This is a genomic window from Microcoleus sp. MOSTC5, assembly GCF_036701825.1.
GTDB classification, from domain to species: Bacteria; Cyanobacteriota; Cyanobacteriia; order Cyanobacteriales; family Microcoleaceae; genus Microcoleus; species Microcoleus asticus.
Window position 1 is genome coordinate 44517 of the sequence record NZ_JAUBRK010000005.1, and the last position, 115343, is coordinate 159859.

Genomic DNA, 115343 nt, shown 5'->3' on the forward strand with positions numbered 1-115343 from the left:
GTCCCCGTCGGTGTCGGAGAAGGTGTTGTCCCCGTCGGTGTCGGAGAAGGTGTTGTCCCCGTCGGTGTCGGAGAAGGTGTTGTCCCCGTCGGTGTCGGAGAAGGAGTTGTCCCTGTCGGTGTTGGAGAAGCACTTGTCCCCGTCGTCGGTGTTGGAGAAGCACTTGTCCCCTGAATGGTGAAAGGATTGTCGTCTACGCGCGGTAATTGATCTGTAGTGAACCTAGATTCATCTAGCGAGTTCGATCGAACATCAATCAACACCGCCAAAAATTCCCCAGTTCGCCTGTCCCTAATAATCGTGTTGCTAGAATTCGAGCCTTGGCCCTGGAAAATTTCTAACTCTGTAAAGTTCAGACCTCCAGCCAGACCGATCGAATCTCCCGGATTAAAATCTCTAATTACATCGGCATCGCCGATTTCGCGACCGCCAGTAGTCAGAAACCCGTTGCCAGCAGGCGACGTGCCCACCCTACCGAGAACAAAGATATCCGATCCGTCGCCTCCTGTCAGAGTATCCGATCCGCGATCGCCCGAAAGAATATCATCCCCAGCATCTCCAGACAGAGAATCATTCCCGTCGCCCCCGAAGACCAGGTCATCACCCTCGCCGCCGTCACCAGTATCGTTACCAACACCGCCGGTGATGACATCCCCGCCCTCCTGGCCCAACAAAATATCATTGCCCCCAGCGCCGATCAGGCAGTCGTTACCCGTGTCGCCAAAAACAGTGTCACTGCCCTTGTCGCCAAAAATCAGGTCGTCCTCGCCACCACCGCGCAGACAGTCATTGCCTTTACCGCCGTACAGCGAGTCGTTGCCTTCAGAACCGAAGACAATATCGTTGCCCTGGTCGCCAAAACCTACGTCATCGCCCTGGTCGCCAGAAACCAAGTCATCGCCTTTACCACCCCGCGCCGTGTCATTGCCGCGCCCGCCCTCAACGATATCTTTACCAGCGCCGCCGTTGAGAGAATCGTTACCGTCTTCGCCCCTAAGTACATCGTCTCCGTCCCGACTCAGAAGCGTGTCGTCGCCGCCACCCCCGGAAATCGTGTCATTGAACAAGCTGCCGATTAAATAATTATTCCCATCATTTCCCACAACTAAGCCATCGACAAAAACTGGCTCTGGGGGAGGCGTGGGAACTGTCGGAGTTGGCCGGGGTACCGGGGTGATCGAAATGTCCGGGCCCGTCCCGGTCATCGTCGTCGAAGTCCCGGTCATCGTCGTCGAAGTCCCCGTCCCGGTCATCGTCGTCGAAGTCCCGGTCATCGTTGTCGAAGTCCCCGTCCCGGTCATCGTCGTCGAAGTCCCGGTCATCGTTGTCGAAGTCCCCGTCCCGGTCATCGTCGTCGAAGTCCCGGTCATCGTTGTCGAAGTCCCAGTCATCGTCGGGTCCGTCCCCGTCATCGGGTCCGGTTGCGTGCCGATGATATCCAAAATATCCCCGTTCTCATTCACTAACACGAACGGTGGCTGCCCTTCGAGAAAAGCTGCTGGTACTGCACTTGGCATTGTTCCGACTCCTTGCGACGCTACTCAAAAACTACTAAATAAACTTAAAGTCAGATGCAGTAATGACGGTGCTGAGGGCTCCCGGCACTGTAGGAATAGAATTCAAAACTCCCAAATCGAAAGCTGGGAGACTGTCATCTGCCACATTCGGGTCGAAGCCGAGAACGTACTTGTTAAAAGTATTGTTCAGGTACACGAAGAAAGCTCCCGCTTGGCTCGAACCGTTTTGATTCTTCAACACTGCATTTATTGCTTGAGCGTTGTCAAATTTAGATTCAAACAAAATGACTGATTGCTTGCTAATGTTGTCGCCGCTAGACCCGATATTCCTGACGATAAAACTGGTGAAATCGAGAGTAGTTCCTGAGTTGGTTAAACCTGCGAAATTTGACGACCTGAACAAGAATCTGTCGGTCTCGCTGCCGTTAGCGTTAAAGTCAGCAATCACGTCCACGCCTTCGCTGGGAGTTTCGTAGTAGAAGAAATCATTGCCAGCATCGCCCGTGAGCAAGTCAGAACCGGCACCGCCACCCAAAATGTCATTGCCTGCACCGCCGGAAAGCGAGTCGTTGTCATCGCCGCCCAACACCAAGTCATTGCCGAAGGCGCCGCTGAGACAGTCGCTGCCGGCACCGCCGTCGAGAGTGTCGTCGCCCGCTTGGCCGTCGAGGGAGTCGGTGCCGGCCTCGCCCAACACGTAGTCATTGCCCGAACCTCCGAGTCCCGTGTCGTTGCCTCCTCCACCCAAAATCGTGTCATCGTTGTCGCCGCCGGATATGGAATCGTTATTGAGACCGCCGTCGAGCAAGTTTCTGCCCAGTCCGCCGTCGAGGATGTCGTCGCCTGCACCGCCGTCGAGGGAGTCGTCGCCTATGCCACCAAGTAAGGTGTCGGTGCCGAGTCCTCCAAGTATCGAGTCGTCAGCGGATTCTCCCAATATCGAGTCATTGCCTGTTCCGCCGTCAATGGTGTCGTTGTTGTCACCGCCCAAGAGGTTGTCATTGTCATTGCCGCCGAACATCAGGTCGTTGCCCAGTCCGCCGATCAGCGAGTCTATGCCGTCTTGGCCGTCGAGGGTGTCGTTGCCGAGTCCGCCGTCGAGGGAGTCATTGCCGATCGCACCTACCACCGAGTCGTTTCCTGCTTCACCGAATTCGAGGTCGTTGCCGCCACTGCCGTCGATGATGTCGTTGCCGTCGCCCCCAGAGAGGGTATCGTCGCCGGCCCCGCCGAGGATGAAGTCGCTGAGGTTGCTGCCTGTAAATGTGCTTGCCGGGAGTGCGCTGCGATCGACAATATTATCTACAACCGTGATGCTGAAGGATATCGGCTCGAGAGTTGCAGATCCGTCGGAGGCTGTAAACGTGAAACTGTCGCTGCCACCTGTCGCCAGCAAGTTGTATTTGACGATGTTGTTGTTGATATCGTCTTGCGTGAATTTGCCGCCGACGTTGAGAAAGGTGGTACCCCTTTGGACAAAACCTCTGGTAGCGTCGGGGGCTTTGGTAATCGTGTAAAAGATTTCCGACGGCGTGTTGTCGGGATCGGTGACTAACAAATCCGCAGCGGTGATTGTCTGGGTAGGATTACTTTTGGCAACCACCACACCGTCGTTAATTACTAGCTGCGGCGGGCTGCTGACGCGGATGGTTGCTACCGCCTGACTTGTGCCGCCGTTACCGTCTGAGATCGAGTAGCTGAAGCTGTCAGTACCCGAGAAGCCCGGATTCGGGGTGTATTTGAATACGCCGCCGCCCACGGGAACCAGGCTCCCTTTGCTTGCTGGAGCAAAAGTGGTGACAGTCAGAGCGCTTTGTTCCGCGTCAGTGTCGTTCAACAGAACGTTGAGAGTGAGTTGTTGACCCGCAACCGTGGTGAAGTTGTCGTTAACTGCTTTTGGAGGTTGGTTAAGGATGGGCGTCGGACTTGCTGTCGGCGTCGGGAACGTCGGCGTCGGGAACGTCGGCGTCGGATTTGCTGTCGGCGTCGGGAACGTCGGCACCGGACCGTCTGTCGGCGTCGGTGTCGGACTTGCTGTCGGCGTCGGCGTCGGACTTGCTGTCGGCGTCGGCGTCGGACTTGCTGTCGGCGTCGGCGTCGGCGTCGGAGTGTCTGTCGGCGTCGGCAGGGGGAGCGGAGTTGCGCTGCCGGGAACTGTGGGGGCAATTACAAATGAGCTTCGCCCTAGGGTTCTGCTGTCTACTCCGGGCAATACTGCTAAGAAGTCGCCGCTGACGCCGTTGCGAATAATCGTACTGCCGGCTTTCGTCTCGGTGCTTTGGAAGATTACCAAATCTTCAAACTTGAGGTCGCCACTTAACCCGATCGCATCTTCGCCTTGGCGAAAGTCTGTGAAAATGTCGGCATCAGCGAGATCTGGGCCGCCTGTGGTGAGAAATGCCGGGTTAGTGCCGTTGCTGCTGCCACTGGGGGAACTGAATGCACCGATGACGAAAACATCTCTGCCTTCGCCTCCTGCCACTACGTCTTTGCCTGCTTCGCCCCAAATAACGTCATTGCCCGCACCGCCGTCCACGATGTCGTCGCCGTCGCCGCCGAATACGATGTCGTCCCCGTCGCCGCTAAAAAATGTGTCCCCGCCGGCGTTTCCGTATAGCCAGTCGCCTCCTTCGTTGCCAAATAGCAAGTCTTCGCCGTCGCCGCCGAAGAGCGAGTCGTTACCTTGGTCGCCCCAAACGATGTCGTCGCCTCGATCGCCCAAAAAGCTATCGTCGCCAGCACCGCCGCGCAAGCTGTCGCTGCCTTTGCCGCCGTAAGCCGTGTCTCTGCCTTCGCCTCCGATTACCGTGTCGTTGCCGTCATTGCCGTACAGCAGGTCAGGGTTATTTCCGCCGTCGAGGGAGTCGTTGCCTTTGCCTCCGTACAGGGTATCGAGTCCTGAACCGCCGTCTAGAACGTCGTTGCCAGTCGCGCCAAACAGCACGTCGTCATCGTCGCCCCCGAATACTAAATCGTCGCCGTCTGCTCCTTGAAGGTTGTCGTTGCCTTGCAGCCCGGAAATCACGTCGGGCCCGGGACTGCCAACTAAGGAGTCGTTGGTTTCTCCGCCGCGGAGCACGCCGCCGATCGTTGAGGGTAGGGTACCTGTGCCTCCGCCCAATGTGTCGTCTATGCCGCCAAATGTGTCGTCCCCGGAGGGAGTTGGTGTTGGAGTCGGAGTTGGTGTTGGAGTCGGAGTCGGAGTTGGCTCTGGCGTCGGAGTTGGCTCTGGCGCCGGAGTTGGCTCTGTCACCGGAGTTGGGCCGATCGTTTCATCACCCCCGAGGTTGAATATCGGCTCACCTTCGAGAAATCCTACTGGATCGAGAAATCCTTGTGGTACTGCGCCTGGCATTATTTTGGCTCCTTTAAACGACGATCCCGATTAACTTTAAGAACTGATTAGTATCAGTTTGTTGCCACAAATCTGGCTTAAAATTGATTAATAATCCCGATCATTTCTAGCATACTAAATCAAAACTGCAACGGCTACAGATATTTTTTAAGCCGGGCATCTTTTGATCTCAAAATATTAATGATTGCACGTTTTGAGACCGATTTTGGGTAGACTTTAATATCGCCCCATTTCGATCGAAGGTAGAAGTCTGGCTTCAAGTCAGACCAGGGTATTTATTCAGAAGGAAAAAAAATTAAAATCTTCGTATTGATATTTTGTTCTTTCCTCCTGCCGAATGCCGAAGACATATGTGCCTCTTGCCTTCAGAAGCCGAATGCCAAATACATAAGAGCCGAATGCCTTAAGCTGACTGCTGACAAGAAACAGAGCTGTGAATGAGGGGCAGAAGGGGCCCGGTTTGTTCTTGTCCACTGACGGATAGTTCGCTGTGGCAAAGGTAAAGCAGGGAACAGCGACTTAACAAATCTAGCAGAATTCGCCGCAGTCGCTGTTGGTTGGCAGTCGTTTCCTCTTCGGTTTCCCAGGGACGCCCCTGTTGCGATCGCAAAAATAAGGGAGCGCCAAACAATGTCGCCGCACCCCCACTCAGCCACAGGGGCGAGCCGGCATCCAGCCAAAAGTGCCATTTGTGGGCGCGGCGGCTGCTGCGGTACTGGAAGATGTTGGCGAGGGTGACGGCTTGGGCTTCTGGGCCTTCTGAACGGACTGGAAATGGGTTGGCGGTGACGGTTCCTTGGCGCAACAACTGGATGAAGCGGGCGATCGTTTCTGAGTCGCCAGCGTTTGTTGGTTCTACGCGCTGCAGACGCCCCTGTATTTCCCAGTAGTGGCCGGCGGTTTCCATTAACTCGCGCAGGGCTGCTAGCCGATCGTAAGGGAGGTATCTGTCGTTCATGAGAAATTTCTGGATCGCTCGATCGAGCAGGGCAATTGGACTCGGCAACAGCCGCTCCTGCTGTTGCGACCGCTGTTGTTCGATCCACTCCACAATCTGCTCGTAGGCAAGAGCGGCTCGGTGTCCGAGTCTGTCCCACCGGGGAAAGGCTGTAATTGCCAGCAATTGAGGTCGATCGATATCTGGGCAAAAACAGTGATCGGCGATTAAACCTGCTCTCACTTGGTCGATCGATTTTTGATTTTGGATTTGAGATCTTTGATTGAACGTGGGGTTGGAATCTTCTGTTTCCAATGAACGGTGTTTCTGGCTGCCCAACACTACCAGCATTTCGGCTGCGCCGTCTCGATCGACTAAACGGCCGAGTCCGGGATAAACTAACGCTAACAAAGTGAGCAAAGCTCGAATCTCTGGCGTACTCGATAGGGGACGCTGATCGTTGAGAGAGGTGGCCGCGATCCGATCTCGGGCGAGAATTTCCGTTAAACTGTAACGCGCGATCGCATCCATCCCGGGAGCAATTACGGCGATTTCCTGCGGTTCCACGGCTTTTGACTTCACCGCATCCACGATGATTTCGGCGGTTTCTCGCAGCAATTGAGCTCGGGAAGTGGTTTGGAGCGATCGAACCGATCCGGGTAAACTCAAGCCTAAAGGATAAAAACCCTCAGAATTAACGGCTAAACTTACCGCTACATCCCCAATTTCTGGGGCTAAACCGGCTTTTGCGTCCAAATTTTCCACGCTTTGACAGCGGTTTTCGAGTCGGGCTAGGTATTCCGTGTCAGCCCCCAAGCCCAAACGCACTCCTCCATCCCGATTGTAGGAGAACGCCCCCGCCGCACCTTGGTCGAGCATTCGATCGAACAAATGGCCGCTAATCGCCGGATAATCGTCAACATCGTCTGCGATCGCAGCTTGGTATCTAGAAGCCAAATGCTGCTGGTAAGTGGCATCCGGCAACAAATAGCGCCAGTAGAGTTCGCAAACAATCCCGTAAGTCAGCAGCCCCCGCGTCAAGCACCATTCCCGCCACCTTTCCAGCAACTCTCCCATGCTAGTCCACAGGTTGTTCGAGCCGCCGTCACCAGCAAATCCCTGTTCCAGAATGCTGGGAATCTCTTCTCTCGGCGTACCGCTGACAGCAGCAAGTTGTAATAAGTCTAGTGTTCGACGCACCATTCGGTTTGGGCTTACCCCTGTTTGTTGCAAAATGCCTTCGTCTAGTTCGCGACGCCAGAGTCTGGCGGCAAGTTCCAGTTCTGTTTCAGGTTGCAGCCGCAGGGGAAATTGAGCCCTCAAATCCAGGGACTGAACTAGCAGCGGCCAAAATAGCAATACCTCCTGCTCAAAAAAACCGAAGGGTGTTGTCGAGTGAAAGGTATATTTTCCTTGGGTAGCGACGGCGATGCGATCGGCCAATTCTAGCCGGTTGTCTCCGTTAGCTGCTAAGACTAAAATTGCTGGGGCAGTTTGTCCGGCCCGCCGCCGCCCGGAACGCCACCGGTCTGAAACTTTTGGTGGCACAGGCTTGACAGTTTGGCTCCAAATGCAGAACTGCTCGACTAAACGAGCGGTTTTGCCACTGCGGGCGGCTCCGACAATCCAAATTGAATCCGAGGCTTCGGTTCCGAGTTTATGTAAATTTGTTACCATACCGTGAATACTTTAATCACTAATGTCTACAGCCAACTAACCAGCTTTAGCTATGAATACTTCTCCCTGGAACAGGATTGTAAAATATCTCTACAGCGCTCACCAATGGTATCGAGAAACGCCTGACAGGGCCCTAGAACAGGCTTATGATGCTGCGTTAGCAATTAAGGCGATCGAAGACGAGCATTTTGGCGGCCAAAGAATCTCCCCTCGATCGGGAGATTACGGACACAGCACCCTGTCTTACTTTAAATCCGAACTGCAAAAATACCTCAAGGTCATCCAAACCCGAATGGTTGAGTTTAATGCTAGCCGTTCTTTTTTGGAACTGCCGGAGCGAGTTGGGGCAAAACCGAAGGCGGGGCAAAGCGCGGATCATTACCAGCACGGATTACACCTCGACAATAAAGATCGAGCCTCCCTTCTATTTGAGAAGCTAGAATTTATTGATGGAGTCATCGACAAGTACATTAATAATAGTAGATCGACGGCAATTGTCCCGGTTGCCACTTCCGTAAATCAGCAGGTTAAATCTACAAATAGCAGATCTCAACCTGACGGCAATAAAGGCTCAGCTAATTCAGTTCAAATTCACGATGGCGAGGTTGATACTAACTTTGAAGAGGTCAATCTCTTGCCTCGCTCGCTTTTGGGAACTTTGAATCGAATTACTAAAGAGTTAGACCCGGAATCTGAAAAAGAAGTAGTTAAAAATTTCCGAAATTCAAAAGTAAAAACAGTCATTTCTCTGAGATTTATTTTGCTTTTGATTTTAGTTCCGCTGTTGACGAATCAAATTTCCAAAAACTTTATAGTCGGGCCGGTAGTTGACCATTTTAGATCCCAGCAAAATGCACCAATATTCCTCAATGTTAACCTGGAAGAAGAAGCCTTGCAAGAACTAGAGAGATTTGAGCAGCACCTCAAATTTCAAAGGTTAATAGGCTTGGCTCCGTCGCTTTCTTTAGAAGAAACGGAAAAGAAGATTGCCGATAAAGCAGTTGAGCTAGCGGAGGAATACCGCTCTGAAAGTGGTGGGGCTATTAAAAATATTTTTGCCGATTTGATTTCCTGCATAGCCTTTGCCGCGATTATCGTCACTAACAAGAAAGAGATTGAGATTTTAAAGTCTTTCATGGATGATGTTATTTACGGTCTCAGCGACAGTGCTAAAGCTTTCGTAATTATTTTGTTTACGGATGTGTTTGTCGGATTCCACTCGCCTCACGGCTGGGAAGTAGTTCTCGAAGGTGTATCGAGGCATTTGGGGCTGCCAGAAAATAGGCAGTTCATATTTTTGTTCATTGCGACATTTCCAGTTATCTTGGATACGGTATTTAAGTATTGGATATTCCGCTATTTAAACCGGAGTTCGCCTTCGGCCGTTGCTACATACAAGAATATGAACGAATAATATCAAATACGGTAACATCGGAATTATACACTGCTTTGCTGTGCGTCCCGCTTGGCTGGGCCCTCTCAACAGCCAGTGGGAAGGTCGCACTGCTGCACTCCTAAAATTCTTATTTCGGTACGAAAAGAAACGATATAATCGGCTCATATCTAGTCGCATAAAATAAGCGTTATCACGTGTGTAGTGAGGACTAAATTTCTCAATATTTCATCAAAAATTTAGTCCTCACTACAGAGGTATTAGGGCTATGAGAAAGGACTATAATTTCTAATTCCTAGTTAGCAATTATAGTCCTAGACGCAAGAACTGGTTTGACGGGCAAATTATAACGGTAAGGCGCTCTTGAGCCCTGCGCCCTAAACATAGAGGTTCCGCGTAAGTCCTGCAATTAGCAATTAGCAATTAGCAATTGCCAATTAGCAATGACCTAATTCCAACGCTTCTTCCGCTGTCGCTGGTTCGCCACCGACTCCACCAGTCCCAGTCCGAGAAAATTACTCAGCAGCGACGCATTCCCGTAACTCAGGAAAGGCAGCGGAATGCCCGTAACTGGAGCCAAGCCAATGTTCATCCCAATATTTACGAACACTTGAAAAATCAACATTGACAGTACGCCGATCGCCAGCAAAGAACCAAAATTATCGTTAGCAGTTTGAGCGATCGTCACCAACCGGAAACAAATTATCCAAAACACCACCAGTACGCAAATGCAGCCAATAAAGCCCAATTCTTCGCCAATAGCTGAAAAGATAAAGTCCGTATGCTGTTCGGGAATAAAGTTAAGCTGAGTTTGCGTTCCGTGAAACAAACCCCTGCCTTTGAGTTCCCCAGCCCCAATAGCAATCCGAGATTGAATCAAGTGATATCCGCTGCCTAAAGGGTCTTTCTCGGGGTTTAAAAACCCTGTCAGACGCATTTTTTGATAATCCTTGAGCACATTCCAAAAAAGATGTCCGACGTGTCCCGAAACAACGTTCACCAGCACAGCACCGAAAGTCCCCAACCAGGGCCAAGGTAGCGATCGCCAAGCGATAATACCCGCAACAACTACCCAGGCTATCCAAATCGGTGTAGACAGGTTATTGAGAAGAACTGAGATTAGAGGAGAGAATAGCAATATTAGCCAGCCGGGATTGACATTACCCCAGTAAAACATCCCCATTGTGATCGCGCCGAACACCAAGGAAGTACCTAAATTTGGTTCGGCAAATATCAATCCCCAGGGTACAGCCATAATCGCCAGCATCCTCAACATATTAGCCACCGTGGGGACAGTCTTGTCGTGCAGGAGAGCTGCTAAAGTGACAATCATCCCTACTTTGGCAAATTCTGACGGTTGCAGGTAAAAGCCGCCGATGTTGATCCACCGCTGGGCACCGAGCCCTGTAGTACCGATAAACCGCACTGCGATCAGCGACAAATTGATTAATATGTAAATCGGCCATTTCCACTCAAGCAGTACTTGGTAGCGGCAGCGGGAAATGATGATGGCGAGGAACAAACCGACTGCCCCAGTTACCCAGTGTCGCCACCAGTCGATCAGCCCCTGGTTGATTTCGACGCTGCGGATCATGATTCCCCCGAAGATGGTGAGGCCTATGCAAGCGGCAAACAGCCAAGGGTCTGCTTCTTCCCAGGGTTTGAAGATGAATTTCCAGCGGTTTCTGACTTGTATTCTCTGCAACATGAGGATTTTAGATTTTAGATTTTAGATTTTAGATTATCGAGCGGATTTTCGGAAGTTGTGGATATAGTTCGGATTCCAGGTTTATGAAGTAGGGACACGGCAATGCGGTGTCCCTACGGCAGAGATAGAGCGATAAGCGGGTGTCCTTCATAAACGTGGAATCTGCTGTTTTTCGGATTCAGAGCCTGCACCGTACTGTAGAAGCGTCGGTGTCAGTATGTCACTTTATTCGGCCAGTTGTACGGAGGTTCCGGGCCGTCAGCAACGGGCTAGAGTGCGGGCGCACCAATCTTGTAGGGTGCCCACTGCACACCTTACCCGGATTTAGCCTGATCGATCCGCAAGTCCGAGAATCGTCAAGCCGGTTCGTAAAGGTATTCAAAACCGTTACCGTCAGGGTCTCTGCCGTAAAAAGATGCTGTACCATCGCGGTGTTCGTGAATGTGGGTGACTGAAACACCATCGGCTTTGAGTTGTTGGTAGGCGGATTCCATTTCGGTACGATCGTCAAATACAAACCCAAAATGCGGGCCTGCTTGGCTGTAACTCGGACTCAACAGCGCCAATCCGTCCTCTCCTGCTTTTAAATAAGCCCAGTCTGCATCTTTCCAGACTAACTCCATGCCCAAGTTTAGGTAGAACTCAGCAGACTTCTCTATATCTTGCACGCAGACGGCTACGTGTCCCAATCGTTTTAGTTTCATGTCAACAAAATTTCTGGTTGTTCTTTCGTTTATTGTATCTATTTTCTGATTTTTTACTCGATTAAGTAGGTATTTTTTATATTTTTTTAGTCGCGGCTAACTGTACTTTTTCTACTTGTTTGCTGGCGTCCATTTCGCTGAACAGTTGAATGGCGCGGTCAAAATTTTCTTGGGTTTTCTTGATGTTACCAAGTTTTTGTTCTGTCAGTGCTAGTTGATAGCAAGCTTCGGCTCGGTCTAATTTAGCGCTGGCTCGATCGAGTATTTCTATTGCTTCTGCATGGTGCAGCAGGGCTTGGTCAAATTCTCCCCGTTCTCGGTACAGCGCGGCTGTACCGCTGAGAGCTTTGGCTTTGATGGTGCTGTACTGGTTTTGGTCGGCGGTCGCGATCGCTTGGCGGTACAAGCTCAAAGCTTTCTCTGTGTCTCCCAGGTTTTGATAGGTGGCGGCGAGAAAAACTAACTTGTATCCCGTACCCACCAACTGACTCTCTTCCCGATCGGTATAAAGTTTTTCGGCGAGCTCTTCCGCCTCTTTTTTGGCTCCGATACATGAGTTGAGGAAAGCTAAGCCGACATCGATCGAATAGCTGTTAATCCCGATTTCGTCCCGCGAAGTTTTCAGCTTGACAAATATCTCCATAGCTGATTCTAATTCCCGCATTTCTATTTGACAAAAACCTATATTAATTGCAGCGTTAACTTTCCAAAATTCCAGATTAGCTTGTTTGCCGTTTTCCGGCTCGCTACTTTTCGCTATAATTTGCAAAGATTTAGTTGCTTTTATTTCCGATATTTGGTGGCATTCTATGGCTTGATTAATCTCCCCTAAGATCCGGTAACAAACGCCTAAAATACTGTAAAGACCGCTCAAATAATAATCAGAAGTCACATTGTTGACTATGCGAGTAGTTGCTGAAATTATTGGCTGCAAGAAACCTAATGTGTAGAGTGCTCGACCGAGCTTGTAATCTTTGGCAAACTGGATATTGATTTTTTTGAGGATGACGCTCGCGGCCTGCTCGAAACAGCTAATTGCCACATAATGATAGTAAGCTTCAAAAGCTTTCAACGCATCTTCTACAGTCTCAATAATCTCTACGCTCTCGGTCCAGAACTCGGCTGCTTTGCGGTTGGCAGTCTCCCAGTCTCCGGGCGAGAGGCGATCGACCGCTTCTTCCCGAATTGCTGGATGCAGCCAGTATTCGCCCTTCTGAGACTCGACTAGCGATCGGTGCAACAGCGATTTAATGATTTGTCGGCGTCCGGTTTCGGGCACGTCCCACAGCAAACACAAAAGTCCGTCAGTAGGGACTGTCGGCACGTCTTGATAGCGGTAACAGCCCAAGCGACAGAGGAGTTGATAGGCTTCCAAATCGAGTTCTTGCAGGCGGTTAAACTGACTGGTAACTAAATTTTTTAAGTCAGTTTCAACGAGCGGATGGTCGCTGTTTTCCAGCCAGTAAGCCGCCATATCTCCGTCAAAATCTTCTCGCATTGTGCCCCAAAGGATCCCCATTGCTTTGGCATTACCGCCGTAAACTTTGTGCATTTCCTTGAGGGCGACAGGATCTATCTTAATATTGCGATCGCTAAAAAATTGCTGCCAAACTTCCACCTCTAATCCCGGAAGCAGGTAGTGTTCGACGGTTACGTCTGAATCGCAAAGCCGATCGCGACTGGTAATCAGCGTTACCGACTGCACCTCCGCGTCAGCCAAAACTCGCAACAGTTCCACGTAAAGCCGGTGCGGTTCAATAAACTTACCTTGTCCGTCGAGTGCGGCTTCCAAATTGTCAATCAATACGCCGACTTTGTGAGTCTGAAGCTGCCGCTTCAGCCGCCCCAGGGTGACGCCAAAGTCGGGCCCTGGTTCTTCCTGAAAGTCTTGCTTGAGCCATTCTTCGATCGCGCTTTCCAAGGCTGTGATGTTCTCTGTCTCTTTTGCCATCAACAATTCAATTACCCGATCGAACCCTTGAGATTTGAGATACTGTCTGGCCAAAGTCGTTTTGCCCATACCGCCGGCACTTTGGATGACAATCACTTTAGCTCCTTGGGCGACAAGAGTATTGAGATCTTCGATCGCCCCGAACCGGCCCAAAAAATTCGGGTTTTCCATATCCAACTCCGAATCAAGTCCGAGAGATACTTGGGCCGGAACAATTTGTCCCGACTGCGGTTCGAGTTTCGAGTAGCTGCGCCAATACCGCTCTACAACCGCTTGAAGGTTGTCTCTTTTAATTTTTTCGCCTTCTCCAAACAGCGCTGAAAGTCGCTTCCACAAATTAGAGGCAGCATCCTTAACAGTCCCTACTCCATACCCTTCACTATCTGCAACCTGTTGGTACGTCCTGCCTTGCACCCCTTGCCAAGCTTCGCGAAAGATCGCGCTGTCAAGGTTGTCGAGAGTTTTCAGGTTTCGAGCCACAAGTAACGAGTTTGTAAAATCCAGTGCACGATCGGCTTTCATTTAGTCACCAGGTTTAGCGTTACCCATCTGACACAACTTTAACAGACTTTTTCCGACTCGCTTACACCCTCAAACAGTGGACTTGTATAGACTTTTACCGACTGACACGGCCGAGGTTGGCGGGGGATACTGTTGAGTGTGGAGGGGAAGTTGACGGACAAGCTTCTAACTTACACACCGATCGAGTCGAGTTTATATTTAGGAGCAAGCAACTATGTCTATTAACGATCTTGAAACAGCGATCGTGGATGAAGAAATTCGACCTAATGAGCCCGGTCGCGTTCGTTTCCAAAACAGTTGGTGGCCGGCTAAGTGCGATCGAGACATGACTTTTGAACCCGGTGAGGTGGTTCGCGTCGTGGGAATTGACAATATTACTTTGATAGTTGCAGCGTCGTTTGTCATCAATTCTGAAAGTTAAGGCAAATCTACAATCGGGAGCAAGCAATCATGAATTTTGACAATTCCGAAAAAGCGATCGTGGATGAAGAAATTCGACCTCACGAGTGCGGTCGTGTTCGTTTCCAAAACAGTTGGTGGCCGGCGAAGTGCGATCGAGATCTGACTTTTGAACCCGGTGACGAGGTTCGCGTAGTCGGAATTGACAATATTACTTTAATAGTTGAAGCGTCGTTATAAATCAATGGTTTAGGGACTCGGACTATCAGTTTTTAGCATCTCAAAATTACGAAAAATCAGCAATTAGGAGCAAACAATGATGACTGTCAGCTATTTAGAAAAAGCGATTGTAGAAGAAGAAATTAGGCCTAATAAATGCGGTCTCGTCCGCTTCCAAAGCAGTTGGTGGCCCGCTAAGTGCGATCGACAAATAACTTTGAAACCCGGTGATGTGGTTCGCGTCGTGGGACTTGACAACATTACTCTGATAGTTAAAGCGTAGTTGGGAATTAAGGAGTTAGCGAGTCAAGCTATAAGTTTATCGCATCTCAAAGTTGCGGCAAACTTGGAATTAGGAGCCAAAAATCATGACTGTCAGGCATTTGGAAAAAGCGATCGTAGTAGAATAAATTCGGCCTGACAAATTCGGCTTCGTCGCATTCCACAGCAGTTGATGGTCTGCTCCAGTGCGATAAAGGCATAACTTTTAAACCGGGGGATCTGGTTTATATGGAGGAAATTGACAAGATTACCTTGCTGCTGGAGGGTATGGCTTGAAATGTCGGAATTTGCGATCGCGCCGACAAACTGAGCTTTCTTTAAACCCTGTCGGTTTAAGTCAGCAGCAGTAAAAGCATCTCTAGTAAAAACCGCCAGACATTTCTCGGAGCAAAGCAACTGCCACAAGATTAAACCCAAATCGACTCGCCCCTGGTAATAACTAGAACGATCCGACAGAAAAATTATATAGGGGCGCGATGTTGATAGATTGATCGCCCGATCGACAAGAGTCCCAGTCGCCACCAAATCGCAGTGGCGGGAATGCGTCCAAACAGCCTGCAATTGCTGCCAAGTCAAAGCAATTAACCGGGTTCCAACATCTTTGGCGAAAAACAGGGGATTCATGTAAAAAACGCCGCCTGACGGCATTTGACTGGTAGGCCCAATAATTGGCACAGGGTCGATCGGCTGTAAGCAGCCCCGTCACTGAAAACCGGCATCGCCGAAACATCAACATCCGCGCCAGATGCTCTCAAAGCTTTGAGAATTTGACAGTTAATTGCGTCTTCCCCGTGGCCGTTGCTGAGGAAAAGCACCCCCTTCGATTTCATATAATTAGGATACAATCAGAATCAGTGCCGAGCTTTTTTTAAAGACAGCCGTGCGATAGCTACACTCGGGCCGGCTAACTTTTTGTTACTCTAATTTAAATACCTTGTGGAAGTGAAACAGCGTGAATATTGAAATTGGGCGGGGCAAAAGTGCTCGCCGAGCTTACGGCATAGATGAAATCGCGCTCGTACCAGGACAGCGCACCCTCGATCCGAGTTTGGCAGATACCAAGTGGCAGATTGGCGGGATCGATCGAGAAATCCCGATCATCGCCAGCGCAATGGATGGAGTAGTCGATGTCCGCATGGCGATTTTGCTGTCGGAATTGGGAGCAATGGGCGTGCTCAACCTAGAAGGGATTCAAACCCGCTATGCCGACCCCCAGCCAATATTAGAGCGCATCGCCAGTGTCGGGAACCACGAATTTGTTTCCCTGATGCAGCAACTCTATGCCGAACCCATCAAGCCAGAATTAATCGACCTGAGAATTAAAGAAATTAAAGCTGGAGGAGGGATTGCCGCTGTCAGCGGTACACCGGCCGGCGCGAGCAAATACGGCCGGACGGTTGCTGAATCTGGAGCCGATATATTTTTTGTGCAAGCCACTGTAGTCTCGACAGCTTTCCTTTCCCCTGAAGAGATCTCATCTTTAGATTTGACTCAATTCTGTCAAGAGATGCCGATACCAGTAATTTTGGGCAACTGCGTGACCTACGAAGTCGCTCTGAATTTGATGAAAACTGGCGCTGCGGGCATTCTCGTGGGCATCGGGCCGGGGGCTGCTTGCACGTCTAGGGGCGTATTGGGTGTCGGCGTTCCCCAAGCCACAGCGGTAGCAGACTGCGCCGCAGCACGGGACGACTACTATCGCGAAACTGGCAAATACGTGTCGGTGATTGCTGACGGCGGTTTAATTACCGGCGGCGATATCTGCAAGTGCATTGCCTGCGGCGCTGATGGAGTGATGATTGGTTCGCCCTTTGCCAGGGCCGCCGAAGCTCCCGGCCGCGGCTTTCACTGGGGGATGGCGACTCCCAGCCCGGTTTTGCCGCGCGGCACTCGCATTCGCGTCGGGACTACGGGTACTGTGGAGCAAATTTTGCGCGGGCCTGCGCTGCTAGATGACGGTACGCACAACTTGCTCGGAGCTCTGAAAACTAGCATGGGCACCTTGGGCGCTAAGGATCTTAAGGAGATGCAGCAAGTGGAAGTGGTAATTGCTCCTTCTCTGCTGACTGAGGGTAAAGTCTATCAAAAAGCTCAGCAGTTGGGCATGGGTAAGTAGATTTACCGATCAAATACCAGCGTACCTTGACAAAATTTGTTCAAGAGTCTCGAAATTTACAGAATGTTGTGGAATTATCCAGAAGGAGATGTCACAATATAAGAAGCGGAGACGAATGTTTCCGTTCACTCCTCACACCACACTCCGCCCGGACTACTGTTCGGGCGGTTCCTTTTTTGCGGGAAATCTTCGCTCTTGCCTACTAGGTACAGAGCTGAGGCTCTTAGCTCCGGAGAGTGGGAGAGTGGGAAAGTGAGGGAGAGGGAGAGGAGGAGAGTGGGAGAGTGGCAGAGGAGAAGAGTGGCCCAGGAGGAGAGTGGGAGAATTTTATTCTACATAAGTGCCTTCTGCCTTCGCAAACATAAGCGCCTTGAACATAAGTGCCTTGTTCCTTCAGAAACCTTGTGCCTTCTTCCTTCTACCCTCTACCCTCTTCCTTCTACCCTCTTCCTTCTTCTCTTCTTCCTTCTACCCTCTTCCTTCTTCCTTCTTCCTTCTTCATTCTTCTTCATAAGCTTTCTGTTAAAATCGTTGACGCAAGTGGTTACATTTTTTGCTAGACTTGTTATCCGAGAAATAGTATTTACAAGGATGGCTAGGGATGTCAGCAGCCGCGCAAGTAACCGACTCTACCTTTAAGCAGGAAGTGCTCGATAGCGAAGTTCCAGTTCTAGTGGATTTTTGGGCTCCCTGGTGCGGGCCCTGTCGGATGGTGGCACCCGTCGTAGACGAAATTGCCCAGCAATATGAAGGGCAGGTCAAGGTAGTAAAAGTTAATACCGACGAGAATCCTAACGTGGCCAGCCAATACGGTATCCGCAGCATTCCGACGCTGATGATATTTAAGGGCGGTCAACGGGTGGACATGGTCGTTGGGGCAGTTCCGAAAACTACTCTGGCAAACACTCTGGAAAAGTACATTTAACTCAACTGCGAGCGGTGCGCGTTGTTCTTTCTTTTTGGGCCGCGAAAGCTAACTCGCTTCAGAACCGGGGCAAAGCTACTGGAAAAGTTATTAGTTGCCAGCAGGGCAATTTGCTGGTGGCTATTGGCTTCTAAATTTGGCTTGCCCCTTAATTTTTATTAGCGACAAATTGTTACCGTTTCGGAAAAATTCATGATTCCTTCTGGGTCTGGTCAAGGTCTTGAGTCCCTCCAAGCTGAATTGATCGATTTGATCGATCGCTTCCCAATGTTGAAGCACTCAGAGTGGATCGAACGATCGCTCTCTACTATAGTGCAAATGGCCGGAGAGGAGATCGATCGCCTAGACTGGAAAATTATCTCGTCGTCTCTGCGAGATATGGAAAAGGCTTTTGAGATGTTTTATCCTTACCGCCACGTTCGCAAAATTGTGATTTTTGGTTCGGCGAGGGTGTCGCCGCAATCTGCAGAGTATTTGATGGCCAGAGACTTTGGGCGCGCCATCGCCCAGCAGGGGTTTATGGTGATTACTGGCGGCGGCGGGGGAATTATGCAGGCGGGGAACGAGGGGGCGACGGCTGAACGTTCTTTTGGGCTGAACATTCAGTTACCTTTCGAGCAGAGTTCTAATCCTTTCATTGCCGGCGATCCCAAATTGCTCAAATTTAAATATTTTTTCACTCGCAAGTTATTTTTTCTCCGGGAGAGCGATGCTTTAGCTCTGTTTCCGGGCGGTTTCGGCACTCTGGACGAGGCTTTTGAGTGTCTGACTTTGACTCAAACTGGCAAGTTCGGGCCGGCTCCTGTGGTACTGATCGATCGACCCGGAGGAGATTATTGGCACGATTGGAATTATTTTGTGCAAAAACAATTGCGCGGCCGGGGTTTGATTTCAGCCGACGATCGCAGCCTGTATACAATTACTGACGATGTAAATGTCGCTTGCGAAGCGATCGGTAGTTTTTATCTGGTTTATCACTCTTGCCGCTACGTGCGCGAAAAACTGGTAATTCGCTTGAAAACAGAGCTTTCTGAGGAGAATGTCGATCGGCTAAATGCTGATTTTAGCGATATTGTTGTCACCGGAAAAATTGAAAAAAGTCAAGCTTTGGAACCGGAAATAGGAGATGCAACTTTCGATCTGCCGCGCCTGACTTTGCATTTCAACCAGCGGGATTTGGGGCGACTTTATCAGCTAATTGCTGCTATAAATCAAATGGGTGCAGCTTCGCCGGAAGCGACGCATCCAGAAAAAAAGTAGTTATTAGTCATCAGTCCTCAGTAATTTTTGATATTGGTGAGGTCGGAGAGAAGTTTGAAAACTTTTGTTTTGACAAAATCGATTAAGATAAATATTTGTACAAAGTTAAGAAAAAAGCGGGCAATAGCCAAAGAAAATCTTGTCAATATCTTGATGAAATTATTTGGGAAAAACCAGCAAAATGCTAGACCTGCTGCTAATTAGCGCTTTGGGGTTTCTCGGCAGTTTCGGTCACTGCGCGGGGATGTGCGGCCCGCTGGCAATGGCGTTTTCGCTCTCTAGTGCCGGCAAGGATAAATTAGCTACTTTGCGCTTTCACCTACTGCTGAATTTGGGGAGAATTGCTGCTTACGCTTTCGTTGGTGCTGGAATTGGCGGACTGGGTTCGGTGTTAATTGCAGGCGGACTGTTGGCAGGTACGGGTAGCGAATTGCGGCGGGCGATCGCAATTCTCACGGGCACGATGCTGATTTGGTTCGGAGTAGTGCAAATTAAACCGGGTTTGCTGCCCGGATTGCCGCTGCTGCACCCAATGTCGCACGATCGAGTCGGACAAGCAATGAACAAGCTTTCGGCACAAAAAAACTGGTGGGTGCCGATTGCTTTGGGTTTGCTTTGGGGTTTGATTCCCTGCGGTTTCCTCTACGCGGCGCAGATTAAGGCGGCGGAAACGGGAAACCCGGTTTTGGGTGCGGCGACGATGCTGGCCTTCGGACTCGGCACGCTGCCAACTATGCTGGGAGTGGGTTTTTTTGCTGGCAGATTGAGCGCTAACAGGCGGAGTCAACTGTTTCGTGCGGGTGGTTGGGTGACAGTGGCGATCGGGATTCTTACCTTGCTGCGAACCGATGAAATGGTAGATTTTACGGGCCACGCAGCGCTGCTGTGCTTGATGCTAGCACTGTTGGCGCGTCCGGTTAGCAAGTTTTTGCCGCAACTGTTGCGCTATCGCCGCGCCTTAGGTGTGGGCGCGTTTGTCCTAGCTGTCGCCCACACGTTTCATATGCTGGATCATACGCTGCGATGGAATTTTGATGCTGTGTCTTTCATGTTGCCGCAGCATCAGTTGGGAATGGCGGCTGGGATGCTGTCGCTGCTGTTGATGTTGCCGGCGGCAGTTACAAGTGTCGCTCGCATTCAAAATTTTTTAGGCAAGCTGTGGCGAATGCTTCACCTGTTAAGCGTTCCAGCTTTCTTGCTGTGCGCTGTACACGCGGCACTCATCGGTTCCCACTATCTCGGCGGCTTTGAATCTACGGCGGTTAATAACTTGCGGGCGCTGCTTTTGGGAATAATTGCCCTGGGCGTCTTGCTAGTGCGATCGCGCTTGTTTTGGTCTCTTTTATCATTGGAGAAGTTCTATGTTTCGCCTGTCAAACACAAGTAAAAGTTTGGGATTGTTAGTTTTTTTGGGATTGCTAATTGAAGCAGCAATTCCCAATGCACCGCAGTTAAACTCGATTTCCGTTTTGGCACACGAAGTCGAAGTATCGGGAGATGTAGCCGCTACTTTTCACCTAGAACCAAACCACAACCCCCGCGCCGGACAGCCTGCGAGAGTCTGGTTTGCGCTAACTCGCAGGGGCGGTCAAATTATCCCACTAGAGCAGTGTAATTGCAAATTAGCGGTTTATCTGAAAGAGCGCAAAGAAGGGGATAAGCCACTGATGCAGCCGCCTTTAAAAGCCGTATCTGCGGAGAAATATCAAGGAATGCCAGGAGCAGATATCGTATTTCCGAAGGTTGGTATTTACGAACTTGAATTGAGCGGAACAGCCAAAAATAAAGCTACTTTTAAACCGTTTAAACTGAGTTACAGTGTCACGGTTAGGTAATACCATTGTAGATTTTATATCTTAATGACTGATCGAGAGATTTTTTGTTAATTAATTGCAGAGATTACAAAGGACAGGAAAGAAGAGGAAGATTGAGAGCAAGTTTTTTATTTTAAGTTGATTTTGGCACAAGGTCGATAATTTCGTTAAATTACTATTATAGCAAGTGCCACGACGGTTATGACGTGCTTAATAGCTGAAACCCTCAATTTAATTGCCCTTTCCCTCGGAATTCTTTCCTCTTCCTTCTTCCTCCTTACTTCAAATAGCAAATCTTAATTTTTAATAAAGATAATTGCGTTAATTCTGCACTAAGTAAATTTTTGGGTTACATTATCAATGTCAATTCTGGAATTTTTGCAAGCTAACCTCTCTTGAACTGACAAAGGATATAACAATGGATATCTTATCTAACACCGTGGCGCTATCGCGGATGCAATTTGCGCTAACCGCCATATTCCATATGCTGTGGCCAGTTCTGACTACGGGAATGGGGATTTATCTGGTAATTGTTGAAGGAATGTGGCTGAAAACTCGCAATCCCGACTACTACCATCACGCTCGTTTTTGGTCTAAACTTTACGTCCTTAACTTCGGAATAGGAGTAGCTTCTGGAATTCCAATGGAATTTCAATTCGGCACAAATTGGGCACCATTTTCTGAAGCTGTTGGTGACTTTTTTGGCAGCATTTTAGGCTTTGAAGCTTCAATGGCATTTATGTTAGAAGCCGGCTTTTTAGGAATTATGCTGTTTGGTTGGGAGCGCGTTCACCCGATCGTCCATTATTTCGCTACAATCATGGTAGCCTTCGGCGCTAACCTATCAACCGTCTGGATTTTAGTCGCTAACTCTTGGCTGCAAACTCCTGCAGGCGGAGAAATGGTCAATGGCAAGTTTATTGTCAGCGATTACTTTCAAGCAATTATGAACCCGTTCGCATTAAACAGCATTCTCCATATGTTTTTTGCGACGTTAGAAACTTCGCTGTTTGTCATTGGGGGTATTAGTGCTTGGTACATTCTCAATAAGCGCAACCAAGCCTTTTTTTCCAAGTCTTTAAAAATTGCCATAGCGACAGCAATCGCCGTTGCACCTTTGCAGATATACATCGGACATTTGAGTGCCGAACAAGTTTATCACTATCAACCCACTAAATTAGCAGCAATCGAAGCTAAGTGGGAAACTTCACCAGCGGGAGAGTCAGCAGATTGGACTTTGCTAGCTTTGCCTAATGAAAAAGCCCAAAAAAATGACTGGGAAATTAGCATTCCTAATGGCTTAGGATACATTCTGGAATTCAAACAAAAACTCTCCGAACCCGTACTCGGATTGAAGGAATGGAAACCAGAAGATAGACCCAGAATGGTGGGTTTAATCTACTATTGTTTCCGCATCATGTCCGGCATTGGATTCTTTTTTGTAGGATTGATGCTGTTCAGTATAATTCAGTGGATGCGGGGCAAACTTGCTGCTGAAAATATTAGCAGTCAACCTTGGCTGATGCGCGCTTGGGTATTAGCTGCTCCCCTGGGATATATTGCTGTAGAATCGGGTTGGATTGTCCGCTGTGTCGGCAGACAACCTTGGGCTTTATACGGGCAAATTCGTACTGCTGACGCGGTGTCAAACATCCCCGCCAGCAATGTTTTAACTTCTCTCAGTTTCTTTGCAGTTATTTACAGCTTTTTGTTTGTTTGTGCCTTGTATTTTGGCAGCAGAATTATCCGCCAAGGGCCTAATTTAACTCTGCCAGTACCGGGATTAGACAATGAACCCGTAATCGAAAGTCAACCCGGAGAACACATTCCCGATCAACGTCCCGTAGAAGCACAACAATAGGAGATTGTATGCAAGCTTTGGAGCATTTTCTCCCGCAAGTTTGGTTTGTAATTTTGGCTTTGTTCCTATTGCTCTACGTCATGCTAGACGGTTTTGACTTGGGAGTCGGAATCTTGTCTCTGACTGCTGATGACGAGGAACGCAGGGGCATTTTAATGACGAGTTTGGGCAACGTTTGGGATGCGAACGAAACGTGGCTGGTTTTAATGGGAGGCGCTTTATTTGGCGCATTTCCCCTCGCTTACGGCACGATTTTGACAGCGCTGTACATACCGATTTGCATGATGCTTTTTGGTTTGATATTTCGGGCTGTCGCCTTTGAGTTTCGGGAGCATTCTAATCGCAAATTATTCTGGAATTATGCCTTTGGTGCTGGCAGTTTTTTAGCAGCTTTAGCTCAAGGATTTGCCCTCGGTGCGGTGCTCGAAGGCATTGCGGTTGATGAAGCCGGTCACTTTGTGGGGACTACTTGGGACTGGCTGGATTGGCGATCGATCTTGGTTGCTTTGACGCTGATTCAAGGCTATGTTTTGATCGGTTCAACCTATCTAATTATGAAAACGGAGGGCGAACTGCAAACAAATCACTATCGCACGGCTAAAATTGCGGCGGTGACAACTTTAATCGGAGCGATTTTAATTACGATCGCCACTCCGATTTTTTACGAAAGTGCTAGATCCAGGTTGTTCGAGAAACCGCTAGTTTATGTCTTTGCCACGATTCCTTTGCTGGGAGTGCTGTTGGTAGGACTGCTGCTGAAAAGTCTCGCAAGCAAAGAAGAACGAACGCCGTTTATCTGGACGATTCTAATTTTTTTGCTTACTTTCATCGGCTTGGGATTGATTGTTTTTCCCTACATTATTCCCTCGCAAATCACAATTTACCAAGCCGCAGCTTCGCCCAGCGCCCTGGTATTTATGATTGTGTTTATGGGCATTCTGCTCCCGATTATGATTTTTTACAACATCTACAATTATGTTGTTTTTCGGGGTAAGGTTGTCGGCGGCCACTACGGGAAATAAAGCATAATCACACCGCATATGTAAGCAAATATACGCAGATTGTATCAACTCAATATCAGGTTCGATCTGCGTATATTTGCGGTTAAAAGATACAAATAATTGTTTTATAATACCATCAACACATTAGGCAACCATACTATACATAGCGCACATAGTGCGGAGTAGGGAAAGGAACTCGTTTAGGATTAGCGATCGCACGTCATGCGATTTGAAATTGGAAATTTGAGATTGGTCGCACGGATGAGTCCGGGAATTTTCATCACGATGGGGAGCTTTTTTCAAAGATACACGGATGAATCCGGGGGCGTCCTATCAAGTTGCTTTCTGTCAAATAATAGTTGAGAAACATGGGAAAAAATTACAGTTAATTCTGTCCCTAGCGAAGGTGCAGAGTTTGCGATCGCTATCTTTGTCAAATAATAAAATACAATGGAATAGAAGGTCTTAATTGAACTGTTTTATAATATAGAGTCAACAAGTTATGGATGCGATCGCAAATTTGTCAGGTTATGAGATTACAGAGCAACTTTATGCAGGTACACGTACCTTAGTCTATCGAGGCATCCGTAGCCGTGACCACTATCCAGTCGTCGTCAAACTGCTGCGAAACGAATACCCCACCTTCAACGAGCTCGTCCAGTTTCGCAACCAATATACCATTGCCAAAAATCTCGACTTCCCTCACATCGTCAAAGCCCTGACGCTGGAAGTATACCGCAATAGCTATGCCCTAGTAATGAAGGACTTTGGCGGAGTCTCCCTATCTACTTATCTCAAAACAGCAACAAATGAAACCCAACCATCTCAAGCTTTACCTTTAGCAGAATTTCTCCAACTCGCCATACAACTAACAGATATTATCCACTATCTATACCAAAAGCGAGTCATTCACAAAGATATTAAACCCGCTAATATTCTCATTAATCCAGACACCAAACAAATTCAACTAATTGACTTTAGTATTGCATCTCTCCTACCACGCGAAACCCAAGAAATACAGAATCCCAATATCTTAGAAGGAACATTATCCTATCTCTCTCCCGAACAAACAGGACGGATGAATCGAGGCATTGACTATCGCAGTGACTTTTATTCCCTGGGTGTCACCTTTTATGAATTGTTGACAGGAAAATTGCCATTTATCTCGGATGATCCGATGAAATTGGTACATTGTCATCTCGCCACAAAGTCGAAACCGATCCATCAAATAAATCCAGAAGTTCCCCTAATTTTATCGAAAATTGTCAGTAAGTTGATGGCAAAAAATGCCGAAAACCGCTATCAAAGTGCATTAGGACTAAAGCACGATTTAGAAAATTGTTTATTTCAGTTACAAAAAACAGCCAAAATAGAAGATTTTGAACTCGGAAAGCGAGATATTAGCGATCGCTTTACTATCCCCGAAAAGCTTTACGGTAGAGAAAAAGAAGTTGCTCAACTATTAGCTGCCTTTGAGCGAGTCAGCCTGGGAAAAACGGAAATGATGCTAGTAGCAGGTTTTTCGGGAATTGGGAAAACCGCCGTTGTCAATGAAGTTCATAAACCCATTATCCGTCAGCACGGTTATTTTATCAAAGGCAAATACGATCAATTTCAACGCAACATTCCCTTCAGTGCCTTTGTGCAAGCCTTCCGCGACTTAATGGGTCAATTGCTATCAGAATCGGATACCCAACTGCAAACATGGAAAACCCAGATTTTAGCAGCATTGGGAGACAACGGACAAGTCTTGATTGACGTGATTCCTGAGTTAGAAGGCATAATTGGCGCTCAACTTCCTGCAACTGAATTGTCAGGAAGCGCCGCCCAAAATCGCTTTAATCTGCTCGTGCAGAAATTTATGCAAGTTTTTACAAGCAAAGAACATCCTTTAGTGATGTTTTTGGATGACTTGCAATGGGCGGATTCAGCCTCCCTAAATTTGCTACAATTATTGATGAGGGATACAGGATATTTATTAGTATTGGGGGCCTATCGAGATAATGAAGTGTCGCCGGTGCATCCATTTATTTTAACAGTGGATGAGATAGTTAAAACTGGGGCAACAGTGAATACGATTATTTTGCAACCGTTAAGCGAACCAGATATGAATTTGTTGGTGGCGGATACGCTGAATTGCGAGTCATCCCTGGCCCAACCTTTGACAAAATTAGTGTATCAAAAAACTCAGGGCAATCCTTTCTTTGCCACTCAGTTTCTCAAGGCATTACATGACGATCGGCTAATTAGTTTTAATTGGAATATTCGGCATTGGCAGTGCGATATTGCCCAAGTAAAAACCTTAGCTATCACTGATGATGTCGTTGAATTCATGGCATTGCAATTGCAGAAGTTGCCCAGAGAAACTCAGGATTTTCTCACATTAGCTGCTTGTATAGGAGCGCAGTTTGATTTGAATACGTTAGTAATTGTCAGTGAGAAATCTGCTGGAATGACGGCTACGGCTTTATGGAAAGCATTGCAGGAAGGTTTGGTGATTCCTACGACAAAAATCTATAAGTTCTTTACGGAATCGGATAATGATGAAGTTTTCAAGGCTTCAGCTAACCCAACTTATCGATTTTTACACGATCGCGTCCAGCAAGCCGCATATTCGCTAATTCCCGATTCACAGAAAAAAGCAACGCATCTCAAAGTCGGACAATTACTTCAGCAAAATTGCTCAGAGATAGAGCAAGAGGAAAAACTGTTTGATATTGTTGGGCATTTGAATCGAGGAATTGAGTTAATTACTCAACCGCAAGAACGGGAAGCATTAGCTCAACTAAACTTAGCAGCCGGACGCAAGGCAAGAAGTTCTACCGCATACAGTGCGGCAAGAGTTTATCTGCAAACGGGGATGGGGCTACTACAGGTAAATTGTTGGCAAAGTCAGTATGAATTGACTCTGAACCTCTATGTTGCAGCCGCCGAAGCTGCCTATTTGAATGGTGACTTTGACGGAATGGAGGAGATTGCAGGACTGGTATTGCAAAAAGCTCAGTCGATTTTAGACAAAGTTAAAATTTACGAAATTCAGATTGCCGCACAGATAGCTCAGAGCAAGGCATTAGCAGCGATTGCAGTAGCCAGAGATGCACTCGGACAATTAGGGGTTGAACTGCCCACCGAAGCTGACGAAGCATTAATTGGCAAAGCGCTACAAATCCTGGCCACCCAACTTCAGGGCAAACGGATTGAAGAACTAGCCGAGTTGCCGGTGATGACCGATGCCAAGGCGACTGCTGCGATGCAACTGTTAGCAATATTATTTGCACCCATTATCCAGGGAAGACCAGGTTTACTGCCCCTACTGAGTTCCACGATGGTAAGTTTATCGCTCTCCTGTGGAAATACACCCGCATCAATTGTGGGATATGCGATTCACGGCATGGTGCTGTGTGCCTTTTTGGGAGAAGTTGAAACAGGCTACGCTTTGGGTAAATTGGCATTCTCATTGATTGAGCGCTTCAATGTGAGGGAATTCAAGTGCATAATTCTGGCTATGTTTGGGTTCTATATTCAGCATCACAAGGAAGCTCTCAGAGCAACGATACCGACGCTGAAAGATGGCTATCTAGCAGGCATGGAAACTGGTGATTTTGTCCACGCTGGCTACAGCATAATCAATCACTTTTACGCCAACTTTTTTAGTGGAGTAGAACTAGACACTTTAGAAACCGAAATAGCAGCTTATAGCGCAGTCATGGTGCAGGCAAAGCAAAATTCTGCCCGAGTTTATTTAGGGATGATGGGGCAGATAGTGCGGAACTTGAGGGAAACTGTAAGTCAACCGAATTGCTTAATCGGCGATACCTACGATGAAACCGTGATGCTTCCTAAGCATCATCAGGACAACGAACTTTCATTGAGCGCTTTTGCTTACATCTACAAACTGCTCCTTGCCTACTTGTTTGGCAATTATCCGGCGGCCCTAGACCACATTGCGCAAGCCGAACAGTATTTTATGGCAGTATCGGGAGTGATTGTTGTTCCCATTTTCCATTTCTATGTAGCTCTGACGCACCTGGCGCTCTTCCCCACCCAGTCAGAAATTGAACAAGCTGAAATTCTCGCCTCTGTAGAAACCCATCAAACCACTCTGCAACAGTGGGCGCAAAATGCTCCCATGAATCATTTGCATAAGTGGTATTTGGTTGAAGCAGAAAAGCATCGAGTTTTGGGTAATAAAGCTGAGGCGGTTGAACACTATGACCGGGCTATATCCCTCGCTAAAGAAAATCAATTTCTTAACGAAGAAGCATTAGCTAATGAACTGGCAGCAAAATTTTATCTAGAGTGGGGTCAAGAAAAATTTGCCAAAATTTATGCACTGGAGGCTTACTATGCCTACAGTCGTTGGGGAGCCAAAGCTAAAGCTATTGATTTAGAAGAACGTTATCCTCAATTCCTGCTTCCCATTCTTCAACAAGCTAGCTCCTATGCTTCCTTCAAGGAAACTATTACGCGGGGAACGATTACTTCTACTCACTCTTCTAGCAGCAACTCTGAATTTCTAGATTTGCCTACTCTGATCCAAGCCTCTCAAGCCATTTCTGGGGAGATTGAACTAGATAAACTCCTGACTACTCTCCTAAAAATAGTGATTACAAATGCTGGGGCAAGCCGGTGTGTGTTATTGCTTAAACAAGATATTGAGTTACAGGTAGTAGCCCTTGTCGTAGAGGGGCAGGAACCGCAACTATTACCGTCAATACCGCTAGAATCAAGTCAGGATGTAGCGATTAGTTTGGTCAATACTGTCAAGCGGAGTTTGAAACCGCTGGTATATGCCGATGCAAGAGTAAATCCTCAGTTTGCTGGAGATAGTTACATTGAACAGCACCAGCCTAAAAGCGTTCTGTGTAGTCCAATCCTTAATCAAGGCAAGTTGATTGGAATTTTATATCTGGAAAATAACCTGACAGTGGGGGCATTTACGAGCGATCGGGTTCAAGTGCTGAATCTTATTTGCTCTCAAGCCGCCATTTCCTTAGAAAATGCCCGTTTGTATCAAGAATCTCAACAAGCATTTACAGATCTCAAACAAGCTCAAATAAAAATAGTTCAAAGCGAAAAAATGTCGGCATTGGGGAATTTAATAGCTGGTGTCGCCCACGAAATTAATAACCCGGTTAGCTTCCTTGCTGGCAACATTAGCCCAGCCTTAGACTACATTAATGATTTGTTTGGATTGCTCGATTTGTATCAGCAAGAATATCCTAATTGCAGTGCGGCAATTAAAGACGAAATTGAAGCGATCGACCTCGATTATATCCGGGAAGACTTACCAAAGTTAGTGGGTTCCATGCACGAAGGCGTGAAGCGAATCAAAGGCATTAGCACCAGTCTTCGCATCTTTTCCCGTGCCGATAGCGATCGCCCCGTCCCCTCCAATATCCACGAGGGCCTCGAAAGCACCTTGATGATCCTCAAACATCGCCTCAAAGCTTCGGACACACGTCCAGAGATTCAAGTCATCAAGAAATACGGTGATTTGCCGAAAGTAGAGTGCTATGCAGGTCAGCTAAATCAAGTTTTTATGAATCTGTTGAGTAATGCGATCGATGCTCTGGATGAATCAAATACTGGACGGAGCTTTGCAGAGATTAAAGCGGCTCCTAATAAAATTATTATCGAAACCAAATTATCGGGCGAGCCGCAACAAGTTGTGATTCGGATCGAAGACAATGGGGTTGGGATTAATGAGGGGGTGCGAGACAAGATTTTTGATGATTTATTTACGACGAAGGAAGTCGGTAAAGGGACGGGGTTGGGGTTAGCGATCGCACGGCAGATTGTTGTTGAGAAACACTCTGGTATTTTAGAAGTAAATTCAGCCTTAGGTCAAGGTGCAGAGTTTTTGATTACAATTCCCGTCAAGACAATAGAATCAAGATAGTTGTGATGTAGCAATGAATGACATCCTCCTGTGGTTCGTCCGCAGATCTCGTGCTGAGAAAGGTTGATATTAGAACAATATAGACCATTAGCCAATAAAGTTAAAAACATTAGTATCAATTGGGGATGTTTCCCGCTCTGGTTGATAAACTATACCCTAGAGTTATAGTCGATCAATTTTTTTGAGGACTAAAAAATGGATGTCATCATTCCCCTAGCTGGGTATCGGCTCACAGAACAAATCTATGCAGGCTCTCGCACCCTCGTTTATCGGGGTGTTCGAGATAGTGATCGCACTCCTGTCGTCATCAAACTACTACGAAACGAATACCCCAATTTCAACGAACTTGTCGGGTTTCGCAATCAGTACACCATTGCTAAAAATCTTAATTTTCCTAGCATTATCCACCCCTTGACTCTCGAAGTATACCAAAATAGCTATGCCTTAGTCATGGAGGATTTTGGAGGAGTATCTCTCTCTACTTATCTCAGGGTTGCTAACGCTCAAAACCCTGCTCAATCTTTATCTTTAACAGAATTTCTCAATCTGGCTCTGCAACTCACAAACATTCTCCACTATCTCTACCAAAACCGAGTCATTCACAAAGATATTAAACCCGCCAATATTTTAATTAATCCCGAAACCAAACAAATTAAACTAATTGACTTTAGTATCGCATCCCTCCTACCGCGAGAAACCCAAGAAATAAAAAATCCCAATGTCTTAGAAGGAACATTAGCCTATCTTTCTCCCGAACAAACAGGACGGATGAATCGAGGCATTGACTATCGTAGTGACTTTTATTCCCTGGGTGTGACATTTTATGAATTGTTGACAGGATCGTTACCATTTGTCTCAGAAGATGCGATGGAATTAGTGCATTGTCATCTCGCTAAACAGGCGATACCCATCCATCAACTTCATCCAGAAATCCCCCTGGTTTTATCTGAAATTGTCAGCAAGTTGATGGCAAAAAATGCCGAAAACCGCTATCAAAGTGCATTAGGACTGAAATATGATTTAGAGAAATGTTTAACTCAAGTTCAAGAAACTGGTCAGATTGAATCTTTTGAACTGGGAGACGGAGATATCAGCGATCGCTTTACTATCCCCGAAAAACTCTACGGTAGAGAAAAAGAAGTTACTGAATTATTAGCTGCCTTTGAACGAGTCAGCGCAGGTAACACAGAAATGATGCTAGTGGCAGGTTTTTCGGGAATCGGTAAAACCGCCGTTGTCAATGAAGTTCATAAACCCATTGTCCGTCAGCGCGGTTATTTTATCAAAGGCAAATACGATCAATTTCAACGCAACATTCCCTTCAGTGCCTTTGTGCAAGCCTTCCGCGACTTAATGGGGCAATTGATCTCCGAATTGGATACCCAACTGCAAACATGGAAAACCCGGATTTTAGCAGCAGTGGGAGATAACGGACAAGTTTTGATTGAGGTAATTCCTGAATTGGAAAACATCATCGGTAAACAGCCGCCAGCAGCAGAACTATCAGGAAGTGCCGCCCAAAATCGCTTTAATATGCTGATGCAGAAATTTGTGCAAGTTTTTACAAGTAAAGAACATCCTTTAGTAATGTTTTTAGATGACTTGCAATGGGCTGACTCCGCATCTCTGAAGTTGCTACAATTCTTGATGGAAGATACGGGATATTTATTGGTATTAGGTGCTTATCGGGATAATGAAGTTTCCCTTGTGCATCCATTGATATTCACAGTGAATGAAATTGTCAAAACAGGGGCAAGGGTAAATACAATTACTTTGCCACAGTTAAGCGAACCAGAGCTGAATCGGTTGGTAGCAGATACACTGAATTGCGAGTTATCTATTGCGGAACCTTTAACAAAATTAGTGGCTCAAAAAACCAAAGGTAATCCTTTCTTTGCTACCCAGTGTCTCAAGGCATTGCATGACGATAAGCTGATTACTTTTGATTGGGATATCCGGCATTGGCAATGCGATATTGCTCAAGTTAGAGCTTTAGCTATCACCGATGATGTTGTCGAATTTATGGCAGTGCAATTGCAGAAGCTACCGACACAAACTCAGGAAGTTCTCAAGTTAGCTGCTTGTATTGGGGCACAGTTTGATCTGAATACGCTGGCGATTGTCGGTGAAAAGTCGTCGGAAGAAACAGCAGCATTTCTCTGGAGAGCTTTACAAGAAGGTTTCATTCTTCCCACAACCGAAATTTATAAATTCTTCATTCAAACAGATTCCCTAACTGCCACCCAGTCGGCTGCAAACCAAACTTATAAATTTCTACACGATCGCGTCCAACAAACCGCTTATTCCCTGATTCCCGACGAGCAAAAACAGATTGCTCACTTAAAAATAGGGCAACTGTTACTGACTCATACATCTGCTACTGAAAAAGAAGAAAAACTGTTTGAGATTGTTAACCAACTTAATATCGGCAAATCCCTGATCCTCTATCAATCTGGGCAAATAGAACTTGCCAAACTCAACCTGAGAGCAGGACAAAAAGCCAGAGCTGCAACTGCCTATACAGCCGCATTTGAGTATTGTACTACGGGCATCGCCTTGTTAGGTGAGGATCGGTGGCAACCGCAGTACGAGCTAACCTTGGCCCTATACGAAGCTGCCACTGAAACCGCTTATCTGAGCGGCAAATTCGATCAGATGAAACAATTGGCAGCAATCATTACAGAACACTCTAAAAACCTGTTGGATACGATTAAGGTCTATGAAGTTCAAATTCAAGCTGCCCAAGCTCAACATCAATTTCTAGAGGCAGTGCAGATTGCCTTAAAGAGTGTGGAGCGTCTAGGAACCAGTCTTCCAGAGCAACCGAGTCAATTAGATATTGCAAAGGCATTCGAGGCGACTAAATCTATCCTGGCTGGAAGACAACCCCTGGATTTAATAACTCTGCCTCAGATGACAGATCCTAACAAGTTAGCAGCTTTACGGATTCTTAAATCTGTCTCTTCTTCTGCTTTTGTTGCAACTCCAGCGCTCTTACCGTTTATTGTCCTAGAACAGGTAAATTTGTCTGTTCAATATGGCAATGCCTCATTCTCTGCAAATGGGTATGCTTACTATGGACTGATACTTTGTGGGATAGCGGGAGAAATTGAATTTGGCTATCAGTGTGCAAAACTAGCACTTTTATTGCTAGAACATTTTAATGCCAAAGAAATGAAAGCCAGAGTCTATGTCGGAATTTACTGTAGCGTGTGGCATTGGAAAGAACCGCTCAAGAACAGCTTACCTTTTCTCCGGGAAGGCTACCAAGTGGGACTGGAAACAGGAGATTTAGAAGCGGCTACCATTTGCGGATTTATTTACATCTCATACTGTTGGTTTATGGGCAGAGAACTAAGCGATCTCAGTCGAGAGAGTGCTGCCTTCCGAACTCAGATCGCCCACCTCAAGCAAGAAGGAGTGACTAGCCATCTAACTGTGTTTCAGCAAGCAATTTTAAATCTGATTGGCGATGCTGCTGAACCTTGGCAGCTTAGTGGAGATGCCTTCGATCGCGAGGAAATTGTGCCAGCCCTCGAGCGATCAGGCGATCGGACTGTGCTTTACTATTTCTATACCAGCGAACTGAGTCTGTGTTATCTGTTTGGCAAGTTTGAGTTGGCGGTGGAAGCGGCGATCGCAGCCGAAAAATATATAGGTGGCGCTACAGGTTTATTCATAGTTCCAATCTGCTACACCTATGATTCTTTAGCGCATCTGGCAATCTATTCTCAGGTTTCCGAGGCACAACAGCAACACATTCTTGAACGGGTAGCTAAAAACCAGGAAAAGATGAAAAAGTGGGCCGATCATGCTCCCGAAAATTACCTGCACAAATTTTATTTAGTTGAAGCCGAGCGCTACCGAGTTTTAGGGCACAAATCAGAGGCATTAGAATTCTACGATCGCGCCATCTCCCTTGCTAAAGAGCATCAATTCCTCAACGAAGAAGCACTAGCTAATGAACTGGCGGCGAAATTTTACCTAGAATGGGGTAAAGAAAAAATTGCCCAACTTTATGCGATCGAGGCTTACTATGCCTACAGTCGTTGGGGAGCTAAGGCTAAAGTAGAAGATATGGAAAAATGTTATAGCCAACTCATCGCTCCTATCCTTGAGCAATCTCATCCCTCCACCTCCTTCCAGGGAACTATCAGCCACCAGGAAACTATTGCTTCTACGCGCTCTTCTAGTAGCGTTTCTGAAGTTCTAGATTTGGCTAGTCTACTCAAAGCTTCTCAAACCCTTTCTGGGGAGATTGAACTTGATAAACTCTTAGCTACTCTCCTAAAAATAGCGATCGCCAATGCTGGAGCAAGTAAGTGTGTCTTGCTACTCAAACAAGATAGTAATTTACAGGTAACAGCCCTTGTAGAAGAGGAACAGGAAGCGCAGCTATTACCGTCCATACCTCTAGAATTAAGTTTGGATGTAGCAATTAGTTTGGTGAATACTGTCAAGCGGAGTTTGGCACCTCTGGTACTGGCTGATGCTAGGGTAAATCCTCAGTTTGCAGGCGATCCCTATATTGAGCAGCACCAGCCTAAAAGTATTCTTTGTAGTCCAATTCTTAGCCAAGGTAAGTTAATTGGAATTTTATATCTGGAAAATAACGTGACGGTTGGAGCATTCACGAGCGATCGGGTTGAGGTTCTGAATTTGCTCTGCTCTCAAGCCGCCATTTCCTTAGAAAATGCCCGTTTGTATCAAGAATCTCAACAAGCATTTACAGATCTCAAACAAGCTCAAATAAAAATAGTTCAAAGCGAAAAAATGTCGGCATTGGGGAATTTAATAGCTGGTGTCGCCCACGAAATTAATAATCCAGTTGGTTTTCTGGTTGGTAATATTCAACCAGCCTTAGAGCATATCAAAGATTTGTTTGGATTGCTCGATTTGTATCAACAAAAATATCCCCAACTCGATCCAGAGATTCAAGAGGAAATCGAGGACATCGATCTGGACTACATCCGGGAAGATTTACCGAAATTAGTAGGTTCGATGCGGGAAGGCGTGAAGCGGATTCGGAATATTAGTACGAGTCTACGGACATTCTCCCGTGCCGATACTAACTATCCCATAGCTTGCAATATCCACGATGGCATCGATAGCACCATTATGATCCTGAAACATCGCCTCAAGGCTAACGAAACTCGTCCAGAAATCAAAGTGATTAGGGAATACGGTAACTTACCACAAGTGGAGTGTTATGCCGGACAGTTGAATCAAGTATTTATGAATTTGTTAGCTAATGCGATCGATGCCCTGGATGAATCAAATCAAGGACGACCTTATGCAGGAATCGCCAATCAAATTACTATTAAAACCGAAAGTGATGGAAACAAAAATCAAGCGATTATTCGCATTAAAGATAACGGTGTGGGTATGAGTGAGGCAGTGCGAGACAAGATTTTTGAGGAGTTATTTACAACAAAAGCGGTTGGGAAAGGAACGGGATTGGGATTGGCGATCGCACGGCAGATTGTTGTTGAGAAACACTCTGGTATTTTAGAAGTAAATTCAGCGTTAGGTCAAGGTGCAGAGTTTTTGATTACAATTCCCGTCAAGACAATAGAATCAAGATAGTTGTGATGCAGCAATGAATGACATCCTCCTGTGGTTCGTCCGCAGATCTCGTGCTGGGAAAGGTTGATATTAGAACAATATAGACCATTAACCAATAAAGTTAAAAACATTAGTATCAATTGAAGACATTTCCCGATCGGGTTGATAAACTATACCCTAGAGTTATAGTTTATCAATTTTTTTGAGGACTAAAAAATGGATGTGATCATTCCCCTAGCTGGGTATCGGCTCGCAGAACAAATCTATGCAGGCTCTCGCACCCTCGTTTATCGGGGTGTTCGAGATAGCGATCGCACTCCTGTCATCATCAAACTACTACGAAACGAATACCCGAATTTCAACGAACTCGTCGGGTTTCGCAATCAGTACACCATTGCCAAAAATCTTAACTTCCCCAGTATTGTTAAACCTCTGACTCTAGAAGTATACGAAAATAGCTATGCCTTAGTGATGGAGGACTTTGGAGGGATTTCCCTATCTAATTATCTCCATATCGCAACTGATAAAAACCAACCTGCTAAATCTTTATCTTTAACAGAATTTTTCAATCTGGCACTGCAACTAACAGACATTCTCCACTATCTCTACCAAAACCGAGTCATTCACAAAGATATTAAACCCGCTAATATTCTGATTAATCCCGACACTAAACAAATAAAACTAATTGATTTCAGTATTGCATCTCTGCTACCACGAGAAACTCAAGAAATTCAGAATCCCCACATCCTTGAAGGGACATTAGCCTATCTCTCTCCGGAACAAACCGGACGAATGAATCGCGGTATTGACTATCGTAGCGACTTTTATGCCCTCGGTGTCACTTTTTATGAATTATTGACAGGACATTTACCATTTATCTCTGCTGACCCGATGGAACTGGTGCATTGTCATCTCGCCAAACAGTCAATACCTATACATCACATCCATCCAAAAATCCCCATAGTTTTATCGCATATTGTCAGTAAATTGATGGCAAAAAATGCTGAAAACCGCTATCAAAGTGCATTAGGATTAAAACATGATTTAGAAATTTGTTTAGATCAATTAGAAAAAACTGGTAAAATTGAAACCTTTGATTTAGGACAGGAAGATATTACAGACCGATTCCTGATACCAGAAAAACTGTATGGTAGAGAAAAAGAAGTCGATCGTCTATTAGCTGCCTTTGAACGAGTCTGCACAGGCAGTACAGAAATGATGCTAGTAGCAGGTTTTTCTGGAATTGGCAAAACCGCAGTCGTGAATGAAGTTCACAAGCCAATTGTCAGACAACGGGGCTATTTCATCAAAGGCAAATATGACCAGTTCCAGCGCAATATTCCATTCAGCGCATTTGTGCTAGCCTTCAGGGATTTAATGGGGCAATTAATATCAGAATCAGATGCTCAGTTACAAATATGGAAAAGCAAAGTTTTGACAGCAGTTGGCGACAACGGACAAGTCTTGATTGATGTAATTCCTGAGCTAGAACGCATCATTGGTAAACAGCAAATAGCACCAGAACTATCGGGAAGTGCCGCCCAAAATCGCTTTAATCTGCTGATGCAGAAATTTGTGCAAGTATTTACGCAAGCCGAACATCCTTTAGTAATGTTTTTAGATGATTTACAGTGGGCAGATTCGGCATCCTTGAAATTGTTGCAACTGTTGATGGAAGATACGGGACATTTATTGGTGTTAGGTGCTTATCGAGATAATGAAGTGTCTCTTACTCATCCATTTATTTTGACGGTGGATGAGATTATTAAATCCGGGGCAACGGTGAATACAATTACTTTGGCTCCTTTGCAAAAAGATGACATTAATCAATTGATTTCAGATACTCTTAGTTGCGGATCAGAGGTTGCCAAACCTCTGAAAAAACTGGTGTATCAAAAAACTCAAGGTAATCCCTTTTTTGCTACGCAATTCCTGAAGGCTTTACATGACGATGGGCTGATTACTTTTAACCCCCCTGTGGCCCCCACCCCCCTTTCATCCCCCCTTACCAAGGCGGGACAGAGGGGGGTACAAGGGGGGTGGCAGTGCGATATTGCTCAAGTGAAAGCCTTGGCAATTACTGATGATGTGGTAGAGTTTATGGCACTGCAATTGCAGAAAATGCCGTTTCCTACTCAGGAAATGCTTAAATTAGCCGCTTGTATTGGGTCGCAGTTTGATTTAGCTACTTTGGCAATAGTCAGTGAAACGTCGGCGGAAGTTGCTGCTACTGCTTTATGGAAATCTTTGCAAGAAGGTTTGATTATTCCGACTACGGAAGCTTATAAGTTCTTTACTCAATCTGATAATGAGTCGGTTTGTAGTGCAGCGGCTAATCCGACTTATCGGTTTTTGCACGATCGCGTCCAACAAGCTGCTTATTCCCTGATTCCTGACGATCTAAAACAAGCAACTCATCTCAAAATAGGACAATTACTCCTACACAATTCCTCAGAGATAGATCCCGAGGAAAAACTGTTTGATATTGTCGGGCATTTGAATTTAGGAATTGAGTTAATCAGCAAACCGAGTGAACGAGAAGCATTAGCTCAACTGAATTTGAAAGCTGGAGTTAAGGCGAGAAAGTCTACAGCTTACCCTGCAGCAAGGGTTTATTTACAAATAGGGATTGATTTACTCACAAGCAACTGCTGGGTTCATCAGTATGAATTGACTCTCAATCTCTATGTTGCTGCTGCCGAAGTTGTCTATTTGAATCATGACTTTGATGGAATGGAACAGATGGCCACACTGGTGTTGCAATCAGCTCAGACAATTTTAGACAAAGTTAAAATTTACGAAATTTTAATTGTCGCCCAGACAGCCCAAGGCAAGATGTTAGAAGCGATCGCGGTAGGGAGAGATGCACTCTTACAATTGGGTATTAAACTCCCCACCGAAACTGATGAAACCAAAATTGGCAAAGCACTACAAACTCTTGGCAGCCAACAAGGTGGCAAACTGATAGAAGAACTGGTTGACCTACCAGTGATGAGTGATGCCACAACTCAGGCAGCAATACAACTATTGGGAGCTTTATTTCCGCCCGTTTTTCTGGGAATGCCGGGATTGCTACCCATTCTTAGTTCCATGATGGTGAGTTTATCGATCGACTTTGGGAATGCACCCGCATCAACAGTGGGGTATGCAATTCACGGAATGGTATTGTGTGCCTTTTTGGAAGAGGTGGAAACAGGCTATAGCTTTGGTAAATTGGCGATGAATTTGCTCGATCGGTTCAATATCCGCGAACTCAAAGCCACAATTCCAGCTTTTTTTGGGAGCTTTATTCAGCATCGCCAAGAAGCTATAAGGGCAACGATACCGACGCTGAAAGGTAGCTATACGGCTGCTATGGAAACAGGAAATTTTTTACAATCTGGCTATAGCATACTCATATACCTCGAATCCAACTTTTTTAGTGGGGTGGAACTTGACACTTGGGAGACCGAAATAGCAAGTTATAGTGCTGCGATGGCACAGGCAAAACAATATTCGGCTCAGGCTTATTTTGATATTATTCAGCAGACTGTGAATAACTTGAGGAAAGTCTGTATTCCGTCTGATTGCTTAATCGGCTCTGCCTACGATGAAACGGTGATGCTTCCTCAGCATCATCAGAATAATGAACTTACGGCGATCGCCAAGGTCTATGTTTACAAACTTTTACTTGCCTACTGTTATGGAAACAATACGTCTGCCCTAGACTACATTGCCCAAGCGAAGCCGTATTTGATGGCAATATCGGGATTGATTCATGTTCCGATTTTTCATTTCTATGCAGCCTTGACGTACCTGGCAATCTTCCCCACCAAGCCAGAGCAGGAGCAATCCGAAATACTCGCCCTAGTGGAAACTCATCAAACTATTCTGCAACAGCGGGCGCAAAATGCTCCCATGAATTATAAGCATAAATGGTATTTAGTTGAAGCAGAAAAACATCGGATTTTGGGTAGTAAAGCAGATGCAATAGACTTCTACGATCGCGCTATTTCCCTCGCCAAAGAACATCAATTTCTCAACGAAGAAGCACTAGCGAATGAACTTGCAGCCAAATTCTATCTCAATTGGGGTAAAGAAAAAGTCGCTCAAGCCTACATGATTGAGGCTTATTACTGTTATGCCCGATGGGGAGCCCAAGCCAAAGTTACTGATTTAGAACAACGTTATCCTCAACTTCTCGATCCTGTCCTTCAGCCACCCCGATTGTCTACCTCTTTTAAGGAAACTCTTACCCTTGAAACGATGTCTTATAACCGCTCTTCTAGCACAGCCTCGGAAGTTCTAGATTTGGCAACTCTGCTCAAGGCATCTCAAGCGATTTCAGGGGAAATTGAACTCGATCAACTCTTGACTACTTTGTTACAAATAGTGATGACAAATGCTGGGGCAAGTAAGTGTGCCTTACTCCTAAAAAAAGATATTGAGTTACAGGTAGCAGCCTTTGTGGAAGAGGGACAAGAACCGCAGCTATTACCACCCATGCCGCTAGAATCAAGTCAAAATGTGGCGATCGCTTTGGTGAATACTGTTAAGCGGAGTTTGAGACCTCTGGTACTGGTTGATGCTAGGTTATATACTGAGTTTTCGGGAGATAGTTACATTGAAAAACACCAGCCTAAAAGTGTGCTTTGTAGTCCAATGCTCAATCAAGGTAAGTTGATTGGGATTTTATATTTAGAAAATAATCTGACAATTGGAGCATTTACAAGCGATCGCGTCGAACTGCTCAATCTGCTCTGCTCCCAAGCAGCAATTTCCCTCGAAAATGCCCGCCTCTATCAACAGTCACAACAAGCTTTGACAGAACTCCGTGCCAGCGAAGCCCGCTTCCATAAGATGGCTGACAATATTCCAGGGATGGTCTTTCAATTCCAGTTGGCTGCTGATGGTGCTAAGTCAATGCCCTACGCAAGTTCTGGTTGCATCGATCTGTATGAAGCTGAGCCAGAAATGGTTATGGCAGGAATCATTAATGTCTTCGATGCAGTTTATGCCGGCGATCTTGCTGATGTTGAACAAGCAATTACCAAATCTGCTCAAACCCTGACCCCATTTAATCATGAATGGCGCAGTGTCACCTCGTCCGGCACGATAAAATGGGTGCAAGCAATATCTCAACCAGAACGACGAGGCGATGGCTCAACTGTATGGGATGGTGTTGTCTTTGATGTGAGCGATCGTAAACGCAGCGAAGCGGAATATAAAGCTGCGGAAACAGCCCTGCAAATTTCCGAACAGAACCTCCGCACTATCTTCAACAGCGTCAGTAGTGCCATCATAATTCACGATCTGCATGGCAAGGTGCTCGATGTTAATAACCGACTGCTAGAAATGTTTGGTGTGGAGCGAGAGCAAGCGCTGCAATGCTCGATATTGGATGACTATTCTACACCGGATAATCCGTTCCATCTGGTAGAAGACTGGTGGAGAAGGGTATTAGCTGGGGAAACGATTCAATTTGAGTGGAATGTCATAAAAATTGATTCTAATACAGTCTTTGAGGTCGATGTCACCCTCAACCGCATCATCCTCGATGGCAAAGCAGTGATTCTTGGTAATGTGCTGGATATTAGCGATCGCAAACGCGCCGAAGCTGAACGTCAACAAAAGTCAGAAGCTCTAGAAAAGACTTTACGAGAACTCCAACAAGCTCAAATTCAACTTATCCAAGGTGAAAAAATGTCAGCTTTGGGTAATTTAGTAGCTGGTGTCGCTCACGAAATCAACAACCCTGTCGGCTTCCTGACTGGGAATATTACCCCTGCCTTAGATTACATTAACGATTTGTTTGGATTGATCGATCTAGTGCAACAAAAATATCCCCAACTAGAGCCAGAGATTGAAGAAGAAATCGAAACCATTGAGCTTGACTACATCCGGGAAGACTTACCCAAGTTAATTGAATCGATGCAAGAAGGCGTGAAGCGAATTCAAGACATTAGTATTAGTCTGCGGACATTCTCGCGTGCGGATAGCGATCGCCCCGTGGCCTGTAATATTCACGAGGGCATTGATAGTACAATTATGATCCTTAAACATCGTCTGAAAGCCAACGACACTCGCCCAGAAATCCAAGTCATTAAGGACTATGGCAATATCCCAAAAATCGAATGCTATGCCGGACAATTAAATCAGGTATTTATGAATATTTTGGGGAATGCAATCGATGCTTTGAGTGAATTAAATATTGGACGGAGTTATGCCGAGATTAAAGCCAATCCCAATCAAATTATCGTCACTACAGAATTATCTGGCGATAGAAAACAGGTAGTAATTCGGATTAAAGACAATGGTATTGGCATGAGTGAAGCGGTGCGGGAGAAAGTTTTTGATAACTTATTTACTACTAAGAGTGTAGGGAAAGGAACAGGATTGGGATTGGCGATCGCGCGTCAAATTGTAGTAGAAAAACATCACGGACAAATTAAAGTTGATTCTGTCCCTAGCGAGGGAACTGTGTTTTCGATCGCTATCCCTGTCATCTAAGGAAATAGAATTGAATTGAATATTATATAAACACATTTGAAACACTACCAAATTAACGAGCATTATTGCAAAACATCAGGCTTGCTCACCTTATTTCGGTAAATCTCCAAGTGAACCATTATCTAGGTCTAACATGAATCCACATAAAACCATACCTTTAAGACTTGTGCTAGTAGTTCCGTTTGTATTGCAAGTCTTTGCCGCCGTCGGACTGATTGGCTATCTGTCCCTGCGAAATGGACAGATAGCCGTCAATGATGTTTCCAGTCAGTTGCGTGAAGAGATGAGCAATCGCATTAACCTCCAAGTTCTCAACTACTTAGAAAAACCTTATGTTGCTGGACAAACTATCATCGCGGCTGCTCAAGAGGAGCAGATTGATTTAACCGATGTCACCAAACTGGAACGGACTTTTTGGCAGTTAGTCAGCAAAAATACGGTCGAAGTCATGCAAGTTAGTCTGGCTGACGGTACGAGTATACAAGTAGAGGATAGACAAAATAAAGGCATTATGGCTTTGGTTGGGAACAAAGCGGATCTACCTCAGCGCAAAATCTACCAACTTGATGAAAAAGGTGAACGGGCTCTGCTGATAGAAACTCAAGCAAATTTTGACCCCCGCTCTCGCCCCTGGTATAAAAATGCCCAGGAAGCTGGAAGACCAATCTGGACAAATCCTTATTTGGGCATCGCTGTAAAAGTCGCTTCAATTGCTTTAACCCAACCCATCTATGACAAAAATGGCGTGTTCTTAGGCGTTCAAAATAGCATCCTTCGGATTGAGAAAATTCATCATTTCCTCAGCACGCTAAAAGTAGGTCAGACCGGACAAACCTTTATCATCGATCGATCGGGCAACCTGATTGCCAGTTCCAAGATTGAAAGCCCTTACATTATTGATGCTAAAAAAAATACGTTGGAACAAATTCCCGCTATCAAGTCGGAAAGTCCGGTAATTAGTGCCACAGCCAAAGCAATCCTCGATCGCTTTGGTAATTTCAATGATATTGAGCAGAGTCAGCAACTTGAGTTTATGCTGGCGGAGCAGCGGCAATTGGTGCAAGTTTCCACTATTCGAGATGAACGAGGCATTGATTGGCTCAGTGTAATTGTAGTACCAGAATCAGATTTCATGGCACAAATTGATGCCAACACCCGCACTACTATCCTGCTTTGTTTGGGGGCATTAGTTGTGGCAACTATCTTGGGTATATTTACTTCGCGCTGGATTGCTCGACCGATTCTAAAATTACAGCAAGCAAGTGAAGCGATCGCCTCTGGTACTCTAGATCAAACTGTGGAAGTCAAAGGTATCAGTGAATTGGAAGCACTAGCTAGCTCCTTTAACCAAATGGCTGGACAGCTACGCACCTCCTTTACCGAACTCGAAGTCCGTGTCGAAGAACGCACCGCCGAACTGAGTATTGCCAAAGATCAAGCTGATAGTGCTAACCAGGCAAAAAGTAATTTTCTGGCAAACATGAGCCATGAACTCCGTACCCCCCTAAATGGAATTATTGGCTATGCCCAAATTTTGAATCGCTCTAAAGTTTTGCCAGATAAAGAACGCCACGGAGTGCAAATTATGTATCAGTGCGGCTCCCATCTCCTAACCTTGATCAACGATATATTAGATATCTCCAAAATCGAAGCCCGGAAACTTGACCTTGCCCCCATTGCTATACATTTGCCCTCCTTCCTGCAAGGAGTAGTTGAAATTTGTCGAGTCCGCTCCGATCAGAAAAATCTCGACTTTATTTATCAATCCGACTCAGACCTGCCAGAAGGAATAGAAGCCGATGAGAAACGCCTCCGTCAAGTCCTGATTAACCTGTTGGGCAATGCCATTAAGTTCACCGATCGAGGCAGTGTTACTCTCAAGGTAGAGGTGCTAGAGGTAAGTACCCAAATTCTCCGCCTGAAATTTCAAATCAAAGATACAGGAGTGGGGATTGCAGAGGGGCAATTAAGCCGACTCTTCCGGGAATTTGAGCAAGTAGGAGATCGGAAACGGCAATTAGAAGGCACTGGCTTAGGTTTAGCTATCAGCCAAAAAATCGTGCAATTAATGGGTGGCGAAATTCAGGTGGACAGCCAGCTTGGAGTCGGCAGTAACTTCTTCTTTGAGGTGGCAATGCCGATCGCCAAAAATTGGGCAAAACAAAATTCTGTTAGTAAAGGACGGACTATTATTGGCCATGAAGGCGCGCCGAAACATATTTTGGTTGTGGACGATCGCTGGGAGAATCGATCGGTATTAATCAATCTATTAGAACCTCTAGGATTCAGCTTTACTGAAGCACAAAATGGTCAAGAAGGCTTAGAAAAAGCTCTAGAAAAACTGCCAGATTTAGTTATAACTGACTTAGCGATGCCAGTAATGGAGGGCTTTGAAATGCTCAAAAAGTTACGAAATTCGGAGGATCTCAAGCATTTACGGGTGATAGTATCTTCGGCATCGGTGGCAGAAATAGACCAGCAGAAAAGCTTAGATATGGGTGGAGATGACTTTCTGGCCAAACCCGTTGATGCAGAGGAGTTGTTGATTTTGCTTGCCAAACATTTACAACTCATCTGGAAATATGATGTAACTGAGTTAACAACAAGCAATAATGAAGTATCCACCAAAGAACTAATTCCCCCATCGGCGGCGGACTTGCAAATTTTACTAGAACTGGCACAGGATGGCTTGCTCAGAGAACTGGCAGAAACCGCCGCTCAAATTGGGCAAAAGGATGAGCGCTATCAGCCCTTTATTCAGCAAGTAATACAATTAGCTAAGCAATTCCAAACTGAGAAGATCGAGGAATTAATTCAACAACATCTCACTAATAATAGTTAAAATTTGGATGGCAACTATGACGACAGGTTTAACTGGCTTAATTTTAATTGTTGATGATACTCCCACCAATTTGGATGTCATCTCGGAAGCGTTGAGTAATGCGGGGTATAAGGTGGCGATCGCTACCAGTGGCGAACGCGCCCTCCAACAAGTTGAGCGGCGACCTCCCGATCTGATTTTACTGGATGTGATGATGCCGGGAATTGATGGATTTGAAACCTGCCAACGCCTTAAAGCTAATGCCAAAACTTGTGATATTCCGATTATCTTTATGACCGCTCTGGTTGATGTAGACAACAAAGTTAAAGGGCTTAAACTTGGTGCAGTAGACTACGTTACCAAACCCTTTCAAGAACAAGAAGTGTTAGCGCGGGTGAAAACTCATTTACAGTTGCGTCTCTTGACTCAAACTTTAGAACAGCAAGTGGCGCAAAAAACTGCTGAATTACAAGCAGCTCAGCTCCAAATCATTCAACGCGAAAAATTGTCAGCTCTGGGCAATTTGGTGGCTGGTGTTGCCCACGAAATTAATAACCCAGTTGGCTTTATTTCTGGCAATATTCAGCCCGCTTTAGACTACATCAAAGATTTGTTTGGATTGCTGGATTTAGTTCAGCAAGAATCTGCTAATTTCAGTGCGGCAATTCAAGAGGAAATTGAAGCGATTGACCTCGACTACATCCGTGAAGACTTACCTAAGTTAGTTGGCTCGATGCAAGAAGGAGTAAACCGGATTAAAGACATTAGCATCAGCTTGCGGACATTTTCTCGTGCTGATACCGATCGCCCCGTGGCCTGTAATATTCACGAGGGCATTGATAGTACAATTATGATCCTCAAGCATCGCCTCAAAGCCAATGACTCCCGCCCAGAAATTCAAGTTATTAATGAATGTGGTGATTTACCAAAAATCGAATGCTATGCCGGACAATTAAATCAGGTATTTATGAATATCTTGGGGAATGCGATCGATGCTGTGAATGAATTAAATATTGGACGTAGTTATGCCGAGATTAAAGCCAATCCCAATCAAATTATCGTCAAAACAGAATTATCTGGCGATAGAGAACAGGTAGTAATTCGGATTAAAGACAATGGTATTGGCATGAGTGAAGCGGTGCGGGAGAAAGTTTTTGATAATTTATTTACGACTAAGAGTGTGGGTCAAGGAACGGGTTTGGGATTAGCGATCGCGCGTCAAATTGTGGAAGAAACTCACGGTGGAAAATTGAACTGTACTTCTATACTGGGTAAAGGAACAGAGTTTATCATTACCTTACCAACTAAAGCCGAACACAAAAGTTAATTTCCCCTGGCATTTCAATTCACTTACTTAATCAATTACTAACTCATAAAATATCAAACAACAATGAACATGAATCCCTCCGACCAAAACAGTAACCCTCCGACAATCATTCAAATTCCCAACTATCAAATTATCGAAAGAGTTTATTCAGGAAGTCGCACCTTGGTATATCGGGCTATCCGTACCAATGACCAATTACCTGTGGTCATCAAACTGCTGAAAAATGACTATCCCACCTTTAGCGAATTGGTACAGTTTCGCAATCAATATACTATTGCCAAAAATCTCAACTCACCGCTAATAGTCCAAACCTATAGCTTGGAACCCTATGAAAATGGCTATGCGTTAGTCATGGAAGATTTCGGGGGAATTTCTCTTGACGAATGGGGGGTGAAAAGGAAAAAACTCCTCTCTTTGAGAGAGTTTTTGGAAATAGCAATCGCCCTCTGCAATACCTTAGATATATTGTACGGTCATCGCATTATTCATAAAGACATCAAACCCAGTAATATTTTAATTAATCCCTCAACCAAACAAATCAAATTAATTGACTTTAGTATTGCATCCTTGTTACCCCGAGAAACCCAAGCGCTCATCAATCCCAATGTTTTAGAAGGAACACTAGCTTATATTTCCCCAGAACAAACAGGACGAATGAATCGGGGGATTGACTACCGGACTGATTTTTATTCTTTAGGTGTGACTTTCTACCAATTACTGACAGGAAAATTGCCTTTTGAATCAAAGGACCCGATGGAGTTAGTACATTGTCATATTGCAAAAAATCCACCGGACTTAAGGAAGAAAAACGGAAAAGAGATTCCGCAAGTTTTCTGTGATATTGTCATAAAGTTAATAGCGAAAAATGCGGAAGATAGATATCAAAGTGCCTTGGGACTGAAAGCTGATTTAGAAAATTGTTTACATCAACTTCAAGAAACTGATAAGATTGAGGGCTTTGAGATTGGGCGACGGGATATGTGCGATCGCTTCATCATCCCCGACAAACTCTACGGACGAGAAACCGACGCAGCAACCCTGCTCCAAGCCTTTGAACGAGTCAGTACAGGCAGCACAGAAATGATGCTAGTGGCAGGTTTTTCTGGAATTGGCAAAACCGCAGTCGTGAATGAAGTTCACAAGCCAATTGTCAGACAACGGGGCTACTTCATCAAAGGTAAATATGACCAGTTCAACCGCAACATCCCGTTGAGTGCCTTTGTGCAAACCTTCCGGGACTTGATGGGACAACTATTAAGTGAAAGTGATACTCAGGTGGCGCAGTGGAAAGACCAAATCCTCTCAGCTTTGGGTGAGAACGGGCAAGTCCTAATTGAAGTCATTCCCGAACTCGAACAGATTATCGGCAAACAACCTGCTGCCCCTGAACTTTCAGGTAGCGCCGCCCAGAACCGCTTCAACTTGCTATTCCAGAAATTCATTGCCGTATTCGCTAAAGCAGAACATCCTTTAGTGATGTTCCTCGATGACTTGCAGTGGGCAGATTCAGCCTCATTGAAGCTCATGCAAGTGCTGATGAGTCAAAGTGAAGTGGGCTGTCTGCTGACTATTGGGGCATACCGAGATAATGAAGTCTTCCCCACTCATCCACTAATGCTGACATTGGAGGAGATGAAGAAAGACTCAGCAACTATCAGCACCCTTACCCTCGCTCCATTAAGTCAATCTCACGTCAATCATTTGGTTGCCGACACCCTCAGTTGTTCCAGAGTTTTAGCGCAACCCTTGAGTGAGTTAATCTATCAAAAAACCAAAGGCAACCCTTTCTTTGCCACTCAGTTTCTCAAAACCCTGCATCAAGAGGGCTACATTGCCTACGATCTGCAAGTCGGAAACTGGCAGTGCGATATGGTAGCAGTGCGCTCGCTCTCGCTCACCGATAATGTGGTGGAGTTCATGGCACTGCAATTACAAAAGTTGCCACAAGCTACTCAAGAAATACTGAAGTTAGCGGCTTGTGTGGGAGCAAAATTCGATTTAGAAACATTGGCGATCGTTTCACAACGCTCACCAACCGATGCCGCAACAGCATTGTGGAAAGCCTTGCAGGAAGGCTTGATTTTACCCACGAGTCAGATTTACAAGTTTTTTCAGGATACACAACAGTCCCAGGCAGAGGATACGGTTAATCCGACCTATCGATTTTTGCACGATCGCGTCCAGCAAGCCGCCTATTCTTTAATTCCCACCGATCAAAAACAAGCAACCCACCTGCAAATGGGACAATTGCTCCAGCAAAAGCTCTCAGAAATAGACCGAGAAGACAAGATTTTTGATATTGTCGGGCATTTAAATTTAGGCATAGAGTTAATCGCGCAACCGCAGGAACGGCAAACTCTAGCACAACTGAACTTGAAAGCGGGAACTAAGGCTAGAAGTGCTACTGCGTATGCTGCCGCAAGGGTTTATTTGCAAAACGGGCTGGAGTTACTTTCGCCAGACTGCTGGGAAACTCAGTACGAATTGACGCTCAATCTGTATGTAGCCGCAGCCGAAGCCAGTTACTTGAATAGTGACTTTGAGGGCATGGAGCAGCTTGCCGCATTCGTCTTGCAGCAGGCACAGACGATTCTCGACAAAGTGAAAATCTACGAAATTCAAATCGCCGCACACACGGCTCGTAACCAAACATTGCACGCGATCGCCGTAGGTACAAAGGCACTGAAGCAATTGGGGGTAGAGTTTCCGACAGAAGCAGACGAAGCCCAGATTGGCAATGCTTTACAGCAGCTCAAGGAGCAACTAAGCGGCAGAGAGATTGCCGAACTGGTTGAGTTGCCTGTGATGAGCGACCCCAATGCCCAAGCTGCCATCCAACTGTTAGGAATATTATTTTCACCGATTCTACAGGCAATGCCCGGATTGCTGCCTCTGTTGGGCGCGACGATGGTGCAATTATCGCTGGAGTTTGGCAATGCCCCCGCCTCAACGATCGGCTATGTGATTCATAGCATGGTGCTGTGTGCTTTTTTGGGCGAAGTTGAAACTGGCTATAAGTTTGGTCGATTAGCACTCGCGGTGCTAGAGCAGGTGAATACTCAAAGCATGAAGTGCATCACTCTGGGGAAGTTTGGGTTTTTCATTCAACCTCACCAGGAAGCGTTGCGGGCAGCACTTGTGACGTTGAAAGAGAGTTACAAGGCAGGCATGGAAACAGGAAATCTGCTCAGTGCTGGCTACGACATCGGGAGCTACTCCCATCTGGCTTTTTTCGCAGGTGTAGAACTAGACCTGTTGGAACCCGAATTAGCAGCTTACAGTGCTGCTATGGCTCAGATGAAGAATGATTCAGCACGTTTTCTTTTGGACATGACGTGGCAAACGGTACAGAATTTGCGAGAAACGGTGAGCCAGCCCGATCGCCTAATGGGTACTGCCTATGATGAAACCGTGATGCTGCCCAAGCACCAGCAGGATAACGAACTCATGATGATTGTCGTTGTCTACATCTTCAAACTGCTGCTTGCCTACTGCTTTGGCAATTATCCGGCTGCTCTCGATATCCTCACCCAACTCAAGCCCTGTTGGATGGTACTATCGGGAACGGTTTTTATTCCCATTTTTCATTTCTATGCGGCGCTGACGCACCTGGCACTTATACCCACTAGGTCAGAACCAGAGCAAACTGAACTGCTGACTGTGGCTGCCACCCATCAAGCAGCTCTGCACCAATCAGCGCACAATGCCCCGATGAATCACTTGCACAAATGGCATCTAGTGGAAGCAGAGCGATATCGGGTGTTGGGTAACAAAGCTGCTGCCATTGAGCATTACGACCAGGCGATCGCCCTGGCTCAAAAGCATCAGTTCACCAACGATGCAGCCTTAGCCAATGAACTCAGCGCTAAGTTCTATCTGGAATGGAACAAACAACGCATCGCTGGGGAATACATGATTGAAGCCTATTACGGCTATGCTCGCTGGGGAGCCAAAGCCAAAGTTGCAGACCTAGAACGTCGCTACGGGCAACTGCTGGCTCCTATCCTCGGGCAAGCTCACTCTGCCCTCTCGGTCAACGAAACCGTCTTTGCTGTAGGAACCGTCACCTCCAGCAGTTCCTCCTCCACTGTCTCCAATTCCCTCGACCTCTGTGCCATCCTCAAAGCTTCTCATGCTATTTCAGGTGAAATCGAACTGTCCAAACTACTTTCATCGTTGCTTGAGATCGTCATCGAAAATGCTGGAGCCGATAAATGCGTGTTAATGCTGTTGCGAGACGAACACCTGCTAATTAAAGGGTCAATTACCCTGGGGTCAGAGCCGATCGTGTTGCAGCGCCTTCTGGTTGAAGAGAGTCAGGAAATTCCTCACAGACTAATTTACAAAGTCAAGCACGAGAGGCAGACTGTTGTGCTGCTGGATGCGACAGCCGAGCCGACCTTAATAAATGACCCGTATATCATGCGTCAGCAGCCGAAGAGTATTTTGTGCAGCCCGATTTTGCATCAAGGGAAGTTGCGGGGCATTTTATATCTAGAAAATAATTTAGTAACGGGGGCGTTCACGAGCGATCGCGTCGAACTGCTCAATTTACTTTGCGCTCAAGCGGCAATTTCTATAGAAAATGCCCGACTTTATGAGCGATCGCAGAACTATGCTCAACAGCTAGAACAGTCTCTGGAAGAGTTAAAGATTAGTGAAGCCCGCTTTCAGAAACTTGCCAACAACGTGCCTGGCTTGATTTATCAGATTCGGATTCAAGCCGATGGTTCTGCTTCAATGCCCTACGTCAGTTCTGGATCTCAAACACTCTATGAAGTGGCGGCAGAGGATATGATGGTAGGAAAATGCAGCCTACGCGATTTTGAACATCCCGACGATCGAGCAGAGACGTTTCGGGCAGTTATCGAGTCCGCTCAAACGCTCACCCAATTTCAACATGAGTGGCGGATTATTACTCCCAATGGGAATGTGAAATGGGTGAAAGCCGCTTCTCAGCCAGAACGTAGAGAAGACGGAGAAATCGTTTGGGATGGAATGCTGATTGATATTACCGATCGCAAGCAAGCAGAAGCAGCGGTGATTCAAAAATCACAGGAACTCGAACAGACTCTGGCAGATTTGCAGAACACCCAACTGCAAATGGTGCAAAGCGAAAAAATGGCATCACTCGGAAATCTGGTAGCAGGTGTTGCTCATGAAATCAACAACCCCGTCGGCTTTATTTGGGGCAATTTGAATGAAACCCAGCAAACCGTGCAAGACTTAGTGGAGCATCTCAATCTCTATCGATCTCGCGCCCCAGAAACAGAGCTTGCAGACCATGCCGAAGATATCGATTTAGACTATATCATCGAAGACTTGCCTAAAATGATTGACTCCATGAAAGTGGGATGCGATCGCATCAAAGATATCAGCACGACGCTCCGTACCTTTTCTAGGGCTGACAAAGACTACAAAGTTCCTTTTAATGTCCACGAGGGGATAGATAGCACGCTTTTAATTCTCAAATATCGATTGAAAGCTAACGAGCGGCGACCCGCTATTGAAGTAGTGAAAGACTACGGGAATATTCCAACAATCGAATGCTTCCCCGGACAGCTAAACCAGGTGTTTATGAACATTCTCGCCAATGCGATCGATGCACTGGAAGAATCAAATACAAATCGCAGCTTTGCAGAAATCAAGGCTAATCCCAACCGCATTACCATTCAAACCTCCTTAGTAGATGACCAAGTAAAAATTAGTATTGCTGATAATGGTATGGGGATGAATGAATCTGTCAAACAAAAAATATTTGACCATTTATTTACGACAAAAGCAGTCGGAAAAGGAACGGGTTTGGGATTGGCGATCGCTCGTCAAATCGTCGTCGAAAAACATAGCGGTTCCCTGAACGTCAACTCTCGACTGGGAACAGAAACTGAATTGATCGTCACCTTGCCCACTCACACCGAACAAAAAAGTTAAGACTCTCTCTTCTTCTGACTTGTTTAAGCAAGCACTCACTCATAAATGATCAAACAACAATAGCCATGAATCCATCCGACAAAAACAGTAATCCTCCCACAATCATTCAAATTCCCAACTATCAAATTATCTCCACAGTTTATTCAGGAAGTCGCACCTTGGTATATCGGGCTATCCGTACTTCAGACCAATTACCTGTCGTCATCAAACTGCTGAAAAACGACTATCCCACCTTTAGCGAACTCGTGCAGTTTCGCAATCAATATACTATTGCCAAAAACCTTAATTCACCTAGTATCGTCCAAACCTACAGCCTGGAACCCTATGAAAATGGCTGTGCGTTAGTGATGGAAGACTTTGGCGGGATTTCTCTTCAGGAATGGGCAGTCAAAGGGAAAAACGCATTCTCATTGAGAGAATTTTTAGAAGTCGCGATCGCCATCTGCAATACCTTAGATATATTGTATCGCAATCGCATCATTCACAAAGACATTAAACCCAGCAATATCTTAATTAATCCCGAAACTAAACAAATCAAATTAATTGACTTTAGTATTGCATCCTTGTTACCGCGAGAAACCCAAGCGCTCATCAATCCCAATGTATTAGAAGGAACACTTGCTTATATTTCTCCCGAACAAACAGGACGAATGAATCGGGGGATTGACTACCGGACTGATTTTTATTCTTTAGGTGTGACTTTCTACCAATTACTGACAGGAAAATTGCCTTTTGAATCAAAGGAACCGATAAAGTTAGTACATTCTCATATTGCTAAAACCGCACCCTTAGTACATGAAGTCAACCCACAAATCCCGCCTGTACTATCAGAAATCGTTAGTAAATTAATGGCAAAAAATGTCGAAAATCGTTATCAGAGTGCATTAGGAGTGAAGTTTGATTTAGAAAAATGTTCAACTCAACTTCAAAAAATAGGTCAAATTGAATACTTTGAAATTGCTCAAAAAGATGTAAGCGATCGCTTTACCATCCCCGAAAAACTCTATGGCAGAGAAAACGAAGTAAATCAACTATTAGGTGCCTTTGAAAGAGTCAGCACAGGTAACACCGAAATCATGCTAGTGGCGGGATTTTCTGGAATTGGAAAAACTGCCGTAGTTAACGAAGTACATAAACCCATTGTTCGGCAACGGGGTTATTTTATTAAAGGCAAATATGACCAATTTAAACGCAACATTCCCTTTAGTGCCTTTGTGCAAGCTTTCCGCGACTTAATGGGGCAATTACTATCTGAATCAGATGCCAAATTGCAAAGCTGGAAAAATCAAATTATAGTAGCAGTGGGAGAAAATGGACAAATCTTAATTGACGTAATTCCTGAGTTAGAAAATATCATTGGCAAACAGCCACCAGCCACAGAACTATCAGGCAGTGCTGCCCAAAATCGGTTTAACCTCCTATTTCAAAAGTTTGTACAAGTTTTCACTCATCAAGAACATCCCTTAGTAATGTTTTTGGATGACTTGCAATGGGCAGATTCTGCATCCCTGAATTTATTAAAAATACTGCTACAAGATACAGGATATTTATTAGTATTAGGAGCTTATCGCGATAATGAAGTTTCACCAGTACATCCATTTATTTTAACTGTAGATGAGATTGTAAAAACTGGAGCAACAGTTAATACAATGACCTTGCCACCGTTAAGGGAATCAGAGATGAATTGCTTGGTAGCAGATACGCTGAAGTGCCAATTATCCCTGACCGAGCCTTTGACTAAATTAGTTTATCAAAAAACCCAAGGAAATCCTTTCTTTGCCACCCAGTTTCTCAAAGTCTTACATGATGATAAGTTAATTAGTTTTGATTGGGACATTTGCCATTGGCAGTGCGATATTGCCAAAGTCAAAGCCTTAGCAATTACTGATGATGTAGTAGAGTTTATGGCATTGCAATTACAGAAATTGCATATAGAGACTCAAAATCTTCTCAAACTAGCGGCTTGTATTGGAGCCGAGTTTGATTTGAATACTTTAATAATTGTTAGTGAGAAATCTGTAGGAACAACAGCTATGATTTTATGGGAAGCATTACAAGAAGGCTTATTAATTCCCACTACCAGAATCTATAAATTTTTTACACAATCGGATAGTGAAGAAGTTTTGCCAGCCTCAGCCAATCCGACTTATCGGTTTTTACACGATCGGGTTCAACAAGCTGCCTATTTGTTGATTCCAGAGGAACAGAAACAACTGACTCATCTTGCCATTGGACAACTGCTTTTACAAAATACTGACAAAGCGCAACAAAATGAACGGATTTTTGAGATTGTCAATCAGTTAAATTATGGCATTTCACTTCTTTCCTCACTCGCTCAGTGTGAGCAGTATGCTCAATTAAATCTGAGGGCTGGTCGCAAAGCCAAAGAATCAACTGCCTATAGCGCAGCACAGAATTACCTCGCTCAGGGAATACAGCTATTAAGGGCAAGTGATTGGGAGGTTAATCCTAATCTGAGGCAAAGCTTGTACGAGGAAGCGGCAGAAGTCGCATTGCTCAATTGTGATTTTGAGCAGATGGAATCTCTGATTCAGGTTGTCTTACAACAAACTACTACCTTACTTGGACAGGTGAAAGTATATGAGGTCAAACTCCAAGCATATAAGGTACAAAATCAACAGCTTCAGGCGATTAAAATTGGTCTAGAAATCCTTCAGAAATTGGGGGTAAGTTTTCCTGAGTCCGTCACCCCTTTAGAAATTCAACAGTACGTCGAAAATACACTGGCATCTTTACCGAGTTGTGCGATCGAAGAGTTAGTAAACTTCCCAGTCATGCAAGATGCGAATGCTTTAGCTGCTTTACGAATTATGACTAGCCTGGTTCCGTCCGTTCATCAGGTGGCTCCTCACCTTTTTCCAATTATTGCCTGTCAAGAGGTCAATTTATCGCTTAAATACGGTAATTCACCTTTTTCTGCACCGGGATACGCAGATTTTGGGATTATTGTCAGCAGTGTGTTGAATAAGCTAGAAGAAGGGTATCAATTTGGACAGCTAGCACTTAAAATCATGGAGCAATTCTCTGACAGATCGGTTCAGAGCATGACTCAGTTTAAGGTTGCTGCCTTTAATCAATCGAATCGAGAAAGCATTCAAAAAGCGATTAATTTATTGAAGGAGTCCTATCAAGTTGGATTAGAAACAGGAGATTCAGTTCACTCACTTGTTTCCACTTCGTTTAGGTTAATGTACACCTATTTAAGTGGTGCAGAGGGGCTAGAAACATTACTAGAAGAACTTGCTATTTATCAAGCAAATTTTGCAACAAGTCAACATTTTTTAAGTTGGGCACATATCCTGCGCAATTCTATCAAAAACCTTACTGAGTTTAGCGAAACTCCAAGCTGTCTTGGTAGTGATGCTAGCGATGAAGCGGAGTACCTATCAAGACTATGTAAAGAAAATGATGAAGTAGCCCTCCATCTATTTTATCTATGTAAGTTGATGTTGAGCTTCTTGTTTAGAGATATTGCTGTTGCAATTCAGGATGCAGATGAAGGCGAAAAATATCTTAAAGCTGGTATGGGAATGCCTTCTGCACCAGTTTATTATTACTATGATTCATTAGCTCGTCTGACACTTTATCCAACGGTCGATCCTTCGCAGCAAGTAAAACTTCTCTCTCAAGTTGAAACTAACCAAGCAAAAGTAGGCATCTATGTCAGTGCTGCACCAATCAATTATCAACACAAGTATTTTCTGGTAGAAGCACTACGGTGCTGCATTTTAGGTAACAGAGCAGAAGCGATCGATCTGTACGATCGCGCGATCGCTGGAGCTAAAGCCAATGGCTACATCCAAGAAGAGGCTTTAGCCAATGAACTAGCCGCCAAATTTTATCTCGACTGGGGCAAAGAAAAAGTAGCTCAAGCCTACATGATTGAAGCCTACTACGGCTATGCTCGCTGGGGAGCCAAAGCCAAAGTTGCAGACCTAGAACGTCGCTACGGGCAACTGCTGGCTCCTATCCTCGGGCAAGCTCACTCTGCCCTCTCGGTCAACGAAACCGTCTTTGCAGTAGGAACCGTCACCTCCAGCAGTTCCTCCTCCACTGTCTCCAATTCCCTCGACCTCTGTGCCATCCTCAAAGCTTCCCAAACACTCTCAAGCGAAATCGAACTCGAAAAACTACTTTCATCGTTGCTTGAGATCGTCATCGAAAATGCGGGGGCCGATAAATGCGTGTTAATGCTGTTGCGAGACGAACACCTGCTAATTAAAGGGTCAATTACCCTGGGGTCAGAGCCGGTCGTGTTGCAGCGCCTTCTGGTTGAAGAGAGTCAGGAAATTCCCCACAGACTAATTTACAAAGTCAAGCACGAGAGGCAGACTGTTGTGCTGCTGGATGCGACAGCCGAGCCGACCTTAATAAATGACCCGTATATCATGCGTCAGCAGCCGAAGAGTATTTTGTGCAGCCCGATTTTGCATCAAGGGAAGTTGCGGGGCATTTTATATCTAGAAAATAATTTAGTAACGGGGGCGTTCACGAGCGATCGCATCGAACTGCTCAATTTACTCTGCGCTCAAGCGGCAATTTCTATAGAAAATGCCCGACTTTATGAGCGAGCGCAAACCTATGCCCAACAGCTAGAACAAGCCTTACAAAACTTGCAGCAAACCCAATTGCAAATGATTCAAAGCGAAAAGATGTCGGCTTTGGGAAACTTAGTAGCTGGCGTTGCTCATGAAATTAATAACCCCGTCGGCTTCCTAACTGGCAATTTGAATGAAGCCAAACGCACAGTTCAAGACTTAACAGAACATCTAGCTTTGTATCGCACCCAAGCATCTGCTGCCAACATTGCCGACCATGCGGTCGAGATTGATTTAGACTATATCATCGAAGATTTGCCCAAAATGATTGACTCGATGCAACTGGGATGCGATCGCATCAAAGGTATTAGCACTTCACTCCGCACGTTTTCTAGAGCCGACAAAGACTACAAAGCGCCCTTCAACATCCACTCTGGACTCGACAGCACAATCTTAATTCTCAAATATCGATTGAAAGCCAACGAGCGGCGACCCGCAATCGTTGTAGTGAAAGACTACGGGAATATTCCCGAGATCGAATGCTTCCCCGGACAGCTTAACCAGGTGTTTATGAACATTTTTGCCAATGCGATCGATGCACTGGAAGAATCAAATACAAATCGCAGCTTTGCAGAGATCGAGGCTAATCCCAACCGCATTACCATTCAAACCTCCTTAGTAGATAACGGCGTAAAAATTAGTATTGCTGATAATGGTCGGGGGATGAATGAAGAAATTAAAGCCAAAATATTTGACCATTTATTTACGACAAAAGCAGTCGGGAAAGGGACGGGTTTGGGATTGGCGATCGCGCGTCAAATCGTCGTCGAAAAACATAGCGGTTCCCTTCACGTCAATTCTATAATGGGAACAGAAACTGAATTTATCGTCACCTTACCCACTCACACTTAACAAAAAAGTTAAGACTCTCTCTTCTTTAGGCTCATTTAAACAAGCAATCGCTCATCAATTATCAAACAACAATAACCATGAATAACTTTGACAAAAATAGCGACACTCCTACAAATGTTCAAATTCCCAACTATCAAATTATCTCCACAGTTTATTCAGGAAGTCGCACCTTGGTATATCGGGCTATCCGTACATCAGACCAATTACCTGTGGTCATCAAAATTCTGAAAAACGACTATCCCACCTTTAGCGAACTCGTGCAGTTTCGCAATCAATACACCATTACCAAAAACCTTAATTCACCTAGTATCGTCCAAACCTACAGCCTGGAACCCTATGAAAATGGCTATGCGCTGGTAATGGAAGACTTTGGCGGGATTTCTCTTCAGGAATGGGCGATTAAAGGGAAGAACGCACTATCTTTGAGAGAGTTTTTGTCAATCGCGATCGCACTGTGCAATACCTTAGATCTACTGTATCGCGAGCGCATCATTCACAAAGACATTAAACCCAGCAATATCTTAATTAATCCTGAAACCAAACAAGTCAAATTAATCGATTTTAGTATTGCATCCTTGTTACCGCGAGAAACCCAAACACTAATCAATCCCAATGTCTTAGAAGGAACACTAGCTTACATTTCCCCAGAACAAACTGGTCGGATGAATCGGGGGATTGACTATCGGACTGATTTTTATTCTTTAGGCGTGACTTTCTACGAATTACTGACAGTCAAATTGCCTTTTGAATCCAATGACCCCATGGAGTTAGTACATTCTCATATTGCCAAAGCCTCGCCTTTAGTACATGAAATTAATTCTCAAATTCCCTTTGTACTATCACAAATAGTCACCAAACTGATGGCGAAAAATGCCGAATCCAGATATCAGAGTGCGTTGGGGATCAAGTTTGATTTAGAAAATTGTTTAACTCAGTTACAAGTTACGGGTTCAATTGAGAGCTTTGAGATTGCACAGAGGGATGTATGCGATCGCTTCATTATTCCCGACAAACTATACGGACGAGAAGCCGAGGTATCAACTCTACTCCAAGCCTTTGAGCGAGTCAGTCAAGGAGCCACAGAAATGATGCTAGTCGCTGGTTTTTCGGGGATTGGAAAAACAGCAGTTGTCAACGAAGTGCATAAACCTATTGTCAGGCAACGCGGTTATTTTATCAAAGGAAAATTTGACCAATTTCAACGGAATATTCCCTTCAGTGCTTTTGTGCAAGCGTTCCGAGATTTAATGGGACAATTGTTAACCGAAAGCGATCCACAAATCCAGCACTGGAAAAACCAAATATTATCAGCAGTTGGAGAAAATGGTCAAGTAATTATTGAAGTCATCCCCGAACTAGAAACAATTATTGGTCCACAACCATCCGCACCAGAATTATCAGGAACAGCCGCCCAAAATCGGTTTAATTTATTGTTTCAAAATTTTACCCAAGTTTTTACCAGTGCTGAACATCCCTTAGTGATGTTCTTAGATGATTTGCAATGGGCAGATTCAGCATCGCTGAAGTTAATGCAATTATTAATGGCTGATACAAGTCATCTTTTATTAATTGGTGCCTACCGCGATAACGAAGTCAATCCAGCACATCCATTAATGTTGACTTTGAGTGAAATCCAAAAAACAGTCTTCACGATTAATACGATTACTTTAGCACCACTGAGTCAAGTCACAGTGACTCAATTAGTTGCTGATACCCTGAAATGCAGAAAAAATTTAGCTTTGCCTCTTTCTCAATTGGTATTTCAGAAAACCAAAGGAAATCCCTTTTTTGCTACACAGTTTCTCAAGGTATTACATCAAGAGCAACTGATTCAGTTCACCCCCCCAGCCCCCCCTTATCAAGGGGGGGCTACGGGGGGGTGGCAATGTGACATTGCACAAGTTAAGCAGCAAGCAGTTACGGATGATATTGTGGCTTTTATGGCATTGCAATTAGGAAAAATGCCTCCCTCAACTCAACAGGTATTGCAGTTAGCAGCTTGTATTGGGAATCAGTTTGATTTAGTAACTTTGGCAATTGTTTCGGAACACTCAGAGGTAGAAACGGCTTCTAATTTGTGGAGATCACTGCAAGAAGGATTGATTTTACCAATTAGTAGTTCTTATAAATTTTATCATGGGGAAGAGCAGCAAGAATCGGCAGTGGAAAGTGAGAATAGCTCTAAACAAATAGCTAAATATAGCTTTTTACACGATCGCGTCCAACAAGCCGCCTATTCCCTAATTCCCGATCGCCAGAAAGCTTCAATCCATCTGAATATAGGTCAACTGCTGCTCGCTCGCACATCAGATATAGAACAGACCAACAAACTATTTGATATCGTCAATCACCTGAACAGGGGATTGAAATTGGTCCTTGAGCCCGCAGAACGAGAGAAAATTGCCCAGTTAAACGGACTCGCCGCCAAAAGAGCCAGGTCTGCAACCGCATATCAGTCTGCTATGACCTACGCAACTACGGGAATCACGCTGCTAAAGCCCGATTGTTGGCAAAGTCAGTATGAATTGGCTCTAATGTTGCATGAATTGGCGGCTGAAAATGCCTTTCTTGCTGGAGAACTCGAGCAAATGGAACATTGGGCCGAGATAGTGTTGCAAGAAGCGAAAACACTACTCGATCGGGTGAAAATCTACGAGATAGAGATTCAAAACCATATATTCCAGCATCAATTCTTGGATGCGCTCGCCTTGGCGAAACAAGTGCTAAGTCAATTGGGTATTCAATTACCCGATTGTCCTACTCAGGAAGATATCCAGCAGGGATTTCAGTATACGGTGAACCTGTTGGCAGGTAGACCGATCGAGGAGTTATTAAACCTGCCCCCCATGACGGCATCTGAACCCCTGGCAGCGATGAGAATTGCCGCCAGCGCTGCACCAGGCATTTATAATACAAATCCTTTGTTATATCCATTACTGATTTTTTCGCAGGTAAATGCCTCGATTCAACATGGCAACGCACCGTTCTCTGCCTTCTTTTATGTCAGCTATGGCCTGCTCTTGAATGGCATTTTAGAAGACATGGAAGCGGCAGAGCGGGCTGGCAAGCTAGCGTTAGCGGTAATCGAAAAACTCAATGCCAAGGAGGTTGAATGTAGAATCCGCGTCATATTGGGGGCATTTGTTCTGCATGGAACTACTCATTTGCAAATGTCAGTGCCAGTTCTACGGGAAAGCTACCAAATTGGATTAGATACCGGAGATTTGGAATTTGCGGGTTATGGCGCATTTCATAGCTGCAAAATTGCCTACTTCAGCAGTCAGGAACTCTTAACGCTGGAGCGAGATATCCACGTCTACAGTCAGATGCCGAAGAATCTCAAGCAGGTTCAGACGTTTAACTGCTTTCAAATACTCAGACAGGCGGTTTTAAAACTGTTGGGCAATGCTCACAATTCCCAGCTTTTGGTGGGCGATATGTGCGACGAGGCGCAGTTCCTACCCCAGTTGTTGGCAGCCAACGATCTGCAGGGGCTTCATTTCTTCTATCTCCATAAATTGATTCTTGGCTATCTGTTTGGTGAAACGGCGCAATCCCTGTCAGAGATTGCGACTGAGGGCAGACAGTATTTAGCAGCAGGGGCAGGTATTGTTACGGTGCCAATCTTTTACTTCTATGATTCTCTTGCTGCTTTAACTGGAGATTGTAGTGGGGATTCTGATTTGACCGATCGCTTGCAACGGGTAGCAGAAAATCAGACAAAGTTGCACAAGCGAGCGCACCATGCACCGATGAACTACTTGCACAAGTGGCATTTAGTGGAGGCAGAAAAATGTCGAGTGTTAGGTGAAAAAGCCTCAGCGATCGACTATTACGATCGCGCCATTTCAGGAGCCAAAGAAAACGGTTATATCCAAGAAGAAGCACTTGCTAACGAACTGGCGGCAAAGTTCTACCTCGACTGGGGCAAAGAGCGCATTGCCCAAGAATACATCACCCAAGCCTACTACGGCTATGCTCGCTGGGGTGCTAAAGCTAAAGTTGCCGACTTGGAAAGGCGCTATCGGCAACTGCTGGCTCCCATATTACAGCAAACCCGTTCTCCCCTCTCCACTAATGAAACCATCTTCGCCTTGGGAAGTCTCACTTCCACAATTGGAGCAACTTCTAGCAGTAGCAGTGTCTCTGTCGCTTTAGATTTAGCTGCAATTCTCAAAGCTTATCAAACTATTTCAGGTGAAATCGAATTTGAAAAACTGCTTTCATCGTTGCTTTCGATCCTCATCGAAAATGCGGGAGCCAATAAATGCGTGTTAATGCTCTTGCGAGACTCGCGCCTACTGATTAAAGGGTCAATTACTGTGGGAACGGAACCAGTCGTATTGCAACGCCTTCCCATTGAAGAGTGCCAAGACATTCCCCACAAACTAATTTACAAAGTCAAGCACGAGCGGCGAACTGCTGTGCTGATTGATGCTAGTGCCGATCCGACTTTAGCTAATGACCCGTATATTATTCGTCAGCAGCCTTCTAGTATCTTGTGCAGCCCGATTTTGCATCAGGGCAAGTTGTTGGGCATTTTATATCTAGAAAATACTTTAGTAACGGGGGCGTTTACGAGCGATCGCGTCGAACTCCTCAACATACTTTGCGCTCAAGCTGCTATCTCACTAGAAAATGCTCGTCTCTATCAGGAAGCCCAACAAATGCTGGCAGAACTCAGTGCCAGCAAAGCCCGCTTTCAGAAGCTGGTGGATAATGTGCCTGGGATGATTTACCAGATCCGTCTGGATCTCGATGGTTCTGTTTCAATTCCCTACGTTAGTCCAGGCTGCGCCGATCTATATGAAGTACCACCTGAAGAGTTCTTGACAGGAATCAGAGACTTTCGGATGCTGGAGTATCCCGACGATCGCCCAGCCATGACCCAGGCGTTCGTCCATTCTGCCCAGACTCTCATGCCATTTGAGCAGGAATGGCGTATTGTTACGACCTCTGGCACTGTGAAATGGGTGCAGGCGGCATCACGACCAGAACGGCAAGCCGACGGTTCGATTATCTGGGATGGCGTGACGATCGATATTAGCGATCGCAAACTTGCAGAGAAATCTCTCAGACTCACTCAGTTTGCCATCGATCGTTCCAGCGTGCCGGTCTGGTGGGTTAAACCTAGTGGACAGATTTCTTATGTTAATGATGCCGCCTGCCGCGATCTCGGCTATTCCCGAATAGAGATTTTGCAAAAACACGTTTGGGACTTCAACCCCGATCTTTCGTCAGAAGCTTGGAAAAAGCATTGGCAGGAGGTTAAAGAGCAGGGTTCCTGTGTCTTGGAAACTTACAATTTCAACAAATCAGGGCATTGCTATCCGGTAGAAGTAACAGTTAACTACCTTGAACTCGACGGCGAAGAGTACAACTGTACGTTTGTGAAAAATATTAGCGATCGCCAACTTGCAGAAGCACAACTCCGAGCATCTCAACAACGACTCCAGCTATTGGTTCAACAAACTCCACTAGCAGTGATAGAGTGGGATACCAATTTTCAGGTTACTGACTGGAACCTAGCAGCAGAAAGAATCTTTGGCTACACCAAGCAGGAAGCTTTGGGGCGTAAATTCACATTCATTATTCCTCAAAGCATTCAAGCAGAAATGGAGCTAGTTAGCATCGATATCATATCGCAGCAGGGCGGTAATTACAGTATCAATGAAAATGTTACCAAGGATGGCAAAAGTATTATTTGTGCTTGGTATAACAATCCACTTGTGAATGCCAAGGGCGAGTTAATTGGAGTTGTTTCCTTGGCAGATGATATTACCGAGCGCCAACTAGCCGAAGCGGTCATCATTCAAAAATCTCAAGAATTAGAGCAAGCCTTACATGATTTGCAGCAAACCCAATTGCAAATGATTCAAAGTGAAAAAATGTCAGCGTTGGGTAACTTAGTTGCTGGTGTCGCTCACGAAATCAATAACCCCGTTGGCTTCCTAACTGGCAATTTGAGTGAAGCCAAATCCACAGTTCAAGACTTAGTGGAGCATCTCAATCTCTATCGATCTCGCGCACCAGAAACAGAGATTGCAGACCATGCCGAAGATATCGATTTAGATTATATCATCGAAGACTTGCCCAAAATGATTGATTCGATGCAATTGGGCTGCGATCGCATCAAAGGTATCAGCACTAGCCTTCGCACGTTTTCTAGAGCTGACAAAGACTACAAAGTTGCTTTTAACATCCACGAGGGCATCGATAGCACGACCTTAATTCTCAAATATCGATTGAAAGCCAACGATGAGCGGCCTGCGATTGAAGTAGTGAAAGATTACGGCAATATTCCGGCGATCGAATGCTTCCCCGGACAGCTTAACCAGGTGTTTATGAACATTTTCGCCAATGCGATCGATGCGTTGGATGAATCAAATACTGGTCGAATTTTTTCGGAAATTCAGGCGAATCCCAACCGCATTACAATTACTACTTCAAGAGAAAACCATCAGGTCAAAATTGTCATTGCTGATAATGGTCAGGGGATGGATGAATCTGTCAAACAAAAAATATTTGACCATTTGTTTACTACAAAATCGGTTGGAAAAGGTACGGGATTGGGATTGGCGATCGCGCGTCAAATTATCGTCGAAAAACATGGCGGTTCCCTGAACGTCAACTCTATAATGGGAACAGGAACTGAATTTATCATCACCTTGCCAACTAAATCCGAACAAAAAAGTTAATTTTCTGCCAGCATTCAGACTCATTTAACAACGACTGACTCATCAATTATAAAACAGCAACAGTCATGAATAGCTCTAACACAAAGAACAACAATCATCCAACTGTTCAAATTCCCAACTATCAAATTATCGAACCAGTTTATTCAGGAAGTCGCACCTTGGTATATCGGGCTATCCGTACCAACGATCGACTACCTGTCGTCATCAAACTGCTGAAAAACGACTATCCTACCTTTAGCGAGCTGGTGCAATTTCGCAATCAATATACCATTGCTAAAAACCTTTGTCAACCTGGAATCATCAAAACTTATAGTCTCGAACCCTATCGAAATGGCTATGCCTTAGTGATGGAAGATTTCGGGGGAATTTCTCTTCACGAATGGGCGATTAAAGGGAAGAACGCACTATCTTTGAGAGAGTTTTTGTCAATCGCGATCGCCCTGTGCAATACCTTAGATATATTGTACCGCGAGCGCATCATTCACAAAGACATTAAACCGAGCAATATCTTAATTAATCCCGAAACCAAACAAGTCAAATTAATCGACTTTAGTATTGCATCTTTGCTACCGCGAGAAACCCAAACACTAATCAATCCCAATGTTTTAGAAGGAACACTAGCTTATATTTCCCCAGAACAAACCGGCCGAATGAATCGGGGGATTGACTATCGAACAGACTTCTATTCTCTAGGCGTAACTTTCTACGAATTACTCACAAGAGAGTTACCTTTTCAATCAAACAATCCAATGGAATTGGTGCATTGCCATATTGCGAAAGCCTCGCCTTTAGTACATGAAATCACTTCTAAAATTCCCTCTGTACTATCAGAAATAGTCACCAAAATGATGGCAAAAAATGCCGAATCCAGATATCAGAGTGCGTTGGGGATCAAGTTTGATTTAGAAAATTGTTTAACTCAGTTACAAGTTTATGGTAAAATTGAGAGCTTTGAGATTGCACAGAGGGATGTATGCGATCGCTTCCTCATCCCCGATCGACTCTATGGACGAGAAACCGAAGTAAAAACCCTACTCCAAGCCTTTGAGCGAGTCAGTCTGGGTGCAGCAGAAATGATGTTAGTATCTGGGTTTTCTGGAATTGGAAAAACAGCCGTTGTCAACGAAGTGCATAAACCAATTGTTCGCCAACGCGGTTATTTCATTAAAGGCAAATACGATCAATTTCAGCGCAACATTCCCTTCAGTGCTTTTGTGCAAGCATTCCGAGATTTAATCGGGCAGTTATTAACAGAAAGCGAGACTCAAATCCAAGAATGGAAAAATAAGATATTATCAGCAGTTGGAGAAAATGGACAAGTCATTATTGAAGTCATTCCCGAACTAGAAACAATTATCGGTCAGCAATCACCCGCACCAGAATTATCAGGAACAGCCGCCCAAAACCGCTTTAATTTATTGTTTCAAAAATTCACCCAAGTCTTTACCAGTGCTGAACATCCCTTAGTAATGTTCTTAGATGATTTGCAATGGGCAGATTCAGCATCGCTGAAGTTAATGGAGCTATTAATGGCTGATACAAGTTATCTTTTATTAATAGGTGCCTACCGCGATAACGAAGTTAATCCAGCACATCCATTAATCTTGACATTGAGTGAGATTCAAAAAAACCAAGCAACGATTAATACGATTACTTTAGCGCCATTGAGTCAAGTCAAAGTCAATCAATTAGTTGCTGACACACTGAAATGTTCAGAAACTTTGGCATTACCTCTTTCTCAATTAATCTCTCAAAAAACTCAAGGAAATCCGTTTTTCGCTACCCAGTTTCTCAAAGCATTACATCAAGATCGACTGATTCAATTCACGCCCCCAACCCCCCCTTACCAAGGGGGAGCTACAGGGGGGTGGCAATGTGACATTGCACAAGTGAATCAGCAAGCAGTTACAGATGACGTTGTGGTCTTTATGGGTTTTCAATTGCGAAAACTACCGCCATCAACTCAACAGATATTGCAGTTAGCAGCTTGTATTGGCAATCAGTTTGATTTAGCAACTTTGGCAATTGTTTCAGAACACTCAGAAATTGAAACCTCGGCGGATTTATGGAAAGCATTACAAGAAGGGTTGATATTGCCGCTGAGCGATGTTTATAAGTTTTATCAGGGAGAAGAAAATGAGAGATTGGTAGCGTCAAATGAAAATACTACTAAACAAATAGCCAAGTATAGATTTTTACATGACCGAGTACAACAAGCAGCTTATTCCCTGATTCCGGATGAGCAAAAAACAGCAACTCATCTCAAAATTGGACAATCACTTCAACAAAAATTCTCCGAGCTAGAGCAAGAGGAAAAACTGTTCGATCTGGTCGGGCATTTGAATTTAGGAATTGAGTTAATTATTCAACCGCAAGAACGAGAATCCTTAGCTCAACTTAACTTAAAAGCGGGACAGAAAGCTAGAAATTCTACAGCATACACTGCGGCAATAGTTTATCTGCAAACAGGGATTGAGTTACTGACAGCTAACTGCTGGCAAAATCAGTATAAATTGACTCTAAGCCTCTATATTGCTGCTACCGAAGCCGCTTATTTGAATGCCGATCTTGACAGGATGCAACAGATGGCAGCACTGGTGTTAGAAGAAGCTCAAACAATTTTAGACAAAGTTAAAATTTACGAAATTCAAATCATGGCACTGACAGCCCAGAGTCAGATGTTAGAAGCTATTGCAGTGGCCAGAGATGCCTTGGGGCAATTGGGAGTTGAATTCCCGACTGCACCTGATGAAGCCAAAATTAGCCAAGTGCTACAGACTCTTGCAGGTCAACTAAGCAATAGACGGATTGAAGAACTAATCGATCTCCCGATCGTGAGCGATCCTCAGACTCAGGCCGCCATGCAAATGTTAGGAATGTTATTTGCACCTATTATCCAGGGAATGCCGGGATTACTGCCTATACTGAGCGCGACGATGGTGAGTTTATCCCTCCAGTTTGGGAATTCGCCTGCATCAACAGTGGGGTATGTGATTTATGGTCTGGTACTGTGTGGTTTTTTGGGAGAAGTGGAAACAGGCTATAGCTTTGGGCGATTGGCATTGAATTTGATTGACCGATTTAATGTGCGGGAATTCAAGAGCAAGGTTTTACTTCTATTTGGGTCTTTTATCCAACATCGTCAGGAAGCTGTGAGGGCAACGATGCTGACGGGTAAAGATGGCTATGCGACTGGTATAGAAACTGGCGATTTTTTCAACGCTGGCTATAGCATCGGCATTTACTTAAATGCCAAACTTTTTGGTGGGGTAGAACTAGACACTTGGGAACCTGAGATTGCAGTTTACAGGGGCGTTCTGGCAGAGGTAAAGCAATATTCTGCAAAGACTTATTTGGATATAAAACAGCAGGCGATACAAAACTTGAGGGAAACTCATATTCTGTCGGATTGCTTAATTGGTGATGCCTACGATGAAAGGGTGATGATTCCCAAGCACCATCAGGACAACGATCTTTGTGCGATCGCTATTGCTTACTTCTACAAATTTTTCCTGGCCTACTGTTTTGGCAATTACACGGCTGCCCTAGACCATAGCGCTCAAGTCAAACAGCATTTAATGGCAATATCAGGCTTGATTTTTATTCCCATTTTCCATTTCTATACAGCTCTAACGCATTTGGCACTCTTCCCCAGGCAGCCAGAAATTGAGCAAGCCGAACTTCTCGCTTTGGTGGAAACCCATCAAACTATTTTGCATCAATGGGCGCAGAATGCTCCCATGAACCATCAGCATAAATGGTATTTAGTTGAGGCCCAAAAGTATCGGGTTTTAGGCAATAAAGCCGAAGCAATTGAACATTACGATCGCGCCATTTCAGGAGCCAAAGCCAACGAATACATCCAAGAAGAAGCACTAGCCAATGAACTAGCCGCCCAATTTTACCTCGACTGGGGTAAAGTACGCATTGCCCAGGAATACATGACGAACGCCTACTATGGCTATGCTCGTTGGGGCGCTAAAGCCAAAGTCGCCGACTTGGAGCGATGCTATCGGCAACTTCTCGCCCCCATCCTCCAGCAAACCCGTTCTCCCTTCTCCCCTCACGAAACTATATTCTCATTGGGGAGTAGCTCCACCAGTTCTCCCAGTTCCAGCAGTAGCAGCGTCTCTGTAGCTTTAGATTTAGCCGCCATTCTCAAAGCTTCCCAAACTATCTCAGGTGAAATCGAATTTGAAAAACTACTCTCGGCATTGCTGCATATTGTCATAGAAAATGCGGGGGCTGATAAATGCGTCTTCATGCTCTTGCGAGACAATCATCTACTGATCGAAGGGTCAATTATCGAGGGCGCGGAGCCAGTCGTGTTGCAGCGCCTTCTGGTTGAGGACTCTCAGGATATTCCCCTGAAGCTGATTTACAAAGTCAAGCACAACAGGCAGACCGCTGTGCTGCTGGATGCGACGGCCGATCCGACTTTAGCCAATGACCCGTATATCATTCGTCAGCAGCCGTATAGTATCTTGTGCAGCCCGATTTTGCATCAGGGCAAGTTGATGGGCATTTTATATCTAGAAAATAATTTAGCGAGGGGGGCATTTACAAGCGATCGCGTCGAACTCCTCAACCTACTTTGCGCTCAAGCTGCTATCTCCCTAGAAAATGCCCGACTTTATCAGCAGTCACAAACCTATTCCCAACAGCTAGAGCACTCGCTCGAAAACTTGAGTGCTAGTAACTCTCGCTTTGAGAAACTTGTAGATCGCGTTCCTGGCGTTGTTTATCAAGCCCGATCGACTGCCGATGGGGTCAGATATATCACCTACGTCAGTGCCGAGTGTTACGACTTGTTTGAATTTACGCCAGAGCAAGCGATCGCTAATATGCAGTTTCTTATAGAATCGCTTCATCCAGAGGATGCTGCTAGTTACCAACAGTCCGTTACCGACTCGATACAAACCCTAACTGCTTTGGAGTGGTCAGGGCGAATTGTGACACCATCGGGAATTCTCAAGTGGATTCACATCGAAACTCGCATCGAACAACAGGCGGATGGAACTCTCGTTTGGGATGGATTGGTGTTAGATATTAGCGATCGCAAACGTGCCGAAGCCGCCATCATTCAAAAATCTCAAGAATTAGAGCAAGCCTTACAAAACTTGCAGCAAACCCAATTGCAAATGATTCAAAGCGAAAAAATGTCAGCATTGGGAAATTTAGTAGCTGGGGTTGCTCACGAAATCAACAACCCTGTTGGCTTCCTAACTGGCAATATTACCCCTGCCTTAGATTACATTAAGGATTTGTTTGGATTGCTCGATCTAGTGCAACAAAAATATCCTCAACTAGAGCCAGAGATTCAAGAAGAAATCGAAACCATTGAGCTTGACTATATCCGCGAAGACTTACCTCGGTTAGTTGAGTCGATGCGAGAAGGTGTGAAGCGGATTCAAGACATTAGCGTTAGTCTGCGGACATTCTCGCGTGCGGATAGCGATCGCCCGGTTGCCTGCAATATCCACGAGGGCATTGATAGCACGATTATGATCCTCAAGCATCGTCTGAAAGCCAACGACACTCGCCCCGAAATCAAAGTAATTAAGGAATATAGCGCTCTACCCAAAATCGAATGCTATGCTGGACAATTAAATCAGGTATTCATGAATATTTTGGGGAATGCGATCGATGCTTTGGATGACTTCAATATTGGACGGAGTTATGCAGAGATTAAAGCCAATCCCAATCAAATTATCGTCAAAACAGAATTATCTGGCGATAAAAAACAGGTGGTAATTCGGATTAAAGACAATGGTATTGGCATGAGTGAATCAGTGCGGGAGCAAGTTTTTGATAATTTATTTACTACTAAGAGTGTGGGTCAAGGAACTGGTTTGGGATTAGCGATCGCGCGTCAAATTGTGGAAAAAACTCACGGTGGAAAATTGAACTGTACTTCTCTACTGGGAAAAGGAGCCGAGTTTATCATTACCTTGCCAACTCAAGCCGAACAAAAAAGTTAATTTAACCTAGCATTCAGGATCATTTAAGCAACCACTCACTCATCAATCATCAAATAACAATCACATGAATAACTCCGAGAAAAATAGCGACATTCAGACAATAGTTCAAATTCTCGACTATCAAATTATCGAAAGAGTTTATTCAGGAAGTCGCACCTTAGTTTATCGGGCAGTCCGTACATCAGACCAATTACCTGTCGTCATCAAACTGCTCAAAAATGACTATCCTACCTTTAGCGAACTGGTACAGTTTCGCAATCAATATACTATTGCCAAAAATCTCAACTCACCCTTAATTATCGAAACTTATAGCCTGTCACCCTATCACAATGGTTATGCGTTAGTAATGGAAGACTTTGGGGGGATTTCTCTTCAGGAATGGGGAGTGAAAAGGAAAAATCTACCCTCTTTGAGAGAGTTTTTAGAAATGGCGATCGCACTGTGCAATATCTTAGATATATTGTATCGCGAGCGCATCATTCACAAAGACATCAAACCCAGCAATATCTTAATTAATCCCGCAACTAAACAAGTCAAATTAATTGACTTTAGTATCGCCTCTTTACTTCCAAGAGAAACCCAAACACTCATCAATCCTAATGTGTTAGAAGGGACACTTGCTTACATTTCTCCGGAACAAACAGGCAGAATGAATCGGGGAATTGACTATCGGACTGACTTTTATTCTTTAGGTGTCACCTTCTACGAATTACTGACAGGAGAGTTACCTTTTCAATCAAATGACCTGATGGAGTTAGTACATGGTCATATTGCCAAAGCAGCACCTTTAGTACAGGAAGTTAACCCACAAATTCCGGATGTACTCTCAGATATTGTCAACAAATTGATGGCAAAGAATGCCGAATCCAGATATCAGAGTGCTTTGGGACTGAAATACGATCTAGAAAAGTGTTTAGATCGACTACAAGTTACGGGTTTGATTGAGAGCTTTGAAATTGGACAACGGGATCTGTGCGATCGCTTTCTCATCCCCGACAAACTCTATGGACGAGAAACCGAAGTAAAAGCCCTACTCCAAGCCTTTGAGCGAGTCAGTCTTGGAGCCACAGAAATGATGCTAGTCGCTGGGTTTTCTGGAATTGGAAAAACAGCAGTTGTCAATGAAGTTCATAAACCAATTGTTCGCCAGCGTGGTTATTTCATTAAAGGCAAATACGATCAATTTCAGCGCAACATTCCCTTCTCTGCTTTTGTGCAAGCATTCCGCGACTTAATGGGGCAATTGTTAACCGAAAGCGAGGCTGAAATCCAAGAATGGAAAAATAAGATATTATCAGCAGTTGGAGAAAATGGACAGGTAATTATTGAAGTCATCCCCGAATTATCAAGAATCATCGGTCAACAACCACCGACTCCTGAATTATCAGGAACAGTAGCCCAAAATCGATTTAATTTATTATTTCAAAAATTTACCAAAGTTTTTGCCAGTGCTGAACATCCCTTAGTCATATTTTTAGATGACTTGCAATGGGCAGATTCGGCATCTCTGAACTTAATGCAGATATTAATGGCTGATACAAGTCATCTTTTTATTATTGGAGCCTATCGCGATAACGAAGTTAATCCGGGACATCCCTTAATGTTGACCTTGGGTGAGATGCAAAAAACACTCTTCACAATTAATACGATTACCTTAACACCCTTGAGTCAATTACAAGTCAATCAATTAGTAGCTGATACGTTAAAATGTTCCGAAAATTTAGCATTGCCCCTGACTCAATTAGTTTTTCAGAAAACTCAAGGAAATCCTTTTTTTGCGACACAGTTTCTCAAAGCATTGTATCAAGATGGATTCATTCAATTTGATTTTGAGTTGGGTGCTTGGCAATGCGATATTGCTCAGGTACGTCGGCAAGCACTGACCTCGGATGTGGTGGAGTTTATGGCATTACAATTGCAAAAATTGCCAGCCGAGACTCAAGAAGTGTTAAAATTAGCAGCTTGTATTGGCAATCAATTCGATCTGACAACTTTAGGAATTGTTTGGGAACACTCAGAGGTAGAAACGGCGGCAAGTTTATGGAAAGCCTTACAAGAATGGCTAGTTTTACCGATTAGTGATATTTATAAATTCTATGTTGGGGAAAAAACTCAAGCAGTTTCTCAAGAAAATCAAGAAACTGTTGCCTACAAATTTTTACATGACCGAGTACAACAAGCAAGCTATTCTCTGATTCCCTCAGACCAAAAACAAGCAACTCATCTCAAAATCGGACAATTACTCCAACAAAGCTTATCCGAATTGGAGAAAGAGGAAAAGCTATTTGATATTGTCGGCCATTTGAATTTAGGAATTGAGTTAATGACTCAACCTAGCGATCGCCAAGCATTAGCTCAACTAAATTTACAAGCGGGAGTGAAGGCGAGAAATTCCACAGCTTACGCCGCAGCAAGAGTTTATTTACAAACAGGAATTGAGTTACTGACAGCTAACTGCTGGCAACATCAGTATCAATTAACTTTGAATCTGTATGTTGCATCGGCTGAAGTTGCTTATTTGAATGGTGATTTTGAAGAAATGGAACAGATGGCAGCACTGGTGTTGCGATCGGCTCAAACCATATTAGATCGAGTGAAAATTTATCAGATCCAAATCAGCGCACTGACAGCCCAGAGTCAGATGTTAGAAGCAATATCTGTCGGCAAAAATGCGCTGGTAGAATTGGGGGTTGAGTTCTCATCTGAACCTGATGAAGCCTTGACAGGCAAAGCACTACAAACCCTTGGCGATCGCCTTCAGCGCAAACAGATTTCAGAACTGATTAACCTCCCTGCGATGAGCGACTCAGAGACAATTGCAGCGATGCAACTATTAGCCATGTTGTTTTCAGCGATTTTTGCAGGGTGTCCTGCCTTGCTACCTCTGTATTGCTCCACAATGGTGAGTCTATCTCTCCAATTTGGAAATGCGCCTGCATCAACAATCGGATATGTAGGTTACGGCATGGTGTTGTCTTCTTTTTTAGGAGAAGTAAAAACAGGTTATGACTTTGGGCGACTAGCACTGAGCTTAGTCAATGAGTTGAATGTACGGGAATTTAAGTCCTCAGCTTTACTTTTTTTTGGCGCTTTTCTCCAGCATCGTCAAGAAACACTAAGGTCAGCAATACTAACGCTCAAAGATAGCTATCTAGCGGGGATGGAAACAGGTGATTTCCTCAATGCTGGCTACAGTATCGCTATTTGTTTTTACGATCATCTATTCGGTGGAGTGGCTCTGGACGATTGGGCACTAGAAATAGAAAATTACTGTGTTGTATTAGCAACTCTGAAGCAAGATTCTCCTCTGGCTTACCTAAAGGCAACACAACAGACGGTGCAGAACTTGACAGAAGTTGTCAAGCAACCGGATTTATTAATCGGTACTGCCTACGATGAAACGGTGATGTTCCCTAAGCAGTATCAAAATAACGAACTCACTGTCCTTGCTGTTGTTTATATCTATAAACTGATGCTTGCCTATATTTTTGGCAACTACACCCATGCCCTAGACTACCTTACCCAAGCTAACCGCTATTTGATGGCAGCAACAGGAATGATTCAAATTCCTGTTTTTCATTTCTATGCTGGGTTAACCTACCTGGCACTATGCTCTATGGAGTCAGAAATTGAGCAAGCAAACACTCTGGCCCTGATGGAAATTCATCAAACGAATATTACTCAATGGGCGCATCATGCCCCCATGAATCACCAACATAAAGTTGACTTGATCGAGGCAGAAAAATGCCGAGTTTTAGGACAAAAAGCAGAAGCAATTGAGTTATACGACAAGGCAATTGCTGGAGCCAAAGCCAACGAATATCTCCAGGAGGAAGCCCTTGCCAATGAACTAGCCGCGAAATTTTATCTCAACTGGGGTAAAGAAAAAATTGCCCAAATCTATATGCAAGAAGCCTACTACTGCTACATTCGTTGGGGAGCAAAAGCTAAAGTCGCCGACTTAGAAAAATGCTATCCCCAACTACTGGCTCCCATCCTCCAGCAAACCCGTTCTCCCCTCTCCACTCACGAAACTCTCTTCACATTGGCAAGTGTCACCTCCACCTGTTCTCCCATTTCCAGCAGTAGCAGTGTCTCTACTGCTCTAGATTTAGCTGCCATTCTCAAAGCTTCCCAAACTCTTTCTGCCGAAATCGAATTGTCCAAACTGCTTTCATCGTTGCTTTCTATTGTCATCGAAAATGCGGGGGCCGATAAATGCGTGTTAATGCTCTTGCGAGACGAACGCCTGCTGATCGAAGGGTCAATTATCGTGGGGACGGAGCCAGTCGTGTTGCAGGGCTTTCCCATTGAGGACAGTCAGGATATTCCCCTGAAGCTAATTTATAAAGTGAAGCATGAAAGGCAAACTGTTGTGCTGCTGGATGCGACGGCCGATCCGACTTTAGCCAATGACCCGTATATCATTCGTCAGCAGCCTCATAGTATCTTGTGCAGCCCGATTTTACATCAAGGTAAGTTGATGGGCATTTTATATCTAGAAAATACTTTAGTAAGGGGGGCATTTACAAGCGATCGCGTCGAACTGCTCAATTTACTCTGCGCTCAAGCGGCTATTTCTTTGGAAAATGCCCGACTTTATCGAAATTCCCAGAACTATGCACAAGAGTTAACACAATCTTTAGCAAAATTGCAGGCTACTGAAACCCGCTTCCAAAATTTGGCGAATAATATCCCGGGGATGGTGTACCAATTTCGCCTGGGGCCAGACGGTTCAATTTCAACACCCTACGTTAGTTCTGGTTGTTTGGACTTGTATGAGGTAGAGCCAGAATTGGTGATGACAGGAAAGTTTAGTCTTTACGATCTGCATCATCCTGACGATAACCCAGCGATTGGAAAAGCAATCGCTTACTCTGCCCAAAATCTGACACCCTTTGAGCAAGAATGGCGTATTATTCTGCTTTCTGGAACCGTGAAATGGATTCAATCTGCTGCTAGACCAGAGCGGCTAGCTGATGGATCGATCCTATGGGATGGGGTGGTGATTGATATTAGCGATCGCAAACACATTGAAGCTGAACAAACCCGCCTGTTGGCAATTCTGGAAAGTACATCTGACTTGATTGGCACTGCCGATCCAACTGGTAGAAATCTTTATCTCAACCGGGCCTGGCGGAATCTTTTAGGTTTAGAAAATGAGGCATTAGCAAAGGGTACTGAAATCTCTAAATATCACCCGGAGTGGGCGCTAGAGATAATTGGAAATCAGGGATTACCCGAAGCTATCCGCTCTGGAGTTTGGATGGGTGAGACGGCAGTTTTTGATGGACATGGAGGGGAAATTCCCGTTTCTCAAGTTGTGCTTGCCCACAAATCGAGTGATGGGGAGTTACAGTATTTTTCTACGATTATGAGAGACATCAGCGATCGCAAACAAGCTGAGTCAGCCATCTTGCAAAAATCTCAAGAACTCGAACAAGCTCTACAATCTTTACAACAAGCCCAATTACAAATCGTCCAAAGTGAGAAAATGTCGGCATTGGGTAACTTAGTTGCTGGCGTTGCCCATGAAATTAATAACCCCGTCGGCTTTATTTGGGGTAATTTGAATGAAGCCAAACGCACAGTTCAAGACTTAGTGGAGCATCTCAATCTCTATGGCGATCGCGCCCCGGAAACAGAGATTGCAGACCATGCCGAAGATATCGATTTAGACTATATTATCGAAGATTTGCCCAAAATGATTGACTCGATGCAACTGGGATGCGATCGCATCAAAGATATCAGCACGACGCTCTGCACGTTTTCCCGAGCTGACAAAGATTACAAAGTTCCTTTTAACATTCACTCTGGCATCGACAGCACGATCTTAATTCTCAAATATCGATTGAAAGCCAACGATGAGCGACCCGCCATTGAAGTAGTGAAAAACTACGGCAATATTCCCGAGATCGAATGCTTTCCCGGACAGCTTAACCAGGTGTTTATGAACATTTTTGCCAATGCGATCGATGCACTGGAAGAATCAAATACTGGTCGAACTTTTGCAGAAATCAAGGCTAATCCCAACCGCATTACCATTCAAACCTCCTTAGTAGATAACGGCGTGAAAATTAGTATTACTGATAATGGTCGGGGGATGGATGAATCAGTCAAACAAAAAATATTTGACCATTTATTTACAACGAAAGCTGTCGGGAAAGGCACGGGTTTGGGACTGGCGATCGCGCGTCAAATCGTCGTCGAAAAACATAGCGGTTCCCTTCACGTCAACTCTATAATGGGAACAGAAACTGAATTTATCGTCACCTTACCCGCTCACACCTAACAAAAAAGTTAAGACTCTCTCTTCTTCAGGCTCATTTAAGCAAGCACTCGCTCATCAATTATCAAACAACAATAGCCATGAATAACTTTGAGAAAAATAGCGACACTCCTACAAATGTTCAAATTATCAACTATCAGATTATCGAAAGACTTTATTCAGGAAGTCGCACCCTAGTATATCGCGCAGTCCGTACATCAGACCAATTACCTGTGGTCATCAAACTGCTGAAAAATGACTATCCCACCTTTAGCGAATTGGTACAGTTTCGCAATCAATATACCATTGCCAAAAATCTTGACTCACCCCTAATCGTCCAAACCTATAGCCTGGAGCCCTATCAAAATGGCTATGCCTTAGTCATGGAAGACTTTGGGGGGATTTCTCTGAAAGAATGGGCAATGAAGGGAAATCTACAATCACTACAGGAGTTTTTAACAATCGCGATCGCACTGTGCAACACCTTATATCTACTCTATCACGAGCGAATTATTCATAAAGACATCAAACCCGCCAATATTTTAATTAATCCTGAAACGAAACAAGTCAAATTAATTGACTTCAGTATTGCCTCTTTGCTACCGCGAGAAACCCAAACCCTCATCAATCCCAATGGGCTGGAAGGGACATTAAGTTATATTTCTCCCGAACAAACTGGACGGATGAATCGGGGGATTGACTATCGGACTGACTTTTATTCTTTAGGTGTCACCTTCTACGAATTACTCACAGGGAAATTACCATTTCAATCAAATGACCTGATGGAGTTAGTACATGGTCATATTGCCAAAGCAGCACCCTTAGTACAGGAAATTAACCCACAAATTCCGTCTTTACTCTCAAATATTGTCAACAAATTGATGGCAAAGAATGCCGAATCCAGATATCAAAGTGCTTTGGGACTGAAATACGATTTAGAAAAGTGTTTAACTCAGTTACAAGTTACGGGTTCGATTGAGAGCTTTGAGATTGCACAGAGGGATGTATGCGATCGCTTCCTCATCCCCGACAAACTCTATGGACGAGAAACCGAAGTAAAAACCTTACTCCAAGCCTTTGAGCGAGTCAGTCAAGGAGCCACAGAAATGATGCTAGTCGCTGGTTTCTCGGGGATTGGAAAAACAGCCGTTGTCAACGAAGTGCATAAACCAATTGTGCGCCAACGCGGTTATTTCATTAAAGGCAAATACGACCAATTTCAACGAAATATTCCCTTCTCTGCTTTTGTGCAAGCATTTCGAGATTTGATCGGACAATTGTTAACCGAAAGCGATCTCCAACTAGAGCAATGGAAAAGCCAAATATTATCAGCGGTGGGAGAAAATGGACAGGTAATTATTGAAGTCATCCCGGAATTAGAAATAATTATTGGTCAACAACCACCTGCTACAGAATTATCAGGAAGTGCGGCACAAAATAGATTTAATTTATTGTTTCAAAAATTCACCCAAGTCTTTACCAGTGCTGAACATCCATTGGTGATGTTTTTAGATGATTTGCAATGGGCAGATTCAGCATCGCTGAAGTTAATGGAGCTATTAATAGCTGAAACAGGTCATCTTTTATTAATTGGTGCGTACCGCGATAACGAAGTTAATCCAGCACATCCATTAATCTTGACCTTGAGTGAGATTCAAAAAAACCAAGCAACGATTAATACGATTACTTTAGCGCCATTGAGTCAAGTAAAAGTCAATCAATTAGTTGCTGACACACTGAAATCTCCCGAAACTTTGGCATTACCTCTTTCTCAATTAATCTCTCAAAAAACTCAAGGAAATCCGTTTTTCGCTACCCAGTTTCTCAAAGCATTGCATCAAGATCGACTGATTCAATTCACCCCCCCAACCCCCCCTTACCAAGGGGGGGTTACGGGGGGGTGGCAATGTGACATTGCACAAGTGACGACTCAAGCAGTTACAGATGACGTGGTTGCTTTTATGGCAGTTCAATTACGAAAACTGCCACAATTAACTCAAAATGTATTGCAGTTAGCGGCTTGTATTGGTAATCAGTTTGATTTAGCTACTTTGGCAATTGTTTCAGAACAATCGGAAATCGAAACGGCTGCGGATTTATGGAAAGCGTTACAAGAAGGGCTAATTTTACCGCTGAGCGATGTTTATAAGTTTTATCAGAGAGAAGAAAATGAGAGATTGGTAGTGTCAAATCAAAATACCAGTCAACAAATAGCCAAATATAGATTTTTACATGACCGAGTACAGCAAGCTGCTTACTCATTGATTCCCAGTCATCAAAAAACAGCAACTCATCTGAAAATCGGACAATTACTTGAACAAAATTTATCCGAGCTAGAGCTTGAGGAAAAACTGTTTGATATTGTTGGGCATTTAAACCAAGGAATTGAGCTAATCACCCAACCGCAACAACGAGAAGCCTTAGCTCAACTTAACTTAAAAGCGGGACAGAAAGCCAGAAATTCTACAGCATATAGTGCGGCAAGAGTTTATTTGCAAACAGGGATTGAGTTACTGACAGCCAACTGCTGGCAAGATCGATATGAATTGACTCTGAATCTCCATGTTGCTGCTACCGAAGCTGCTTATTTGAATGCTGATTTTGATGGTATGGAAAAAATAGCAGCACTGGTGTTACAAAAAGCTGAGACGATTTTAGACAAAATCAAAATTTACCAAATTCAAATCGTCGCCCAGACAGCCCAGGGCAAGATGTTAGAAGCAATTGCAGTCGGAAGAGATGCACTCTTGCAATTGGGGGTTGAACTCCCCATTGCACCTGACGAAGCCAAAATTGCTAAAGCCCTACAAACCGTAGCTAGTCTTCAAGGTGATAGAGGAATTGAGGAATTAGTCGATCTACCTGTAATGAGCGATCGCCAGACTCAGGCAGCTATGCAACTGTTAGGATTATTATTTTCATCGATTCTACCGGCAATGCCGGGATTACTGCCCATACTGAGCGCGACGATGGTGAGTTTATCACTTCAGTTTGGCAATTCACCAGGCTCGACTGTAGGGTATGCGATTCACAGTATGGTGTTGTGTGCTTTTGTGGGAGAAGTGAAAACAGGCTATAGCTTTGGGCGATTAGCAATGAACTTGCTGGATCAATTTAATGTCGGGGAATTCAAGTCTAAAGTTCTACTGCTGTTTTCTGTCTGGGTTCAACATCATCAAGAATCGCTCATGGTAACAACACTGACGATGAAAGATGGCTATGCAACTGGTATAGAAACTGGTGATTTTCTCAACGCTGGCTATAACTCGCTTAATTACTTTATTGCCAAATTTTTTGCGGGGTTAGAACTGGATATTTGGGAACAGGAAATAGCAGATTACAGGGCTGTTTTAGTGCAGATAAAACAACATTCTGCCCTGACTTATTGGGATATGACGCAGCAAACTGTACATAACTTGAAGGAAGCCCGGATTCTGTCAGATTGCTTAGTGGGCAGTGCCTATGATGAAACGGTGATGATTCCTAAGCACCATCAGGACAACGATCTTAGTGCGATCGCTCTTGCTTACACTTACAAACTGATGCTGGCATACTTTTCTGGTAACTACACCTCTGCCCTAGAATATAGTACCCAAGCGAAACCGTATTTAATGGCACTATCAGGGATGATTTCTATTCCCATTTTCCATTTCTATACAGCTCTGACGCATTTGGCACTCTTCCCCACGCAGCCAGAGTCAGAGCAAGGCGAATTTTTGTCTTTGGCCCAAACCCATCAAACCACTTTGCAACAGTGGGCGCAGAATGCTCCCATGAATCATCTGCATAAATGGTATTTAGTTGAGGCAGAAAAACATCGGGTTTTAGGCAATAAAGCCGAAGCAATTGAACATTACGATCGCGCAATTGAAGGAGCCAAAGCCAACAAATACATCCAAGAAGAAGCACTAGCCAATGAACTCGCCGCCAAATTTTACCTCGACTGGGGTAAAGTACGCATTGCCCAGGAATACATAACGAACGCCTACTATGGCTATGCTCATTGGGGCGCTAAAGCCAAAGTCGGCGACTTGGAAACACGCTATCCCCAACTGCTTGCTCCCATCCTCCAACAAACTCGTTCTCCTCTGTCCACTCACGAAACTATCTTTACATTGGGGAGTGTCACATCTACCAGTGGAGCCACTTCCAGTAGTAGTAGTGTCTCTGTAGCTTTAGATTTAGCTGCCATTCTCAAAGCTTCCCAAACTCTCTCCAGTGAAATAGAACTGTCCAAACTGCTTTCATCGTTGCTTTCTATTGTTGTTGAAAATGCGGGAGCAGATAAGTGTGTGTTAATGCTCTTGCGAGACGATCGCCTATCGATCGAAGGGTCAATTATCAATGGGACGGAGCCAGTTGTGTTGCAGCGCCTTCCCATTGAAGACAGTCAAGACATTCCCCTGAAGCTGATTTACAAAGTCAAGCGCAACAGGCAGACTACTATGCTACTTGATGCGACGGCCGATCCGACTTTAGCCAATGACCCGTATATCATTCGTCAGCAGCCTCATAGTATCTTGTGCAGCCCGATTTTGCATCAGGGCAAGTTGATAGGCATTTTATATCTAGAAAATAATTTAGCGAGGGGGGCATTTACAAGCGATCGCATCGAACTGCTCAATTTACTCTGTGCTCAGGCGGCAATTTCTCTGGAAAATGCCCGACTTTATGAGCAGTCGCAAACTTATTCCCAACAGCTAGAGCACTCGCTTGAAAACTTGAGTGCTAGTAACTCTCGCTTCCATAACCTGGTAGACAATGTGCCTGGGGTAGTTTATCAATATCGCATGAGTGCCGATGGGTTTATATCGTTGAGCTACATCAGTGCCGACTGTTACAGCTTACTAGAAATTACCCCAGAGCAAGCCATGTCCAATTGGCAGTTTTTCGACAATATGGTGCATCCAGATGATGCCGTGAGTTATCAACAGTCTCAAACTCAAGCCTTTCAAGCCATATCTCCATGGCAATGGTCAGGACGAATTATTACACCCTCTGGAATTATCAAGTGGATTCATGGGGAATCTCGAATCCAAAGACTTGCCGATGGGTCTATGGTTTGGGATGGATTATTTTTGGATATTAGCGATCGCAAACGTGCCGAACTTGCGCTACAAAATAATCAACTACAAATGATTCAAAGCGAAAAAATGTCGGCATTGGGAAACTTAGTTGCAGGGGTTGCTCACGAAATCAACAACCCTGTTGGCTTCCTAACTGGCAATATTACCCCTGCCTTAGATTACATTAAGGATTTGTTTGGATTGATCGATCTAGTGCAACAAAAATATCCTCAACTAGAGCCAGAGATTCAAGAGGAAATCGAAACCATTGAGCTGGACTACATCCGGGAAGACCTACCTCGGTTAGTTGAGTCGATGCGAGAAGGTGTGAAGCGGATTCAAGACATTAGCGTTAGTCTGCGGACCTTCTCGCGTGCGGACAGCGATCGCCCGGTTGCCTGCAATATCCACGAGGGCATTGATAGCACGATTATGATCCTCAAACATCGCCTCAAAGCTTCGGACACTCGCCCCGAAATCAAAGTGATTAAGGACTATGGCGAGCTACCCAAAATCGAATGCTATGCCGGACAATTAAATCAGGTATTTATGAATATTTTGGGGAATGCGATCGATGCTTTGGATGACTTCAATATTGGACGGAGTTATGCAGAGATTAAAGCCAATCCCAATCAAATTATCGTCAAAATAGAATTATCTGGCGATAGAAAACAGGTGGTAATTCGGATTAAAGACAATGGTATTGGCATGAGTGAAGCGGTGCGGGAGCAAGTTTTTGATAATTTATTTACTACTAAGAGTGTGGGTCAAGGAACGGGTTTGGGATTAGCGATAGCGCGTCAAATTGTGGAAGAAACTCACGGTGGAAAATTGAACTGTGCTTCTCTACTGGGAAAAGGAGCAGAGTTTATCATTACTTTGCCAACTAAAGCCGAACAAAAAAGTTAATTCAACCTAGCATTCAGGCTTATTTAAGCAACCATTTACTTATCAATTTTTAAAGAACAATCACCATGAATCCCTCCGAAAAAAATAGCGACATTCAGACAACAGTTCAAATTCTCGACTATCAAATTATCGAAAGAGTTTATTCAGGAAGTCGCACCTTAGTTTATCGTGCCGTCCGTACATCAGACCAATTACCTGTCGTCATCAAACTGCTGAAAAATGACTATCCCACCTTTAGCGAACTGGTGCAGTTTCGCAATCAGTACACCATTGCTAAAAATCTTAACTCACCCTTAATTATCCAAACTTATAGCCTGTCACCCTATCACAATGGTTATGCGTTAGTGATGGAAGACTTTGGGGGGATTTCTCTTCAAGAATGGGCCGTGAAAGGGAAAAATCTACCCTCTTTGAGAGACTTTTTAGAAATGGCGATCGCACTGTGCAATATCTTAGATATACTGTATCGCGAGCGCATCATTCACAAAGACATCAAACCCAGTAATATCTTAATTAATCCCGAAACAAAACAAGTCAAATTAATTGACTTTAGTATCGCCTCTTTGCTACCGCGAGAAACGCAAACTTTGATAAATCCCAATATCTTAGAAGGGACACTCGCTTATATTTCCCCAGAACAAACAGGCCGAATGAATCGGGGAATTGACTACAGAACAGATTTTTATTCTTTAGGTGTGACTTTCTACGAATTACTCACTGGAAAATTACCTTTTGAATCCAAAGATCCAATGGAATTAGTACATGGTCATATTGCAAAAGCCTCGCCGTTAGTGCATGAAATTAATTCAGAAATTCCCTCTCTACTATCAGAAGTTGTCACAAAATTGATGGCAAAAAATGCCGAAATTCGCTATCAAAGTGCATTAGGACTGAAGTTTGATTTAGAAAAATGTTTAACTCAACTCCAAGAAACTGGTAACATTGAAAACTTTGAAATTGCACAGAGGGATCTGTGCGATCGCTTCATCATCCCCGATAAACTCTACGGACGAGAAACCGAAGCAGCCACTTTACTGCAAGCCTTTGAAAGAGTCAGTAGTGGCGCAACAGAACAGATGCTCGTTGCAGGCTTTTCAGGGATTGGAAAAACCGCCGTCGTCAACGAAGTTCATAAACCCATTGTGCGGCAACGCGGCTACTTCATCAAAGGTAAATACGACCAGTTCAACCGCAACATCCCCTTCAGTGCCTTTGTCCAGGCTTTTCGCGACTTGATGTCACAACTATTGAGTGAAAGCGATACTCAGCTAGCACAATGGAAAGAGAAAATCTTATCTGCTTTAGGTGAAAATGGGCAAGTTTTAATAGATGTCATTCCCGAACTCGAACAGATTCTCGGCAAACAGCCAGCAGCCCCAGAACTCTCTGGTAGTGCAGCTTTAAACCGCTTCAACTTGTTATTTGGCAAGTTCATAGCCCTGTTCGCTACAGCCGAGCATCCTTTGGTAATGTTCCTCGATGACTTGCAGTGGGCAGATTCAGCTTCACTGAGCTTGATGCAGGTGTTGATGAGTCAAAGCGAGATGGGCTATCTGCTAACGATTGGGGCATACCGAGATAACGAAGTCTTTCCGGCACATTCGCTGATGCTGACATTAGAGGAGATGAAGAAAGACTCAGCAACCGTCAGCACTCTAACCCTGGCTCCTTTAAGTCAATCTCACGTCAATCATTTGGTTGCCGACACCCTCAGTTGTTCCACAATCACAGCACAACCTTTGAGTGAGTTAGTGTATCAAAAAACCCAAGGCAACCCGTTCTTTGCTACTCAATTTCTCAAAGCTTTGCATCAGGATGGCTACATTGCATATAACTTCACTGTAGGACACTGGCAGTGCGATATTGCAGCAGTGAAATTGCTCTCGCTTACTGATGATGTAGTCGAGTTCATGGCAATGCAATTGCAAAAGTTGCCCGATGCCACCCAAAATGTCCTCAAACTTGCTGCCTGTATTGGCGCTCAATTTGATTTAGAGACATTGGCTATAGTTTCAGAATTTTCTTCAATTGATGCAGCAACAGCATTGTGGAGAGCCTTGCAGGAAGGCTTGATTTTGCCCACGAGTCAGATTTACAAGTTTTTTCAGGGTACACAACAGTTTGACTCAGAGGATACCGTTAATCCAGCCTACCGTTTCCTGCACGATCGCGTCCAACAAGCCGCCTATTCTCTGATTCCCGATGACAACAAACAAGCAACCCACCTGCAAATTGGACAGCTACTTCAGCAAAAGCTCTCGGTTTCAGAGCAAGCAGAAAAGCTGTTTGATATTGTCGGACACCTGAACCGGGGACGGGCATTACTCACACAACCGAGCGAGCAAGAAGCGCTAGCACAACTGAATTTGCAAGCTGGAGTGAAGGCGAGAAATTCTACAGCTTACGCCGCAGCAAGGGTTTATTTACAAACGGGGATTAAGTTACTGCTGGCAAACTGCTGGCAACATCAGTATGAATTGACTCTGAATCTGTATGTTACGGCTGCGGAAGTTGCCTATTTGAATGGTGACTTTGATGGCATGGAACAGCAAGCCGCAGTGGTATTGCAGCAAGCACAGAGCATTTTCGACAAAGTTAAAATTTACGAAATCCAAATTGCGGCACAAATGGCTCAGAGTCAGGCGTTAGCTGCGATCGCTATCGCTAGAGACGTGCTGGGACAATTGGGAGTTGAACTCCCCACCGAACCTGATGAAGCCCAGATTGGCTCAGCTATACAAGCCGTTGCCAGCCAGCTTCAGGGCAGACGGATTGAAGAACTGCTTGATTTACCACTGATGAGCGATCGCAGTGCGATCGCCGCCATGCAACTATTAGGAGCATTGTTTGCACCCGTATTGGTGGGAATGCCAGGTTTACTGCCTCTCTTGGGCGCGATGATGGTGAAGTTGTCGCTCCAGTTTGGCAATGCCCCCGCCTCGACGGCAGGATATGGGCTTCATGGCATGGTGCTGTGTGCCTTTTTGGGCGAAGTCGAAACAGGCTACGAGTTTGGTAGATTAGCACTCTCGTTGGTGGAGAGGTTGAATGCTCAGTCCATGAAGTCCCTCACTCTCAACTTATTTGGGGCTTTTATCCAACATCACCAGCAAGCGGTATTGGCAACGCTACCGACGCTGAAAGATGGCTACACCACTGGCATAGAAACAGGCGATTTTCTCTACGCTGGCTACAACGTAACAGGTTACGCCTATAATGCGCTGTTTGCAGGTGTAGAGGTGGACGCATTGTCATCCGAATTGGCTGCTTACAATGCTGTCCTAGCTCAGATCAAACAAGATTCGGCGCATATTTATTCGGACATGGTGCGACAAACGGTGGAGCATTTGAGAGAAACTGTGAGCCAACCAGATTGCTTAACTGGCACTATCTATGATGAGACGCTGATGCTGCCGAAGCACCAGCAAGATAACGATCTTACCTCGATCGCCATTGTCTACATCTACAAACTGCTGCTTGCCTACTACTTTGGCAATTATCAGGCTGCCCTGGACTACATCACCCCAGTCAAGTCCCATTTGATGGGAGTATCGGGAATGGTTTTTATTCCCAATTTCCATTTTTATGCCGCGCTAACACACCTGGCAGTCTTCCCCACCCAGCCAGAAGTTGAGCAAGCCGAGCTGCTTGCTGTGGTTGCCAGCCATCAAACGGCTCTGCATCAATGGGCGCACAATGCCCCAATGAACTACTTGCACAAATGGTATCTGGTAGAAGCAGAGAGATGTCGAGTGTTGGGTGAAAAAGTTGCTGCTACCGAGCATTACGATCGGGCGATCGCCCTGGCTATTGAACACCAGTTCATCCACGAAGCAGCTTTAGCCAATGAACTGGCTGCCAAGTTCTACCTCGATTGGGGCAAAGAACGCATTGCCCAGGAATACATGACAAACGCCTATTACGGCTATGCTCGCTGGGGAGCAAAGGCCAAAGTTGCTGACTTAGAAAAACGCTATCCCCAACTGCTGGCTGCCATATTACAACAAACTCGCTCTGCCTTCTCGGTCAACGAAACTGTCTTTGCTGTAGGAACCGTCACATCCAACAGTTCTGCCACTTCTAGCAGTAGTGTCTCAGATACCCTAGATTTAGCTGCAATTCTCAAAGCTTCTCAAACTATCTCAGGCGAAATCGAACTCGAAAAACTGCTTTCATCGTTGCTTTCTATCGTTATCGAAAATGCTGGAGCCGATAAATGTGTGTTAATGCTCTTGCGAGACGATCGCCTGCTGATTAAAGGGTCAATTACTGTGGGAACGGAGCCAGTCGTATTGCAACGCCTTCCCATTGAGGACAGTCAGGATATTCCCTTAAAGCTAATTTACAAAGTCAAGCATAACAGGCAGACTGTTGTGCTGCTTGATGCGACGGCAGATCCTACTTTAGCTAATGACCCGTATATCATGCGTCAGCAGCCTCATAGTATCTTGTGTAGCCCGATTTTGCATCAAGGTAATTTGCTGGGCATTTTATATCTGGAGAATAATTTAGCGACGGGGGCGTTCACGAGCGATCGCGTCGAACTGCTCAATTTACTCTGCGCTCAAGCGGCTATTTCTCTGGAAAATGCCCGACTTTATGAGCAGTCACAAACCTATTCCCAACAGCTAGAGCAAGCCTTACATGACTTGCAGCAAACCCAATTGCAAATGATTCAAAGTGAGAAAATGTCGGCTTTGGGCAACTTAGTTGCTGGGGTGGCTCATGAGATTAATAACCCCGTCGGCTTTATTTCCGGCAATTTATATGAAGCCAAATCCACAGTTCAAGACTTAGTGGAGCATCTCAATCTCTATCGATCTCGCGCCCCGGAAACAGAGCTTGCCGATCATGCCGAAGATATCGATCTCGACTATATCATCGAAGACCTGCCCAACATGATTGACTCGATGCAACTGGGCTGCGATCGTATCAAAGATATCAGCACGACGCTCTGCACGTTTTCCCGAGCTGACAAAGATTACAAAGTTCCTTTTAACATTCACTCTGGCATTGACAGCACGATCTTAATTCTCAAATATCGATTGAAAGCCAACGATCGGCGACCCGCAATCGTTGTAGTGAAAGACTACGGCAATATTCCCGAGTTCGAATGCTTCCCCGGACAGCTTAACCAGGTGTTTATGAACATTCTCGCCAATGCGATCGATGCACTGGAAGAATCAAATACAAATCGCAGCTTTGCCGAAATCAAGGTTAATCCCAACCGCATTACCATTCAAACATCCTTAGTTGATAACCAGGTCAAAATTAGTATTGCTGATAATGGTCGGGGGATGGATGAATCAGTCAAACAAAAAATATTTGACCATTTATTTACGACAAAAGCAGTCGGGAAAGGGACGGGTTTGGGACTTGCGATCGCTCGTCAAATCGTCGTCGAAAAACATAGCGGTTCCCTTCAGGTCAACTCTATAATGGGAACAGAAACTGAATTTATCGTCACCTTACCCACTCACACCTAAAAAAAAAGTTAAGACTCTCTCTTCTTCAGACTCATTTAAGCAAGCACTAGCTCATAAATTATCAAAAAACAATAGCCATGAATAACTTTGACAAAAATAGCGACACTCCTACAAATGTTCAAATTCCCAACTATCAAATTATCTCCACAGTTTATTCAGGAAGTCGCACCTTGGTATATCGGGCCGTCCGTACATCAGACCAATTACCTGTGGTCATCAAACTCCTGAAAAATGACTATCCCACCTTTAGCGAACTCGTGCAGTTTCGCAATCAATACACCATTGCCAAAAACCTTAATTCACCTAGTATCGTCCAAACCTATAGCCTGGAACCCTATCACAATGGCTGTGCGTTAGTGATGGAAGACTTTGGGGGAATTTCTCTTCAGGAATGGGCAGTCAAAAGGAAAAACGCACTATCGTTGAGAGAATTTTTAGAAATCGCGATCGCCCTCTGCAATACCTTAGATATATTGTATCGGCATCGCATCATTCACAAAGACATTAAACCCAGCAATATCTTAATTAATCCCGCCACCAAACAAGTCAAATTAATCGACTTTAGTATTGCCTCTTTACTACCGCGAGAAACGCAAACACTAATCAATCCCAAGGTGTTAGAAGGAACACTAGCTTATATTTCCCCAGAACAAACTGGCAGAATGAATCGGGGGATTGACTATCGGACTGATTTTTATTCTCTAGGTGTTACCTTCTACGAATTACTGACAGGAGAGTTACCTTTTCAATCAAACGATCCGATGGAGTTGGTGCATTGTCATATTGCCAAAGCAGCGCCCTTAGTACATGAAATTAACCCACAAATCCCGCCTCTACTATCAAAAATAGTTAGTAAATTGATGGCAAAAAATCTCGAAGACCGCTATCAGAGTGCATTAGGAGTGAAGTTTGATTTAGAGAAATGTTTTACTGAAATTCAAGAAATTGGTCAAATTGAATACTTGGAAATTGCTCAAAAAGATGTAAGCGATCGCTTCATCATCCCCGATAAACTTTATGGAAGAGAAACCGAGGTATCAACTCTACTACAAGCATTCGAGCGAATCGCTAACCCCCCTATTTCCTCCCTTGCTAAGGGGGGAAATAGGGGGGTAGAAATGATGTTAGTAGCTGGGTTTTCGGGAATTGGAAAAACAGCAGTTATCAAGGAAGTTCATAAACCAATTGTGCGGCAACGCGGTTATTTTATTAAAGGTAAATTCGATCAATTTCAACGCAAAATTCCCTTGAGTGCATTTGTGCAAGCATTCCGAGATTTAATTGGGCAATTGTTAACCGAAAGCGATGCACAGATTCAGCACTGGAAAAACCAAATATTATCAGCAGTTGGAGAAAATGGGCAGATATTTATTGAAGTCATCCCTGAACTAGAAATAATTATAGGTCAACAACCATCTGTGATAGAATTATCAGGAACTGCGACACAAAATAGATTTAATTTATTGTTTCAAAAATTCACCCAAATTTTTACCACCTTAGAACACCCATTAGTGATATTTTTAGATGATTTACAGTGGGCAGATTCGGCATCGCTGAAATTAATGCAGCTTTTAATGGCTGATACAGGTCATCTGTTATTGATAGGTGCATACCGCGATAACGAAGTCAATCCAGCACATCCATTAATGTTGACCTTGAGTGAGCTTCAAAAAAGCCAAGCAACGATTAATACGATTAATTTAGCACCATTAAGCGCAAGAAAAGTAAATCAGTTAGTAGCTGACACCCTGAAATCGACCGAAAGTTTGACATGGCCTCTTTCTCAACTGATATTTCAGAAAACCAAAGGAAATCCATTTTTTGCTACGCAATTTCTCAAAGCCTTACATCAAGAGCGACTAATTCAATTTAACTATCCCTCTCTATCCCCCACCCCCCTTACCAAGGAAGGACAGAGGGGGGTACAAGGGGGCTGGGAATGTGACATTGTACAAGTAAATCAGCTTGCGGTTACAGATGATGTTGTTGTCTTTATGGCATTGCAATTAGGAAAGCTACCGCCTTCAACTCAACAGATGTTGCAGTTAGCTGCTTGTATTGGCAATCAATTTGATTTAGCAACATTGGCAATTGTTTCGCAACAATCCCAAATTGAGACGGCTGCTGCTTTGTGGAAAGCATTAGAAGAAGGGTTGATTTTACCAGTTGGTGATGTTTATAAGTTTTATCTCGGGCAAGAAAATCAAGCAGTTCCTCAACAAAATTCTCATAAGGTTATATACAATTTTTTACATGACCGAGTACAGCAAGCTGCTTATTCGCTGATTCCAGACGAGCAAAAACAACTGACGCACTTAAAAATTGGGCAATTGCTTTTAAGTGTAATGAGCAAGACAGAAAAAGAGGAAAAAATCTTTGAGATTGTCAATCAATTAAACAAAGGAGCAGATTTAATTGTCTCAGAAACAGAACGCGAGGAATTAGCAAAGCTAAATTTAGCTGCTGCACAAAAAGCGAAATCTGCAACCGCTTACATCGCAGCAATTGAATACACCACTAAAGGCATACAACTTCTCACAGGAAGTTGTTGGCAACAATACTATGATATAACCTTGGCTCTACATGATTTAGCCGCAGAAGTAGCTTGTCTAAGCGGTGAGTTTAGACAAATGGAACAGATAGTCGAGCGGGTAGTACAAAATGCTCGTCAATTACTAGACAAAGTTAAGGTCTATGAAGTGACAATTTTAGCTGACGTAGCCCAGAGCCAACAGCCCAAAGCTATTAAAACCGCTCTTTCTGTTTTGAAATTATTTGGAATATCGTTTCCAGAGCAGCCCACTGACGCAGAGATCAATCAAAGTTTGCAACAGGCTCAAGATGTATTAAAAGGAAAAGATTTACAAGATTTGTTGGCACTACCTGAGATGATTGACCTTCAAGCTCTGGCAGTGATGCGAATTTTAGGAACCGTGACAGCAGCAGTCTATCAAGCGATTCCAAAACTACTGCCGTTAATCGTCTGCAAGCAAGTTAGCTTATCAGTTGAATATGGTAATGCTGCTGTATCAGCGCAGGCTTATGCTTGGTATGGAGTAATTTTGTGCGATCTTGGGGAAATAGATTTAGGTAATCGCGTTGGTCAACTGGCAATGGAACTACTATCACGCTTTGAGAGTAGAGAATTTAAAGCCAGCACTATTAACATGGTTTATCCGTTTGTAAAGCCTTGGAAATATCATATTCAAGATTCACTTGCTCCTTTACTGGACGGATACCACAGCGGTCTAGAGATGGGTACTTTAGAATATGCTGCTTACTGTGCCTACAATTACTGCTCGCTGTCATTTTTTCTAGGAAAAAATTTGTCAATCCTAGAACCAGAAATGAAGGTTTACAATCAGGCATTAGCTCAACTCAAACAGGAAGTCGCTCATAACTATCTTAGAGTCTTTTATCAATCAGTCTTAAATTTGCTCGGTCAGAGCAAGTGTCCTTGGGAAATTCAAGGTGTAATCTATGACGAACACATCATGTTGCCCTTGCATCAGAAGGCTAACGATCTTTACGCAATGGGAACACTATATATCAATAAATTAATTCTTTGTTACTTGTTTAATGAGTGGGAGCAAGCAATTAAAGTGGCAGTTGATGCCAAACAATATTTGAGCGGAATATCCGGCTGTTTTAAGGTTCCGGTGTTTCACTTTTACGATTCATTGACCCATCTTGCTATATTACCCAACGCTCAAAGTAGAGAATGCGATGCCTTCGGCGGCTTTCGCCAATCCCTTCCCCAGGAAGTTATTAGCAACCAGAAAAAACTCAAACAATGGGCACACCATGCACCCACAAACCATTTACACAAATTTTATTTGGTGGAAGCAGAACAGTATCGGGTGTTGGGGCAGATGTATGAAGCAATGGATTACTACGATCGCGCTATAGCCTCTGCAAAAGAAAACGCATTTATCCAAGAAGAAGCACTAGCGAATGAACTTGCCGCCAAATTTTACCTCAATGGGGGGAAAGAAAAACTCGCCCAAGCATATATGCAAGAAGCATATTACTGCTACGCGCGTTGGGGTGCGAAAGCCAAAGTTGCTGACCTTGAAAAACGCTATCCCCAACTGCTTGCTCCCATCCTCCAGCAAACCCGTTCTCCCCTGTCAGCTAACGAAACTATCTTCACATTGGGGAGTGTTACTTCTACCAATTACCCGACTTCCCACAGTAGCAGTGCCTCTGAAACTCTAGATTTAGCTGCCATTCTTAAAGCTTCTCAAACTATCTCCGGCGAAATTGAATTTGAAAAACTGCTTTCATCGTTGCTTTCTATTGTCATCGAAAATGCGGGGGCTGATAAATGTTGGTTCATGCTCTTGCAAGACGATCGTCTACTGATCGAAGGGTCAATTACTGAGGGGTCAAAGCCAGTCGTATTCCAGCACATTCTGGTTGATGATAGCCACGACATTCCTCTGAGGCTGATTTACAAAGTCAAGCACAACAAGCAGACTGTTGTGCTGTTTGATGCCACGATCGATCCGACTTTGGCCAATGACCCTTATATTATTCGTCAGCAGCCTCAGAGTATCTTGTGCAGCCCGATTTTGCATCAAGGGAAATTGCTGGGCATTTTATATCTAGAAAATAATTTAGCGCCGGGGGCATTTACAAGCGATCGCGTCGAACTCCTGAACCTACTTTGCGCTCAAGCTGCTATCTCCCTAGAAAATGCCCGACTTTATCAGCAGTCACAAACCTCTGCTCAACAGCTAGAGCAAGCCTTGCATGATTTGCAGCAAACTCAATTGCAAATGATTCAAAGCGAAAAAATGTCGGCTTTGGGTAACTTAGTTGCTGGCGTTGCTCATGAAATTAATAACCCTGTCGGCTTTATTTACGGCAATTTGAATGAAGCTAAATCCACAGTTAAAGACTTAGTGGAGCATCTCAATCTCTATCGCGAGCGCGCCCTAGAAACAGAGATTGCCGACCATGCCGAAGATATCGATTTAGACTATATCATCGAAGATTTACCCAACATCATTGACTCGATGCAATTGGGCTGCGATCGCATCAAAGATATCAGCACTTCACTCCGCACCTTTTCTCGCGCTGACAAAGACTACAAAGTTCCTTTTAATATCCACTCTGGACTCGACAGCACGATCTTAATTCTCAAATATCGATTGAAAGCCAACGATCGGCGACCCGCCATTGAAGTAGTGAAAGACTACGGCAATATTCCCGAGATCGAATGCTTCCCCGGACAGCTAAACCAGGTGTTTATGAACATTCTCGCCAATGCGATCGATGCACTGGAAGAATCAAATATTGGGCGGACTTTTGCCCAAATCAAGACTAACCCTAATCGGATTAAAATTATAACATCCGCGGACAATCAAGAGGTGAAAATTACCATTGCTGATAATGGTCAAGGGATGAGTGAATCAGTCAAACAAAAGATTTTTGACCATTTATTTACAACGAAAGCTGTAGGGAAAGGCACGGGGTTAGGATTGGCGATCGCTCAACAAATCGTTACAGAAAAACATGGCGGTTCCATCCACGTTAACTCGATACTAGAAGAAGAAACTGAATTTATCATCACTTTACCTGTCAAGGCAAAATAAACCCGTTAATTTTCCCTAGCATCCAGACTCATTTAACCCATGACTCACATCAATTATTAAATAAAAACGGTCATGAATAACTGTCACCAAAACACCAACTCTCCTATAACCGTTCAAATTCCTAACTATCAAATTCTTGAAACCGTTTATTCAGGAAGTCGGACTTTAGTATATCGAGCTATCCGTACATCAGACCAATTACCTGCGATCGTTAAACTCCTAAAAAACAACTATCCCACCTTTAGCGAACTGGTACAGTTTCGCAATCAATACACGATTGCTAAAAATCTTAATTCACCTCTGATTATTCAAACTTATAGCCTAGAAGTCTACCAAAAGGGCTATGTGTTAGTCATGGAAGATTTTGGTGGCATTTCTCTTCAAGAATGGGCACTGAAAGCAAAAAATAGACTCTCTTTGAGGGAGTTTTTACAGATCGCGATCGCCCTCTGCAATACCTTAGATATACTGTATCGCGAGCGCATCATTCATAAAGACATCAAACCCAGTAATATTCTCATCAATCCGGAAACGAAAGAAATCAAATTAATTGACTTTAGTATCTCATCATTGCTACCCCGAGAAACACAAACACTACTCAATCCCAATGGATTAGAAGGGACACTGGCTTATATTTCTCCTGAACAAACAGGTCGAATGAATCGGGGAATTGACTATCGGACTGACTTTTATTCTTTAGGAATCACTTTCTACGAATTACTCACCGGAGAATTACCTTTTGACTCCAACGATCCAATGGAAATCGTCCATTGTCATATTGCCAAAGCATCGCCATTAGTCCATGAAATTAATTCAAAAATTCCTCCTGTCCTCTCAGAAATTGTTAATAAATTGATTGCCAAAAATGCTGAAAATAGATATCAAAGTGCATTAGGAATAAAATTTGATTTAGAAAATTGTTTAACTCAACTTCAAGAAAGCGGTCAGATTGAAGACTTTGAAATTGGGCGACGGGATCTGTGCGATCGCTTTCTGATCCCCGACAAACTTTATGGACGAGAAGCGGAAATAGAAACCCTACTCCAAGCATTTGGACGAGTCGCCAATGGCGCATCTGAGCTAATGCTAGTAACAGGCTTTTCGGGGATTGGCAAAACAGCAATTGTCAATGAAGTGTATAAGCCCATCGTGCGATCGAAAGGCTACTTCATCAAAGGCAAATACGATCAGTTTCAACGCAACATCCCGTTTTCTGGATTAGTACAAGCATTCCGCGATCTGATGGGGCAACTGCTGAGTGAAAGCGATGCTCAGTTAGAACAGTGGAAAGCCAAAATTCTGTCTGCTTTGGGTGAAAATGGGCAAGTCTTGATCGATGTAATTCCCGAACTAGAAGAAATTATCGGCAAACAACCATCTGCGATCGAACTTGCTGCTAGTGCGGCACAAAATCGCTTCAATTTACTGTTTGTGAAATTCATTAAAGTGTTTGCCACGCCAGAGCATCCACTGGTGATGTTTCTAGACGATTTACAGTGGGCAGATTCAGCATCCCTCAGTTTGATGAAGTTGTTGATGAGTCAAGCAGAGGGGGGCTATCTATTCATTATTGGTGCTTACCGCGATAACGAAGTTTTTCCAGCCCATCCGCTGATGCTGGCGTTGGAGGAAATCGACAAAACAAAGGCAATTGTCAACACTATCGCGCTGACTCCGTTAAGTCAATCTGACGTGAATCTTATGATTGCAGACACTTTTAGTTGTGCGATCGAACTGGCACTGCCTTTAACAGAGTTAGTCTATCAAAAAGCCAAGGGCAATCCGTTTTTTACGACGCAATTTTTGAAGGCGTTATATGAGGATGGGCTGATTACATTTGACTGGGAGATAAGTTCCTGGCAGTGTGATGTAGCGCAGGTGCGATCGCTTGCACTCACTGATGATGTAGTGGAGTTCATGGCAGTACAGCTACAAAAGTTACCGACCGCAACGCAAAACATTTTAAAGCTAGCCGCTTGCATTGGCAACCAGTTTGATTTAGCAACACTAGCAATTGTTTCCGAACAATCGGAAATAGAAACAGCGACAGTGTTGTGGAAAGCCTTGCAAGAAGGACTAATTTTACCCCAGAGCGAAATCTACAAGTTTTATCAAAGCTTGGAACTCGACACTCAACATTCAACCCCCAACACCCAACAATGTTTCTATAAGTTTTTACACGATCGGATTCAGCAAGCAGCATACTGTTTGATTCCCGAACAGCAAAAGCAGATGACTCACTTAAAAATTGGTCGTCTCTTATTAGAAAATACCGCCTCTGAAAATCTCGAAGAGAAGATTTTTACCATCCTCAATCAGATTAATTATGGGGTAAATTTACTGCAAGAAGAATCTGAACGGGAATTGATTGCCCGACTCAACTTAAAGGCCGGTGAAAAAGCCAAGGCTGCTACTGCTTATGAAGCTGCACTCAAGTATTTAAATACAGGTAAGACGCTGTTATCGAGTGAGAGTTGGGAGACTAACTACGCACTGACACATCATCTCTATACAAGTATTTCGGAAGCTGAATATCTCAATGGCAACTACAAGCAAGCGGAAAAATTGATTGATATTACCCTCAAAAAATCAGTCTCTATCTTAGATCGCGTACCCGTATATCGCATTCAATTACAGTTGTATAACGTACAATCTATGTATAATGAAGTGTTTGATGTTGGGCTATTCTGTCTGCAAGAACTGAACGTCAATTTAGAACCAAATCCACCCCAAAAACAGGAACTTCAAGTTGAGAAGTTAATCAATCTTCCTCTGATGACCGATCCATATAAAGAAGCAGCAATGGAAGTCTTGATGGCTTTAACTGGTCCAGGTTACGTGCAACGACCCCAATTACTAATCGAAATTATTAACACCTTTCTTCATCTCTCGATTCGATACGGTAATTCCAAATATTCACCTTATGGTTATTCTCTTTATGGGATGCTCCTTTGTGCGACGATGGAAGATATCGATCGGGGCTATCAATTGGGTCAGATGTCGGTAGATATATTAGAAGAAGTCGGTGCTCAACTATGCAGTGCGAAGGTTTTGAACATATTTGGCAACTGCATCCGACACTGGAAAAAACCTGCGCGAGAAAATATAGATTTAGCAATTGGCGTGCAGGGATTTTCTAGTGGCTTAGAAACTGGAGATATAGAGAATGGGGGATATTCAATTATTCATTATTGCGTGAGTCTGTTGTTTCTGGGCGTGCATTTGCCAGAACTGGAGAAGAAAGTTGACGATTATTTACAAATCCTCACCCAACTCAAGCATCAATATGCGACAACGATTCTTCAGATCGGTCGCCTGACTATTTTGAACTTGCAGGAAAATGACTTTAGTAAGTTTGAATTGCCTGAATATTTTCAAGAGTCTGAACAGTTAGAGTCTGACCTGATTGCCAATAAAAGTTTTACTCCTCTTTTTATTTTGTATGTCCTTAGAGGTTTGTTTTCGTACTCGATCGGTAAATATCAAGCAGCAATTAATTACCTGAAACTAGCAGGATCTTATCTTGGCAATGCACCGGGATTACTTGCTGTTAGCGAGCATAACTTCTACTATTCACTTTCTTTGCTAGCTCAATATCGGGAATTGGAGGAAAATCAACAGATTGAATGCTTGAAAATAGTGGATGATAACCAGCAAAAAATGAAGATTTGGGTTAATCATGCCCCTGAAAATTTTCTACATAAATATGAGCTAGTAGAAGCAAAAAAAGCCAGCAAGTTCAGTCAAACTTGGCAAGTGGCTGAGTCTTACGATCGCGCTATTGCTGGAGCCAAAACCAACGGCTATATCCAAGTAGAAGCACTAGGCAATGAGCTAGCAGCAAAATTCTACCTCGACTGGAACAAAGAAAAAGTTGCCGCAGCTTATATGCAGGAAGCCTACTATTGCTACGCTCGTTGGGGAGCGACCGCCAAAATTATTGACTTAGAAAAACGCTATCCCCAACTGCTTGCTCCCATATTACAGCAAACCCGTTCTACCTTCTCCACGAATGAAACTATTTTTAGATTATGGAGTGTCTCATCCACCAGTTCCGCTACTTCCAGCAGTAGCAATATCTCTGTGGCTTTAGATTTAGCTGCCATTATGAAAGCTTCTCAAACTCTTTCTGGCGAAATCGAATTGGAAAAACTGCTTTCATCGTTGCTGCATATCGTTATTGAAAATGCGGGAGCCGATAAGTGTGTATTAATGCTGAAGGAGTCAAATAATTTACTAATTCGAGCATTAGCAAGGCTAAGCTTAGATAACAATGAGAAGGCTAAAGTTGATTTTTCTTCGATGCTGACTAATCCACAGCCTGTTGAAGAGTCACAAAATGTACCAATTGGTTTAATTAATACTGTAAAACGCAACTTAAAACCTGCGGTGATTTTTAATGCCACCGTGTATCCGCAATTAATTAATGACTCTTACATTCAGCAACACAAACCTAAGAGTATCTTGTGCAGCCCGATTTTGCATCAAGGCAAGTTAATCGGCATTTTATATCTAGAAAATAACTTAGTCACTGGAGCTTTTACTAGCGATCGCGTCGAACTGCTCAATCTGTTATGCGCTCAAGCGGCAATTTCCCTGGAAAATGCCCGACTTTACGAGCAGTCACAAACCTATGCCCAACAGCTAGAGCAGTCATTCGCTAAATTGAGTGAGAGTAACTCTCGCTTTGAGAAACTTGTAGATAATGTTCCTGGTGTTGTTTATCAAGCCTGCTGGACTCCCGATCGAAGCAGATATCTGACCTACATCAGTGCTGAGTGTTACGACTTGTTGGAAGCCACGCCAGAACAGGCGATCGCCAATGTGCTCTTTTTCACGGAGATGGTACATCCAAATGATGCTGCCAGTTACGAGCAGTCGCTTCTGGACTCAATACAAACATTGACTCCTTTGGAGTGGTCAGGACGAATTATTACACCATCAGGGATTGTCAAGTGGATTCACGCTGAAGCTCGAGTTGAACAACACGCGGATGGAAGTGTGGTTTGGGATGGATTATTGTTGGATATTAGCGATCGCAAACGTGCCGAAGCTGGCATTATCCAAAAATCTCAAGAATTAGAACAAGCCTTACATGACTTGCAGCAAACCCAATTGCAAATGATTCAAAGCGAAAAGATGTCAGCATTGGGAAACTTAGTTGCTGGCGTTGCCCATGAAATTAATAACCCCATAGGCTTTATTTCCGGCAATTTATATGAAGCCAAATCCACCGTTCAAGACTTAACTGAACATCTAGATTTGTATCGCAGCCAAGCATCTGCTGCCAACATTGGCGATCATGCGGTCGAGATTGATTTAGACTATATCATCGAAGACTTGCCCAAAATGATTGACTCGATGCAATTGGGCTGCGATCGCATCAAAGGTATCAGCACTTCACTCCGCACCTTTTCTAGAGCTGACAAAGACTACAAAGTTGCTTTTAACATCCACGAGGGCATCGATAGCACGATTTTAATTCTTAAATATCGATTGAAAGCTTCGGATGAGCGGCCTGCCATTGAAGTAGTGACAGACTACGGCAATATTCCGGCGATTGAATGTTTCCCCGGACAGCTTAACCAGGTATTTATTAACATTCTCGCCAATGCGATCGATGCGTTGGATGAATCAAATACTGGTCGAACTTTTGCCCAAATTAAGGCTAATCCCAACCGCATTACCATTCAAACCTCCTTAGTTGATAACCGCGTGAAAATTAGTATTGGTGATAATGGTTGGGGGATGAATGAATCAGTCAAACAAAAAATATTCGATCACTTATTTACTACGAAAGCTGTGGGGAAAGGGACAGGTTTGGGATTGGCGATCGCTCGTCAAATTGTGGTTGAGAAACACGGCGGTTCCCTGAACGTTAACTCTATACTGGGACAAGGAACAGAATTTATCATCTCCCTACCAACTCAAGGCTAAAAAAAAGTTAACTTTTCCCTGGCATTCAGCTTCATCGAACCAATTACTCACTCATTAATTCTCTAACCACAATGGCAATGAATAACTCTAACCCCAATACAAACAATCTCACAACCGCTCAAATTCCCAACTATCAAATTGTCGAAACAGTTTATTCAGGAAGTCGCACCTTAGTATATCGGGGAATCCGTACATCAGACCAATTACCTGCGATCATCAAACTGCTGAAAAATGACTATCCCACCTTCAGCGAACTGGTACAGTTTCGCAATCAATACACCATTGCTAAAAATCTCAACTCACCTCTGATCGTCCAAACTTATAGTCTGGAACCGTATCGAAATAGCTATGCGTTAGTCATGGAAGATTTTGGAGGTGTATCTTTGCAGGAATGGGCCCAAAATGGAAAAAACACCTTCTCATTAACAGAGTTTTTACAGATAGCGATCGCACTGTGCGATACCTTAGATATACTGTATCGCGATCGCATCATTCATAAAGACATCAAACCCAGCAATATTCTAATTAATCCCGAAACCAAAGAAGTCAAATTAATCGACTTTAGTATTGCATCTTTACTACCACGAGAAACCCAAACACTAATCAATCCCAATGTATTAGAAGGGACACTTGCTTATATTTCCCCAGAACAAACCGGCAGAATGAATCGGGGAATTGACTATCGAACAGACTTCTATTCTCTAGGTTTCACCTTCTACGAATTACTCACAGGAGAGTTACCATTTCAATCCAAAGAGCCAATGGAGTTAGTACATTGTCATATTGCCAAAGCCTCGCCGTTAGTGCATGAAATTAATTCGGAAATTCCCTATGTACTATCAGAAATTGTCACAAAATTGATGGCAAAGAATGCCGAAGGTCGCTATCAAAGTGCGTTGGGACTGAAGTTTGATTTAGAAAAATGTTTAACTCAACTCCTAGAAACTGGTAACATTGAAAACTTTGAAATTGCACAAAGGGATCTGTGCGATCGCTTCCTGATCCCCGACAAACTCTATGGACGAGAAGCCGAGGTAGAAACTCTACTCCAAGCCTTTGAGCGAGTAAGTCTTGGAGCCACAGAAATGATGCTAGTCGCTGGTTTTTCGGGGATTGGAAAAACAGCCGTTGTCAATGAAGTTCATAAACCGATTGTGCGACAACGCGGTTATTTTATCAAAGGCAAATACGACCAATTTCAACGAAATATTCCCTTCTCTGGTTTTGTGCAAGCATTTCGAGATTTGATCGGACAATTGTTAACCGAAAGCGATCTCCAACTAGAGCAATGGAAAAGCCAAATATTATCAGCGGTAGGAGAAAATGGACAGGTAATTATTGAAGTCATCCCGGAATTAGAAATAATTATTGGTCAACAACCACCTGCTACAGAATTATCAGGAAGTGCGGCACAAAATAGATTTAATTTATTGTTTCAAAAATTCACCCAAGTCTTTACCAGTGCTGAACATCCATTAGTGATGTTTTTAGATGATTTGCAATGGGCAGATTCAGCATCGCTGAAGTTAATGGAGCTATTAATAGCTGAAACAGGTCATCTTTTATTAATTGGTGCCTACCGCGATAACGAAGTTAATCCAGCACATCCATTAATCTTGACCTTGAGTGAGATTCAAAAAAACCAAGCAACGATTAATACGATTACTTTAGCGCCCTTGAGTCAAGTCAAAGTAAATCAATTAGTTGCTGACACACTGAAATGTCCAGAAACTTTGGCATTACCTCTTTCTCAATTAATCTCTCAAAAAACTCAAGGAAATCCGTTTTTCGCTACCCAGTTTCTCAAAGCATTACATCAAGATCGACTGATTCAATTCACGCCCCCAACCCCCCCTTACCAAGGGGGGGCTACAGGGGGGTGGCAATGTGACATTGCACAAGTGAATCAGCAAGCAGTTACAGATGACGTTGTGGTCTTTATGGGTTTTCAATTGCGAAAACTACCAACCTCAACTCAACAGATATTGCAGTTAGCAGCTTGTATTGGCAATCAGTTTGATTTAGCAACTTTGGCAATTGTTTCAGAAAAATCAGAAATTGAAACCTCGGCGGATTTATGGAAAGCATTACAAGAAGGGTTGATATTGCCGCTCAGCGATGTTTATAAGTTTTATCAGGGAGAAGAAAATGAGAGATTGGTAGTGTCAAATCAAAATACCAGTCAACAAATAGCCAAGTATAGATTTTTACATGACCGAGTACAACAAGCAGCTTATTCCCTGATTCCCGATGAACAGAAAACAGCAACTCATCTAAAAATTGGACAATTACTTCAACAAAAATTCTCCGAGCTAGAGCAAGAAGAAAAACTGTTTGATATTGTTGGGCATTTAAACCAAGGAATTGAGTTAATTACTCAAGCCGAGAAACGACAAGCCTTAGCTCAACTTAATTTAAAAGCAGGACAGAAAGCCAAAAATTCTACAGCTTATGCTGCGGCAAGAGTTTATCTGCAAACGGGCATTGGGCTACTAGAGATAAATTGTTGGCAAAGTCAGTATGAATTGACCCTAAAACTCTATGTTGCCTCCGCCGAAGCCGCTTATTTGAATGCTGACCTCGACGGCATGGAAGAGATGGCAGCAGTGGTGTTGCAATCAGCTCAGACAGTTTTCGACAAGGTGAAAATCTACGAAATTCAAATTGCGGCACTAACGGCTAGAAGCCAAATGTTAGGGGCGATCGCAGTGGGAAGAGAGGTTCTAGCGCAATTGGGGGTAGAACTCCCGACGGAAGTAGACGAAACCAAGATTGGCAAAGCCTTACAAGACCTTAATCACCAACTCCAAGACAGAGAAATTGCAGGGCTGATTGACTTACCGATGATGAGCGATCGCACTGCGATCGCCGCGATGCAACTGTTAGGAGCGTTGTCTACACCAGTGATCCAGGGAATGCCAGGTTTACTGCCCCTCTTGGGCGCAACGATGGTGCGGTTGTCGCTCCAATTTGGCAATGCCCCCGTCTCGACAGTAGGATATGTGATTCATGGAATGGTGCTGTGTACCTTTTTGGGCGAAGTCGAAGCAGGCTACAAGTTTGGTAGATTAGCGCTCTCGTTGCTGGAGAGGTTGAATACTCCCTCCATGAAGTCTAACACTCTAAACCTGTTTGGGTCTCTCATTCAACATCATCAAGAATCGCTCTTGGCAACCATACCGGTGCTCAAAGATAGCTACACCGCAGGTATGGAAACCGGCGATTTTCTCTTTGCTGGCTACAGCATGACAGCTTGCATGACTATTGCGCTTTTGGCAGGTGTAGACCTAGACACTTTGGCCTCCGAATTCGTCGTTTACAGTGCTGCTCTGGCTCAAGTGAAACAAGATTCGGCGCATATTTATTTGGGCATAACTGGGCAAACGATAAAGCATTTGAGAGAAACGGTGAACCAACCAGATTGCTTAATGGGTAATGCCTACGATGAAACGGTGATGCTGCCCAAGCACCAGCAGGATAACGAACTCACACCGCTCGCGCTTGTCTACATCTACAAACTGCTGCTTGCCTACTCATGGGGCAATTATCAAGCTGCCCTCGACTACATCACCCAAGTCAAGCTGTATTTGATGGCAATATCGGGAATGTTTGTGGTTCCCGTTTTCCATTTTTATGCCGCACTTACGTACTTGGTACTCTTTCCCACTCAGCCACAACCAGAGCAAGCCGAAATGCTTGCCCAAGCTGAAACCCATCAAACTATTCTGCATCAATGGGCGCAAAATGCCCCGATGAATTATTTGCATAAATGGTATTTAGTTGAGGCAGAACGTCATCGGGTTTTGGGCAATAAAGCCGAAGCAATTGAACATTACGATCGCGCCATCCAACTAGCTAAAGAAAATCAATTCCTCAACGAAGAAGCACTAGCTAATGAATTGGCTGCGAAATTTTACCTCGACTGGGGTAAAGTACGCATTGCCCAGGAATACATGACGAACGCCTACTATGGCTATACTCGCTGGGGTGCTAAAGCCAAAGTCGCCGACTTGGAAACACGCTATCGGCAACTGCTTGCTCCCATTCTCCAACAAACTCGTTCTCCTCTGTCCACTCACGAAACTATCTTTACATTGGGGAGTGTCACCTCCACCAGTTCCGCCACTTCCAGTAGTAGTAGTGTCTCTGTAGCTTTAGATTTAGCTGCAATTCTCAAAGCTTCCCAAACTCTCTCCAGTGAAATCGAACTGTCCAAACTGCTTTCATCGTTGCTTTCTATTGTTGTTGAAAATGCGGGAGCAGATAAGTGTGTGTTAATGCTGTTGCGAGACGATCGCTTGCTGGTTAAGGGGGCAATAACTGAAAATACAGAGCCAGTTGTGTTGCAGCAGATTCCGGTTGAAGAGAGTCAGGATATTCCCTTAAAGCTAATTTACAAAGTCTTGCATAACCAGCAGACTGTTGTGCTACTTGATGCAACAGCCGATCCGACTTTAGCCAACGATCCGTATATTATTCGTCAGCAGCCTTCTAGTATCTTGTGCAGTCCCATTTTGCATCAGGGCAAGTTGTTGGGCATTTTATATCTAGAAAATACTTTAGCAAAAGGCGCTTTCACAAGCGATCGCGTCGAACTGCTCAATTTACTCTGCGCTCAAGCGGCTATTTCTTTGGAAAATGCCCGACTTTATGAGCAGTCACAAACTTATTCCCAACAGCTAGAGCGATCGCTTGATGAGTTGGGCACCGCACAGTCTCGCTTCCATAATTTGGTAGACAATGTGCCTGGGGTAGTTTATCAATACCACATAACTCCTGATGGGATTGCCTCACTGACTTATATTAGCGCCGACTGTTACAGCCTATACGAAATCACCCCTGAGCAGGCTGCTGCCAATGTAGACTTTCTCACACAGATGGTGCATCCAGAAGACCTGGCAAGTTATCAAGACTCTATCCAAAATTTTCAAACGCTATCTTCCTGGCAGTGGGAAGGGCGAATCGTCACCCCGTCAGGAATCGTCAAGTGGATTGGTGGCGAGTCACGAATTGAACAGCGTGCTGATGGCTCACTCGTTTCGGATGGATTGTTTTTGGATATTAGCGATCGCAAACGTGCAGAAGCCGGCATTCTCCAAAAATCTCAAGAATTAGAGCAAGCCTTACAAGATTTACAACAAACCCAATTGCAAATGATTCAAAGCGAAAAGATGTCGGCTTTGGGTAACTTAGTTGCAGGCGTTGCTCATGAAATTAATAACCCCGTCGGCTTTATTTCCGGCAATTTGAATGAAGCCAAATCCACAGTTCAAGACTTAACAGAACATCTAGATTTGTATCGCAGCCAAGCATCTGCTGCTAACATTGCCGATCATGCAGTCGAGATTGATTTAGACTATATCATCGAAGACTTGCCCAAAATGATGGATTCCATGCAATTGGGCTGCGATCGCATCAAAGGTATCAGCACTTCACTCCGCACGTTTTCTAGAGCTGACAAAGACTACAAAGTTGCTTTTAACATCCACGAGGGCATCGATAGCACGATTTTAATTCTTAAATATCGATTGAAAGCTTCGGATGAGCGGCCTGCCATTGAAGTAGTGACAGACTACGGCAATATTCCGGCGATTGAATGTTTCCCCGGACAGCTTAACCAGGTATTTATTAACATTCTCGCCAATGCGATCGATGCGTTGGATGAATCAAATACTGGTCGAAGTTTTGCCCAAATCAAGGCTAATCCCAACCGCATTACCATTCAAACCTCCTTAGTTGATAACCGCGTGAAAATTATTATTGCTGATAATGGTTGGGGGATGAATGAATCAGTCAAACAAAAAATATTCGATCACTTATTTACTACGAAAGCTGTGGGGAAAGGGACTGGTTTGGGATTGGCGATCGCTCGTCAAATTGTGGTTGAGAAACACGGCGGTACAATCGAGGTAAATTCTGTATTGGGAGAAGGAACGGAGTTTACAATTTTGTTGCCAGTGAAAGGATAAGACTATCTTGATAGATAAATTTTTTAAAATAAAAAATAAGAGCGGTAGAGTCGGTCTGTTGGGGATCTCGTAGTTCTATTTTCCTCAGACCAGACAAATAAAATGTATAATTAGCTACAATAGTCAATGTCTGAGAAGGAGTAATCCAGATGAGTGCAGCAGTGGATTTGACAAACCGAGTTTCCGGATATCATCTGGGTGAGCAATTATACTGCGGTTCGAGAACCCTAGTTTATCGAGCCATCCGAGAAACAGACGAGCTTCCGGTTGTGATTAAACTATTAAATCGAGACTATCCCAGCTTCAGCGAACTGCTGCAATTCCGCAACCAATATACGATCGCCAAAAACCTACGTCTGCCTGGAGTCGTTGAACCCTACAATTTGGAGTCCTATCGCCACAGCTATGCTATAGTAATGGAGGATTTTGGCGGCATTTCTCTGCGCGACTACGCCCAAGAGCGATCGCTGACTCTGGCAGAAATCTTAGAAATTGCCATTCAAATAACTGACGTTCTCAATGAACTGTATAGGCATCGAGTCATCCACAAAGATATTAAGCCAGCTAACGTGCTAATACATCCGGAAACTAAACAAGTCAAACTGATTGACTTTAGCATCGCCTCCCTACTTCCGAGAGAAACTCAAGAAATTCACAATCCCAACGTTTTAGAAGGAACCCTCGCCTATATTTCTCCCGAACAAACCGGAAGAATGAACCGAGGCATCGACTACCGCACTGACTTTTATTCTCTGGGGGCAACCTTTTACGAACTGCTGACAGGAAAACTGCCATTTGAATGTGACGACCCGATGGAGTTGATTCACTGCCATATTGCCAAACAACCTCCTTCAATAAACAGCAAAGAAATTCCGCAGGTGCTTTCAGATATGGTGATGAAGCTGATGGCAAAAAATGCCGAAAAGCGCTATCAAAGTGCCTTGGGATTGAAGCATGACTTAGAAAGGTGTTTGCAGCAGTGCCAAGAAACTGGAAACATTAAAACTTTTGAGTTAGGACAGCACGACATCAGCGATCGCTTCCTGATTCCCGAAAAACTTTACGGTCGAGAACGAGAAATACAGCAACTTTTAGAAGCCTTTGAACGAGTAGCACAAGGGAACAGCGAAATGATGCTCGTTGCAGGCTTTTCCGGCATCGGAAAAACCGTTGTAGTCAATGAAGTTCACAAACCCATTGTCCGAAAGCATGGCTATTTCAGTAAAGGTAAATTTGACCAGTTCAATCGCAATATTCCCTTTTCGGCATTTGTGCAAGCATTCCGCGATTTAATGACACAATTGCTCAGTGAAAGCGATCTCCAACTCCAAGCATGGCAAACCAAAATTTTAGCAGCCATTGGTGACAACGGACAAGTCATTATTGAAGTCATTCCCGAACTAGAACTGATTATCGGACAACAACCCCCAGCCCCAGAATTATCAGGGATAGCTGCTCAAAATCTATTCAATTTGCTCTTCCAAAAATTTATCTCTGTCTTTACCACAAAAGAGCATCCCTTAGTGATGTTTCTGGATGACTTACAATGGGCGGATTCGGCATCTTTAAAGTTGATGCAGTTGCTCGTAGGTGAATCCCAATCCAGTCACCTGCTACTAATTGGAGCCTATCGAGACAATGAAGTTTCCGCTGCCCATCCCTTGATGTTGACTTTAGATGAAGTCACTAAAACAGGGGCAACTGTCAATACCATCACACTTGCACCTCTGGCTCGAACCAGTTTGAATCAATTAGTAGCAGATACGCTGAATTGTGATCCTAAGTTAGCAGAACCGCTGACGGAATTAGTGTATCAGAAGACAAAAGGAAATCCATTTTTTGCAACGCAGTTTCTCAAGGCATTGCATCAAGATGAATTGATTAGTTTTGATATTAAAGAAGGATACTGGCAGTGCGATATTAGCAAAATTACAGAAGCAGCACTGACGGATGATGTAGTTGAATTCATGGCGCAGCAGTTACAGAAATTGCCAGTTGAAACTCAGTCAGTTTTAAAATTAGCCGCTTGCATTGGAAATCAGTTCGATCTGACAACATTAGCAATTGTTTCGCAAATTTCGGAGACGGAAACGGCAACGGCATTGTGGAAAACTTTACAGGAAGGTTTGGTTTTACCTCAGAGTGAGGTTTATAAATTTTATGTAGGGGAAGAAGAAAATATCGATCGAGCTACTTCTCAAACAGTTTCCTATCGATTCTTGCACGATCGCGTGCAGCAAGCAGCTTATTCTTTGATTCCGGAAGAAGAACGCGCGATCGCCCATTATCAAATCGGGCAATTACTCCTGCAACAAATTTCAGCAGAAGCCAGAGAAGAACGCATTTTTGAATTAGTCAATCAGTTGAACTACGGAACCACACTGGTTGCGGATCGGCAGGAAAGGGAGGAACTCGCTCAACTCAACCTAACTGCTTGCCGCAAAGCGAGATTGGCAACTGCCTATCAAGCAGCCCGCGAATATGCCACAGTGGGCCTGAAACTGCTAGGAACAGACGCTTGGCAAGGGCAGTATGAAATGACCCTATCTCTGTACGACTTGGCTGCTGAGGTGGCTTTTTTGGCAGGCGATTTTGAGCAGATGCACCAGTGGATTGAAGCGGTGATTCATCATGCGAAAACACCTTTAGAACAGGTCCAAGTTTATCAAGTCAAAATCCAGGCATTGGTAGCCCGCAATAAATTTGTCGAGGCGATCGCGATCGGTCAATCAGTCTTCCAAATGTTAGGCGTAAACCTACCAAATGAACCAACCCTAGACGATATTCGGCAGTTGAAGCAAGAAATTGATGCCTTAATTGAAGGTCGCTCTATTGAATCATTCTTTCATCTGCCGAAAATGAGCGATCCTCAGCAATTAGCCATTATGCAAAATGCGGCTCGCCTAACACCCGTTTGTTATATGTCCGGCACCAAGCTTTATTTCCTGGTCGTGGCACTCCAGGTTAAGTTGTCCATCCAATTCGGCAATAGTCCGGTTTCAGCTTTTTGCTACGTGGGTTACGCCTTCCAACTGAGGATGCTGTGGGGCGACATGACAATGGTGCCTCAGTTTGGGCAATTAGGATACCAACTCGCCTTAGAACCCGATGCCAAAAACATTCGAGCCGCCACCGCCATGTTAATGGGGGCATATGTGGGTTCTTGGACGATCCATCTGCAAGAAACGCTCCCCATTCTTCTTGATGGCTATCAAGCTGGATTAGAAACAGGCAATCTAGAATTTATGGGATACGACGCCCAGTTGTACTGTTTCAATGCTTATTGGTACGGTCAACCGCTCGCTGAACTCGAACCGCAAATTCGCGCCTATTACCAACAGTTGTGCGAGCTCCACCAAGTCACAGCAGCAAACTGTGTGTTGGCGTACTGGCAGGCGGCTCAAATTCTCTTGGGTCAGTCAGAGGACGAAATTCCCTTACGCCAAGATGCCTATGAAGAAAAAGTCCTGGCTGAGGCCAAAGTCGATTTTTACCGACTATCTTTCTTCTACTTGTATCGATTCACATTGAATTACTGGTTGGAAGACTTTGCTAAAGCAGAACACGATGCCGCTCAAACGCGACATTATTTGGCTGGAGGGATGGGAAGTATCGTTGAACCGATCTTCTACTTCTATGATTCTCTGAACGTGCTGGCCACTCCGCCTGAATCGATGTCGGAGTCAGAGCCGCGATGGCAGCGAATGCAAGAAAATCAAGCCAAGCTAAAAGACTGGGCAGATTATGGCCCCATGAATTACTTGCACAAATATCATTTAGTTGAAGCTGAAAAACATCGCGTTCTTGCTCGCAAAACAGAAGCTCTAGAATTTTATGATTTAGCAATTCAAGGAGCCAAGGAAAACGGTTATATCCAAGAGGAAGGATTAGCCAACGAACTCGCAGCAAAATTCTACTGGGAATGGGGCAAAGAAAAAGTCGCCGCCAGCTATATGCAGGAGGCGTATTACTGTTATGCCCGTTGGGGAGCTAAAGCCAAAATAGAAGACCTAGAACAACGCTATCCCCAATTACTTCATCCCATCCTAAATCAGCCCAAACTTCGCTTTAATCCTCTAGAGACGCTAGCAACGATTACCCACTCTTCGCAGACTTCCAGCACCAGCAGCACGAGTATTTCCCAGGCCCTTGATTTCGCCTCTATTGTGCAAGCTGCTCAAGCTTTATCCAGTAAAATTCAGCTTGATGAATTGTTCGGTAGCCTCAACCAAATTATTTTAAAAACTTCAGGGGCAGAAACTTGTGCTTTGCTACTCCCCGATCGGGATGAATGGCAAATCCGGGCAATAACTCACATCAATCCAGATAACGAGTTACCCACAACCCTACTCCAAACCCAACCTCTGGATAACTCTGTGGGGATGCCGCTTAAGCTGATTTATTATGTCAAAAATACCCTGCACACAGTCGTTATTGAAGGCGGCAAAACCGATATTCCGGGTTTAATGAATGACTTTACGCTCCAATATCAGTCTCAGAGTATGCTGTGTACTCCGATTCTCGATCGGGGGAACTTAGTTGCGATACTTTATCTGGAACATCGCTCGACGAAAGGAGTGTTTACGAGCGATCGCCTCCTCGTCCTCAACTTCCTCTGCACCCAGGCTGCCATTTCCCTAGAAAATGCGCGACTGTATCAGCAAGCGCAGGATTATGCCTACCAGGTTGAACAATCTCAACTGCAATTAGTACAGAGCGAAAAAATGTCGGCTTTGGGCAATTTAGTAGCCGGGGTAGCCCATGAAATTAATAATCCAGTCGGTTTTATTTCTGGGAATATCCATGAAGCGATCGCCGCCGTCAAAGATCTTACAGAATACTTGCAGCTCTATCAAGAAAAATTTCCCAGTCCGGGCGAGGAGATTGAAGAAAAAGCTGAAGATATCGATATCGAATATCTCTTAGAAGATTTACCCAAAATGTTGAATTCGATGCAAGTCGGGTGCGATCGCATCCAAGGTATCAGCACCAGTCTTCGTACCTTCTCCCGAGCCGACAAAGATTACAAAGTTCCTTTCAATATTCATGACGGAATTAACAGTACGATTTTGATTCTCAAACACAGATTGAAAGCAAACGAACAGCGTCCAGCGATTGAAGTTGTGAAAGAGTACGGGAACTTGCCATCAGTTGATTGCTTCCCCGGACAATTAAATCAGGTGTTTATGAATATATTAGCCAATGCCATTGATGCACTGGAAGAATCAAATCGGGAAGCGAGTTTAGAGAAGATTAAAGCCCCAGCCAATTGCATTACGATTCGCACAGAAACACAGTCTTCTGAGTGGGTGACGATTCGCATTTCTGACAACGGGCCAGGGATATCAGATGAGATCAAAGGTCATATTTTTGACCACTTATTTACAACTAAAGGTGTGGGTAAAGGCACGGGATTGGGTTTGGCGATCGCGCGGCAGATTGTAGTTGAGAAACACGGCGGTACAATTGAGGTAAATTCTGTATTAGGAGAAGGGACGGAGTTTACGATCTCATTGCCTACAAACGGATGAAGTTAATTATGCGATAGTCGCCTTTAACCCTTACAAATAGAGGCGCACATTAATTGTTAACAGTCAATATTTAAGATAAGGAGATCCAAAATGAATGCAAGTATAGATTTAACCAGATCAATTGCCGGATACCGTCTAATCGAGCAACTGTACAGTGGTTCTAAAACCGTGGTTTATCGAGCCATTCGAGAAATCGATCGGCTTCCAGTTGTCATTAAACTATTAAATAGAGACTATCCCAGTTTCAGCGAACTGCTGCAATTCCGCAACCAGTATACCATCGCCAAAAATCTACGTCTGCCGGGAGTCGTTGAACCTTACAGTCTGGAATCCTACCGCAACAGCTATACCCTAGTGATGGAGGATTTTGGTGGCATTTCTCTACGGCAATACGCCCAAGATCGATGCCGAAGACGGCTCGGTGAAGCACCTACGCGGGCTTTAGCAGAAATATTGGCGATCGCCATTCAAATAACTGACATCCTTGACGGACTGTATCGGCATCGAGTCATCCACAAAGATATTAAGCCAGCGAACGTGCTAATACATCCGGAAACTAAACAAGTCAAACTGATTGACTTTAGCATCGCCTCCCTACTGCCGAGAGAAACTCAAGAAATTCACAATCCCAACGTTTTAGAAGGAACCCTAGCCTATATTTCTCCCGAACAAACTGGACGAATGAACCGAGGCATCGACTACCGCACCGACTTTTATTCTCTGGGGGCCACCTTTTACGAACTGCTGACAGGAAAACTGCCATTTGAATGTGACGACCCGATGGAGTTGATTCACTGCCATCTTGCCAAACAACCTCCTTCAATAAATAGCAAAGAAATTCCGCAGGTGGTTTCGGATATGGTGATGAAGCTGATGGCAAAAAATGCCGAAAAGCGCTATCAAAGTGCCTTGGGATTGAAACATGACTTAGAAAGGTGTTTGCAGCAGTGCCAAGAAACTGGAAACATTGAAAGTTTTGAGTTAGGAAGGCGGGATGTATGCGATCGCTTCATCATCCCCGACAAACTCTACGGACGAGAAAGCGAAGTAGGAACGCTCATACAAGCCTTTGAAAGAGTCAGCGAAGGTGCAGCAGAAATGATGCTCGTTGCGGGTTCTTCAGGGATTGGAAAAACCGCAGTGGTCAACGAAGTTCATAAACCAATTGTGCGGCAACGGGGTTATTTTCTTAAAGGGAAATATGACCAATTTCAGCGCAACATTCCCTTTTCGGCATTTGTGCAAGCATTCCGCGATTTAATGGGGCAATTGCTAGCAGAATCAGATGGGCAATTAGAAACATGGAAAAGCCAGATATTAACCGCAGTAGCAGACAACGGACAAGTCTTAATAGACGTAATTCCTGAGTTAGAAAATATTATCGGTAAACAGCCACCCACCCTTGAATTATCAGGAACAGCCGCCCAAAATCGCTTTAATCTCCTGTTTCAAAAATTTGTGCAAGTCTTTACCAGTAAAGAACATCCGTTAGTCATGTTTTTAGATGACTTGCAATGGGCCGACTCGGCCTCACTGAACTTGCTTAACTTATTGATGCAAGATGTGGGGTATCTATTAATATTAGGTGCGTATCGAGATCGTGAAGTCTCCCCCGTACATCCATTCATTTTAACAGTGGATGAAATTGTCAAAACAGGGGCAACGGTGAATACAATTACTTTACCGCCGTTAAGGGAACCCGATATGAATCAGTTAGTGGCAGATACACTGAATTGTGAATCATCTCTAGCCCAGCCTTTAACAAAATTGGTCTATCAAAAAACTCAAGGTAATCCTTTTTTTGCGACCCAGTTTCTCAAAGCATTACATGATGACAAGTTAATTAGCTTTGATTGCGAGATTCAATATTGGCAATGCGATATTGCCCAAGTGAAGGCCTTAGCAATTACTGATGATGTTGTTGAATTCATGGCATTGCAATTACAGAAATTGCCCAGAGAAACTCAGGAGAGTCTCACACTAGCGGCTTGTATTGGGGCGCAGTTTGATTTGAATACCTTAGCAATTGTCAGTGAGAAATCACCAGACAGTAGTGCAACAGCTTTATGGAAAGCCTTGCAGGAAGGTTTGGTAATTCCTACTACCAAAATCTATAAGTTCTATACCCAATCTGATAGTGAGGAAGTTTTCAATGATTCCGCTAATCCGACTTATCGATTTTTACACGATCGCGTCCAACAAGCGGCTTATTCATTGATTCCTGACGAGGAAAAACAGCAGACCCATTACCATATTGGGCAACTGCTCCAACAAAACTTATCAGAGATAGAAAAAGAGGAAAAGCTGTTTGATATTGTCGGGCATTTGAATTTAGGAATTGAGTTCATGACTCAAGCAGAGGAACGGGAAGCGTTAGCCAGATTGAACTTAGCAGCCGGACAGAAAGCCAGAAATTCAACAGCTTATGCAGGCGCCAGAAGTTTTGTGAAAACAGGGCTGGAGTTACTCACAGAAAACAGTTGGCAAACTCAGTATGAATTAACCCTGAATCTTTATGTGGCTGCGGCTGAAACGGCCTACTTAAATGCCGATTTTAATGGCATGGAAGAAATGGCAGCCCAGGTTTTGCGATCGGCCAAAACAATACTAGATAAAGTCAAAATATTTGAGATTCAAATCAACGCACTGACAACTCAGAGTCAGATGTTAGAAGCGATCGCGATCGGCACCAATGCCCTAGCGCAATTGGGGATTGAACTCCCCTATGAAACTGACGAAGCATTGACACGCATTGCATTACAAAACCTTGCCAACCAACTGGAGGGTAAACAGATTGAGGAACTGGTTAACCTTCCCGTGATGAGCGATCCTCGGACAATCGCGGCGATGCAATTGTTAGGCATCTTGTTTCCGGCTATTTTTATGGCAAATCCTGCTTTGCAGCCTCTGCTTTGTGCCACAATGGTGAGTCTATCACTTCAATTTGGCAATGCACCAGCATCAACAATCGGGTATGTGGGCTATGGCATTGTGCTGTCTGGTTTTTTCGGAGAAGTAGAAAAAGGTTATCGCTTTGGGCGAGTAGCACTGAGCTTACTCAATCAGTTGAATTGGCCAGAATTTAAATGTATCACTTTACTTTGGTTTGGCTGTTTTATTCAGCATCGTCAAGAACCACTGAGGGCAGCAATCCCAACGGCGAAACAAGGCTATTTAGTCGGAATGGAAACAGGTGATTTTCTCAATGCTGGCTACTGCGTCAGTAGTTATTCATATAATAATTTTTGTTCCGGAGTAGAGCTTGATGATTGGCACGCAGAAATAGAAAATTACTGTGTTGTCTTAACGACTGTGAAGCAATATTCTCCTCTGTTTTACGTGAAGATGACACAACAGACGGTGCGGAACTTGAGGGAAATTGTCAATCAACCGGATTTGTTAATCGGTCAGGCTTATGATGAAACCGTGATGTTTCCTCAGCACAATCAGAATAGTGAGCTTACTGCACTCGCTATTGCCTATAACTACAAACTAATGCTTGCCTATCTCTTTGGCAACTACACCAATGCCCTAGACTACATTTCCCAAGCAAGCCTCTATTTGAGGGTAGCGTCAGCAATGATTCATACTCCGGTTTTCCATTTCTATGCCGGGTTAACCTACTTAGCACTCTGCTCTACGCAGTCAGAAATTGAGCAAGCGAACACTCTCGCTTTGGCAGAAACCCATCAAACCACTCTGGCTGAATGGGCACACCAGGCCCCGATGAATCACCAACATAAAGTTGACTTAGTAGAAGCAGAAAAATGCCGGGTTTTAGGCAAGAATTATGAAGCTGGAGATTGGTACGATCGCGCCATTTCAGAAGCCAAAGAAAATGGTTATATCCAAGAAGAAGGTTTAGCCAACGAACTAGCTGCCAAATTCTACTTAGATTGGGGGAAAGAAAAAGTTGCACAATCTTACATGATTGAGGCTTATTACTGTTATTCCCGTTGGGATGCAAAAGCTAAAGTAGCTTATTTAGAACAACACTATCCACAACTACTGAAAGCTATTCTCCAACCTGCTAACTTTGTCCTCACATCTGGGACAACCATCAACCCGAACTGGATGGGAAGCCTAACTAGCGTCAGTAGTAGCGAGAATTTATGGTGGGATTTTCCAGCAGTAATGATGGCGGCACAAGCCATTTCACAAGAAATTGAATTAGAGAAACTGTTAGCCACTTTGATGCAGATTATGCTTGCGAATGGGGGAGCACAAATCGGTTGTTTAGTGCTGCGCCAAGACCGACAATGGTTAGTTGTCGCTCAAGCCGCACAAAAGCAGACAAAAATATTAGAAATTTCTCTGGAAGAATATCAAGAAATTCCTCAGAGTTTGATTTATGCGGTGGCACGAACTCAAGCGACGGCTGTTTTTGACAACTTAAGTACAGCCGACCAATTTGCAGGCGATCGCTATATTATCGCTCATCAACCTAAATCAGTTTTATGTACTCCAATTATTCGCCAAGGAAAACTCGTCGGTATTGTGTACTTAGAAAATAACTTAACAGTGGGAGCATTTACTAATGATCGAGTAGAAATTATCCAGATGCTCGCAGCTCAAGCGGCGAGCTCTATTGATAATGCTCGTTTATATAAACAAATAGAGAAATATTCCCAAAGCTTAGAAGCAGAAGTAGCGCAAAAAACGGAAGATTTAAGCCAAAAAGCTTTTGATTTAGAGCAAGCATTTAAAAACTTACAACAAACCCAAGCACAATTAATTCAGAGCGAAAAAAT

At 44.4% G+C, this 115343-nt stretch carries 36 protein-coding genes (1 of these 36 only partly in view); 28 read left to right on the forward strand and 8 right to left on the reverse strand.

What is annotated here, in order from left to right; genetic code table 11:
- The 3 genes from QUA54_RS03570 to QUA54_RS03580 form a co-directional block, all read right to left on the reverse strand.
- Positions 1-1517, reverse strand: a 1517-nt coding sequence (locus QUA54_RS03570) for a calcium-binding protein (protein WP_333413308.1), incomplete at its 3' end; no start/stop codon positions are given.
- A 34-nt stretch (positions 1518-1551) separates the two neighbouring features.
- Entirely contained in the window at positions 1552-4872 is a 3321-nt protein-coding gene (locus QUA54_RS03575) for an Ig-like domain-containing protein (protein ID WP_333413310.1), read from the reverse strand.
- Positions 4873-5275: 403 nt separating this feature from the next.
- A complete protein-coding gene (locus tag QUA54_RS03580) occupies positions 5276-7486 on the reverse strand; it encodes a recombinase family protein (protein WP_333413312.1) in 2211 nt (736 codons plus the stop codon).
- Between the two features lie 52 nt (positions 7487-7538).
- Between QUA54_RS03580 and QUA54_RS03585 the strand changes: the two genes are divergently transcribed.
- Positions 7539-8900 carry a proton extrusion protein PcxA gene (locus QUA54_RS03585; RefSeq protein WP_333413314.1) on the forward strand — a complete coding sequence of 454 codons (1362 nt, stop codon included), beginning with the start codon at positions 7539-7541 and terminating at the stop codon, positions 8898-8900.
- A 427-nt stretch (positions 8901-9327) separates the two neighbouring features.
- Here QUA54_RS03585 and rodA read toward each other — a convergent pair whose 3' ends face one another.
- The 3 genes from rodA to QUA54_RS03600 all read right to left on the reverse strand — a co-directional run bounded on the left by rodA (position 9328) and on the right by QUA54_RS03600 (position 13764).
- On the reverse strand, positions 9328-10587 hold the full coding sequence (rodA, locus tag QUA54_RS03590) for a rod shape-determining protein RodA (RefSeq protein WP_333189796.1): 1260 nt from the start codon (positions 10585-10587) through the stop codon (positions 9328-9330).
- A gap of 356 nt (positions 10588-10943) precedes the next feature.
- Positions 10944-11291, reverse strand: a complete 348-nt coding sequence (locus tag QUA54_RS03595; RefSeq protein WP_333189797.1) for a VOC family protein — start codon at positions 11289-11291, stop codon at positions 10944-10946.
- Positions 11292-11367: 76 nt separating this feature from the next.
- Complete coding sequence (locus tag QUA54_RS03600; protein WP_333413316.1) at positions 11368-13764, reverse strand: tetratricopeptide repeat protein; 2397 nt, start codon at positions 13762-13764, stop codon at positions 11368-11370.
- 214 nt (positions 13765-13978) lie between these two features.
- Between QUA54_RS03600 and QUA54_RS03605 the strand changes: the two genes are divergently transcribed.
- The 3 genes from QUA54_RS03605 to QUA54_RS03615 all read left to right on the forward strand — a co-directional run bounded on the left by QUA54_RS03605 (position 13979) and on the right by QUA54_RS03615 (position 14665).
- Positions 13979-14185 (forward strand): NfeD family protein, encoded by a 207-nt coding sequence (locus QUA54_RS03605; protein WP_172185369.1) that lies wholly within the window; start codon positions 13979-13981, stop codon positions 14183-14185.
- Between the two features lie 29 nt (positions 14186-14214).
- Positions 14215-14403, forward strand: coding sequence for an NfeD family protein (locus tag QUA54_RS03610; protein ID WP_172185367.1), 189 nt, complete (start codon positions 14215-14217; stop codon positions 14401-14403).
- A 76-nt stretch (positions 14404-14479) separates the two neighbouring features.
- Positions 14480-14665, forward strand: coding sequence for an NfeD family protein (locus tag QUA54_RS03615; RefSeq protein WP_333189802.1), 186 nt, complete (start codon positions 14480-14482; stop codon positions 14663-14665).
- 92 nt (positions 14666-14757) lie between these two features.
- On the opposite strand, the gene QUA54_RS03620 is transcribed toward QUA54_RS03615, so the two are convergent.
- Together QUA54_RS03620 and QUA54_RS03625 are read right to left on the reverse strand one after the other, a co-directional pair.
- Entirely contained in the window at positions 14758-15288 is a 531-nt protein-coding gene (locus QUA54_RS03620) for a hypothetical protein (protein WP_333413318.1), read from the reverse strand.
- The gene (locus QUA54_RS03625; RefSeq protein WP_333413319.1) at positions 15285-15494 is read right to left on the reverse strand and encodes a hypothetical protein; all 210 of its coding nucleotides are present in this window, start codon (positions 15492-15494) and stop codon (positions 15285-15287) included. The genes QUA54_RS03620 and QUA54_RS03625 overlap by 4 nt, the downstream gene beginning before the upstream one ends.
- A 122-nt stretch (positions 15495-15616) precedes the next feature.
- On the opposite strand from QUA54_RS03625, the gene QUA54_RS03630 reads away from it, so the two are divergent.
- From QUA54_RS03630 to QUA54_RS03745, 24 genes are all read left to right on the forward strand, one after another.
- On the forward strand, positions 15617-16780 hold the full coding sequence (locus QUA54_RS03630; RefSeq protein WP_333189809.1) for a GuaB3 family IMP dehydrogenase-related protein: 1164 nt from the start codon (positions 15617-15619) through the stop codon (positions 16778-16780).
- A gap of 601 nt (positions 16781-17381) precedes the next feature.
- A complete protein-coding gene (trxA, locus tag QUA54_RS03635; RefSeq protein WP_006631199.1) occupies positions 17382-17705 on the forward strand; it encodes a thioredoxin in 324 nt (107 codons plus the stop codon).
- A gap of 192 nt (positions 17706-17897) precedes the next feature.
- Positions 17898-18965 carry an LOG family protein gene (locus QUA54_RS03640; RefSeq protein WP_333413321.1) on the forward strand — a complete coding sequence of 356 codons (1068 nt, stop codon included), beginning with the start codon at positions 17898-17900 and terminating at the stop codon, positions 18963-18965.
- Between the two features lie 181 nt (positions 18966-19146).
- A complete protein-coding gene (locus tag QUA54_RS03645; RefSeq protein ID WP_333413323.1) occupies positions 19147-20352 on the forward strand; it encodes an urease accessory protein UreH domain-containing protein in 1206 nt (401 codons plus the stop codon).
- A complete protein-coding gene (locus tag QUA54_RS03650; protein ID WP_333413325.1) occupies positions 20327-20800 on the forward strand; it encodes a hypothetical protein in 474 nt (157 codons plus the stop codon). Before QUA54_RS03645 ends, QUA54_RS03650 begins: the two co-directional genes overlap by 26 nt.
- A gap of 397 nt (positions 20801-21197) precedes the next feature.
- The gene (locus QUA54_RS03655) at positions 21198-22640 is read left to right on the forward strand and encodes a cytochrome ubiquinol oxidase subunit I (protein WP_333413326.1); all 1443 of its coding nucleotides are present in this window, start codon (positions 21198-21200) and stop codon (positions 22638-22640) included.
- Between the two features lie 8 nt (positions 22641-22648).
- Positions 22649-23662: a cytochrome d ubiquinol oxidase subunit II gene (gene cydB / locus QUA54_RS03660; protein WP_333413328.1), complete on the forward strand. Its 1014-nt coding sequence runs from the start codon at positions 22649-22651 to the stop codon at positions 23660-23662.
- A gap of 481 nt (positions 23663-24143) precedes the next feature.
- Entirely contained in the window at positions 24144-29543 is a 5400-nt protein-coding gene (locus tag QUA54_RS03665) for an AAA family ATPase (RefSeq protein WP_333413330.1), read from the forward strand.
- 195 nt (positions 29544-29738) lie between these two features.
- Positions 29739-35129 (forward strand): AAA family ATPase, encoded by a 5391-nt coding sequence (locus tag QUA54_RS03670; protein ID WP_333413332.1) that lies wholly within the window; start codon positions 29739-29741, stop codon positions 35127-35129.
- A 195-nt stretch (positions 35130-35324) separates the two neighbouring features.
- Positions 35325-41597 carry an AAA family ATPase gene (locus QUA54_RS03675; RefSeq protein ID WP_333413333.1) on the forward strand — a complete coding sequence of 2091 codons (6273 nt, stop codon included), beginning with the start codon at positions 35325-35327 and terminating at the stop codon, positions 41595-41597.
- Positions 41598-41730: 133 nt separating this feature from the next.
- A complete protein-coding gene (locus tag QUA54_RS03680) occupies positions 41731-44439 on the forward strand; it encodes an ATP-binding protein (protein WP_333413335.1) in 2709 nt (902 codons plus the stop codon).
- Positions 44440-44455: 16 nt separating this feature from the next.
- The gene (locus QUA54_RS03685) at positions 44456-45745 is read left to right on the forward strand and encodes a response regulator (protein ID WP_333413337.1); all 1290 of its coding nucleotides are present in this window, start codon (positions 44456-44458) and stop codon (positions 45743-45745) included.
- Between the two features lie 69 nt (positions 45746-45814).
- Positions 45815-51676: an AAA family ATPase gene (locus QUA54_RS03690; RefSeq protein WP_333413401.1), complete on the forward strand. Its 5862-nt coding sequence runs from the start codon at positions 45815-45817 to the stop codon at positions 51674-51676.
- A 65-nt stretch (positions 51677-51741) separates the two neighbouring features.
- Positions 51742-57147, forward strand: a complete 5406-nt coding sequence (locus tag QUA54_RS03695) for an AAA family ATPase (RefSeq protein ID WP_333413339.1) — start codon at positions 51742-51744, stop codon at positions 57145-57147.
- A gap of 77 nt (positions 57148-57224) precedes the next feature.
- Positions 57225-63845: a PAS domain S-box protein gene (locus QUA54_RS03700; RefSeq protein WP_333413341.1), complete on the forward strand. Its 6621-nt coding sequence runs from the start codon at positions 57225-57227 to the stop codon at positions 63843-63845.
- A 65-nt stretch (positions 63846-63910) separates the two neighbouring features.
- On the forward strand, positions 63911-69826 hold the full coding sequence (locus QUA54_RS03705) for an AAA family ATPase (protein WP_333413342.1): 5916 nt from the start codon (positions 63911-63913) through the stop codon (positions 69824-69826).
- A 64-nt stretch (positions 69827-69890) separates the two neighbouring features.
- Positions 69891-76118: an AAA family ATPase gene (locus QUA54_RS03710; RefSeq protein ID WP_333413344.1), complete on the forward strand. Its 6228-nt coding sequence runs from the start codon at positions 69891-69893 to the stop codon at positions 76116-76118.
- Between the two features lie 77 nt (positions 76119-76195).
- Positions 76196-82069: an AAA family ATPase gene (locus QUA54_RS03715; protein ID WP_333413346.1), complete on the forward strand. Its 5874-nt coding sequence runs from the start codon at positions 76196-76198 to the stop codon at positions 82067-82069.
- A 65-nt stretch (positions 82070-82134) separates the two neighbouring features.
- Positions 82135-87555 carry an AAA family ATPase gene (locus tag QUA54_RS03720; protein ID WP_333413348.1) on the forward strand — a complete coding sequence of 1807 codons (5421 nt, stop codon included), beginning with the start codon at positions 82135-82137 and terminating at the stop codon, positions 87553-87555.
- A 77-nt stretch (positions 87556-87632) separates the two neighbouring features.
- Positions 87633-93155, forward strand: coding sequence for a protein kinase domain-containing protein (locus tag QUA54_RS03725; RefSeq protein ID WP_333413350.1), 5523 nt, complete (start codon positions 87633-87635; stop codon positions 93153-93155).
- A gap of 72 nt (positions 93156-93227) precedes the next feature.
- Positions 93228-99092, forward strand: coding sequence for an AAA family ATPase (locus tag QUA54_RS03730; RefSeq protein ID WP_333413352.1), 5865 nt, complete (start codon positions 93228-93230; stop codon positions 99090-99092).
- 77 nt (positions 99093-99169) lie between these two features.
- Positions 99170-105061: an AAA family ATPase gene (locus tag QUA54_RS03735; RefSeq protein WP_333413354.1), complete on the forward strand. Its 5892-nt coding sequence runs from the start codon at positions 99170-99172 to the stop codon at positions 105059-105061.
- Between the two features lie 149 nt (positions 105062-105210).
- Entirely contained in the window at positions 105211-110592 is a 5382-nt protein-coding gene (locus tag QUA54_RS03740) for an AAA family ATPase (RefSeq protein ID WP_333413356.1), read from the forward strand.
- Positions 110593-110682: 90 nt separating this feature from the next.
- A protein-coding gene (locus QUA54_RS03745; protein WP_333413358.1) for an AAA family ATPase crosses the window boundary here: on the forward strand, positions 110683-115343 show its 5' portion. 790 nt of this gene lie beyond the right edge of the window; the window shows 4661 of its 5451 coding nt (coding positions 1-4661); it begins with the start codon at positions 110683-110685; its stop codon lies off the right edge, out of view.

Coding starts and splice junctions, on each gene's coding strand:
- QUA54_RS03605 (WP_172185369.1), top strand. CDS start 13,979: ATGTCTATTAACGATCTTGAAACAGCGATCGTGGATGAAGAAATTCGA.
- QUA54_RS03715 (WP_333413346.1), top strand. CDS start 76,196: ATGAATAACTTTGAGAAAAATAGCGACACTCCTACAAATGTTCAAATT.
- QUA54_RS03670 (WP_333413332.1), top strand. CDS start 29,739: ATGGATGTCATCATTCCCCTAGCTGGGTATCGGCTCACAGAACAAATC.
- cydB (WP_333413328.1), top strand. CDS start 22,649: ATGCAAGCTTTGGAGCATTTTCTCCCGCAAGTTTGGTTTGTAATTTTG.
- rodA (WP_333189796.1), bottom strand. CDS start 10,587: ATGTTGCAGAGAATACAAGTCAGAAACCGCTGGAAATTCATCTTCAAA.
- QUA54_RS03595 (WP_333189797.1), bottom strand. CDS start 11,291: ATGAAACTAAAACGATTGGGACACGTAGCCGTCTGCGTGCAAGATATA.
- QUA54_RS03690 (WP_333413401.1), top strand. CDS start 45,815: ATGAATCCCTCCGACCAAAACAGTAACCCTCCGACAATCATTCAAATT.
- QUA54_RS03735 (WP_333413354.1), top strand. CDS start 99,170: ATGAATAACTCTAACCCCAATACAAACAATCTCACAACCGCTCAAATT.
- QUA54_RS03700 (WP_333413341.1), top strand. CDS start 57,225: ATGAATAACTTTGACAAAAATAGCGACACTCCTACAAATGTTCAAATT.
- QUA54_RS03680 (WP_333413335.1), top strand. CDS start 41,731: ATGAATCCACATAAAACCATACCTTTAAGACTTGTGCTAGTAGTTCCG.
- QUA54_RS03580 (WP_333413312.1), bottom strand. CDS start 7,486: ATGGTAACAAATTTACATAAACTCGGAACCGAAGCCTCGGATTCAATT.
- QUA54_RS03705 (WP_333413342.1), top strand. CDS start 63,911: ATGAATAGCTCTAACACAAAGAACAACAATCATCCAACTGTTCAAATT.
- QUA54_RS03585 (WP_333413314.1), top strand. CDS start 7,539: ATGAATACTTCTCCCTGGAACAGGATTGTAAAATATCTCTACAGCGCT.
- QUA54_RS03740 (WP_333413356.1), top strand. CDS start 105,211: ATGAGTGCAGCAGTGGATTTGACAAACCGAGTTTCCGGATATCATCTG.
- QUA54_RS03655 (WP_333413326.1), top strand. CDS start 21,198: ATGGATATCTTATCTAACACCGTGGCGCTATCGCGGATGCAATTTGCG.
- QUA54_RS03720 (WP_333413348.1), top strand. CDS start 82,135: ATGAATCCCTCCGAAAAAAATAGCGACATTCAGACAACAGTTCAAATT.
- QUA54_RS03725 (WP_333413350.1), top strand. CDS start 87,633: ATGAATAACTTTGACAAAAATAGCGACACTCCTACAAATGTTCAAATT.
- QUA54_RS03575 (WP_333413310.1), bottom strand. CDS start 4,872: ATGCCAGGCGCAGTACCACAAGGATTTCTCGATCCAGTAGGATTTCTC.
- QUA54_RS03600 (WP_333413316.1), bottom strand. CDS start 13,764: ATGAAAGCCGATCGTGCACTGGATTTTACAAACTCGTTACTTGTGGCT.
- QUA54_RS03730 (WP_333413352.1), top strand. CDS start 93,228: ATGAATAACTGTCACCAAAACACCAACTCTCCTATAACCGTTCAAATT.
- QUA54_RS03625 (WP_333413319.1), bottom strand. CDS start 15,494: ATGAAATCGAAGGGGGTGCTTTTCCTCAGCAACGGCCACGGGGAAGAC.
- QUA54_RS03615 (WP_333189802.1), top strand. CDS start 14,480: ATGATGACTGTCAGCTATTTAGAAAAAGCGATTGTAGAAGAAGAAATT.
- trxA (WP_006631199.1), top strand. CDS start 17,382: ATGTCAGCAGCCGCGCAAGTAACCGACTCTACCTTTAAGCAGGAAGTG.
- QUA54_RS03665 (WP_333413330.1), top strand. CDS start 24,144: ATGGATGCGATCGCAAATTTGTCAGGTTATGAGATTACAGAGCAACTT.
- QUA54_RS03695 (WP_333413339.1), top strand. CDS start 51,742: ATGAATCCATCCGACAAAAACAGTAATCCTCCCACAATCATTCAAATT.
- QUA54_RS03640 (WP_333413321.1), top strand. CDS start 17,898: ATGATTCCTTCTGGGTCTGGTCAAGGTCTTGAGTCCCTCCAAGCTGAA.
- QUA54_RS03675 (WP_333413333.1), top strand. CDS start 35,325: ATGGATGTGATCATTCCCCTAGCTGGGTATCGGCTCGCAGAACAAATC.
- QUA54_RS03610 (WP_172185367.1), top strand. CDS start 14,215: ATGAATTTTGACAATTCCGAAAAAGCGATCGTGGATGAAGAAATTCGA.
- QUA54_RS03620 (WP_333413318.1), bottom strand. CDS start 15,288: ATGAATCCCCTGTTTTTCGCCAAAGATGTTGGAACCCGGTTAATTGCT.
- QUA54_RS03685 (WP_333413337.1), top strand. CDS start 44,456: ATGACGACAGGTTTAACTGGCTTAATTTTAATTGTTGATGATACTCCC.
- QUA54_RS03645 (WP_333413323.1), top strand. CDS start 19,147: ATGCTAGACCTGCTGCTAATTAGCGCTTTGGGGTTTCTCGGCAGTTTC.
- QUA54_RS03650 (WP_333413325.1), top strand. CDS start 20,327: ATGTTTCGCCTGTCAAACACAAGTAAAAGTTTGGGATTGTTAGTTTTT.
- QUA54_RS03710 (WP_333413344.1), top strand. CDS start 69,891: ATGAATAACTCCGAGAAAAATAGCGACATTCAGACAATAGTTCAAATT.